Origin of the sequence: Streptomyces sp. NPDC088810 (genome assembly GCF_044750305.1) — a bacterium.
Classification (GTDB): Bacteria; Actinomycetota; Actinomycetes; order Streptomycetales; family Streptomycetaceae; genus Streptomyces.
This window is the reverse complement of sequence record NZ_JBIVJQ010000002.1, coordinates 280870-394099: the sequence shown is the minus strand read 5'-3', so window position 1 is coordinate 394099 and position 113230 is coordinate 280870. Positions and strand designations below refer to the sequence as shown.

The 113230-nt window shown below is 72.2% G+C and carries 97 protein-coding genes, 1 tRNA gene and 4 pseudogenes (2 of these 102 running past the window's edge); 60 read left to right on the top strand and 42 right to left on the bottom strand.

The features are described 5' to 3' along the window. From ACIP4Y_RS08440 to ACIP4Y_RS08405, 8 genes are all read right to left on the bottom strand, one after another. Positions 1-143, bottom strand: the 5' portion of a protein-coding gene (locus tag ACIP4Y_RS08440) for a phosphatidylserine decarboxylase (RefSeq protein WP_358645136.1). The gene continues 514 nt to the left of window position 1, outside the view; only the first 143 of its 657 coding nucleotides appear in the window; its start codon is at positions 141-143; its stop codon lies off the left edge, out of view. Positions 144-313: 170 nt separating this feature from the next. Next, on the bottom strand, positions 314-1519 hold the full coding sequence (locus tag ACIP4Y_RS08435) for an acyl-CoA dehydrogenase family protein (RefSeq protein ID WP_401389493.1): 1206 nt from the start codon (positions 1517-1519) through the stop codon (positions 314-316). Positions 1520-1521: 2 nt separating this feature from the next. Further along, positions 1522-2034, bottom strand: a complete 513-nt coding sequence (locus ACIP4Y_RS08430; RefSeq protein WP_019757884.1) for a MaoC family dehydratase — start codon at positions 2032-2034, stop codon at positions 1522-1524. 5 nt (positions 2035-2039) lie between these two features. Then, a complete protein-coding gene (locus ACIP4Y_RS08425) occupies positions 2040-3005 on the bottom strand; it encodes an HpcH/HpaI aldolase/citrate lyase family protein (RefSeq protein ID WP_401389489.1) in 966 nt (321 codons plus the stop codon). Further along, a complete protein-coding gene (locus tag ACIP4Y_RS08420) occupies positions 3002-5029 on the bottom strand; it encodes a protein meaA (protein WP_358645130.1) in 2028 nt (675 codons plus the stop codon). Before ACIP4Y_RS08420 ends, ACIP4Y_RS08425 begins: the two co-directional genes overlap by 4 nt. A 17-nt stretch (positions 5030-5046) precedes the next feature. Continuing rightward, positions 5047-6390, bottom strand: coding sequence for a crotonyl-CoA carboxylase/reductase (gene ccrA, locus ACIP4Y_RS08415; protein ID WP_358645128.1), 1344 nt, complete (start codon positions 6388-6390; stop codon positions 5047-5049). A gap of 411 nt (positions 6391-6801) precedes the next feature. Beyond that, positions 6802-7614, bottom strand: a complete 813-nt coding sequence (locus ACIP4Y_RS08410; protein ID WP_401389485.1) for a TetR family transcriptional regulator — start codon at positions 7612-7614, stop codon at positions 6802-6804. A 160-nt stretch (positions 7615-7774) separates the two neighbouring features. Further along, positions 7775-9589 (bottom strand): 3-hydroxyacyl-CoA dehydrogenase family protein, encoded by a 1815-nt coding sequence (locus ACIP4Y_RS08405; protein WP_401389482.1) that lies wholly within the window; start codon positions 9587-9589, stop codon positions 7775-7777. A 388-nt stretch (positions 9590-9977) separates the two neighbouring features. Here ACIP4Y_RS08405 and ACIP4Y_RS08400 point away from each other — a divergent pair, with 388 nt between their 5' ends. Further along, positions 9978-10559: an adenylosuccinate lyase gene (locus ACIP4Y_RS08400; RefSeq protein WP_401389479.1), complete on the top strand. Its 582-nt coding sequence runs from the start codon at positions 9978-9980 to the stop codon at positions 10557-10559. A 7-nt stretch (positions 10560-10566) separates the two neighbouring features. On the opposite strand, the gene ACIP4Y_RS08395 is transcribed toward ACIP4Y_RS08400, so the two are convergent. The 4 genes and pseudogenes from ACIP4Y_RS08395 to ACIP4Y_RS08380 all read right to left on the bottom strand — a co-directional run bounded on the left by ACIP4Y_RS08395 (position 10567) and on the right by ACIP4Y_RS08380 (position 14286). Then, positions 10567-11082 carry a GNAT family N-acetyltransferase gene (locus ACIP4Y_RS08395; RefSeq protein WP_401389477.1) on the bottom strand — a complete coding sequence of 172 codons (516 nt, stop codon included), beginning with the start codon at positions 11080-11082 and terminating at the stop codon, positions 10567-10569. Then, positions 11079-11446 (bottom strand): annotated as a pseudogene (locus ACIP4Y_RS08390) (RidA family protein). The gene ACIP4Y_RS08395 and the pseudogene ACIP4Y_RS08390 overlap by 4 nt, the downstream one beginning before the upstream one ends. 89 nt (positions 11447-11535) lie before the next feature. Next, positions 11536-13095, bottom strand: coding sequence for an alpha/beta hydrolase (locus ACIP4Y_RS08385; protein ID WP_401389474.1), 1560 nt, complete (start codon positions 13093-13095; stop codon positions 11536-11538). 147 nt (positions 13096-13242) lie between these two features. Continuing rightward, entirely contained in the window at positions 13243-14286 is a 1044-nt protein-coding gene (locus ACIP4Y_RS08380; RefSeq protein WP_401389471.1) for an Rv2578c family radical SAM protein, read from the bottom strand. Between the two features lie 136 nt (positions 14287-14422). Here ACIP4Y_RS08380 and ACIP4Y_RS08375 point away from each other — a divergent pair, with 136 nt between their 5' ends. The 9 genes from ACIP4Y_RS08375 to ACIP4Y_RS08335 all read left to right on the top strand — a co-directional run bounded on the left by ACIP4Y_RS08375 (position 14423) and on the right by ACIP4Y_RS08335 (position 26474). After that, on the top strand, positions 14423-14866 hold the full coding sequence (locus ACIP4Y_RS08375) for an SRPBCC family protein (protein ID WP_358636817.1): 444 nt from the start codon (positions 14423-14425) through the stop codon (positions 14864-14866). Between the two features lie 147 nt (positions 14867-15013). Further along, a complete protein-coding gene (locus ACIP4Y_RS08370; protein WP_401389468.1) occupies positions 15014-17398 on the top strand; it encodes an MFS transporter in 2385 nt (794 codons plus the stop codon). A gap of 143 nt (positions 17399-17541) precedes the next feature. After that, positions 17542-19998, top strand: a complete 2457-nt coding sequence (locus tag ACIP4Y_RS08365) for a SpoIIE family protein phosphatase (RefSeq protein ID WP_401389465.1) — start codon at positions 17542-17544, stop codon at positions 19996-19998. Positions 19999-20068: 70 nt separating this feature from the next. After that, positions 20069-20788, top strand: coding sequence for a class I SAM-dependent methyltransferase (locus ACIP4Y_RS08360; RefSeq protein ID WP_401389462.1), 720 nt, complete (start codon positions 20069-20071; stop codon positions 20786-20788). 71 nt (positions 20789-20859) lie between these two features. After that, a complete protein-coding gene (locus ACIP4Y_RS08355; RefSeq protein ID WP_401389459.1) occupies positions 20860-21693 on the top strand; it encodes a M55 family metallopeptidase in 834 nt (277 codons plus the stop codon). Next, on the top strand, positions 21686-23002 hold the full coding sequence (locus tag ACIP4Y_RS08350) for a M20/M25/M40 family metallo-hydrolase (protein ID WP_401389456.1): 1317 nt from the start codon (positions 21686-21688) through the stop codon (positions 23000-23002). Before ACIP4Y_RS08355 ends, ACIP4Y_RS08350 begins: the two co-directional genes overlap by 8 nt. A 3-nt stretch (positions 23003-23005) precedes the next feature. Beyond that, entirely contained in the window at positions 23006-24973 is a 1968-nt protein-coding gene (locus tag ACIP4Y_RS08345; protein WP_401389453.1) for a prolyl oligopeptidase family serine peptidase, read from the top strand. Beyond that, positions 24970-25893, top strand: coding sequence for an LD-carboxypeptidase (locus ACIP4Y_RS08340; protein ID WP_401389450.1), 924 nt, complete (start codon positions 24970-24972; stop codon positions 25891-25893). Before ACIP4Y_RS08345 ends, ACIP4Y_RS08340 begins: the two co-directional genes overlap by 4 nt. Positions 25894-25910: 17 nt before the next feature. Next, positions 25911-26474: a GNAT family N-acetyltransferase gene (locus tag ACIP4Y_RS08335; RefSeq protein WP_401389448.1), complete on the top strand. Its 564-nt coding sequence runs from the start codon at positions 25911-25913 to the stop codon at positions 26472-26474. On the opposite strand, the pseudogene ACIP4Y_RS08330 reads toward ACIP4Y_RS08335, so the two are convergent. After that, a pseudogene (locus ACIP4Y_RS08330) lies at positions 26468-26700 on the bottom strand (VOC family protein); the annotation flags it as partial. The gene ACIP4Y_RS08335 and the pseudogene ACIP4Y_RS08330 overlap by 7 nt on opposite strands. Before the next feature lie 80 nt (positions 26701-26780). On the opposite strand from ACIP4Y_RS08330, the gene ACIP4Y_RS08325 reads away from it, so the two are divergent. Further along, complete coding sequence (locus ACIP4Y_RS08325) at positions 26781-27206, top strand: phage holin family protein (RefSeq protein WP_401389445.1); 426 nt, start codon at positions 26781-26783, stop codon at positions 27204-27206. A gap of 83 nt (positions 27207-27289) precedes the next feature. On the opposite strand, the gene ACIP4Y_RS08320 is transcribed toward ACIP4Y_RS08325, so the two are convergent. Next, the gene (locus ACIP4Y_RS08320) at positions 27290-28249 is read right to left on the bottom strand and encodes an LLM class F420-dependent oxidoreductase (protein WP_401389442.1); all 960 of its coding nucleotides are present in this window, start codon (positions 28247-28249) and stop codon (positions 27290-27292) included. Positions 28250-28455: 206 nt separating this feature from the next. Between ACIP4Y_RS08320 and ACIP4Y_RS08315 the strand changes: the two genes are divergently transcribed. The 13 genes from ACIP4Y_RS08315 to ACIP4Y_RS08255 all read left to right on the top strand — a co-directional run bounded on the left by ACIP4Y_RS08315 (position 28456) and on the right by ACIP4Y_RS08255 (position 38426). Beyond that, positions 28456-30048 carry an FAD-dependent oxidoreductase gene (locus ACIP4Y_RS08315; protein ID WP_401389439.1) on the top strand — a complete coding sequence of 531 codons (1593 nt, stop codon included), beginning with the start codon at positions 28456-28458 and terminating at the stop codon, positions 30046-30048. 43 nt (positions 30049-30091) lie between these two features. Then, positions 30092-31939, top strand: coding sequence for a transketolase (locus ACIP4Y_RS08310; protein ID WP_401389436.1), 1848 nt, complete (start codon positions 30092-30094; stop codon positions 31937-31939). Continuing rightward, a complete protein-coding gene (gene ligD / locus ACIP4Y_RS08305; protein WP_401389433.1) occupies positions 31936-32871 on the top strand; it encodes a non-homologous end-joining DNA ligase in 936 nt (311 codons plus the stop codon). Before ACIP4Y_RS08310 ends, ligD begins: the two co-directional genes overlap by 4 nt. 45 nt (positions 32872-32916) lie before the next feature. After that, positions 32917-33321 carry a gas vesicle protein gene (locus ACIP4Y_RS08300; protein ID WP_401389430.1) on the top strand — a complete coding sequence of 135 codons (405 nt, stop codon included), beginning with the start codon at positions 32917-32919 and terminating at the stop codon, positions 33319-33321. Positions 33322-33387: 66 nt separating this feature from the next. Further along, positions 33388-33810 carry a gas vesicle structural protein GvpA gene (locus tag ACIP4Y_RS08295; protein ID WP_401389427.1) on the top strand — a complete coding sequence of 141 codons (423 nt, stop codon included), beginning with the start codon at positions 33388-33390 and terminating at the stop codon, positions 33808-33810. Next, complete coding sequence (locus ACIP4Y_RS08290) at positions 33807-34577, top strand: GvpL/GvpF family gas vesicle protein (protein WP_401389424.1); 771 nt, start codon at positions 33807-33809, stop codon at positions 34575-34577. Before ACIP4Y_RS08295 ends, ACIP4Y_RS08290 begins: the two co-directional genes overlap by 4 nt. 31 nt (positions 34578-34608) lie before the next feature. Continuing rightward, the gene (locus tag ACIP4Y_RS08285) at positions 34609-34866 is read left to right on the top strand and encodes a gas vesicle protein GvpG (protein WP_358636849.1); all 258 of its coding nucleotides are present in this window, start codon (positions 34609-34611) and stop codon (positions 34864-34866) included. 1 nt (position 34867) lies between these two features. Beyond that, positions 34868-35509 (top strand): DNA primase, encoded by a 642-nt coding sequence (locus tag ACIP4Y_RS08280; RefSeq protein ID WP_401389420.1) that lies wholly within the window; start codon positions 34868-34870, stop codon positions 35507-35509. Next, positions 35506-36759: an SRPBCC family protein gene (locus ACIP4Y_RS08275; protein ID WP_401389417.1), complete on the top strand. Its 1254-nt coding sequence runs from the start codon at positions 35506-35508 to the stop codon at positions 36757-36759. Before ACIP4Y_RS08280 ends, ACIP4Y_RS08275 begins: the two co-directional genes overlap by 4 nt. After that, positions 36756-37103, top strand: coding sequence for a gas vesicle protein (locus tag ACIP4Y_RS08270; protein ID WP_358636855.1), 348 nt, complete (start codon positions 36756-36758; stop codon positions 37101-37103). The genes ACIP4Y_RS08275 and ACIP4Y_RS08270 overlap by 4 nt, the downstream gene beginning before the upstream one ends. After that, positions 37100-37954 (top strand): GvpL/GvpF family gas vesicle protein, encoded by an 855-nt coding sequence (locus ACIP4Y_RS08265; protein ID WP_401389414.1) that lies wholly within the window; start codon positions 37100-37102, stop codon positions 37952-37954. The genes ACIP4Y_RS08270 and ACIP4Y_RS08265 overlap by 4 nt, the downstream gene beginning before the upstream one ends. After that, entirely contained in the window at positions 37951-38139 is a 189-nt protein-coding gene (locus ACIP4Y_RS08260; RefSeq protein WP_358636859.1) for a gas vesicle protein, read from the top strand. Before ACIP4Y_RS08265 ends, ACIP4Y_RS08260 begins: the two co-directional genes overlap by 4 nt. Then, the gene (locus ACIP4Y_RS08255; RefSeq protein ID WP_358636860.1) at positions 38136-38426 is read left to right on the top strand and encodes a gas vesicle protein K; all 291 of its coding nucleotides are present in this window, start codon (positions 38136-38138) and stop codon (positions 38424-38426) included. The genes ACIP4Y_RS08260 and ACIP4Y_RS08255 overlap by 4 nt, the downstream gene beginning before the upstream one ends. 103 nt (positions 38427-38529) lie before the next feature. Here ACIP4Y_RS08255 and ACIP4Y_RS08250 read toward each other — a convergent pair whose 3' ends face one another. Together ACIP4Y_RS08250 and ACIP4Y_RS08245 are read right to left on the bottom strand one after the other, a co-directional pair. Continuing rightward, positions 38530-39351 carry a class I SAM-dependent methyltransferase gene (locus ACIP4Y_RS08250; RefSeq protein ID WP_401389411.1) on the bottom strand — a complete coding sequence of 274 codons (822 nt, stop codon included), beginning with the start codon at positions 39349-39351 and terminating at the stop codon, positions 38530-38532. A gap of 172 nt (positions 39352-39523) precedes the next feature. Beyond that, positions 39524-41020 (bottom strand): bifunctional phosphatase PAP2/diacylglycerol kinase family protein, encoded by a 1497-nt coding sequence (locus ACIP4Y_RS08245; RefSeq protein ID WP_401389408.1) that lies wholly within the window; start codon positions 41018-41020, stop codon positions 39524-39526. 207 nt (positions 41021-41227) lie between these two features. Here ACIP4Y_RS08245 and ACIP4Y_RS08240 point away from each other — a divergent pair, with 207 nt between their 5' ends. Then, on the top strand, positions 41228-42847 hold the full coding sequence (locus ACIP4Y_RS08240; RefSeq protein ID WP_401389405.1) for an ABC-F family ATP-binding cassette domain-containing protein: 1620 nt from the start codon (positions 41228-41230) through the stop codon (positions 42845-42847). A gap of 277 nt (positions 42848-43124) precedes the next feature. Next, on the top strand, positions 43125-43412 hold the full coding sequence (locus tag ACIP4Y_RS08235; protein ID WP_358636867.1) for a DUF6158 family protein: 288 nt from the start codon (positions 43125-43127) through the stop codon (positions 43410-43412). Between the two features lie 67 nt (positions 43413-43479). Here the strand turns inward: ACIP4Y_RS08235 and ACIP4Y_RS08230 are convergent, their stop codons facing one another. From ACIP4Y_RS08230 to ACIP4Y_RS08215, 4 genes are all read right to left on the bottom strand, one after another. Further along, on the bottom strand, positions 43480-44022 hold the full coding sequence (locus ACIP4Y_RS08230; RefSeq protein ID WP_361475633.1) for a type 1 glutamine amidotransferase domain-containing protein: 543 nt from the start codon (positions 44020-44022) through the stop codon (positions 43480-43482). Positions 44023-44039: 17 nt separating this feature from the next. Continuing rightward, positions 44040-44522: a hypothetical protein gene (locus ACIP4Y_RS08225; protein ID WP_401389400.1), complete on the bottom strand. Its 483-nt coding sequence runs from the start codon at positions 44520-44522 to the stop codon at positions 44040-44042. Further along, positions 44519-44896 (bottom strand): DUF2795 domain-containing protein, encoded by a 378-nt coding sequence (locus ACIP4Y_RS08220; protein WP_401389397.1) that lies wholly within the window; start codon positions 44894-44896, stop codon positions 44519-44521. The genes ACIP4Y_RS08225 and ACIP4Y_RS08220 overlap by 4 nt, the downstream gene beginning before the upstream one ends. Positions 44897-44972: 76 nt before the next feature. Next, a complete protein-coding gene (locus ACIP4Y_RS08215) occupies positions 44973-46769 on the bottom strand; it encodes a thiamine pyrophosphate-requiring protein (RefSeq protein ID WP_401389394.1) in 1797 nt (598 codons plus the stop codon). A gap of 311 nt (positions 46770-47080) precedes the next feature. Between ACIP4Y_RS08215 and ACIP4Y_RS08210 the strand changes: the two genes are divergently transcribed. The 3 genes from ACIP4Y_RS08210 (at position 47081) to ACIP4Y_RS08200 (ending at position 50532) form a co-directional block, all read left to right on the top strand. Then, complete coding sequence (locus ACIP4Y_RS08210) at positions 47081-47923, top strand: hypothetical protein (RefSeq protein ID WP_401389391.1); 843 nt, start codon at positions 47081-47083, stop codon at positions 47921-47923. A 267-nt stretch (positions 47924-48190) separates the two neighbouring features. Next, positions 48191-49450 carry an aminotransferase class I/II-fold pyridoxal phosphate-dependent enzyme gene (locus ACIP4Y_RS08205; RefSeq protein ID WP_401389388.1) on the top strand — a complete coding sequence of 420 codons (1260 nt, stop codon included), beginning with the start codon at positions 48191-48193 and terminating at the stop codon, positions 49448-49450. After that, positions 49447-50532: an MBL fold metallo-hydrolase gene (locus tag ACIP4Y_RS08200; protein WP_401389385.1), complete on the top strand. Its 1086-nt coding sequence runs from the start codon at positions 49447-49449 to the stop codon at positions 50530-50532. The genes ACIP4Y_RS08205 and ACIP4Y_RS08200 overlap by 4 nt, the downstream gene beginning before the upstream one ends. 119 nt (positions 50533-50651) lie before the next feature. Here ACIP4Y_RS08200 and ACIP4Y_RS08195 read toward each other — a convergent pair whose 3' ends face one another. Beyond that, positions 50652-51272, bottom strand: a complete 621-nt coding sequence (locus ACIP4Y_RS08195; protein ID WP_358636874.1) for a VTT domain-containing protein — start codon at positions 51270-51272, stop codon at positions 50652-50654. Continuing rightward, positions 51269-52042: an MBL fold metallo-hydrolase gene (locus tag ACIP4Y_RS08190; RefSeq protein ID WP_401390632.1), complete on the bottom strand. Its 774-nt coding sequence runs from the start codon at positions 52040-52042 to the stop codon at positions 51269-51271. Before ACIP4Y_RS08190 ends, ACIP4Y_RS08195 begins: the two co-directional genes overlap by 4 nt. 84 nt (positions 52043-52126) lie before the next feature. Here ACIP4Y_RS08190 and ACIP4Y_RS08185 point away from each other — a divergent pair, with 84 nt between their 5' ends. From ACIP4Y_RS08185 to ACIP4Y_RS08165, 5 genes are all read left to right on the top strand, one after another. Further along, complete coding sequence (locus ACIP4Y_RS08185) at positions 52127-52558, top strand: hypothetical protein (RefSeq protein ID WP_358636876.1); 432 nt, start codon at positions 52127-52129, stop codon at positions 52556-52558. 114 nt (positions 52559-52672) lie between these two features. Continuing rightward, positions 52673-55003, top strand: a complete 2331-nt coding sequence (locus ACIP4Y_RS08180; protein WP_401389381.1) for a phage holin family protein — start codon at positions 52673-52675, stop codon at positions 55001-55003. Positions 55004-55084: 81 nt separating this feature from the next. Continuing rightward, the gene (locus ACIP4Y_RS08175) at positions 55085-56146 is read left to right on the top strand and encodes an ATP-binding protein (RefSeq protein WP_401389378.1); all 1062 of its coding nucleotides are present in this window, start codon (positions 55085-55087) and stop codon (positions 56144-56146) included. 56 nt (positions 56147-56202) lie between these two features. Further along, positions 56203-57936, top strand: coding sequence for a hypothetical protein (locus ACIP4Y_RS08170; RefSeq protein WP_401390629.1), 1734 nt, complete (start codon positions 56203-56205; stop codon positions 57934-57936). Between the two features lie 67 nt (positions 57937-58003). Next, positions 58004-58429 (top strand): OsmC family protein, encoded by a 426-nt coding sequence (locus tag ACIP4Y_RS08165; protein WP_030346724.1) that lies wholly within the window; start codon positions 58004-58006, stop codon positions 58427-58429. A 73-nt stretch (positions 58430-58502) separates the two neighbouring features. Here ACIP4Y_RS08165 and narJ read toward each other — a convergent pair whose 3' ends face one another. The 3 genes from narJ to ACIP4Y_RS08150 all read right to left on the bottom strand — a co-directional run bounded on the left by narJ (position 58503) and on the right by ACIP4Y_RS08150 (position 60937). After that, the gene (gene narJ, locus ACIP4Y_RS08160; protein ID WP_401389375.1) at positions 58503-58997 is read right to left on the bottom strand and encodes a nitrate reductase molybdenum cofactor assembly chaperone; all 495 of its coding nucleotides are present in this window, start codon (positions 58995-58997) and stop codon (positions 58503-58505) included. A gap of 152 nt (positions 58998-59149) precedes the next feature. Continuing rightward, complete coding sequence (locus ACIP4Y_RS08155; protein ID WP_401389372.1) at positions 59150-60013, bottom strand: helix-turn-helix domain-containing protein; 864 nt, start codon at positions 60011-60013, stop codon at positions 59150-59152. A 99-nt stretch (positions 60014-60112) separates the two neighbouring features. Further along, positions 60113-60937, bottom strand: a complete 825-nt coding sequence (locus ACIP4Y_RS08150; RefSeq protein WP_401389369.1) for a helix-turn-helix domain-containing protein — start codon at positions 60935-60937, stop codon at positions 60113-60115. A 157-nt stretch (positions 60938-61094) separates the two neighbouring features. Between ACIP4Y_RS08150 and ACIP4Y_RS08145 the strand changes: the two genes are divergently transcribed. Then, a complete protein-coding gene (locus tag ACIP4Y_RS08145; RefSeq protein WP_401389366.1) occupies positions 61095-61400 on the top strand; it encodes a 4a-hydroxytetrahydrobiopterin dehydratase in 306 nt (101 codons plus the stop codon). A gap of 5 nt (positions 61401-61405) precedes the next feature. Then, positions 61406-62176, top strand: a complete 771-nt coding sequence (locus ACIP4Y_RS08140; RefSeq protein ID WP_401389363.1) for a methyltransferase domain-containing protein — start codon at positions 61406-61408, stop codon at positions 62174-62176. On the opposite strand, the gene ACIP4Y_RS08135 is transcribed toward ACIP4Y_RS08140, so the two are convergent. From ACIP4Y_RS08135 to ACIP4Y_RS08120, 4 genes are all read right to left on the bottom strand, one after another. Beyond that, positions 62173-62550: an STAS domain-containing protein gene (locus tag ACIP4Y_RS08135; protein WP_401389360.1), complete on the bottom strand. Its 378-nt coding sequence runs from the start codon at positions 62548-62550 to the stop codon at positions 62173-62175. The genes ACIP4Y_RS08140 and ACIP4Y_RS08135 overlap by 4 nt on opposite strands. Before the next feature lie 5 nt (positions 62551-62555). Further along, complete coding sequence (locus ACIP4Y_RS08130) at positions 62556-63014, bottom strand: Crp/Fnr family transcriptional regulator (RefSeq protein ID WP_401389357.1); 459 nt, start codon at positions 63012-63014, stop codon at positions 62556-62558. Between the two features lie 362 nt (positions 63015-63376). Continuing rightward, the gene (locus ACIP4Y_RS08125) at positions 63377-66046 is read right to left on the bottom strand and encodes a cellulose binding domain-containing protein (protein WP_401389354.1); all 2670 of its coding nucleotides are present in this window, start codon (positions 66044-66046) and stop codon (positions 63377-63379) included. Positions 66047-66197: 151 nt separating this feature from the next. Beyond that, the gene (locus ACIP4Y_RS08120; RefSeq protein ID WP_401389351.1) at positions 66198-69113 is read right to left on the bottom strand and encodes a glycoside hydrolase family 48 protein; all 2916 of its coding nucleotides are present in this window, start codon (positions 69111-69113) and stop codon (positions 66198-66200) included. A 261-nt stretch (positions 69114-69374) separates the two neighbouring features. On the opposite strand from ACIP4Y_RS08120, the gene ACIP4Y_RS08115 reads away from it, so the two are divergent. The 3 genes from ACIP4Y_RS08115 to ACIP4Y_RS08105 all read left to right on the top strand — a co-directional run bounded on the left by ACIP4Y_RS08115 (position 69375) and on the right by ACIP4Y_RS08105 (position 73840). Further along, the gene (locus tag ACIP4Y_RS08115) at positions 69375-70850 is read left to right on the top strand and encodes a cellulose binding domain-containing protein (RefSeq protein WP_401389348.1); all 1476 of its coding nucleotides are present in this window, start codon (positions 69375-69377) and stop codon (positions 70848-70850) included. A 31-nt stretch (positions 70851-70881) separates the two neighbouring features. Then, entirely contained in the window at positions 70882-72597 is a 1716-nt protein-coding gene (locus ACIP4Y_RS08110; RefSeq protein ID WP_401389345.1) for a glycoside hydrolase family 6 protein, read from the top strand. Between the two features lie 349 nt (positions 72598-72946). Continuing rightward, a complete protein-coding gene (locus ACIP4Y_RS08105) occupies positions 72947-73840 on the top strand; it encodes a class I SAM-dependent methyltransferase (RefSeq protein WP_401389342.1) in 894 nt (297 codons plus the stop codon). Between the two features lie 280 nt (positions 73841-74120). Here the strand turns inward: ACIP4Y_RS08105 and ACIP4Y_RS08100 are convergent, their stop codons facing one another. Further along, positions 74121-74816, bottom strand: coding sequence for a glycoside hydrolase family 75 protein (locus ACIP4Y_RS08100; protein ID WP_401389339.1), 696 nt, complete (start codon positions 74814-74816; stop codon positions 74121-74123). 207 nt (positions 74817-75023) lie between these two features. Here ACIP4Y_RS08100 and ACIP4Y_RS08095 point away from each other — a divergent pair, with 207 nt between their 5' ends. After that, positions 75024-75635 carry a hypothetical protein gene (locus ACIP4Y_RS08095; RefSeq protein ID WP_401389336.1) on the top strand — a complete coding sequence of 204 codons (612 nt, stop codon included), beginning with the start codon at positions 75024-75026 and terminating at the stop codon, positions 75633-75635. 114 nt (positions 75636-75749) lie between these two features. Here the strand turns inward: ACIP4Y_RS08095 and ACIP4Y_RS08090 are convergent, their stop codons facing one another. The 3 genes from ACIP4Y_RS08090 to ACIP4Y_RS08080 all read right to left on the bottom strand — a co-directional run bounded on the left by ACIP4Y_RS08090 (position 75750) and on the right by ACIP4Y_RS08080 (position 79931). After that, positions 75750-76586, bottom strand: a complete 837-nt coding sequence (locus ACIP4Y_RS08090) for an aldo/keto reductase (RefSeq protein WP_401389333.1) — start codon at positions 76584-76586, stop codon at positions 75750-75752. A 234-nt stretch (positions 76587-76820) separates the two neighbouring features. Continuing rightward, positions 76821-78647, bottom strand: coding sequence for an AMP-dependent synthetase/ligase (locus tag ACIP4Y_RS08085; protein ID WP_401389330.1), 1827 nt, complete (start codon positions 78645-78647; stop codon positions 76821-76823). Positions 78648-79061: 414 nt separating this feature from the next. Continuing rightward, positions 79062-79931, bottom strand: coding sequence for a LysR substrate-binding domain-containing protein (locus tag ACIP4Y_RS08080; RefSeq protein WP_401389327.1), 870 nt, complete (start codon positions 79929-79931; stop codon positions 79062-79064). Between the two features lie 171 nt (positions 79932-80102). On the opposite strand from ACIP4Y_RS08080, the gene ACIP4Y_RS08075 reads away from it, so the two are divergent. Continuing rightward, the gene (locus ACIP4Y_RS08075; RefSeq protein ID WP_401389324.1) at positions 80103-81119 is read left to right on the top strand and encodes a bile acid:sodium symporter family protein; all 1017 of its coding nucleotides are present in this window, start codon (positions 80103-80105) and stop codon (positions 81117-81119) included. Here ACIP4Y_RS08075 and ACIP4Y_RS08070 read toward each other — a convergent pair. Both ACIP4Y_RS08070 and ACIP4Y_RS08065 read right to left on the bottom strand, forming a co-directional pair. After that, positions 81069-82946 (bottom strand): exo-alpha-sialidase, encoded by a 1878-nt coding sequence (locus ACIP4Y_RS08070; RefSeq protein ID WP_401389321.1) that lies wholly within the window; start codon positions 82944-82946, stop codon positions 81069-81071. The two genes, ACIP4Y_RS08075 and ACIP4Y_RS08070, sit on opposite strands and share 51 nt — an antisense overlap. A 115-nt stretch (positions 82947-83061) precedes the next feature. Next, positions 83062-84006: a zinc-binding alcohol dehydrogenase family protein gene (locus tag ACIP4Y_RS08065; RefSeq protein WP_401389318.1), complete on the bottom strand. Its 945-nt coding sequence runs from the start codon at positions 84004-84006 to the stop codon at positions 83062-83064. Positions 84007-84132: 126 nt separating this feature from the next. Between ACIP4Y_RS08065 and ACIP4Y_RS08060 the strand changes: the two genes are divergently transcribed. Then, positions 84133-84570, top strand: a complete 438-nt coding sequence (locus ACIP4Y_RS08060) for a MarR family winged helix-turn-helix transcriptional regulator (protein ID WP_401389315.1) — start codon at positions 84133-84135, stop codon at positions 84568-84570. A gap of 50 nt (positions 84571-84620) precedes the next feature. Here ACIP4Y_RS08060 and fdhD read toward each other — a convergent pair whose 3' ends face one another. Continuing rightward, complete coding sequence (gene fdhD, locus ACIP4Y_RS08055) at positions 84621-85469, bottom strand: formate dehydrogenase accessory sulfurtransferase FdhD (RefSeq protein ID WP_401389312.1); 849 nt, start codon at positions 85467-85469, stop codon at positions 84621-84623. 7 nt (positions 85470-85476) lie between these two features. Beyond that, positions 85477-85603: pseudogene (locus ACIP4Y_RS08050) on the bottom strand (Fe-S-binding domain-containing protein); the annotation flags it as partial. A gap of 188 nt (positions 85604-85791) precedes the next feature. Between ACIP4Y_RS08050 and ACIP4Y_RS08045 the strand changes: the two are divergent. The 9 genes from ACIP4Y_RS08045 (at position 85792) to ACIP4Y_RS08005 (ending at position 97235) form a co-directional block, all read left to right on the top strand. Further along, positions 85792-86739, top strand: a complete 948-nt coding sequence (locus tag ACIP4Y_RS08045) for a beta-ketoacyl-ACP synthase III (protein WP_401389309.1) — start codon at positions 85792-85794, stop codon at positions 86737-86739. Between the two features lie 117 nt (positions 86740-86856). Beyond that, on the top strand, positions 86857-87534 hold the full coding sequence (locus ACIP4Y_RS08040; protein WP_358636926.1) for a GntR family transcriptional regulator: 678 nt from the start codon (positions 86857-86859) through the stop codon (positions 87532-87534). 192 nt (positions 87535-87726) lie between these two features. Then, a tRNA-Leu gene (locus ACIP4Y_RS08035) sits at positions 87727-87811 on the top strand. A gap of 412 nt (positions 87812-88223) precedes the next feature. Beyond that, positions 88224-90269, top strand: coding sequence for an elongation factor G (gene fusA, locus ACIP4Y_RS08030; protein ID WP_401389305.1), 2046 nt, complete (start codon positions 88224-88226; stop codon positions 90267-90269). Positions 90270-90687: 418 nt separating this feature from the next. Then, positions 90688-92004 (top strand): ABC transporter substrate-binding protein, encoded by a 1317-nt coding sequence (locus ACIP4Y_RS08025; RefSeq protein ID WP_401389302.1) that lies wholly within the window; start codon positions 90688-90690, stop codon positions 92002-92004. 5 nt (positions 92005-92009) lie between these two features. After that, complete coding sequence (locus ACIP4Y_RS08020; protein WP_401390626.1) at positions 92010-92996, top strand: carbohydrate ABC transporter permease; 987 nt, start codon at positions 92010-92012, stop codon at positions 92994-92996. A gap of 7 nt (positions 92997-93003) precedes the next feature. After that, positions 93004-93843: a carbohydrate ABC transporter permease gene (locus ACIP4Y_RS08015; protein ID WP_401390623.1), complete on the top strand. Its 840-nt coding sequence runs from the start codon at positions 93004-93006 to the stop codon at positions 93841-93843. A gap of 29 nt (positions 93844-93872) precedes the next feature. After that, a complete protein-coding gene (locus tag ACIP4Y_RS08010; RefSeq protein WP_401389300.1) occupies positions 93873-95237 on the top strand; it encodes a GH1 family beta-glucosidase in 1365 nt (454 codons plus the stop codon). A gap of 123 nt (positions 95238-95360) precedes the next feature. Continuing rightward, the gene (locus ACIP4Y_RS08005) at positions 95361-97235 is read left to right on the top strand and encodes a discoidin domain-containing protein (protein WP_401389297.1); all 1875 of its coding nucleotides are present in this window, start codon (positions 95361-95363) and stop codon (positions 97233-97235) included. A gap of 313 nt (positions 97236-97548) precedes the next feature. Here ACIP4Y_RS08005 and ACIP4Y_RS08000 read toward each other — a convergent pair whose 3' ends face one another. From ACIP4Y_RS08000 to ACIP4Y_RS07990, 3 genes are all read right to left on the bottom strand, one after another. Next, complete coding sequence (locus ACIP4Y_RS08000; protein WP_401389295.1) at positions 97549-98151, bottom strand: HD domain-containing protein; 603 nt, start codon at positions 98149-98151, stop codon at positions 97549-97551. A 61-nt stretch (positions 98152-98212) separates the two neighbouring features. Beyond that, positions 98213-101059 (bottom strand): ABC transporter substrate-binding protein, encoded by a 2847-nt coding sequence (locus ACIP4Y_RS07995; RefSeq protein ID WP_401389292.1) that lies wholly within the window; start codon positions 101057-101059, stop codon positions 98213-98215. Positions 101060-101879: 820 nt separating this feature from the next. Further along, positions 101880-102644, bottom strand: coding sequence for a CDP-alcohol phosphatidyltransferase family protein (locus ACIP4Y_RS07990; RefSeq protein ID WP_401389289.1), 765 nt, complete (start codon positions 102642-102644; stop codon positions 101880-101882). Between the two features lie 107 nt (positions 102645-102751). Between ACIP4Y_RS07990 and ACIP4Y_RS07985 the strand changes: the two genes are divergently transcribed. The 5 genes and pseudogenes from ACIP4Y_RS07985 to ACIP4Y_RS07965 all read left to right on the top strand — a co-directional run. Continuing rightward, on the top strand, positions 102752-103741 hold the full coding sequence (locus tag ACIP4Y_RS07985; protein WP_401389286.1) for a dehydrogenase: 990 nt from the start codon (positions 102752-102754) through the stop codon (positions 103739-103741). Between the two features lie 110 nt (positions 103742-103851). Next, positions 103852-104250, top strand: a complete 399-nt coding sequence (locus tag ACIP4Y_RS07980) for a 6-carboxytetrahydropterin synthase (protein ID WP_358636949.1) — start codon at positions 103852-103854, stop codon at positions 104248-104250. Beyond that, a complete protein-coding gene (locus ACIP4Y_RS07975; protein WP_401389283.1) occupies positions 104247-105428 on the top strand; it encodes a glycosyltransferase family 4 protein in 1182 nt (393 codons plus the stop codon). The genes ACIP4Y_RS07980 and ACIP4Y_RS07975 overlap by 4 nt, the downstream gene beginning before the upstream one ends. Beyond that, positions 105425-106501, top strand: a complete 1077-nt coding sequence (locus ACIP4Y_RS07970; protein ID WP_401389280.1) for a class I SAM-dependent methyltransferase — start codon at positions 105425-105427, stop codon at positions 106499-106501. The genes ACIP4Y_RS07975 and ACIP4Y_RS07970 overlap by 4 nt, the downstream gene beginning before the upstream one ends. Next, positions 106498-107448 (top strand): annotated as a pseudogene (locus ACIP4Y_RS07965) (lysylphosphatidylglycerol synthase transmembrane domain-containing protein); the annotation flags it as partial. The gene ACIP4Y_RS07970 and the pseudogene ACIP4Y_RS07965, both read left to right, overlap by 4 nt. Before the next feature lie 200 nt (positions 107449-107648). Here the strand turns inward: ACIP4Y_RS07965 and ACIP4Y_RS07960 are convergent. Next, the gene (locus ACIP4Y_RS07960) at positions 107649-108422 is read right to left on the bottom strand and encodes a creatininase family protein (RefSeq protein ID WP_401389277.1); all 774 of its coding nucleotides are present in this window, start codon (positions 108420-108422) and stop codon (positions 107649-107651) included. A gap of 39 nt (positions 108423-108461) precedes the next feature. Between ACIP4Y_RS07960 and ribA the strand changes: the two genes are divergently transcribed. From ribA to ACIP4Y_RS07940, 4 genes are all read left to right on the top strand, one after another. Beyond that, a complete protein-coding gene (ribA, locus tag ACIP4Y_RS07955; protein WP_401389274.1) occupies positions 108462-109133 on the top strand; it encodes a GTP cyclohydrolase II in 672 nt (223 codons plus the stop codon). 79 nt (positions 109134-109212) lie between these two features. Continuing rightward, positions 109213-110358, top strand: coding sequence for an NAD(P)/FAD-dependent oxidoreductase (locus tag ACIP4Y_RS07950; RefSeq protein WP_401389272.1), 1146 nt, complete (start codon positions 109213-109215; stop codon positions 110356-110358). Continuing rightward, positions 110355-111431 carry a saccharopine dehydrogenase gene (locus ACIP4Y_RS07945; protein WP_401389269.1) on the top strand — a complete coding sequence of 359 codons (1077 nt, stop codon included), beginning with the start codon at positions 110355-110357 and terminating at the stop codon, positions 111429-111431. Before ACIP4Y_RS07950 ends, ACIP4Y_RS07945 begins: the two co-directional genes overlap by 4 nt. Next, entirely contained in the window at positions 111428-112582 is a 1155-nt protein-coding gene (locus ACIP4Y_RS07940; protein ID WP_401389266.1) for a saccharopine dehydrogenase family protein, read from the top strand. Before ACIP4Y_RS07945 ends, ACIP4Y_RS07940 begins: the two co-directional genes overlap by 4 nt. 26 nt (positions 112583-112608) lie before the next feature. Here ACIP4Y_RS07940 and ACIP4Y_RS07935 read toward each other — a convergent pair whose 3' ends face one another. Next, positions 112609-113230, bottom strand: partial view of a serine hydrolase domain-containing protein gene (locus ACIP4Y_RS07935; RefSeq protein WP_401389263.1) — the 3' portion only. Its footprint extends 602 nt past the window's final position; only the last 622 of its 1224 coding nucleotides appear in the window; the start codon falls outside the window, past its right edge; its stop codon occupies positions 112609-112611.

Sequence of the window (113230 nt, the reverse complement as noted above, 5' to 3'; positions counted from 1 at the left end):
GCCTTGGCAGCGCCCGAGCGGCGGGCGCGGGCCAGGCTGAGGGCTGCGGTGGCGACGGTCGGGAGAAGCCACGGCGATGCTCCGCGCGCGAGGCGTGCGCCTACCAGGCTGTCGCGGTGTGCAGAGGTTTGGCTGTGGGGCATGGATGACCTTCGTAGCGGATGATGCCGCGCTCTGACGGGGGACGGCGGCTTTCCCGGGATCGTACCGGGCGCGGGCCGCAACTCGGCAAGCCAGGAAGCCGAGTCGGCGGCCGAAGAGTGTCTACGGGGTGTGATCTTCTTCTCGAAGAAAACACCCCGTAACCGGACAATCAACCCTGGAATCTGTACTCCTCGAGCAGCCTGCGGCCGATGATCATTTTCTGGATCTCGGCGGTACCTTCACCGATGAGCAGCATCGGGGCCTCGCGGTAGAGGCGCTCGATCTCGTACTCCTTGGAGAAGCCGTAGCCGCCGTGGATCCGGAAGGCGTCCTCCACGACCTCCTTGCAGTACTCGGAGGCGAGGTACTTCGCCATGCCGGCCTCCAGGTCGTTTCGTTCCCCGGAGTCCTTTTTGCGGGCCGCGTTGACCATCATCGCATGCGCGGCCTCGACCTTGGTGGCCATCTCGGCCAGCTTGAACTGGATGGCCTGGTGCTGGGCGATCGGCTTGCCGAAGGTGTGCCGCTGCTGGGCGTACCGGACGCCCAGCTCGAAGGCACGCTGGGCGACGCCGCAGCCACGCGCCGCCACGTTGACGCGGCCGACCTCCACGCCGTCCATCATTTGGTAAAAACCTCGGCCGGTGACCCCGCCGAGCACCCGGTCGGCCGGAATGCGCAGGCCGTCCATGATCAGCTCGGTGGTGTCGACGCCCTTGTAGCCCATCTTGTCGATCTTGCCGGGGATGGTGAGGCCCGGGCGGACCTCGCCGAAGCCCGGCTCCTTCTCGATCAGGAAGGTGGTCATCGACTTGTGCGGGGCCGTGCCCTCGGGGTGTCCTTCGTCACTGCGGACCAGGACGGCCACGAGCGAGGACGTGCCGCCGTTCGTCAGCCACATCTTCTGGCCGTTCAGGACGTACTCGTCGCCGTCCTTGACCGCCTTCGACGTGATGGCGGACACGTCCGAGCCCAGGGCCGGCTCCGACATCGAGAAGGCGCCCCGGATGTCGCCGGCCGCCATCCGCGGCAGGAAGTGGTCCTTCTGCTCCTGCGTGCCGTGCTGCTTGAGCATGTACGCGACGATGAAGTGGGTGTTGATGATGCCGGACACCGACATCCAGCCACGGGCGATCTCCTCCACGCACAGCGCGTAGGTGAGCAGCGACTCGCCCAGGCCCCCGTACTCCTCGGGGATCATCAGACCGAACAGACCCAGCTCCTTGAGCCCGTCCACGATCTGCTGCGGGTACTCGTCGCGGTGCTCCAGCTCCGTCGCGACGGGGATGATCTCCTTGTCGACGAAGTCACGGACCGTCGAGAGGATCTCCTGCTGGACGTCGGTCAGACCGGCGGTCTGGGCGAGACGGGCCATCGTTACTTCTCCTGCTGCTTCAGCTCCGGGCGGCCGGGCTGCTCGCCGCCGCGCTCCTTGATGTACGTCTCGGTGGGCACCATCACCTTGCGGCGGAAGACGCACACCAGGGTGCCGTCCTGCTTGTAGCCCTTGGTCTCGACGTAGACGATGCCGCGGTCGTTCTTCGACTTCGACGGCCACTTGTCCAGCACGGTCGTCTCGCCGTAGATCGTGTCGCCGTGGAAGGTCGGCGCCACGTGCTTGAGCGACTCGATCTCCAGGTTGGCGATCGCCTTGCCGGAGATGTCCGGGACGGACATGCCGAGCAGGAGGGAGTAGATGTAGTTGCCGACGACGACGTTCTTGCCGAAGTCCGTCGTCTTCTCCGCATAGTTCGTGTCCATGTGGAGCGGGTGGTGGTTCATGGTGAGGAGACAGAACAGGTGGTCGTCGTACTCCGTGACCGTCTTGCCCGGCCAGTGCTTGTACGTCGCCCCGACCTCGAACTCCTCGTACGTGCGTCCGAACTGCATAGCGCTCAGGCCTCCGGGATCTCGAACGTCGACGTACGGGTCATTCCCGCCGCCCGCCCCTTGCCGGCGATGACCAGGGCCATCTTGCGGCTGGCCTCGTCGATCATCTCGTCGCCGAGCATCGCGGAGCCCTTCTTGCCGCCCGCCTCGGACGTGTAGTAGTCGTACGCGTCCAGGATCAGCTCGGCGTGGTCGTAGTCCTCCTGGGAGGGCGAGAAAATCTCGTTGGACGCCTCGACCTGGCCCGGGTGCAGCACCCACTTGCCGTCGAAGCCGAGCGCTGCGGCGCGCTGCGCCACCGCGCGGTAGCCCTCGACGTTGCGGATCTGCAGGTAGGGACCGTCGATGGCCTGGAGGTTGTTGGCGCGGGCGGCCATCAGGATCTTCATCAGGATGTAGTGGTAGGCGTCCGCCGGGTAGCCGGGCGGCTGCTCGCCCACGACGAGGGACTTCATGTTGATGGAGGCCATGAAGTCGGCCGGGCCGAAGATGATCGTCTCCAGCCGCGGGGAGGCCTGCGCGATCGCGTTGACGTTGTTCAGGCCCTGGGCGTTCTCGATCTGCGCCTCGATGCCGATCTTGCCGACCTCGAAGCCCATGGTCTTCTCGATCTGCGTCAGCAGCAGGTCCAGCGCGACGACCTGCTCGGCGCTCTGCACCTTCGGCAGCATGATGCAGTCGAGGTTCTGGCCGGCGCCCTCGACGACCGTCACGACGTCGCGGTACGTCCACTCGGTCGTCCAGTCGTTGACGCGCACGACCCGCGTCTTGCCCGTCCAGTCGCCCTCGTTGAGGAACTTGACGATGGTGTGCCGCGCCTCGGGCTTGGCGAGCGGCGCGCACGCGTCCTCCAGGTCGAGGAAGACCTGGTCCGCCGGGAGGCCCTGCGCCTTCTCGAGGAAGCGCGGGTTGCTGCCCGGTACGGCCAGGCAGGAGCGCCGCGGGCGAAGGCGGTTGACAGGGGTCGTCATGCGGGGACCTCCAGGGGGTCGAGCTTGTTCGCTTTGCGGATCTCGTCGACGATGCGGCCGATGATCCCGGTGATGTCGAAGTCCTTCGGGGTGAACACCGCGGCCACTCCGGCGGCCCTGAGCTGTTCGGCGTCACCGTTCGGGATGATGCCACCTGCGATCACGGGTATATCTGTGGCACCGGCCACACGCAGCCGCTGGAGCACGTCCGGGACCAGCTGGGCGTGCGAGCCGGACAGGATCGACAGGCCGACGGCGTGCACGTCCTCGGCCAGGGCCGCGTCCACGATCTGCTCCGGGGTGAGCCGGATGCCCTGGTAGACCACCTCGAAGCCGGCGTCCCGCGCGCGGACCGCTATCTGCTCTGCGCCGTTGGAGTGCCCGTCCAGGCCCGGCTTGCCGACCAGGAAGCGCAGCTTGCCGACGCCCAGGTCGCGGGCGGTGGCGTCCACCTTGGCGCGGACCTCGGCCATCGCCGAGCCCTGCTCGGCGGGCACGGCCACCGGCGCGGACGAGACACCGGTCGGCGCCCGGTACTCGCCGAACACCTCGCGCAGGGCGCCGGCCCACTCGCCGGTGGTGACCCCGGCGCGGGCGCACTCCAGCGTGGCCTCCATGAGGTTGCCGGTGCCCTTGGCGGCCTCCTTCAGCCGCTCCAGCGCCTTGCAGGGCCGCGGGTGGTTGAAGGGCGGCTGGTAGCGGGTGTCCCGCCACTTGCGCAGCGACTCGACGACCCGGGTCTCGACCTCCGGGTCCACCGTCTGGATCGCGGTGTCCAGGTCGGCCGTGAGCGGGTTCGGCTCGGTGCCCTCGAAGATGTTGACGCCGACGATCTTCTCCTCGCCGGACTCGATCCGGGCGCGGCGCTCGGCGTGCGAGGCGACCAGCTGCGACTTCAGGTAGCCGGACTCCACGGCGGCCAGCGCGCCGCCCATCTCCTGGATGCGGTCGATCTCGGTGAGGACCTCCTCGACCAGCTGGCCGACCTTCGCCTCGACGACCTTGGAGCCCTCGAAGATGTCCTCGTACTCCAGCAGGTCGCTCTCGTAGGCGAGCACCTGCTGGATGCGCAGGCTCCACTGCTGGTCCCACGGGCGGGGCAGGCCGAGGGCCTCGTTCCAGGCGGGCAGCTGCACGGCACGCGCGCGTGCGTCCTTGGAGAGGGTCACGGCCAGCATCTCCAGCACGATCCGCTGGACGTTGTTCTCCGGCTGCGCCTCGGTCAGGCCGAGCGAGTTGACCTGGACGCCGTAGCGGAACCGGCGCTGCTTGGGGTTCTCGATGCCGTACCGCTCGCGGGTGACCTTGTCCCAGATGCGGCCGAACGCCCGCATCTTGCACATCTCCTCGACGAAGCGGACACCCGCGTTCACGAAGAAGGAGATGCGGGCGACCACGTCACCCATGCGCTCCTGCGGCACCTGGCCGGAGTCGCGCACGGCGTCGAGCACGGCGATCGCGGTGGACATCGCGTACGCGATCTCCTGCACCGGCGTGGCCCCGGCCTCCTGCAGGTGGTAGCTGCAGATGTTGATCGGGTTCCACTTCGGGATGTGGGAGACCGTGTACGCGATCATGTCCGTCGTCAGCCGGAGCGAGGGCCCCGGCGGGAACACGTGGGTGCCCCGGGAGAGGTACTCCTTGACGATGTCGTTCTGGGTCGTGCCCTGGAGCTTGGTGATGTCCGCGCCCTGCTCCTCGGCGACGACCTGATAGAGCGCCAGCAGCCACATGGCGGTGGCGTTGATCGTCATCGAGGTGTTCATCTGCTCCAGGGGGATGTCCTGGAACAGCCGGCGCATGTCACCGAGGTGCGCGACGGGCACGCCCACCCGGCCGACCTCGCCGCGCGCGAGGATGTGGTCGGGGTCGTAGCCGGTCTGCGTCGGCAGGTCGAACGCCACCGACAGACCGGTCTGGCCCTTGGCGAGATTGCGCCGGTACAGCTCGTTGGACGCCTCGGCCGTGGAGTGGCCGGCGTACGTCCGCATGAGCCACGGACGGTCCTTCTGACGCTCTGTCATCTATGACTCTCCGGGCCTCAGACGTTCCGGAAGCGGTTGATGGCGTCGATGTGCTTGGCGCGCATCTCCTCGTCGCGCACGCCGAGGCCCTCCTCGGGCGCCAGGCACAGCACGCCGACCTTGCCCTGGTGCAGGTTGCGGTGCACGTCGTAGGCGGCCTGACCGGTGTCTTCCAGGGAGTAGGTCTTCGACAGGGTCGGGTGGATCTTGCCCTTGGCGATGAGGCGGTTGGCCTCCCAGGCCTCGCGGTAGTTGGCGAAGTGGGAGCCGATGATGCGCTTCAGCGACATCCACAGGTAGCGGTTGTCGTACTCGTGCATGTAGCCCGAGGTCGAGGCGCAGGTGGTGATGGTGCCGCCCTTGCGGGTGACGAAGACGCTCGCGCCGAAGGTCTCGCGGCCGGGGTGCTCGAAGACGATGTCGATGTCCTCGCCGCCGGTCAGCTCGCGGATGCGCTTGCCGAAGCGCTTCCACTCCTTCGGGTCCTGGGTGTTCTCGTCCTTCCAGAACTTGTAGCCCTCGGCGTTGCGGTCGATGATCGCCTCGGCGCCCATCGCCCGGCAGATGTCCGCCTTCTGCGGCGAGGAGACGACACAGATCGGGTTGGCGCCGCCGGCGAGCGCGAACTGGGTGGCGTACGAGCCGAGGCCGCCGCTCGCGCCCCAGATGAGCACGTTGTCGCCCTGCTTCATGCCGGCGCCGTTGCGGGAGACCAGCTGGCGGTAGGCGGTGGAGTTGACCAGGCCCGGGGCCGCGGCCTCCTCCCAGCTGAGGTGGTCCGGCTTCGGCATCAGCTGGTTGGACTTGACCAGGGCGATCTCGGCGAGGCCGCCGAAGTTGGTCTCGAAGCCCCAGATGCGCTGCTCGGGGTCGAGCATCGTGTCGTTGTGGCCGTCGGAGGACTCCAGCTCGACCGACAGGCAGTGCGCGACGACCTCGTCACCGGGCTTCCAGGCGTTGACGCCCGGGCCGGTGCGCAGGACGACGCCCGCGAGGTCGGAGCCGATGATGTGGTACGGCAGGTCGTGCCGCTTGGCCAGCTCGCTGGTGCGGCCGTAGCGCTCCAGGAACCCGAAGGTGGACAGCGGCTCGAAGATCGAGGTCCACACCGAGTTGTAGTTGACCGAGGAGGCCATGACGGCCACCAGGGCTTCACCCGGGCCCAGTTCGGGCAGGGGGACCTCGTCGAGGTGGATCGACTTGCGCGGGTCCTTGTCGCGGGTCTGCAGGCCCGCGAACATCTCCGTCTCGTCCTTGTGCACGGTGATCGCGCGGTACGAGTCGGGGAGCGGCAGAGCGGCGAAGTCGGCGGACGTGGCGTCCTTCGACTGGATCGCGTCCAGGATGTCCTTCACGGTCACGGTGTTGCCTCCGGCGGTGAGCGCCCTGAGGGAGGGGCGCCTGAGGGATCGTCGGTGCTGCGATGAGTGCTGCTGAGGGTTTTTCGAGGGGTGTGCCGTCGGTTCGGCGCGGTGGTGCTTCGGCAGCGCTTTGTGGCGCGGGAGGTTGCCTGTGACGCAGGCGTCCGGGCGCGCAGGCCATGAGCTTGCGGGGACAGCCGGCGAACGAAAGGTCTCTGCTCGCCGGCCGCCCGGACACCTTCAACGTATGACACCGCGTGTCAGGTCGCAAGGCACTGAGTGCCAGAACTTGCTCTCAGATGAAATCTTTACGCAACAAATGAGCGATGATCGATCACGGCCGGGGCAAGGGAAACGGGCTGGGAGCGGCACCCGGTGCCGCCCCCAGCCCGTTTCTCCCGCTCCGGCCGGTCAGGACCGTGCCTGCAGCGCCTGCTCGATGGTGCGCATCACCTCGTCGAGCGGCGCGTCGGTCCTGGCCACCGTCACCAGGACCTCCCCGTGGGCGGCGGCGGTGGCCGGCGGGGTGCGCGGAGCGCTCTCGCGGCCGGCCCCGATGCCGGTGCCGAAGGTCTTGCGCACGATCGCGAAGGCGTGGTCCAGCTGGGCCTCCACGTCCCCCTGGCCACCCGCGCGCAGCCAGCGCCGCAGCACGTGGTTGTGGGCGGTGACCACGGCCGAGGCGGCGACCTCGGCCAGCAGCGGGTCGTCGTTGGCGTCGTCGGCGTGCGCGTGCTCGTCGAAGTGGCCGAGCAGATACCGGGTGAACAGGCGCTCGTAGCGGGCCACGGAGGCGATCTCCGCCTCGCGCAGGGTGGGGACCTCGCGCGTGAGCTTGTAGCGGGCGACCGAGATCTCCGGCCGCGCCGCGTACATCTTCATGACTTCCTTGATGCCGCGGCACACGGTGTCGAGCGGGTGCTCGTGCGCGGGTGCGGCGTTGAGGACCGCCTCCGCGCGGATCAGCGTGTCGTCGTGGTCCGGGAAGATCGCCTCTTCCTTGGAGCGGAAGTGGCGGAAGAAGGTGCGCCGGGCGACCCCGGCGGCGGCGGCGATCTCGTCGACGGTGGTGGCCTCGTACCCCTTGGTCGCGAACAGCTCCATGGCTGCTGCCGCCAGTTCTCGGCGCATCTTGAGCCGCTGGGCGGCCGCGCGACTGCCTGCGGCACTTTCCGGCGCGTCGGGCGTAGCTGGTGTACGGGAGGACTTGGCGGGCTGGGACATGACCCGAACGTACTGCATCCGCGCAGCTCGATGCGCAGGTCCGGGCTCTCCCCCGCCCGCGGAGGGCGGGGGAGCACCGGACCGGGCGGGGGAGGGGGAGGCTCCCGGGTCGAGCAGTCCGCCCCAGTCCGTCTCCGTCCGGAACCAGTCGCCGACGCCGTCAGCGGCGGGCATACTCACGGAAGCCGCGTCCGGTCTTGCGGCCGAGGCAGCCGGCGGCCACCAGATGCTCCAGCAGCGGCGCCGGAGCCAGGCCCGGGTCGCGGAACTCGCGGTGCAGGACCTTCTCGATGGCCAGCGACACGTCCAGGCCGACCACGTCCAGCAGCTCGAACGGGCCCATCGGGTAGCCGCCGCCGAGCTTCATCGCCGCGTCGATGTCGTCCAGGGACGCGTAGTGCTCCTGCACCATCTTGATCGCGTTGTTGAGGTACGGGAACAGCAGCGCGTTGACGATGAAACCGGCCCGGTCGCCGCAGTCCACCGCGTGCTTGCGGATCCGGCCGCAGACCTCGCGCACCGTGGCGTGCACGTCGTCGGCGGTCAGCACCGTGCGGACCACCTCGACCAGCTTCATCGCCGGCGCCGGGTTGAAGAAGTGCATGCCGATCACGTCCTGCGGGCGCGAGGTGGCGCGGGCGCAGGCGACGACGGGCAGCGACGAGGTGGTGGTGGCCAGGACCGCGCCCGGCTTGCACACCTTGTCCAGCGTGGCGAACAGCTGCCGCTTGACCTCCAGGTCCTCCGCGACCGCCTCCACGGCGAGGTCCACCTCGGCGAAGGCCTCGTAGGAGCCCGCCGGGACGATCCGCTCCAGGATCCCGGCGGCGGCCTCGGCGGTCAGCCGGCCCTTGTCCACGGAACGGGCGAGGGACTTGCCGATCCGGGCCCTGGCCGCCTGGGCCTTCTCCTCGCTGCGGGCGGCCAGCACGACCTGGTAGCCCGCCTTGGCGAACACCTCGGCGATCCCGGAGGCCATGGTGCCGGAGCCGGCCACCCCGACCGAGCGGACCTCGCGGCCCGCGCCGACCGAGCCGTCCGCCGCCGGGGTCAGCGCGTCCGGCACCACCGTGCCGCTGCCCGGGGCCTCGTACGTGTAGAAGCCGCGCCCGGCCTTGCGGCCGGTCAGGCCCGCCTCGCTCAGCTGCTTGAGGATCGGGGCGGGCGCGTGCAGCCGGTCCCGGGACTCGGCGTACATGGCCTCCAGGACCGTGCGCGCGGTGTCGATGCCGATCAGGTCCAGCAGGGCCAGCGGGCCCATCGGCAGGCCGCAGCCGAGCCGCATGGCGGCGTCGATGTCCTCGCGGGAGGCGTACCGGGCCTCGTACATCGCGGCGGCCTGGTTGAGGTAGCCGAACAGCAGCCCGTCGGCGACGAAGCCGGGGCGGTCGCCGACCGCGACCGGCTCCTTGCCCAGCTCGATCGCGAGGTCGGTGACCGCGGCGACGGCCTGCGGCGCGGTCAGCACCGAGGAGACCACCTCGACCAGCTTCATGGCCGGCGCGGGGTTGAAGAAGTGCAGTCCGAGCACGCGCTCGGGACGGGCCGAGCCGGCGGCCAGCCGGGTCACGGACAGCGCGTTGGTGCCGGTCGCCAGGATCGTCTCCGGGCGGACGACACCGTCCAGCTCGCGGAAGATCTGCTGCTTGATCTCGTACGACTCCGGGGCCACCTCGATGACGAGGTCGGCGTCGGCCGCCGCGGCGAGGTCGGTGGTGGTGCGCACCCGGGCCAGTGCCCCGGCGCGCTCCTCCTCGGTGAGCCGGCCGCGCTCCACGGCGCGGGCGGTGGCGGTCTCCAGGGCGGCGAGCGCCTTCGCGGCCTGGGCCTCGCTGATGTCGATGCCGATCACCTCGCGGCCGGCCCTCGCGAGGACCTCGGTGATACCGGTGCCCATGGTGCCGAGGCCGACCACGGCGATCGTCCTGAGCGGGGACAGGGAAGTGCCGGACTGGGGGGACAGGGGAGTGGCCATCGCGGGACTCCAGGAATGAGGGTGACGACGAGGAGCGCGCCGGGTGCGCCCGAGGGCGCACCGCGGTGCGAGAGGAGTGCGGGTGTTGCCGGGCTGCGAGCGCACACGCCCGGGGCCGCCGGTGCCGCGGGCGTGCACACGCCCGGGAGTGGCGGAACGTCCGACCGGCTCTGTCCCGAAGCCGGGTCGTACTGCGGTACACACGGTGTACCGAACCGACAGACACGCTCGCGACGGCCGCGTCACCAAACCGTCGCCAGCGGAGATGCGAGAGGGTTACTCGCTCGAATGAGCTTAACCGGCGGGTAACGAGCACGCCAGCCCCGAGCGGAAACCGACTTTGTGATGTACCTCCCTCGCCGGCCGCGACCCGCCTACGCTGGACCTCGTGGACGAAGAGTTGCGATCGCTCACGGAACGCTTACGGCAGGAGTCCGGCGGCTCGGCGGCGTTCGAGAGCCTGCTGGCCACCGGGGACCACGACACCCTGGCGGAGGTGCTCACCGCGCCCGGCCAGCCGCTGTGGGCCCGGGAACTGGCCGCGTTCCGCCTCGGCAGGGCCGGCGACCGGCGCGCCTTCGAGTCCCTGGTGCTGCTGCTCAACCACCGCGACCCGCCCCGCTGCGCCTCCGCCGCGCACGCCCTCGCCCGGCTCGGCGACCCGCGCACGGCCCGCGCCGCCGCCGCCCTCGCCACCAACGAACTCCGCGTGGCCTACGCCCTGCACCCGGTACGGCTCCTGATCGCCCTGCGCGCCCCCGAGTCCGTGCCCGCGCTGATCACCACCCTGGAGCGGCGGCTGCGCCCGCACGACCCCTACCGGCGGGTGGCCCTGGCCTGCGTGGAGGGCCTGGGCGCGCTCGGCGACCCCCGCGCCCGACAGGTCCTGAGCGAGGCCCTCGCGCACCCCGCGCTCGCCGAGGCGGCGGTGCACGCCCTGGCACGGCTCCCGCAGCAGCAGCCCAGGTGACGCCCGGTCAGCCGGCAAGCGTGCGCACGTACCGCACCTCGGGAACGGACACGCCGGCTGCCTCGAAGGGCTCCTCGGCGCCGTCGGGCCGGAACCCGGCGCGCTCGTAGAAACGCCGGGCCGGGGCGTTGTCCTCGAGGACCCACAGCAGCATGCGCGGCCAGGCCGAACACCGCTCGAGCGACGCGGCGAGCAGCGCCCGCCCGATGCCGCCGCCGAGGTGGGCCGGGTCGACGTAGATCGCGTACAGCTCGGCGTCACCGGTGTGCGTGTCGCCGTCCCGGTACGGCCCGTACGCCGCCCATCCGAGCACCGTGCCGTCCCGCTCGGCGACCAGGTTCACCACGTCGGTGCGCTGCGCGAACCCCGCGCGCCGCCGCTCGGCGTCCGCGGCGACGCTCAGCCCGTCGAGGTACGCCTGGGGCACGAGCCCCCGGTAGGCGTGCTGCCAGCCGCGGATCCGGATCTCGGAGACGCGGTCGCAGTCGGCGAGGGTCATCTCCCGGACCGTCAGGGAACTCACTCGGCCACCACCGCTGGGGGTGCCCCCACGCTCTTTGGCAGTGGGGGAGCCTCGACCTCCAGCAGGGACTCCGGCGCCACCGGAGCGGCCACCTGCACCGCGGTCGAGGCGGGCAGCCGGTCCTCGGGTATGTGGGCGGCGCGGGCCGCGCGGACGGCCGGCATGTGAGCCATGTCCGTGACGAAGTACGTCAGCTTCACCACGTCCTGGAAGCCGGTCGGCCCGCCCCGACCAGTTCGCCGTCCCTGTCGAGGGGGAGCTGCCCGGAGACCACGACGAGGCGGCCGGTCGCGGTCACCACATGGGTGTACTGGGCCGCGGGGAACACCCCGGCGGGGGCGGCGGTGCGGGTCGGTTCGCTCATGCGTTCATGGTGGACCATGCCACCGACAACGCCCCCGGCGGGCCGGGCGGTTGCCCGGGGCGGCAGCTCCGGTCCGGCCCGCCGGGCCGCTAGGGGCGGAAGCCCAGCAGGCCGTGCAGGGCCGAGGCGCGGGACGTCGTCGGCGCCGACTTGCCCTGCAGCGGCTTCGGGTCGGGGGACTTGGCGCAGACCGCGTCGGCCGGCCCGGCGCCCCGCGGCACCGTGCCCCTGTCCAGATACGCGGCAAGGTGCTTGTCCAGGCACGTGTTGCCGCTCAGCGTGATGCCGTGGTTGCCGCCGCCCTCCTCGACCACCAGGCTGGAGCGGGCCAGCAGCCGGTGGACCGTGACACCGCCGGGATACGGGGTCGCCGCGTCGTGGGTCGCCTGGAACAGCAGCGCCGGCGGCAGCGCCCTGTTGGCGATGTCCACCTGCCGTCGCGGGCCGGTCGGCCAGAACGCACAGGGCGCGTTGTACCAGGCGTTGTTCCATGCCATCACGGGCGCCTTCGCGTACACGTCCCAGCCGTCCGCACGCCACCGGTTCCAGTCGCGCGGCCAGGCCGCGTCACGGCACTGCACCGCCGTGTAGACGCTGTAGCCGTTGTCGCCGGCGGCGTCCACGGCGGCGATGTTCCGGTACGTCCTCACCAGCGGCCCGGTGTCCTTGCGGTGGACGTAGGCGGCGAACGCCTCGGCGAGGGAGGGCCAGTAGCCGTTGAAGTAGGCGCCGGACATGAAGGTGTCCTCCAGCTCGGCGGCGCCGACCCTGCCCCCGGCCGGCTTCTTCGCCAGCGCCGCCCGCATCGCGTACCAGCGGGCCTCGATCCGGTCGGGGTCCCGGCCGAGCCCGTAGGTCGTGTCGTACCGGGCGATCCAGGCCATCAGCGCGCGGTGGCGGTCGTCGAAGGCGTAGTCCTGGCCGAGGTTGTCCCGGTACCAGACGCCGGTCGGGTCGACGATGGAGTCCAGCACCAGGCGGTGGACGCGCTGGGGGAACAGCTTCGCGTAGACCGCGCCCAGATAGGTGCCGTAGGAGTAGCCGAAGTAGCTGATCCGCGGTGCGCCGAGGGCCCGGCGGACGGCGTCCAGGTCCTGCGCGGCGCTGACCGTGTCCAGGTACGGCAGGAGGTCGGCGTACTTGCGGCCGCAGGCCGCGGCGAAGGTCCGTGCGCGGTCGAGGTTGGTCCGCTCCAGCGCGGGCGTGACCGGCACCGAGTCGGGGCGCACCGGCGTGAAGTGGCCGGGCACGCAGTCGAGGGCGGGCCGGCTCCGGCCGACGCCGCGCGGGTCGAAGCCGATGACGTCGTACCGGGCCGCGACGCTCTTCGGCAGCCCCGAGGCGACGGCCCCCGCAAGGGCCAGGCCGCTGCCGCCGGGACCGCCGGGGTTGACCAGCAGCGGACCCTGGGAGGTCCGGGCGGTGTGCGGGACGCGGGACAGGGCGAGCGTGATCTGCCGGCCCGACGGTCTCGCGTGGTCCAGCGGCACCTTCAGGGAGGCGCACTGGAGCCGGGGATAGGCGCTGGTGCCGCACTTCTTCCAGCCGAGGCCGGCCGGCCGGGCGGCCTGCGCGGGAACGGCGGTGACCGAGCCCGCCAGGACGGCGGCGGCCGCGGCCGCGCACAGCAGGGCTGCGCGTGTTCTCATTCGGGTCCTCCCGGGACGGAGGGTTTCGGCGAACCGCGAGGCTCACGGTCCTCGCCGGATCGTCCCGGAATCGGACCCCTGAAGAACGCGCCGGGGCCATAGTTGACCCAATTGGGCCGTGGGATGCCCCCTAACGCCCGGACGTGCTCACATGAGGCTGAGCTGGACCGGCTCCGGTGCGGCGGGGGTCTGCGCCGGCTCGGCCGGGCGGATCCGGCGGGCCAGTGCCGCGCGCGTGGGCCCGATGCCGTACTCCTCGGCCAGCTCGTGCACCTGACGGGTGATCCGGCGCTGGTACCACTTGGGCGCGTAGGCGCCCTCCGCGTACAGCCGCTCGTACCGCCGCACCAGGTGCGGGTGGTGCTGCCCGAGCCAGGCCATGAACCACTCCCGGGCGCCCGGGCGCAGGTGCAGCGCCAGCGGGGTGACCGAGGTGGCCCCGGCCGCCGCGATCGCCCGTACCGTCGCCCGCAGTTGGGCCGGGTGGTCGCTCAGGAACGGGATCACCGGCGCCATCAGCACCCCGCAGCCGATCCCGTGCTCCGCGAAGGTGCGCACGACGTCCAGCCGGCGCTCGGGCGCGGGGGTGCCCGGCTCCACCGTGCGCCACAGCTCGCCGTCCAGGAAGCCGACGGAGACCGAGATGCCGATGTCCGCCACCTCGGCCGCCCGGACCAGCAGGTCCAGGTCGCGCAGGATCAGGGTGCCCTTGGTGAGGATCGAGAACGGGTTCGCGTGGTCGGTGAGCGCGGAGATGATGCCCGGCATCAGCCGGTAGCGGCCCTCGGCACGCTGGTAGCAGTCGACGTTCGTGCCCATCGCCACGTGGTCGCCCTGCCATCGGCGGGAGGCCAGCTGGCGGCGCAGCACCTCGGGGGCGTTCACCTTGACCACGATCTGGGTGTCGAAGCCGATGCCCGTGTCCAGGTCCAGATAGCTGTGCGTCCGGCGGGCGAAGCAGTAGACGCAGGCGTGCGTGCACCCCCGGTAGGGGTTGACCGTCCACTCGAACGGCATGCGCGAGGCCCCCGGCACCCGGTTGAGCACCGAGCGCGCCCGCACCTCGTGGAAGGTGATCCCGCGGAACTCGGGCGTGTCGAACGTACGGGTGATCACGGCGTCCGCGCCGAACAGCGCCGCGTCGGCGGCCCGGCCGTGTTCGCTGTCGTCTGTGAGGTTCTCCCAGCGCATGGACGCCTCCTCGCTCGCACCGGCCACCAGAATAGAACATCTGTTCCCATGATCGTGCGAACCCCGATTTGGGCGGCCGGGCGCCGGAGTGGTTGGCTTGCCCCAACCCCGAGGAACCAGGTCGTGGAGGAACGCAATGGCGCAGGTCGAGGCCACTACGGAGCGGGTCGTCGCGGCGGACGCGGAGAAGGTGTTCGACGCCCTCGCCGACTACCGCGGCACCCGGCAGAAGCTGCTGCCCGAGCACTTCAGCGAGTACGAGGTGCGCGAGGGCGGCGACGGCGAGGGCACCCTCGTCCACTGGAAGCTCCAGGCCACCAGCAAGCGGGTGCGCGACTGCCTGCTGGAGGTCAGCGAGCCCACCGACGGCGAGCTGGTCGAGAAGGACCGCAACTCCTCCATGGTCACCACCTGGCGCGTCACCCCCGCCGGCGAGGGCAGCTCCCGCGTCGTCGTCACCACCACCTGGCAGGGCGCCGGCGGCATCGGCGGCTTCTTCGAGAAGACCTTCGCGCCCAAGGGCCTCGGCCGGATCTACGACGCCCTGCTCGCCAACCTCGCCGCCGAGGTCGAGAAGTAAGTCCCAGGGACCCGAGGGGCATTGACCCCTTCACCGGTTCGAGTGGAATCACATCTCGACCGGGTCGGCGCCGTAACTCGTCGCACTTGCTCGGAGTTGTCGCATCGCGCGGCAACTGTGTGGCAGGTGTGACGAGGGGAGCGCTACATGAGCGGGATCACTCTGGAGCGGACGGAAACGGTCGCCGCGCCACCCGACCCCCCCGTCCCCGCACCCGCGCAGGCCGTCGAACTGAGCCCCCGCCGGGTCCGGTTGGTCTTCACCGGGCTGATGCTGGCGCTGCTGCTGGCCGCACTCGACCAGATGATCGTCGCCACCGCCCTCCCGAAGATCGTCGGCGAACTGCACGGCCTGGACAGGATGTCCTGGGCGATCACCGCCTACCTGCTCACCTCCACCGTCGGCCTGCCGGTCTACGGCAAACTCGGCGACCTGCTCGGCCGCAAGGGCGTCTTCCAGTTCGCCATCGCCGTCTTCGTCCTCGGCTCCGCCCTCGCCGGCCGGGCCGGGACCATGGACCAGCTCATCGCCTTCCGCGCGGTCCAGGGCACCGGCGCCGGCGGACTCATGATCGGCGTACAGGCGATCATCGCCGACATCGTGCCGCCCCGGCAGCGCGGCCGGTACATGGGCCTGATCGGCGCCGTCTTCGGCCTCGCCTCCGTCGCCGGACCGCTGCTCGGCGGCTACTTCACCGACCACCTCTCCTGGCGCTGGTGCTTCTACGTCAACGTCCCCTTCGGCCTGGTCACCCTCGCCGTCGTCGCCGCCGTCCTCCACCTCCCCAGGCCCCGCGTGCGCGCCCGGCTCGACGTCCTCGGCACCCTGCTGCTCGCCGCCGCCTCCACCTGCCTGGTCCTGCTCACCAGCTGGGGCGGCACCGCATACGCCTGGGACTCCCGGCAGATCCTCGGCCTCGGCGCCGGCGCCCTCGCCGCCACCGCCCTCTTCCTCCTGGCCGAGCACCACGCCGCCGAACCCCTCATCCCCCTCCGGCTGTTCCGCGACTCCGTCTTCACCGTCAGCGGGCTGGTCGGCCTCGTGATCGGCGTCGCCCTGTTCGGCGCCGCCAGCTATCTGCCGACCTTCCTGCAGATGGTCGACGGGGCCAGCGCCACCGAGTCCGGGCTGCTGATGCTGCCCATGATGGCCGGGATCGTCGGCGCCTCGATCATCGGCGGGCAGCTCATCAGCCACACCGGCCGCTACAAGGTCTTCCCCGTGCTCGGCGGCGCGGTCGCCGCCGCCGGCATGTGGCTGCTGTCCCGGCTGGAGACCGACACGCCCCGGCTGCACTACAGCATCTGGATGGCCGTCCTCGGCACCGGCATCGGCCTGGTCATGCCCGTCCTCGTCCTCGCCGTGCAGAACTCCGTGCGCCCCGCCGACCTCGGCAGCGCCACCAGCGCCAACAACTACTTCCGGCAGATCGGCGGCAGCGTCGGCGCCGCCGTCTTCGGCACCCTCTTCGCCGACCGGCTCACCTCCTCGCTGCACGAGGAGCTGCCCCCGCGCGCCGGCACCGGCCTGCCCGACGCCGACTCGCTCACCCCGCAGCTCGTCCACGCGCTGCCCCCGGCCCTGCGCGACGCCTACATCCGCGCCTACGCCGACGCGATGCCCCGGATCTTCCTCTACCTCGTCCCGGTGCTCGTCCTCGGCCTGCTCATCGCCTTCTTCCTCAAGGAGAAACCCCTGGTGTCCCACAACACCGCCGAAACGGAGCCGCAGACCATGACCGCCCCGATCCCCCAGGCCCGGTCCCCGCACGCCGCCGGGGTCCCCGTCTGCGGCACGGTGCAGCACCCCGACGGCACCGTGGTGCCCCGCGCGGCCCTCACCCTCATCGACGTCGCCGGGCAGCAGATCGGGCGGGGCGCCAGCGGCGAGGACGGGCGGTACGCGCTCGGCACGCCCGGCTCCGGGGCCTACGTGCTGATCGCCGCCGCCGGCGGACACCAGCCGCAGGCCGTCTCCGTCACCGTCGGCGAACGCCCCGTCGAACTCGACGTCGTCCTCGGCGGCGCCGGCCGCCTCGCCGGCAGCGTGCTCACCGCCGACGGCACCCCCGTCCGGGACGCCACCGTCACCCTCACCAACGTGCACGGCGAGGTCGTCGCCACCACCCGCAGCGGACGCGAGGGCGGCTACGTCATCACCGAACTGGTCGCCGGCGAGTACACCCTCGCCGGCAGCGCCCCCGCCTTCCGGCCCGCCGCCCTCCCGGTCACCGTGCAGGCCTCCCGCGAGACGCGGCAGGACATCGAACTCGCGGGCGGCGCCGTCCTGAAGGGCACCGTCCGGGCCGGCGGCGGACGGCCCGTGGAGGACGCCCGGGTGACCCTGCTCGACGCCGCCGGCAACGTCGTCGACACCCTCACCACCGGATCCGACGGAACGTTCCGGTTCGTCGATCTCTCCTCCGGCGAGTACACCGTCATCGCCGCAGGTTACCCGCCGGTCGCCACAGTGCTGCAGGTCGCGGGCGGTGGCCGTACCGAACGGGACCTCCAGCTCGGCCACGAGGACTGAGCCGGGGCGCCGTGCGGCGCGCCGGAGCGCACCGGTGAAACCAATTCCAGGATTGGCACACATCGCGACCGGCCGTCCCCGTACCGTAGTGGCGGGCGGCACAGATCGTTTGCGGACAGCCGTGGGGAGAGAGGGCCTGGGCCATGGACCGTGGCAGCGAGCGGGACGCAGCGCCCGGGCGCGGCGCCGGCGACATCGCGGCGGGCCGGATTCCGCTGGCGGTGGTCGTCGTCGACCGCGCCGGGACGGTGTCCCACTGGAGCAGTGGCGCACGGCGCCTCTTCGGCGTGAGCAGGGAGGACGCCGTCGGACATCCCGCGGCCGACCTGCTGCCGGTCTCCGGCGCCCTCCCGGACGACCCGGACGAGAGCGCGCCACCGGACGCCCACCCGCTCCACGACCAACCCGGCCCCGACCTGGAGACCTCCCTCGGCGGCCACAACGGGTACGCCACCGCCGGCCGCGCCCGCCTCCACCCGCCCGCGCAGGCACCCGGCGGCGAGGACCGGCTCGACGTGCTGTGGTGGGCCTACCCGCTGGTCGGCCCGGGCCCCTACCGGCTGGTCGTGCTCGCCACCGACGCCACCCGGCTGCGCGACGAACGCGGCTACGACGACGAGACCACCGAACGCATCTCGCCCGGCTTCGCCCGCCACACCGAGCTGCCCGCCTCCGAGGAACTCGAACGGCGGCTGCCCGACATCCTGCCCAACATGGGCCCGGGACTGAGCGCCCGCATCGTCTCCCAGATCCTCGAACTCGGCTACCCCGTCCTGGAGTTCAGCCAGTACGACCGGGTGCCCGTGACCCCGTACTGGGGCGTGCCCCGCCGCCCCGGCCGCACCCGCGCCGAAGCCGTCGTACCGCAGCAGCGGACACCGGCCGTGGTCCCGGCCGGCGCCGAACAGGACCTCGAGTACGCCGCCGTCCGCGAGCGCCTGGAGTTCCTCAACGAGGTCAGCTCCGGCATCGGCTCCTCGCTGGACCTCGGCGAGACGATCCGCGAGGTCACCAGCGCCGCCGTACCCCGGTTCGCCGACTTCGCCGGCACCCATCTGCGGGCCGCCGTACTGGCCGGCGAGGGCTTCCCGGACGGACCGCCGGACGCCAGCACCGTGATGTTCCGCGTCTGGGTCGAGCACAACGACGAACCGGGCCGCTGGGACGACACCGTGCCCGTCGGCGAGGCCTTCGCCTTCCCCGAACACACCCCGTTCTACCAGTGCATGCACACCGGCGAACCGGTGCTCATCCCCCGGGTCACCGAGGAACTGAGCGAGCGCATCTCCGGCCAGTTCGAGAAGCGAGACCTCCGGCCGCTGATCACCGGCCGGTCCCTGCTGATCGTCCCGCTCAAGGCGCGCAACGTCGTCCTCGGCTTCATGGTGCTGATGCGCCGCCCGGACCGGCCTCGGTTCGACGACATGGACCGCACCACCGGCGCCGAACTCGCCGCCCGCGCGGGCCTCGTCCTCGACAACGCCCGCATGTACACCTACCAGGAGAACGTCGCCGACACCCTCCAGGACAGCATGCTGCCGCAGGTCACCCCGCGGATGGCCGGCTGCGACATCGCCACCCGCTACCTGCCCGGCACCCGGCTCGGCCGGATCGGCGGCGACTGGTTCGACACCATCAAACTGTCCGGCTCCCGCACCGCCCTCGTGGTCGGCGACGTCATGGGCCACGGCCTCAACTCGGCCGCCATGATGGGCCAGTTGCGCACCGCCGTACAGACCATGGCCACCATGGAGACCCCGCCCGCCCAACTGCTGCGCAACCTCGACGACCTGGCCCGCAGGCTCGGCGACACCTACCTCGCCACCTGCCTGTACGCCGTCTACGACCCGATCCGCGGCGAGCTGACCCTCGCCAACGCGGGCCACATCCCGCCCGTGCTGGTCCGCGCGGAGGACGGCAGGAGCGAACTCCTCGACCTGCCCACCGGCGCACCCGTGGGCGTCGGCGGCGTCCCCTTCGAGGCCGCCCGGGTCACGGTCCGGCCCGGCGACCGGCTGGTGCTGTGCACCGACGGCCTGGTCGAGGTGCGCGGCTCCGACATCGGCGAGGGCCTCGCCGCGCTCTGCGAGTCCGCCGCGCACCCCGCGGCCTCCATGGACGACGCTTGCGACACCATCATCCGCGCCCTCAACACCCACGGCGGCCGCAAGGACGACGTCGCCCTGCTCATGGCCCGCCTCAACGGCATCCCCGACGACCACGTCGCCGCCTGGCAGCTCGACACCGACCCGCGCGAGGTGGCCCGGGCCCGCCGCCTGGTCCGCCGGCAGCTCCTGGACTGGGGTCTGCCGCAGGCCGTGGAGACCGCCGAACTGCTGGTCAGCGAGGTCGTCACCAACGCCGTCCGGCACGCCGAGGGCGACCGGGTCGGCCTGCGGGTGGTCCGCACCGACGCACTGCTGTTCGAGGTCACCGACGACGAACCCGCCCTGCCCGCCATGCTGAACGCCGGACCCCACGACGAGTCCGGCCGCGGCCTGCGCGTGGTCAGCCGGCTGGCCCGGGAATGGGGCGCCAGCGCCACCGGGCACCGCAAGACCGTCTGGTTCGAACAGGCCATCCCCATCTCGGAAAGGTGACCACCGGGCCCTTGCCCCCGGGCCGGTCGGCGCGATATCCCGATCACGGAACCGACCGTGGGGAGAGCGCATGAACGTCTCGGACAAGTACCGCACCGCGTGGGAGAGTTACTGGCGAGAAACCTCCGACGCCCGGGGCGAGGCGATATGGGACTCCGATCCCTCCCTGAGCGCCGCACCCCACAGCGAACTGCTCCTGCCGCACGCCGACCCCGACCGCACGATCGTCGACCTCGGCTGCGGCAACGGCACCCAGACCCGCTACCTGGCCACCCGGTTCGCCCGCGCCGTCGGCGTCGACCTCTCCCACGCGGCCGTCGAACACGCCCGCCGCGCAGCCAACGGCGACCCCGTCGAGTTCCAGCAACTGGACCTCACCGACACCGACGCCGTACGCACCCTGCACCAGCGGCTCGGCGACAGCCACGTCTACATGCGCGCCGTCATCCACCAGAGCGAACCGGAGGCGCGGCCCGCGGTCGCCGCCGCCGTCGCCGAACTCCTCGGCACCGAGGGCCGCGCCTTCGTCGTCGAGCTCACCTCCGGCTCCCGGGACGTCCTGCGGCGTGCGGCATCCGAGCCGGCCGGCCCGCCGCCCAAGCTCCAGCGGGTCTTCCACCACGGACTCAAGCCCGCCGACGCCTCCGACGACGAGATCCCGCGCCTGCTCGCCGAGGCCGGCCTCACCGTCCTGGCCGACGGCGAGACGACCGTGCCGCAGACCGAGTACCTGACGGACGGCACCCGCCTCGACCTGCCGGCCCGCTGGTTCGTCCTCGCCCGCGCCTGACCGGGACCCGGCACCGCTTCCCCCGGCGGGGTCGTAGCCTGGCCGCCGCCCGGCGCGTAACGTGACGGAACATGAAGATCCTCATCAGTGCCGACATGGAGGGTGCCACCGGCGTCACCTGGCCCGCCGACGTGCTGCCGGGCACGCCCCAGTGGGAGCGGTGCCGGTCGATGTTCACCTCGGACGTGAACGCCGCCGTGGAGGGCTTCTTCGACGGCGGCGCCGACCAGGTGCTGGTCAACGAGGCCCACTGGACCATGCGCAACCTGCTGCTGGAGCGGCTGGACGAGCGGGTCGAGATGCTCACCGGCCGGCACAAGGCGCTGTCCATGGTGGAGGGCGTCCAGCACGCGGACGTCGACGGCATCGCGTTCGTCGGCTACCACGCGGGCGCCGGCATGGAGGGCGTCCTCGCCCACACCTACCTCGCCAACCAGATCACCGGGGTGTGGCTGAACGACGTCCGCGCCAGCGAGGGTCTGCTCAACGCGCACGTCGTCGCCGAGTACGGCGTCCCCGTCGTCCTCGTCACCGGCGACGACATCGCCTGCGAGGACGCCCTCGGCTACGCACCCGAGGCACCGAAGGTCGCCGTCAAGGACCACGTGTCCCGGTACGCGGCCGTGTGCCGGACCCCGGCCAGGACCGCGGCCGACATCCGCGCGGCGGCCAAGGAGGCGGCCCGGCTGGCGGTCCGTCACGAACCCGTGCACGCCGGGCCGTTCACGGTCGCCGTCGAGTTCGACGCCGAACACCTCGCGATGGCCGCCACCGTCGTCCCCGGCGTGGCGCGGATCGCGGAACGCAAGGTGGCGTACACCAGCGCCACGATGTACGAGGGGATCAGGACGTTCAAGGCGGTCACCACGATCGCCTCTGCCGCCGTGGAGGAGCAGTATGGCTGACCAGCAGGCCGACGAGCTGTCCCTGGAGGAGGTCGTGGAGTTCACCTCCGGCCTGATCCGCATCGACACCACCAACCGGGGCGGCGGCGACTGCCGGGAGCGGCCCGCCGCCGAGTACGCGGCCGAACGGCTCGCCGGAGCCGGCCTGGAACCCCTGCTGCTGGAGCGCACCCCCGGCCGCACCAACGTGGTGGCCCGGATCGAGGGCACCGACCCGTCCGCCGACGCGCTGCTGGTCCACGGCCACCTCGACGTCGTACCCGCCGAGGCCGCCGACTGGCGCATCCACCCGTTCTCCGGCGAGGTCCGCGACGGCGTCGTGTGGGGGCGCGGCGCCGTCGACATGAAGAACATGGACGCGATGATCCTCGCGGTGCTCCGGTCCTGGGCCCGGCAGGGCGTCCGGCCCCGCCGCGACCTCGTCATCGCGTTCACCGCCGACGAGGAGGCCAGCGCCGAGGACGGGTCCGGGTTCCTCGCCGACCGGCACCCCGAACTCTTCGAGGGCTGCACCGAGGGCATCGGCGAGTCGGGCGCCTTCACCTTCCACGACGGGTCCGGCCGGGAGATCTACCCGATCGCCGCGGGCGAGCGGGGCACCGGCTGGCTCAAGCTCACCGCGCGCGGCCGCGCCGGACACGGCTCCAAGGTGAACAAGGAGAACGCGGTGACCCGGCTCGCCGCCGCCGTCACCCGCATCGGCGAGCACGAGTGGCCGCTCCGGCTCACCCCGACCGTACGGGCCGCCCTCACCGAACTCGCCGCGCTCTACGGCATCGACGCCGACTTCCGAGAGGCCGACCGGCTGCTGGAGAAGCTGGGTCCCGCGGCCAGGCTGGTCGAGGCGACCGTCCGCAACAGCGCCAACCCGACCATGCTGGACGCCGGTTACAAGCTCAACGTCATCCCCGGCGAGGCCGTCGCCTACGTCGACGGGCGCTATCTGGCCGGTGCCGAGGAGGAGTTCACCGCCACGCTGGACGAGCTGACGGGCCCGGACGTCCAGTGGGAGTTCGCGCACCGCGAAGTGGCCCTGCAGGCACCGGTGGACGCTCCGCTGTTCGACCGCATGCGGTCCGCCGTCGAGGAGTTCGCGCCCGGCGGGCACGTGGTGCCGTACTGCATGTCGGGCGGCACCGACGCCAAGCAGTTCTCCCGGCTCGGCATCACCGGCTACGGCTTCGCCCCGCTGAAGCTGCCCGCCGACCTCGACTACCAGGCGCTGTTCCACGGCGTGGACGAGCGGGTGCCGGTGACCGCGCTGCACTTCGGGGTCCGCGTCCTGGACCGCTTCCTGCGGACGGCCTAGACGGTGGGGGAGCAGGTGCTGAGATCGCCGTACGGATCGTGGCCGTCGCCCATCGACGCGGCGCTCGCCGCCGCGCACGACGGACGGCCGGAGTGGGTGGGCTTCGTCGGCGACGAGATCTGGTGGACCGAGCCCCGGCCGGCCGAGGGCGGCCGCCGCGCCCTGGTCCGGCGGCGCACCGACGGCCGCGAGGAGTCCGTACTGCCGGCGCCGTGGAACGTGCGCAGCCGGGTCATCGAGTACGGCGGCCGGCCCTGGACCGGGACCGTCCGCGACGGCCGGCCGCTGATCGTCTTCGTGCACTTCGCCGACCAGCGGCTGTACCGGTACGAACCCGGCGGCGAGCCCGTCCCGCTCACCCCCGTCTCCCCGGTGGGCGGCGGCCTGCGCTGGGCGGAGCCCCGGGTGGACCTCGCCCGCGGTGAGGTGTGGTGCGTGCTGGAGGAGTTCACCGGGGACGGCCCCGACGACGTACGGCGCCTCCTGGCCGCGGTACCGCTGGACGGCTCCGCCGCCGGCGACCGCGGAGCCGTGCGCGCACTGGCCGACCCCCGGCACCGGTTCGTCACCGGCGCCCGGCTGTCGCCGGACGGCCGGCGGGCGGCGTGGCTGGCGTGGGATCATCCGCGGATGCCGTGGGACGGGACAGAGCTGCTGGTCGCCGCGGTGGGAGAGGACGGCCGGCTGACGGACGTGCATACAGTCGCCGGTGGACCGGATGAGGCGGTCGCGCAGGTCGAGTGGTCGACAGACGGCAGCATTCTGTATACAAGCGACCGCAGCGGCTGGTGGAACCTCTACCGCGACGGCACCCCGCTCTGCCCGCGTGAGGAGGAGTTCGGCGGACCGCTGTGGCAGCTGGGGCTGCGCTGGTTCGCGCCGCTGGACGACGGTCTACTGGCGGTCGTACACGGTCGCGGGTCGACCGTACTCGGGATATTGGATACAGAATCCGGTGAGCTCGTCGACACCGCCGGACCGTGGACGGAATGCAGTCCCACCCTCGCCACCCACGGCCACCGCGTCGTCACGGTCGCCGCCAGCCCGCGTACCGCATACGAAGTGGTCGAGCTGGACACCACCACCGGCCGCGCCCGCGTGATCGGCGCCCGGCACCGGGATGCCGTGGACCCGGCCCACTACCCGGAGCCGCAGATCCGCACCTTCCCCGGCCCGGACGGCCGCGAGGTGCACGCCCACGTCTACCCGCCGCACCACCCCGCACGGACCGCGCCCGACGGCGAACTTCCCCCGTACGTCATCTGGGCGCACGGCGGGCCCACCAGCCGGGCGCCGCTCGTGCTGGACCTGGCGATCGCCTACTTCACCTCGCGGGGCATCGGAGTCGCCGAGGTGAACTACGGCGGCTCCACCGGATACGGCCGCGCCTACCGGGAGCGGCTGCGCGAGCAGTGGGGCGTGGTCGACGTCGAGGACTGCGCGGCCGTCGCCCGCGCCCTCGCCGAGGAGGGCACCGCCGACCCCGCCCGGCTGGCGATCCGGGGCGGCAGCGCGGGCGGCTGGACCACCGCCGCCTCCCTGACCACGACCGACGTCTACGCCTGCGGCACCATCGTCTACCCGGTGCTCGACCTCGCCACCTGGGGCCCCGGCGAGACCCACGACTTCGAGTCCCGCTACCTGGAGTCGCTGATCGGCCCGCTCGCCGAGGTGCCCGCCCGGTACGCCGAACGCTCCCCGACCGCGCACGCCGACCGGCTTCGCGTGCCCTTCTTGCTGCTCCAGGGCCTGGACGACGTCATCTGCCCGCCCGCCCAGTGCGAACGATTCCTCGCCCGGATCGCCGGCCGGGGCGTACCGCACGCCTACCTCACGTTCGAGGGCGAGGGGCACGGATTCCGCCGGGCCGAGACGATGATCCGCGCCCTGGAGGCCGAACTGTCCCTGTACGCCCAGGTGTTCGGGCTGGAGCCGACACCGCAGGTGCCGAAGGTGGAGCTGACCTGGTGAAGGAGCTCGTACGGCCGCACCGGCTGGCCCCCGGCGCGCGCGTCGCCGTCGTCGCCCCCAGCGGGCCGGTGCCCGAGGAGCGGCTGCAGGCGGGCCTCGACGTGCTGCGCGGCTGGGACCTCGACCCGGTGGCCGGCCCCCATGTCCTGGACCGGCACCCCGAGTTCGACTACCTCGCCGGCACGGACGCCGACCGCGCCGCCGACTTCCAGAACGCCTGGTGCGACCCCACCGTGGACGCCGTGCTGTGCGCCCGCGGCGGCTACGGCGTGCAGCGCATGATCGACCTGCTCGACTGGGACGCGCTGCGCGCGGCCGGCCCGAAGGTCTTCGTCGGTTTCAGCGACCTCATCGTGCTGCACGAGGCCATCGCCACCCGCCTGGGCCTGGTCACGCTGTACGGGCCGATGGCGGCCGGCATCGACTTCATCAAGAACGCCCGCGCCCAGGAGCACCTGCGGGCCACGCTCTTCGCGCCCGAGACGGTCCGCACCATCGCCTCCGGCGGCACCGCCCTGGTGCCCGGCCGGGCCCGGGGCGTCACCCTCGGCGGCTGCCCCAGCCTGCTCGCCACCGACCTCGGCACCCCGCACGCCCGGCCCTCGGCGGGCGGCGGACTGCTCTGCCTGGAGGACGTGGGCGAGGAGACGTACCGGCTGGACCGGTACCTCACCCAACTCCTGCGTACCGGCTGGCTGGAGGGCGTGCGCGGGGTGCTCCTCGGCTCCTGGGAGAGGTGCGCCGACTACGCCCGGCTGCGGCCCCTGTTCGCCGACCGGCTCGGCGGGCTCGGGGTGCCGGTGGCGGAGAACGTCGGCTTCGGCCACTGCGCGGGGGCGCTGACCATCCCGTTCGGGGCATCGGCCGAACTCGACGCGGACACGGGCACCTTGACGTTGGACGAGCCGGCGCTGCGCTGACGCCGTAGGCTGGCCGCATGCCGCACCCCCCGTCCCGCCACCTCGCCGAAGGCCCCCGCGTCACCATCCGCCCCTTCACCCTCGAGGACGGCCCCGAGTTCACCGCGCGGGCCCGGGAGAGCAAGGACCTGCACCGGCCCTGGCTGTTCCCGCCGGACAGCGACGAAGCGTACGCCGACTACGCCGGCCGGCTCATCGAGGCCCCGGACCGGGCCGGCTTCCTGGTGTGCGAGAAGGACAGCGGGGCCATCGCCGGCTTCATCAACATCAACAACATCGTGCGGGGCGGCTTCCAGTCCGGTGCCCTCGGCTACGGCGCCTTCGCGCACGCGGCCGGGCGGGGCCTGATGCGCGAAGGCATGGAGCTGGTGATCGGGTACGCGTTCGGGCCGCTGGGCCTGCACCGGCTGGAGATCAACGTCCAGCCCGGCAACGCCGCCTCCATCGCCCTGGCCCGGGGCGCCGGCTTCCGGCTGGAGGGCTTCTCCCCGGACATGATCTACGTCGACGGCGCCTGGCGCGACCACGAGCGCTGGGCCCTCACCGTGGAGATGCGCGGGGGAGCGGCTCGGCCGCGCTGATCCACGTACTCGAAGACGCCCCGTCCGGATGCACCGCCAGCAGGTTCCGGCCGACGGGCGTCGGCACCGGCCCGGCGACGATCCGGGCGCCCAGCTCGGTCAGCAGCCGGCGGGCCTCGTCCACGTCTGCACGGCGATCGTCGCGGCCACCTTGCGCAGGATAGAAGGGGACGGCGGCTTCGAGGTCGTCGACGCGGATGCGCAGCGAGGCGCCCGGAATCTCCATGCGCCCGAGCCTGGTTGGGGCCGCCGCCGGCGCGCAGGCCCCCGGCGTTACCCGCTGTGCCCGGCGGGTACCCGCAGGGTATGGACCGTTTTGATCACCTGGAACATCTGGACAAGCACCTCGTCGAAGAACTGGCTCAGGTGGCACGCGAGACGGTACGCGACGAACTGCGCGAGCAGTCGCGCAAGCGGCGCCGCACCGCCATGCTCTACGCCGCGTCGGGCGCCGCCGCCCTGTACGCGGGCGGCGCGGTGGCCCTCGCCGTCGGCCTGGCCCTGGCGATCGGACTGCCCGGCTGGGCCGCGGCACTGATCACCGCGGCGCTCCTGGGCGTGGTGGCGTACGTCCTGCGGGGCGCCGCCCACTCCGACCACGGCCACCACACCGCGCACCGCGTGCTCGGCGGCACCCCGCCGGCCACCCCGCCGAGCGGCCTGGGCATGCCGTACCCGCCGATGCCGCAGACACCGCCCGAGGCCCCCGACGCCCCGCACCACCGGGCCTGACAGCGAGCGGGCGGGGCATCCGCCCCGCCCCCTCGCCCCATCCCTTCCAGAATCCCTTCCGGCATCCCTTCCGGACCTCCCGCTCACCCGGTGACGAGCTGCGGCAGCACCTTCGTCCGGTAGAAGTCGAAGAACCCTCGCTGGTCCGGTCCGATCTGGTTGACGTACACCCGGTCGAACCCGGCGTCGGCGAACGCCCGCAGGGCCGAGACGTGCTCGTCCACGTCGTCCCCGCACACCGTCTTGTCCCGCACCATGTCCTCGGTGACCAGCTCCTGCAGCTGCTCGAAGTGCCGGGGCGAGGGCAGCACCTGGCCCATCTCGCCGGGCAGCAGCTCGTTGTACCAGAGCTTGTGCACCGTACGGACGCACGCGTCGCGGTCGGTGCCGTAGCAGACCTTCGTGCCGCCGCTGACCAGTTTGGCCCCGCCGCCGCCCTTGCGGAACCGGGTGACCATCTCCTCCTCCGGCATCATCGTGATGTAGCCGTCGGCCACCCGGGCGGCCAGCGCGGTCGCCTTCGGGCCGAAGCCGGAGATGTCGATCGGGACGGGCTCGTCGGGGACGGTGTAGAGGCGGGCGTTCTCCACGGTGTAGTGGGTGCCGTGGTGGGTGACCTCCTCGCCGGTGAACAGCCGGCGCATCACCTGGATCGCCTCCTCCAGCATCTCCAGGCGCACCTGCGTCGGGGGCCAGCGGTCGCCGAGGATGTGCTCGTTCAGCGCCTCGCCGGTGCCGACGCCCAGCCGGAAGCGGCCCCCGGTCATCACCGCGCTGGTTGCCGCGGCCTGCGCCACGACCGCCGGGTGCATCCGCACGGTCGGGCAGGTCACCGCGGTCTCGATGGGCAGCGACACCGCCTCCGACAGCGCGCCGATCACCGACCACACGAACGCGCTCTGTCCCTGCGCGTCGTTCCACGGGTGGTAGTGGTCGGAGATCCACAGCGCCTGGAAGCCGGCCTGTTCGGCCATCCGGGCCTGTTCGACGAGGGCAGCGGGGTCGTGCTCCTCGCTCGCCAGGAAATAGCCGTACTCGGGCATGGGCGAACCTCCGCGGGGGAAGCCGGCTGATCCGTTCCCGGCCCGGGTAACCGGGCGCGACCGGGCGAAACGCCGGTACGACGGCGGGCGGCGGGGACGGCGTCCGGGTGCTCCCGGGGGCGTACGGGTGACCCGCCCGGCGTTTGGGTGCCCCCGCCCCGGTTACGCGGAAGACCTCGGACGAGCCAGACCGCCGGAGGCGCACCGTGAGCCGACCTCGCGTCGTGATCGTCGGCGCCGGTTTCGCCGGGTACCGGGCTGCCCGCACTCTGGCCCGGCTGACCCGGAACCGCGCCGACATCATCGTGCTGAACCCGACCGACTACTTCCTCTACCTGCCGCTGCTGCCGCAGGTCGCCGCCGGCGTCCTGGAGGCCCGCCGGGTCACCGTGTCCCTGCCGGGCACGCTGCGCGGGGTGCGGCTGGTACTCGGCGAGGCGGACGGGATCGACCTGGACGGCCGCACCGTCCACTACTCCGACCCCGAGGGGGGTGCCGGCAGCCTCGGCTACGACCGGCTGGTGCTGGCCGTCGGCAGCGTCAACAAGCTGCTGCCGATCCCCGGGGTCGCCGAGCACGCGCACGGGTTCCGCGGGCTGCCGGAGGCGCTGTACCTGCGCGACCACGTGACCCGGCAGGTGGAGCTTGCGGCCGCCGAGGACGACCTGAAGAGCTGTGCCGCCCGCTGCACCTTCGTGGTGGTCGGCGCCGGCTACACCGGCACCGAGGTCGCCGCCCATCTGCAGATGCTCACCGACCGGCTGGCCCGCCGGCACTCGCTGCCCGCGGGCGTGCGGCCCCGCTGGATCCTGCTGGACGTGGCGCCGCGGGTGCTGCCGGAGCTGGAGGCGCGGCTCTCCCGTACGGCCGACCGGGTGCTGCGGGCACGCGGGGTGGAGGTGCGGACGGGCACGTCGGTGAAGGAGGCCACCCGGGACGGGGTGCTGCTCACCGACGGGGAGTTCGTCGCGTCGCGGACCCTGGTGTGGTGTGTGGGCGTACGGCCCGACCCGCTGGTGGACGCGGTCGGGCAGCCGCTGGAGCGCGGGCGGCTGATCGTCGACCCGCATCTGCAACTGCCGGGCCGCACCGACGTGTTCGCCTGCGGGGACGCGGCGGCCGTGCCCGACCTGGAGCGTCCGGGGGAGTTCACGCCGATGACGGCGCAGCACGCCTGGCGGCAGGGCCGGGTGGCCGGGGAGAACGTGGCCGGCTCGCTCGGCCTCGGCCGGCGCCGGCGCCCCTACCGCCACCGGGACCTGGGTTTCGCCGTCGACCTGGGCGGTGTCCGGGCCGCGGCCAACCCGTTCGGTATCCCGCTGTCCGGCCCGGCGGCGGGCGCGGTCACGCGTGGCTACCACCTGGCCGCGCTGCCCGGCAACCGCATCCGGGTCGCCGCCGACTGGCTGCTGGACGCCGTACTCCCGCGCCAGGGCGTCCAGTTGGGCCTCGTACGGGCCTGGTCGGTGCCGCTGGACACGGCCTCACCGGAACTGGCGCGGGTACCGGACGGCCCACACCGGCCGTCCGCCCAGGCAGGAGGCGACACCATGACCCAGCAGAACAACCGGCCCGCCGAGCCCGCGAGGAACCAGCCCGGCGGTGAGCCGGCCAAGAACCAGCCCGGCGGCGAGCCGGCGAAGAACCAGCCCGGCGGCGAGCCCGCCGAGAACCAGCCCGGCGGGATGCCGGCGGAGGGCGGGCCGGACCATCCGGCTCCCGGCCCCGTGAAGCGCACCGACGCCCCCGAGCCCGCCGGACCGGGCGATCCCGCGGACCGTCCGAACGCACCCGGCTGAGCGCCGCCCGGCGCGACCCAGCGCAAGGAGACCTAGGAGACACATGAACACCGACGAACTCGCCGAACTGGGCCAGCAGTTGCGCGTGGACAGTGTGCGGGCGGCCGCCGCCGCGGGATCCGGGCACCCCACGTCCTCGATGTCCGCCGCCGACCTGCTGGCCGTCCTGCTCGCCCACCACCTGCGCTACGACTTCGAGCGCCCCGAACACCCCGCGAACGACCGCTTCGTGCTGTCCAAGGGACACGCCTCGCCGCTGCTGTACGCCGCGTACAAGGCCGCCGGCGCGATCGAGGACGGCGAGCTGGTCACCTTCCGCAAGATCGGCAGCCGGCTGGAGGGACACCCGACGCCCCGCCGCCTGCCGTGGGTGGAGACGGCCACCGGCTCCCTCGGCCAGGGCCTGCCCGTCGGCGTCGGCATCGCCCTCGCCGGGAAGCGGCTGGACCGCACCGACTACCGGGTGTGGGTGCTGTGCGGCGACAGCGAGCTGGCCGAGGGCTCGGTGTGGGAGGCCGCCGAACACGCCGGCTACGAGAACCTGGACAACCTCGTCGCCATCGTGGACGTCAACCGGCTGGGCCAGCGCGGCCCCACCCGGCACGGCCACGACCTCGACGCCTACGCCCGCCGCTTCCAGGCCTTCGACTGGCACACCATCGAGATCGACGGCCACGACGTCGACGCGATCGACCGGGCCTACGGCGAGGCACTGTCCACCACCGGACAGCCCACCGTGATCCTCGCCCGCACCCTGAAGGGCAGGGGCGTCGCCGCCGTCGAGGACCGCGAGGGCCTGCACGGCAAGCCGCTGCCCGAGGCCGAGGACGCCATCGCCGAACTCGGCGGCCCGCGCGACCTGCACGTCCGCGTGTCCGAGCCGCAGGCCGCCGCCGCGCTGCGCTCGCTGACCACCGAGGCCGTCCGGCTGCCCCGCTACGACCAGGGCGACGAGGTCGCCACGCGGGACGCCTTCGGCAAGGCCCTCGCCGCGCTCGGCACCGCCCGCGGCGACGTCGTCGCCCTGGACGGCGAGGTCGGCGACTCCACCCGTACCGAGGAGTTCGCCAAGGAGCACCCCGACCGGTTCTTCGAGTGCTACATCGCCGAGCAGCAGCTCGTCGCCACCGCCGTCGGCATGGCCGCGCGCGGCTGGGTGCCGTACGCCTCCACGTTCGCGGCCTTCCTCAGCCGCGCCCACGACTTCGTGCGCATGGCGTCCATCAGCGGGTCCGGGATCAACCTGGTCGGCTCGCACGCCGGTGTCGCCATCGGGCAGGACGGACCCTCCCAGATGGGCCTGGAGGACCTGGCGATGTTCCGGTCCCTGTACGGCTCGACGGTGCTCTACCCGTGCGACGCCAACCAGACCGCCCGGCTGGTCGCCACCATGGCCGGCCTGGACGGCATCCGCTACCTGCGCACCTCCCGCGGCAAAACCCCGGTGATCTACGGCCCCGACGAGGAGTTCCCGGTCGGCGGCAGCAAGACGCTGCGCTCCGGCGAGGACGACCGGCTGACCGTCGTCGCCGCCGGGACGACCGTGCCCGAGGCGCTGGCCGCCGCCGACCGGCTCGCCGCGGACGGCATCCGGGTACGGGTGATCGACCTGTACTCGGTCAAGCCCGTCGACGCCGGGACCCTGCACCGGGCGGCCGAGGAGACGGGCTGCCTGCTCACGGTGGAGGACCACCACCCCGAGGGCGGCATCGGTGACGCCGTCGCCGAGGCGTTCGGCGACGGCCGGCCGGTGCCCCGCCTGGTCCGGCTCGCGGTGCGCACCATGCCGGGCTCGGCCGCGCCCGACGAGCAGCTGCACGCGGCCGGCATCGACGCCACGGGCATCGCGGCGGCGGCCCGGATGCTGGTCGAGGAGGCGGTCGTGCGATGAGCCGCGGCGACGCCCGGACCCTCCGGGCGGGCCGCCGCACGGTGGAGATCCAGCGGCCGGGGAAGGTGCTCTTCCCCGGCGGCGGGGGCGTGAAGGAGTACACCAAGGGCGACCTCGCGGACTACTACCGGTCCGTCGCGCCGTACCTGCTGCCGCACCTGCGGGGCCGCCCGCTGACCCTGGAACGCTGCCCGGACGGCCTGGACGGCCAGCGGTTCCTGCAGAAGAACACCCCGGAGCACTACCCGGACTGGATCACCCGCGTCGAGGTCGCCAAGGAGGGCGGCACGGTCACGCACGTCGTGTGCGACGACACCGCCACCCTCCCCCACCTCGCCGACCAGGCCTGCGTCACCCTGCACCGCTGGCTCTCCCGCACCGACCGGGCCGGCGGCCCCGACCACCCCGACCGGCTCGTCTTCGACCTCGATCCGGACGGCGACGACTTCGCCGCCGTCCGGGACGCGGCCCACTGGGTGCGTGAGCTGCTGGACGAGCTGGGTCTGCCCGCGGCGCCCATGACGACCGGCTCGCGCGGCCTGCACCTCGTCGTCCCGCTGGACGGCCGCCACGACTTCGACGAGGTGCGGAGGTTCGCCCATGACGTCGCCGAGCTGGCCGCCTCCCGGCATCCCGACCGGCTCACCACCGCGGCCCGCAAGCAGCACCGTGCGGACCGCCTCTACCTGGACGTACAGCGCAACGGCTACGCCCAGACCGCCGTCGCCCCCCACACCGTTCGCGCCCGCCCGGGCGCCCCGGTCGCCGTGCCCCTAGCCTGGAAGCAGGTGGACGATCCGTCGCTGGACGCCCGCCGGTGGAGCATCGCCGACGCAGTCGACCAGGCCCGGACGGAGCCGTGGGGCGACCTGCTCTGCCGAGGCCGTTCCCTGGGCCCGGCCCGACGCCGTCTCGATGACATGCGCTCCTGAGGTTTGGCCAAGGGAGGAACGGCCACACGCAGGGGAGAGGTGGCCATGTCGAACACAAACAGCACTTCAGATTCACAGAGTTCACAGAGTTCACAGAAAGCACAGGACTCTCAGCACTCTCAGCACTCCGACAACACGCACGAGACGCACGGCGGCGGTACCCGCCGCGAGGCGAACCGCCGGCGACCGACCCCCATCGAGGTGCTGCGCCAGGCGCGCAGCCAGCTCGCCGAGCTCACCGGCCTCGCGCCCGAGTCCGTGTCCTCCTTCGAGGAGACCGAGGACGGCTGGTCCCTCGAGGTCGAGGTCCTGGAACTCGTCCGGGTCCCGGACACGATGAGCCTGATGGCGAGCTACCAGGTGGAGCTGGACCCGGAGGGCCAGCTGACCGGGTACCGGCGTGTCCGCCGCTACGAACGCGGCAGGGCCGACGCGCGCGGTGGCCGCTGAGCCACGGCGCGTGCTTCCCGCCCGCGCAGACCGTGCACCCACTACGCAGGAGGAGGAATCGCCGGCATGACTGTTGTTCCGGCACAGCAGACCGGAGGCGGAGGCGGCAGCAGCGGCCTCTACGACGTACTTGAGCTGGTCCTGGACCGAGGACTCGTGATCGACGCGTTCGTCCGCGTCTCCCTGGTCGGCATCGAGATCCTGAAGATCGACGTCCGGGTCGTCGTGGCCAGCGTCGACACCTATCTGCGCTTCGCCGAGGCGTGCAACCGCCTGGACCTGGAGTCGGGCCCGCACAAGAGCCCGGGCCTGCCCGAGATCGTGGGCGAGATCACCGAGTCCGGCGCCCGCGGCAAGTCCAAGGGCGCGCTGTCCGGCGCCGCGCAGACCATATCCGACGCCTTCAACCAGGCGCGCCAGGAAGGGGAGACCGAATCAAGGCCGCGCGCCCGGAAGGCTCCGGCGCGTCGTAAGGAGGAGCAGGAGTGAGCACCTACGTCTACGGGATCACCGCCCGGTCCCACCCGGCGCTGCCCGAGGGCATGACCGGGGTGGGCGAGCCGCCGCGCACCGTCCGCGTGCTCACCGCAGGTGACCTGGCCGCCGTCGTCAGTGACGCCCCCGAGGACCTGCGCCCCAAGCGCCGGGACCTGCTCGCGCACCAGAACGTGCTCGCCGAGGCGGGCGCGGGCGGCTGTGTCCTGCCGATGCGGTTCGGCAGCGTCGCCGACTCCGACGACGCCGTCACCCAGGTGCTCACCGAGCGGGCCGAGCACTACCTGGAGCGGCTGCGCGAACTGGACGGCAAGGTCGAGTACAACGTCAAGGCCACCCACGTCGAGGAGGCCGTCCTGCACCGCGTGATGGCCGAGAACGCGGACGTCCGCGCCCTCGCCGAGGCCAACCGCAAGGCCGGCGGTGGCAGCTACGACGACAAGATCCGCCTCGGCGAGATGGTCGCCGCCGCCGTGAAGGCCAAGGAGGCCGAGGACGCGCAGGAGGTACAGGGACTGCTCGCACCGGCCGCTTCCGCCGTCAGCGTGGGTCCCGAGTCCACCGGCTGGCTGCTGAACGTGTCGTTCCTGGTGGCACGGAGCACGGCCGAGGACTTCCTCGCCACCGCCGAGCAGATCCGCAAGAGCCACGCCCATCTGGACCTGAGGGTCAACGGGCCGCTGCCGCCGTACAGCTTCGTCGAGCCCGGCCCGGCGCAGCCCGCGGGCAGCACGGCCGGCGCGGACGCCGGCGCGCAGTAGCGCTCCCGGCCCGGACGGAAAGGAGAACACCGTGGGGCTGATCGGCGAAGTGCTGATGCTGCCGTTCGCACCCGTGCGCGGCAGCGCGTGGGCCATCAGGCACGTGCTCCGCGAAGCGGAGCGGATCTACTACGACCCCGCCACCGTACGGGCCGAACTCGCCCGCCTCGAGGAACAGTTGGAGGCGGGCGAGATCACCGCGGAGGAGTTCGACCAGCGCGAGGACGAACTTCTCGACCGGCTGGAGACCGCCATGCGCTCCGGCGACACCACAGGCAACGGGACGTGACATGAACCGAACCGCACTGGGCCTCGCCGTAGGGGCCGGATACCTGCTCGGACGTACCAAGAAGCTCAAAATGGCCCTCGCGGTCGGCTCGCTGGTGGCGGGAAAGAAGCTCAACCTCAGCCCGCGGATGGTCGCAGACCTGGTGAACCAGCAGCTGAAGAACAACCCGCAGTTCAAGGAGATCGGCGACCAGCTGCGCCAGGACCTGCGAGGCGTCGGCAAGGCCGCTTCCGGCGCAGTCGCCGAGCGGCAGCTGAACGCGCTCGCCGACCGGCTGCACGGCCGCACGGCGCAGGTGCGCGATCAGCTGTCCGGCATCGTGCCGTCCCAGTCCGACGAGGAGCCGGACGAGGAGGACGGCGAGGAGGACAGCCGTCAGGAGTCCGCCGGCGACCGCGAGGAAGACCGGCGCGACAAGCAGTCGCGCGAAGAGGAGTCACGTGACGAGAAGCCGGCCCGGAAGGGTCCGGCGAAGAAGACGGCGGCCAAGAAGGCCGCGGTCAAGAAGACGGCTCCCGCGAAGAAGACGGCGGCCAAGAAGGCGACCGCGGCCCGCAAGACGGCCGCGAAGAAGACGGCTTCGGCTGGGGACGCGGCCTCCGGCGCCGCCTCCCGGCAGTCGAAAGGCGGCGATGACCGATGACCGACACCCTCGGATCCGCCACCTCGGCGGCCGGTAAGGCCACGGGGGCCGCCAAGGGCGGCCCGCTGAGCGGTCTCGCGCACAGTGAGGCGGCCGACCGGCTGAAGGAGGAGGCACAGGAGTACCTGTCCGCACAGGCCCAGCGCATGCTGACGGGGCTCGGCCGCAAGCTCGGCGAGACCACCGTCAAGCTCAACGACATCGCCGAGGGCAACAGCCCGGGCTTCGCCAAACTCGCCCTCGAGGGCGGGCGCAAGCTCGCCGAGGGCAAGGGCCCGGTGCGCTCCGCCGTGGAGCTTGGCGCCTCCCGTGTCAAGGAGAACGTGATGGGCGCGCTGAAGAACCTCGGGGGCGGCAAGGGCAAGAAGGGCGGCGCGGGCAAGAAGCCCACCGTCATCATGGAGTCCGTCGACGTCGGCGTACCGCTGCGCACCGCCTACGACCAGTGGACCCAGTACCAGTCCTTCTCCACCTTCGCCAAGGGCGTCAAGAGCGCGAACCGCGCCGACGACACCCAGTCCGACTGGCAGGCCAAGATCTTCTGGTCGAGCCGGAGCTGGAAGGCGAAGACGACCGAGCAGATCCCCGACTACCGCATCCAGTGGACCTCGGAGGGCGCCAAGGGCACCACCAAGGGCGTGGTCTCCTTCCACCGGCTGGAGGAGAACCTCACCCGGGTCCTGCTGGTCATGGAGTACTACCCGACCGGCCTGTTCGAGAAGACCGGCAACATCTGGCGCGCCCAGGGCCGCCGGGCCCGGCTGGACCTGAAGAACTTCGCCCGCTTCATCACCCTCAAGGGAGAGGCGGAGGACAGCTGGCGCGGCGAGATCCGCGACGGCGAGGTGGTCAAGAGCCACGAGGACGCCCTCGCGGAGGAGTCGGAGGAAGAGCAGGCGAAGGCAGAACAGCCCGAGGAAGAGCAGCCCGAGGAAGAAGAGGAAACCGAAGGGGAAGAGGAAACCGAAGGGGAAGAGGAAACCGAAGGGGAAGAGGAAGGGGAAGAGGAAGCCGAAGGGGAAGAGGAGCCTTACGAGGGCGAGTACGACGAGGAGGAAGAGGGGCCGTACGAGGAGGCCGAGGAGGAAGGCGAGGAGGAGCCCGAGGAGGAAGAGCAGGCCGAGGGGGAGGAAGACGCGTACGAGGGCGAGTACGAGGACGAAGAGGAACCTGAGGAAGAGGAAGAGGAGGAACCTGCGGAAGAGGAGAAAGAGGAACCCGAGTACGCAGAGCGCGGGGGCCGTCGATGACGAGCCGCTTCCCCGAAGGCGGCCGGTTCCCCGAGCCCTACGGCCAGGGCTCGGGGGCAAACCTCGCCGACATCCTGGAGCGCGTGCTCGACAAGGGTGTCGTCATCGCCGGTGACATCCGGATCAACCTGCTCGACATCGAACTGCTGACCATCAAGCTGCGGCTCATCGTCGCCTCGGTCGACAAGGCCAAGGAGATGGGGATCGACTGGTGGGAGACCGATCCGGCGCTCTCCTCCCGGGCCCGCCGGGACGAGCTGACCCGGGAGAACGCCGAGCTGCGCGAACGACTCGCCCGGCTGGAGGAACTCGAGCCGGGCCGCGCCCCGAGGGAGGCACCATGACCGGACTGCGGTACGTGTACGCCGTCTGCCGCCCCTTCGGGACGCCCTTGCAGGCCGAGCTGACGGGCGTCGCGGGCGCCCCGCCGGCGCTGCTGCACCACCACGGGCTGGTCGCGGTGGTCAGTACGGTCCCGGAGGCGGACTTCTGCGAGGACGCGCTGAAGGCCCACCTGGAGGACCTGGACTGGCTGGCCGCCACCGCCCGCGCCCACCAGGGGGTGGTCGACGCGCTCACCACGGTCACCACCCCGCTGCCGCTGCGGCTCGCGACCGTCTTCCGCGACGACAGCGCCGTACGCACGATGATCGAGGCCCGCGAGGACGACTTCCGGCGCCTGCTCGACCGGCTGCACGGCCGCGTGGAGTGGGGCGTGAAGGTGTACCTGGAGCCCGAGCCCGCCGAGCCCGTACCGGCCGCCGCGGCGCGGCCCGCCAGCGGGCGGGACTATCTGCGCAGCCGGCGCCGGCACAGCCACGAGCAGGAGGAGCGGTGGCAGCGGGCCGAGCGGTTCGCCCACTCCCTGCACGAGCGCCTCGCCGAGCGCGCCGAGGAGTTCCGGCTGCACCGCCCGCAGAATTCCGCGCTGTCCAAAACACCGGGCCAGAACGTGCTCAACGCGGCCTATCTGGTGCCCCGGGCGCATTCCGAGGAATTCGTGGAACTCGTGGACCGTACGAAGGACGAGGCGCCCGGAATGCGGGTGGAACTCACCGGGCCCTGGGCGGCGTACTCGTTTTCCGGAGAGGAATCTGGAACCCAATCCGGCACAGGCACCGGAACGCAATCCGGCGCAGGAACCGGAACACAATCCGGAGCTGGGTCCGGAGTGGGATCGGGGGAGGGCCGGTGACCGTCGTCGAACGCCGTGAGATCGCCCTGGTGGACCTGCTGGACCGGCTGCTGGCCGGCGGCGTCGTCCTCACCGGCGACATCACGCTGCGCATCGCGGACGTCGACCTCGTCCGGATCGATCTGAACGCGCTGATCAGCTCCGTGAACGCGCAGGTACCGTCGCCCTTCGAGGAGCTCGCATGACTGCCCAGGCCCGGCGCAACCGGCTCGACCTGGAACCCGACACCGTCGAACGCGACCTGGTGAAGCTCGTGCTCACCGTGGTGGAGCTGCTGCGCCAGCTGATGGAACGGCAGGCCGTACGGCGCTTCGACACCGGCGAGCTGACCGAGGAGCAGGAGGAGCGGATCGGGCTCACCCTGATGCTGCTGGAGGACCGGATGGCCGAGCTGCGGGAGCGCTACGGCCTGCGGCCCGAGGACCTCAACCTGGACCTCGGGCCGCTGGGACCGCTGCTGCCCCGCGAGTGAGACGCCTACGGGAGGGTGCGGGGCCCACGGGCGATCCGTGGTGCCGGCCCCTGCCACCGCCCGCGGTCGTACCGCGGGCCCGGAAACCCACGCACTCCGCGGATCAGGCCTCTTTCCGGCACAGAATCTCTCCGTGCAGGACCGCGAACCAGCCGTCCTCCCGCCGTCCCCATTCCCGCCAGGCTTCGGCCACCGCCCGCAGCTCCTCCGCCGTGGCGTGGCCGCCCTGGGTGGCCCGGCCGGCGTAGTCGGAGGCGACCGTGCGGTCCGCCCACAGGCCGCTCCACCAGGCCCGCTCCTCGGGGGTGGCGAACGTCCAGGTGCTGGAGGTGGCCGTGATGTCCCTGAGGCCGGCCGCCCGCGCCCAGGCCGTCAGCCGGCGCCCGGCGTCGGGTTCGCCGCCGTTGGCGCGGGCCACCCGCTCGTACAGGTCCAGCCAGTCGTCCAGCCCGGGCACCGCCGGATACCAGGTCATCGCCGCGTAGTCCGCGTCCCGCACGGCGATGAACCCGCCCGGCTTCGTCACCCGGCGCATCTCGCGCAGTGCCCGCACGGGGTCGCCCACGTGCTGGAGCACCTGGTGGGCGTGGACCACGCAGAAGGAGTCGTCCGGGTAGTCCAGGGCGTGCACGTCCGCCACCGCGAAGTCCGCGTTCGTCAGACCGCGGGCGGCGGCGGTGGCCCGGGCCTGCTCCAGGACGCCGGACGCCCGGTCGACGCCGGTGACCCGGCCGTCGGGGACCAGTTCCGCCAGGTCGGCGGTGATGGTGCCGGGCCCGCAGCCGATGTCCAGGATCCGCATGTGGGGCTTGAGCACGCCGAGCAGGTAGGCCGCGGAGTTGGCGGCGGTCCGCCAGGTGTGCGAACGCAGCACGGACTCGTGGTGCCCGTGCGTGTAGACGGCGCTCTCCTGCGCTTTCGGCATGGCTGTACCCCTTCACCCTGGTCAGGCGGACCGGCCGGACCGTCCGTCCGCCGGTACGCCTTCACCGTACGCCCGCATGCCGTATGTTGAGACCGGCGTTTCGCCATGTGGACAAGGTGTCTTCGGTATCCGGCCGACGGTCGCCTGTCTTCAGGATCCGGCTGACCGGCCGTCAGAATCCTGTATGCAGTGGACGGTAGACCGTCAGCGCCTCCGGCAGCTTCTCCAGCGTCACCTCGCCCGACACCGCCGTGACCTCGCCGTCGTACGCCAGCGGGGTGTCCGGGGCGATGCCGGTCAGCCGCAGCCGGTTCACCTGCACCGCCGCGTGCGCGGGCGACCGGGTCAGCGGGCCCGCCGCGGCCGCCGCGAGCAGCCGCAGCGCGGGCCTGCGGCTGCCGTGCACCACCCGCACGTCCAGCAGGCCGTCCGCCAGATCGGTGCGGCGGCCCGGTGCGAGACCCATGCGGTGGTAGACGCCGTTGCCGACGAACAGCAGCCACAGCGGCCGCCGTTCACCGCCGACCTCCACCTCCAGCGGATGCCGGTCGGCGCGCAGCACGCGCAGCGCGCCGAGCAGCCCGGCCGGCCAGCCGCCGATCCGGTGCGACCAGCGGTCCCGTGCGCGGACCAGCTCCGGGTATACGCCCAGGCTGAGCGTGTTGAGGAACAAACCCTCGGTGTCCCGGGTGGCGAACCGGCCCGCGTCCACCCGGACCGCCTCGCCGTGCCGGACCGCCCGGGCCAGCTGGCGTTCGTCCTCCACGCCCAGGTCGTAGGCGAAGTGGTTGAGAGTGCCGCCCGGCAGCACCGCGAGCGGCAGGCCGTGCCGCAGGGCGACCAGGGCGGCCGCGTTCACCGTGCCGTCGCCGCCGCACACCCCGAGCACCCGCGCCCGGGCCGCCGCCTTCGCCAGCTCGTCCCCGACCTCCTCCGGCGCGCACTCCACGATCTCCGCCTTCGGCAGCGCGTCCTGCAGCGCCCGCACCCGCTCCGCGGTCCCCGATGCCCGGTTGGCGACCATCACCAGGCCGTCGCCCTCGGGCAGCGCGGGGGCTTCGGCCCGCGGCCGGGCGGGCCTGCGCAGCTGGGCGCGGGTCGGCACCAGGCGTCGTACCAGGAACGCGGCGCCCGCGCCGAGCGCCGCCCCCGCCAGCACGTCGCTCGGGAAGTGCACCCCGGTGTACACCCGGGACATCGCCACCGAGAACGCCACCGGCGCCACCGCCGCACCCCACGCCGGCGACTCCAGCGCCACCCCGGTCGCGAAGGCCGCCGCGGACGCCGCGTGCCCGGACGGGAACGACGTGGTGATCGGCTGCCGTTTCAGCTGCCGCACCAGCGGTACCGGGTCCAGTACCGGCCGGGCCCGGCGCACCGAGCGCTTGCCGAGCGTGTTGATGGTCAGCGAGGCCAGGCCGAGCGAGGCCAGCCCCCGGACTGCCGCCCGGCGGGCCCGGGGGGTGCGGCTGGCGGCCAGCGCGGCGGCTGTCGCGAACCACAGCACCCCGTGGTTGGCGCTGCGGCTCAGGCGGGGCAGGACGCGCTCGGCGCCGGGCCAGTTCCACGCGGCGGCGGCCTCGAAGAGGCGGCCGTCGACTTCGAGGAGCCTGCGCAGCGGGGTCCGGGCGGCGGTCGCGGGAACGGTCAGGTCCAGGTCTGGGCTCATGGGGTGCGGTTACCCTCAAGTGCCCGTTTCTTGTGCCCCCGCACTGCCGGCCGCCGGCGCGGGAGGAGACCCCGGATGCGCCTGCTCCTCGTCCGCCACGGCCGGACCCCGTCCAACGGGGACCACCTTCCGGTGCCGGCCCCGCCGGCCAGCGCTGCCGGATAAGCGTTTGCTCCCGACCCCCGCCACCTCGCACAATGCCTCCCCATGGGACATCTGGAAGCCGCGCACCTGGAGTACTACCTCCCCGACGGGAGGGCGCTCCTCGGCGACGTCTCCTTCCGGGTGGGAGAAGGCGCCGCCGTCGCCCTGGTCGGGCCGAACGGCGCCGGCAAGACGACGCTGCTGCGGCTGATCTCCGGCGAGCTGAAGCCGCACGGCGGCAGCGTCACCGTCAGCGGCGGACTCGGCGTGATGCGCCAGTTCGTCGGCTCCGTACGGGACGAGACGACCGTACGGGACCTGCTCGTGTCGGTCGCCCCGCCCCGCATCCGGGAGGCCGCGCAGGCCGTCGACCGGGCCGAGCACGCCATCATGACCGTCGACGACGAGGCCGCCCAGCTGGCGTACGCGCAGGCCCTCGCGGACTGGGCGGAGGTCCGCGGCTACGAGGCCGAGACGCTGTGGGACATGTGCACCACCGCCGCGCTCGGCGTCCCCTACGAGCGGGCCCAGTGGCGGCAGGTGCGTACCCTCTCCGGCGGCGAGCAGAAACGGCTCGTGCTGGAGGCGCTGCTGCGCGGCACCGACGAGGTGCTGCTGCTGGACGAGCCCGACAACTACCTCGACGTGCCCGGCAAGCGGTGGCTGGAGCAGCAGCTCAGGGAGACCCGAAAGACCGTCCTGTTCGTCTCCCACGACCGTGAACTCCTCGCCCGCGCCGCCGAGAAGATCGTCTCCGTCGAACCGGGCCCGGCCGGCGCCGACGCCTGGGTGCACGGCGGCGGCTTCGCCACGTACCACGAGGCCCGCCGCGAACGCTTCGCCCGCTTCGAGGAGCTGCGCCGCCGCTGGGACGAGAAACACGCCCAGCTGAAGAAGCTCGTCCTGAACCTGCGTCAGGCCGCCGCCGTCAGCCACGAGATGGCGTCCCGCTACCAGGCCGCGCAGACCCGCCTGCGCAAGTTCGAGGAGGCCGGGCCGCCGCCGGAGCCGCCCCGCGAACAGGACATCACCATGCGCCTGAAGGGCGGCCGTACCGGCGTGCGGGCCGTCACCTGTAAGGGCCTCGAACTGACCGGCCTGATGCAGCCGTTCGACCTGGAGGTCTTCTACGGCGAACGGGTCGCGGTCCTCGGCTCCAACGGCTCCGGCAAGTCCCACTTCCTGCGTCTGCTCGCCGGCGAGGACGTCGCGCACACGGGGGAGTGGAAGCTGGGCGCCCGGGTGGTGCCCGGACACTTCGCGCAGACCCACGCCCACCCCGAGCTCCAGGGCCGTACCCTCCTCGACATCCTCTGGAAGGAGCACGCCCAGGACCGGGGCGCGGCCATGTCCCGGCTGCGCCGCTACGAACTCACCCAGCAGGCCGAACAGGCCTTCGACCGGCTCTCCGGCGGCCAGCAGGCCCGCTTCCAGATCCTGCTGCTGGAGCTGGCCGGCGCCACCGCGCTGCTGCTGGACGAGCCCACCGACAACCTCGACCTGGAGTCCGCCGAGGCCCTCCAGGAAGGCCTGGAGGCGTTCGACGGGACCGTCCTCGCCGTGACCCACGACCGCTGGTTCGCCCGCTCCTTCGACCGCTTCCTGGTCTTCGGCTCCGACGGCCGGGTCCGTGAGACCCCGGAGCCGGTCTGGGACGAACGGCGGGTGGAGCGGGCCCGGTAGCGCCCGGATCCGCTTCCGCACGCGCCGGGCACGGACGTCCTCCGGCTCCCCGGCTGCTCGCGCACCGACCGGCACTCCCGTTCCCGCCCGTATCAGGATCAGCCGGCCGGCCCCGGTCGCGGCCCGGCACTCCGCGAGCGCCGCCGGGACAGGCCGACGTATGCGGAGGCCCGGGACCCCGGATGTTCGTACAGTGGATGCAGGAACGCGAGCTCCATGGAATGTCCTCCCGGAAATCACTCGGGGGCAGTGCGTGCCGGGCGGGTACTCGAAGCCCATGAACGAACACGACGAGCGGGGCACCACCATGACCGGAGTCGACCCCAGCCGGCTGGACGACCAGCAGCTCATGAAGGAGCTGGAGACCATCCACCGCACGCGCCACGACACACTCCTGTACGGCTCCAACGACGCGCTGCGGGCCCACAACGAGCGCATGGCACAGCTGGAGGGCGAGTATCTGCGCCGCAACCCCCGCCGCCTGGTGAGCGCGGCCCGCACCCGCGAGGGCGCCCGTGAACGCACCTGCGGCGAGGCTGCGACCCCGGGCACCCCCGGCACCTGAAGGGCGCCCCCCACGGCACGCGAAGGGCCGGCCCGTGACGGGCCGGCCCCGCACACCCCGGCGCGTGTCAGCCGGCCTCGCCGGCGAACACGTGCACGAACGCGTCGCAGAACGCCTTCAGATCGTCCGGCTTGCGGCTGGTCACCAACTGGTTGGAACCGTGGTCGCAGATCTTCACCTGCTCGTCCACCCACGTGCCGCCGGCATTGCGGATGTCCGTCCGCAGGCTCGGCCACGACGTCAGCACCCGGCCGCGTACGACGTCCGCCTCCACCAGCGTCCACGGGGCGTGGCAGATCGCGGCCACCGGACGGCCCTGCTCGAAGAAGTCCCGCACGAACGCGACGGCCTTCTCGTCCATCCGCAGGAAGTCCGGGTTCGCGACCCCGCCCGGCAGCACCAGACCACCGAACGACCCGGCCGACGTCTCACCCACCACCTCGTCCACCGGGAACGTGTCCGCCTTGTCGAGATGGTTGAACGCCTGGATCTTCCCGGACTCGGTCGACACCAGCACCGGCTCGTGCCCGGCGTCCGAAGCCGCCTTCCACGGCTCGGTCAGCTCGACCTGCTCGACGCCCTCGGGTGCCACCAGAAACGCGATACGCATGATTGCTCAGCTCCCTTTCACTCTCCGCAGTGCCGCGCGATGGGACCGGGCGCGCCGCTTCCGTGCCCGCGCCGCCCGCCGGCACCGCACCAGCTCCTCGCCGTACGGCAGCAGCACACACACGCCGATCGCGACCCGTGGATGTGCTGCTCGACCGGCTTGACCTCCCGGTCACTGCGCACGGCCGTCCGCACGTCCCACAACGCCGTCGCCTCGTGCACCGCCGCCGCGCCCAGCTGCACCGACAGCAGCAGCGGATTGACCCCGTACCGCAAGGTGAGCGCGATGGGCGCGCCCACCTCGGCCATCATCAGCGCGGGGATCAGGGACTCCCTCGTCCCCGCCGTGTCCTCGATCCGGGTGCGCCGGTGCAGCACCCAGTCGGCGAGCCCCGGCACGAACCACGCGGGCAGCAGCCCGCACAGCAGAAACCGCGTGGTGACATCCCCCACGTCGACCGTGGTGCCCCGCGCGATCTCCGCCGCCCGGCCCCCGCTCACGCGCCGCCCACCACCGCCTCGGCCAGCTGCTGCACGTTCTCGTACCGTTCCCCGTGCCGCAACCCGGCCACCGCGTCGACCAGCCCGCCCGGCGCATTGCCGCGGCGCAGCGCCCGGGCCAGCTCCCCCGGCTTCCCGGGGAACGCGTGCCGGCTCAAGTGCCGGGCCAGCTCCAGCCGGGTCCGCTCCAGCGACGCCGGAGACCCCAGACCGCCCACCGGGCCGCTCCAGACCTCCGGGTCGTCGTCCGCGGCCGGCTCCGGGTCGTGCCACTCCTCCACACGCGTGGGATGGCCGGACCGGAGCAGACCCTTCAGTTCGTGCTTCATCTCGTCGTCCCGGTGGACGCTCAGCCGGTCGCTGCCTCGCTGCATGTCTCCCTCCAGAGGGTCGAAGGTCCGCACCGCGTACCCGGTGCCGCACGTCCGACACCGAATCCGTGCCGCACGGTCACTGCTTGTCCCGGCCCGGCAGGAACTCCTGCACCTTCGCCTTCAGCCCCTTCTTGATCATCGAACCCCGGTCGGCGTCCCCCTTCAGGATCGACGCGGCCGTCGCCTCCATCTGCTCCCAGGTGGCGTGCGGCGGGATCGGCGGCACCGCAGGATCGGTCAGGAACTCGATCACCGCCGGCCCGTCCGCGTCCAGCGCGGCCCGCCAGCCCGACTCGACGTCCTCCGGCTTCTCCACCCGGATCCCGGTCAGCCCGAGCGACCGGGCGAACGCCGCGTACTGCACGTCCGGGATCGACTGCGACGGCAGGAACGACGGAGCACCCTCCATCGCCCGCATCTCCCACGTCACCTGGTTCAGGTCCTGGTTGTTCCACACGGCCACCACCAGCCGCGGATCCGACCAGCGGTCCTGGTACTTCGCCGCCGTGATCATCTCCGCCAGGCCGTTCATCTGCATCGCGCCGTCCCCGACCAGCGCGACCACCGGCCGGTCCGGATGCGCGAACTTCGCCCCGATCGCGTACGGCACCCCCGGGCCCATCGTCGCCAGCGTCCCGGACAGCGAACCCCGCATGCCCGGCCGCATCGTGATGTGCCGCGCGTACCAGTTCGCGACCGAACCCGAGTCCGAGGTCAGGATCGTGTTGTCCGGCAGCAGCGGATCCAGCGCCCGCGCCACGTACTCCGGGTTGATCGGATCCGCCGCCAGCCCGGCCCGCCGCTCCATCGTCTCGTGCCAGCGCTTCACGTTCGCGCACACCGTGTCGTACCACTCACGCCCGCGCCCCTCCGCCTTCAGCAGCGGAATCAGCCGCTGCAGCGTCGCGCGGGCGTCACCGACCAGGTTCACCTCGTACGGATACCGCATGCCGATCATGTGCGCGTCGATGTCGATCTGCACCCCGCGCGCCTTGCCGAAGTCCGGCATGAACTGCGTGTACGGGAACGACGAACCGATCGTCAGCAGCGTGTCGCAGTCCCGCATCAGCTCGTACGACGGCCGGCTCCCCAGCAGCCCGATCGGCCCCGTCACATACGGCAGCTCGTCACTCAGCACGTCCTTGCCGAGCAGCGCCTTCGCCACCCCCGCACCGAGCAGCTCCGCGACCTCCCGCACCTCCGCGACCGCACCCGCGGCACCCTGCCCGATCAGAATGGCCACCTTGTAGCCCGCGTTCAGCACATCCGCCGCGCGGCGCAGCGCCTCGTCCGTCGGGGTCGCCGTGAAGTCGCTCATCCCCAGACTCGACGGCACCATCTTGAACTCGTGCGTCGGCGGGGAGTAGTCCAGTTCCTGCACGTCACCCGGGATGATCAGCGCCGTCGGACAGCGCCGGGCGTACGCCGTACGGATCGCCCGGTCCAGCACGTTCGGCAGCTGCTCGGGCACCGTCACCGTCTCCACGAACTCGGAGGCGACGTCCTTGTACAGCGTGTGCAGGTCGACCTCCTGCTGGTACGAGCCGCCCATCGCGGTCCGGTTGGTCTGGCCGACGATCGCCAGCACCGGCACATGGTCCAGCTTCGCGTCGTACAGACCGTTCAGCAGATGGATGGCACCCGGTCCCGACGTCGCCGCGCACACCCCGATACGGCCGCTGAACTTCGCGTACCCGACCGCCTCGAAAGCGGACATCTCCTCGTGCCGGGACTGGATGAACCGCGGCCGGTCCTCGGCGCGGCCCCAGGCGGCGAGCAGCCCGTTGATGCCGTCGCCCGGGTAGCCGAAGACCTGTTCCACGCCCCAAGCGCGCAACCGCTCGAGAATGTGGTCCGAGACCTTGGTGCTCATGAAGAGACCTCCCGGTGGAGTACGAAGCGGACGATCCGGTCAGCGGATACCGAGTCACCGGCGAGAAAGACGGAAAACCTCCACCACCCGCGCCGGTGACCCGGACGGCGGCACCACGCCTGCGCTGTCACCCGGCCGGCCCCGCCTGTCCCGCGAATGGGCTCCGGCCGCGCGCGGTACGGCCGGCCGCGGGCTGTCATGGCAGCGAGGGCACGCCCCGTGCCCCGTACCCGGACGCCGCACGGCGTTGCCGTCGTACCGGTGCGCCGGCGTACCGCCCGACCGTCGCCGTCCGCCGAGGAGCCCCTCCCATGCGCCGCACCGCTCGCGCCCTGTCCGCCGCCTTCGCCGCCGGTGCCGTGCTCGCCCTCACGGGCCCTGCCGCCTTTGCCGGTCCCACCGTTTCGGCCGGTACCGCCGCCTTCGCCGGCCCGGCTGCCGAGGCGAGCCCCGGCACCGGCAGCGTCTCCGTGGTCTGCGATCCCGTCCTCGGACCGGTGCCCGTCCCTCCCGACGCCGGCGCACCGGCCGGCCCGGAGAGCACATCCTGCGGGCAGGACGGGGCGGTACGTGACGGTGGCGGGCAGGCCGGGGCCGGGGTCCAGGGAGAGGGGCCGGCGGGGGTCGTACGTGAGGACGCCGGGGGCGACGGGGCCGGGAAGGCCGGTGCCGGGGAGGTGGGGGCCGGGCGGGACGGGGGCGGGCGGGACGGTGCCGGGCGGGACAGCAGCGGGCAGGCCGGTGCCGGACAGGACGGGGGCGGCCGGGAGAGCGCCGGGCGTGACCAGGCCGCGCCTGACGGGACCGGGCAGGACGGTGCCGGGCGTGACGGCGGGCGGCAGGACGGGGCCGGACGGGAGTGCACGGAAGCCGGGGCGGGCGACTGCGGTCATGACGATCACGCGTGCGGGGACTCCCGCGGGACACGCTGCCCGGACGGCGACGGCCACTCCTGCCGCGACTCCCACGACGACCCGGGCTGCACCCCGGCCGCCGTCCAGCACGGCGTGGACGCCGGAAAGGGAGGCACCTTCAACGACTCGGTCCCGGCGCTCGCCGCCGGCGCGGCCTGCATCGCCGCCGCCTGCGCGGGCGCCGGCTACCGGCTGCACGGCCACCGGCGCTCCCCGGGCGGCCGGCCCACCGGGATGTGACCCGGGCAACCTCTAACGCCGCCCATGGAGGGCCGTACGGCGGGTACACACCCTCCCGAGGACACCGCGAACAGATCACGGCACACGTTCAAGGCGACGGATCACGGGAAGAGTTCGCAGCAGGAGATCACCGACCACGGCACGGTCCGGACGCCCCACGGCCCCGGCGCACCGCGGCCCACGAGGACAGGACGACGGCCCACGAGGACAGCGGACGGCACGGCCCGGACAGGGCGCGACGGCATCACCGACTGCGCGGAGGCGAACATGCGGCGGACGGACCCCGGCGAGGATCACGGCCCGGTCCGCTACGGCCCGCCCCTCCCCGCCGACGGCCTCCCCGTACTCCCCGAACTCTCCGCCGTACTCGCCGCCGCCGCGGCCCGCGCCGACGCCCAGCCCGTCGGCGGCGCCCCCGCCCTGCTGGAAGCCGCCTGCGGCTACTGGACCCGGCGCGGACTGCCCACCGTCCCCGACCAGGTGGCCGCCGGACCCGGCGCTCCCGCCCTGCTGCTCGCCCTGACCGCGGCACTCGCCGGCGACGGCGCCGACATCCTCGTACCCCGGCCGTGTGCCGCATGGTGGGCGCCGTACGCCCGGCTGCTCGGCCGGCCCGCCTACCACGTGCCGACCCCCGCCGAGAGCGGCGGCATCCCCGACCCATACGCCCTGCTGGAGACCGTCCGCCGGGTGCGCGCCGAGGGCGGCGACCCCCGGCTGCTGGTGCTGTCCGTCGCCGACGACCCCACCGCCACCGTCGCCCCGCCCGAACTGCTGCACGAGGCCGTCGAGGCCGCCACCGCCGCAGGCCTCCACCTCGTCAGCGACGAGACCTGGCGCGACACCCTGCACGCCCCGCGCGACACCGTCCTGCTCAGCCCCGCCGAGATGTGGCCCGACCAGGTCACCGTCGTCACCGACCTGGCCGGCGCCCTGCTGCCCCCCGGCTGGCCCGCCGCCGTCGCCCGCTTCCCGGCCACCGCCGGCGGGCGGCACCTCCACGCGCGCGTGCTGGACATCCTCACCGCCCTCGGCGCACGCATCGCCGCACCGGTCGCCGCGGCCGCCGGCTACGCCCTCGACGAACCCCCGCCCCTCACCGAACGCCGCGAGGCCACCGTACGGCTGCACGCGCACGTGGCCGCCGCCGCGCACGCCGCGGTCGTCGCCGCCGGCGCGCTCGCCCGGCCCCCGCAGGCCGGCCGCCACCTGTACGCCGACCTGAGCCCGCTGCGCGAACCGCTCGCCGCCCAAGGCGTCGGCGACGCCCAGGACCTGGAGGACCTGCTCACCGCCCGGCTCGGCATGCCCGCACCCGGCGGCCACCGCTTCGGCGACGACCTCGGCGCGCTGCGCGTACGGCTCGCCACCGGGCCCCTGCTGGGCGGCACGGACGAGGAACGCACGGAATGCCTCACCTCACCCGCGCCGTTGGAACTGCCCCACGTGCAACGTGCGTTGACCTCCTTGAAGTCGGCCTTCGACGATCTCCGCGACGACGCTCAGCGATGGGAGCATCCTCGATGACGCAGCAGACGCACGAGCCCGGACCGGCCACCACCACGACGGCGACCGCTGCGACCACCGCGACCACAGGCACCGACGAGACGGACGCTTCGGCTCCCCTCGCGCCCCCGTTCCCGCCGCTGGCCGAGCCCCGCCCCCTCGGCGAACACCGGGTGTGGCCCCGCACCTTCCACGACCGGCTCACCGCGCCGCTGCCCGGCCTCAAGTCCCTCGCCCGCTTCGCCCGCGAAGGCGCCGTACGCCCCGGCCCCGAAGGCCTCGCCGACATCCCCCGCCTGCCCTACGAACCGGCCCCGCTGCCCCGCGTCGGCACCCGCACCCTCGCCGTCACCTGGGCGGGCCACGCCAGCTGGATCGTCCGCGTCGGCGGGCTCACCGTCCTCACCGACCCCGTCTGGTCCCGCCGCATCCTCGGCACCCCGGCCCGCATCACCCCCGTGGGCGTGCCCTGGGACAACCTGCCCCGCGTCGACGCCGTCGTCATCAGCCACAACCACTACGACCACCTGGACGCCCCCACCCTGCGCCGACTCCCGCGCGACACCCCGGTGTTCGTACCCGCCGGACTCGGCGGCTGGTTCCGCCGCAGACGGTTCACCGTCGTCACCGAGCTGGACTGGTGGGAAGGGGCGGAACTCTCCGGCGTCCGCTTCGACTTCGTCCCCGCACACCACTGGTCCAAGCGCACCCTCACCGACACCTGCCACAGCCTGTGGGGCGGCTGGGTCCTCACCGCACCCGACGGACAGCGCCTCTACTTCGCCGGCGACACCGGCTACGGCCACTGGTTCTCCCGCATCGGCCGCCGCTACCCCGGCATCGACCTCGCCCTCATGCCCATCGGCGCCTACGACCCCCGCTGGTGGCTGAGCGACGTCCACTGCGACCCCGAGGAAGCCGTCCAGGCCACCCTCGACCTCGGCGCCCGCCGCATGGCCCCCATGCACTGGGGCACCTTCATCCTCTCGGCCGAACCGGTCCTCGAACCGCTCACACGGGTGAAGGCGGCCTGGGAGAAGGCGGGGCTGGAACGCGAAGACCTGTGGGACCTGCCCATAGGCGCTTCAAGAGCCCTGGACTGAAACGCGTCCCGGAGGTGCTGTGCCGCGCATGCGGTTCCGCCGCGTGGGCGCGACCGGGTTGACCATGCGGTTCGGCCGCGTGGGCGCGATCAGCAAGACCGCACCCGCACCAGGCGACCTCACCCGGCAGCCCGGACCCGCCGCCACATGCCAGGCGCCGCACTGACGAGGACGGTCAGCGCGACCGCCACCACCACGCCCTCCCACGGCTCCTTGAACAACGAACCCCCCAGAATCCCGATCACCTGATACGTGGCCGCCCACGCGAGACACGCCGGCAGATTCCCCCGCGCGAACCGCCTCAGCGGCCACTCCGCCATCAGGCACGCCAGCATCACCGGTATCCGCCCCGCAGGGACGAGCCGCGACAGCACCAGCACGGCGATCCCGTGCTCGGCCAGCCTGCCCCGCGCCTGCGCGAGCCGCTCCTCCGGCGCCCGCCGACGGATCGCCGCCAGCCACCGCGACCCGTTCCTCGACCGCATCCCGCGCCGCCCCAGCCAGTACAACGCCGCATCCCCCAGGAACGCGGCCAGCGACGCCGTCACGAACACCAACGCCAGCGAGAACGGCGCCGTCCGGTGGAACGCCACCACCGCCGCCGAACTCACCAGCGCCCCCGTCGGCACGACCGGCACCAACGCCCCGGTCAACACCAGCAGGAACAACGACGGATAGCCCACCGCCTGCTGCGCGGACCCGGTCGTCACGGTGCGCGACGCGTCGGCGAGCCACGTCACCGCGCGACCTCCAGCCGCACACTCTCCCCGTGCCCCAGCTTGTGCACCGCCACCTGCGGCGCCGCCACCGCCGCCAGCCGCACGAACTCGTCACCCGGCGCATGGAACTCGTGCGGACGCACCGCGTCCATACCGATCGGCCAGTACGTCCCGTAGTGCACCGGCACCGCGACCCGCGGCGCCAGCCGGGCCAGCGCCCGCGCCGCCCGCCCCGCGTCCAGATGCCCCTCCCCGAGATACGGCCCCCAGCCGCCCACCGGCAACAACGCCACGTCCACCGGCCCCACCCGCTCGGCCATCGCGTCGAACAGCCCGGTGTCCCCGGCGAAATACGTCCGCGCCTCACCCTCCACGACATAACCCAGCGCGGGAGAACGCCGCGGGCCCACCGGCAGCCGCCGCCCGTCGTGCAGCGCCGGCACCACCCGGACCAGCACCTCCCCGATCCGCACCTCGTCCCCGGGCACCACCTCGGTGACCCGCAGATGCCGCAGCCGGCGCAGACCCGGCACCGCCCGTGGTGCACCCCGGGGCACGAGCAGGCGCGTACCCGGGCCGAAACAGGCCAGCGACGGCAGATGCAGATGGTCGGCGTGCAGATGGGAGACCAGCACCACGTCCGCGCGACGGGCCCCGGCGGGCGGCAGCGCACCCCGGCGCCGCCGCAGATGCGCCAGCCGGCCGGCGAACAGAGGATCGGTGAGCACCCGGACGTTCGCATCCTCCACCGCGCAGGTGGCGTGACCCCACCAGGTGATCTCCACCGGCACCTTCTTCGCCTCCTTCACGCGACTCCCCGAAGCCTACGGGCAGGAGTAGGGTCGGCGGCGAAACCCGGAGGTGAGGGGGACGCCATGGGACAGCTGCGGGGTGCCTTCGGCGCGTTCACGACCGTGCGGGTCACCGCCATCGCCAGCCTCACACCCCTGGAGGAGCTGGAGGCCGACCCCTTCCTGGTGGACTCGCGCAGCCAGCACGCCATGTGCGCCCGCTGGGCCGCCGAACGCGGCTACGTCGTCGCCCGCGAACTCCTCGTCGGCGGCCTGCGCTTCGACCACTGCGCCCTCTGGGACGGCGTCCGCCCCGGCGTGGACGTGTTCGTCGCCCCCAGCCTCCGGGTACTGCGCCGGGCCCTGTCGTCGGTGGAGGAGTTCACCGCCGAGTGCGCCCGCCGAGGCGTACGCGTGGAGACCGTGGGGCGGGCCGAGCCGTCGTACGACGCCCAGATGAAGGCACGCGTGCACCGGCGGCTGTCCATGCCCACGGCCGGCTACGACGGACGGTGACCCCGGCCCCGTGTGACAAGGTGGAGCGGGGCCCGACCGCGGCCCGCGAAACGAGAGGGGGCCCGCCTGCCCGCCCGGGGCGGGTGGAGGGCCGGGACATGAGGTGTACGAGGCGTGCGCGGCGTACGGTGGCGACGGACCGCCAGTCAGATCGGACGGAGCATCACCGTCTGGGCGGTCTCCACGGTCACCATGCTGGCCCTCGCCGCCCTCCTGCCCGACTTCCAGCTCCAGTCCCCCGACGGTGACAGCGCCACCCGCATCGCCGTCACCGCCGTCTGCGGCGCCGGCGCCTTCGGCATCCTCTCCGCCGTCGTCTGGCCCCTCCTGGTCCGCCTGCTCCTGCTCGTCCCCGCACTCGTCCTCGGCCTGGTCGTCTTCTTCCTCAACGGCTCCCTGCTGCTGCTCGCCCTGCGCGTCAACCCCTCCGGCCGCCCCGAGGCCGCCCCCGAAACCGCCGTCATCGTGGCCGCCGTGATGTCCGCCGTCGCCTCCGCCACCGGCGCTGCCCTCGCCGTACGCGACGACGAGGCCTACCGGCGCCGCCTGCACCGCCTGGCCACCCGCAGCCGCCGGGCCCATCCACCGTGCCCCAGCGCGCCCGGGCTCGTCTGCGTCCAGCTCGACGGGGTCGGTCACGACGTGCTCGTGGACGCGGTTCGGAAGGGGCTGATGCCTACGGTGGGCCGTTGGCTGTCCACGGGCGACGGTATGCAGCCGACAGCGGGCAGCGTGCGGTCGACGGACGACGGTATGCAGTCGGCGGGCGAAGCTGCGCACTCGGCGGCCGAGGGTGTGCGGTCGGCGGGCGACGGTACGCGGTCGGCGGGCGAAGGTATGCAGTCGACGGGCAACACCATACGGTCGGCGCATGACGGCATGATGTCGACGACCGGCGGCACACTGCCGGCGGATGACTGCATACAGCCGACAGACAGCACCCTTCACCCGCCAGCCCACCGCATCCAGCCCACCCACCGCCTCACCCCCTGGCGCACCGACTGGTCCAGCCAGACAGGCGCCAGCCAGCTCGGCATCCTGCACGGCACCACCTTCGACGTCCCGGCCTTCCGCTGGTACGAGAAGGACCGCGGCGAGGTGATGGTGTGCAACCGGCCGACGAGCGCCGCCGAACTGCAGCGCCGCGCCATACTGCATACCGGCGACGGCGGACTGCTCACCGTCGACGGCGCCAGCCGCGGCAATCTCTTCAGCGGCGGCGCGGACGAACAGGCCCTCGTACTGTCCATCGCCACCCGCCGCCGCGGCCGGGGGAACCGTTCCCGCGCCGGCTACTTCGCCTACTTCTCCGACCCCGCCAACGCCGTACGCACCGCCCTGTCCTTCATGGCCGAGGTGGCCCGCGAGATCGGCCAGTCCACCCGCGCCCGCCTGCGCAAGCAGCGCCCGCGCGTCGGCCGGGGCGGCCTCTACCCGCTCGTCCGCGCCTTCGCCACCGTCGTCGAACGGGACGTCGTCGTCGCCGCGGTCATGGGCGACATGCTCGCCGGCCGCACCTCCGTCTACGCCGACCTCGTCGCCTACGACGAGGTCGCCCACCACTCCGGCCCGCACAGCCGCGACGCCGAGAAGGTCCTGCAGCGCCTCGACCGGTCCCTCGCCCTCCTCGAACGCGTCGCCGAACACGCCCCGCGCCCCTACCGCATCGTCGTCCTCTCCGACCACGGACAGAGCCCCGGCGAAACCTTTCGCTCCCGCTACGGCCTCACCCTCGGCGACCTGGTCCGGGCCGGCTGCGGGCTGCCCGTCCCGCGCCGCGCGGAGCGCACCCGCAGCGGCGCCGAGGCCCGCGCCGCCGTCCGCGCCGCCCTGCGCCGGCCGGTGGAGGAGAAGGACGAGCGCCACCGCACGGCCCGCCGCTCCGAGCCGGTCGTGCTGGCCTCCGGCAACCTCGGCCTGATCTCCTTCCCGGACGTCCCGCACCGCATGACCAAGGAGGAGATCGACGCCCGCCACCCCGCCCTGCTCACCACCCTCGCCAACCACCCCGGCATCGGCTTCCTGCTGGTGCGCAGCGAGGAACACGACGGCGTGGTGCTCGGCGCCCACGGGGCCGAGATCCCGCTCGCCGAGCTCGACGACGAGCCCGGCCCGCTGGCCCGCTTCGGCCCCGGCGCCCCCGACGCCGTCCGCCGCACCCACTCCTTCCCGCACACCGCCGACATCATGGTGAACTCCGCCTACGACCCCGCCGACGGCGAAGTCCTCGCCTTCGAGGAACAGATCGGCTCCCACGGCGGGCTCGGCGGCGCCCAGTCCCGCGCGTTCCTGCTCTTCCCGCGGGAACTGTCCGCACCGGTCGCGGACGGGGCGGAGCCGGCCGGCGCCGAGCACGTCCACCGCGTGCTGCGCCGCTGGCTGCGCGAACTGGACGGCCCCCAGGTGCCGCTCACCACGGACGCGGAAGAGGAGCGGGCCGCCTGAAATTCGGCTGCACCCGCACCGCGCCACCCCGCACACTGTCCGAGTCGTACACGTCTCGAACGACCACAAGGAAGCCCCGCGTTGCAGGCCGCCGTCACCGTCACCCCCGCCCGCGTCCCCGAACTCCTCCTCGGTCTCGCCACCGTCCGCCCCGTCTTCCTCTGGGGCGCCCCGGGCATCGGGAAGTCCTCCCTGGTGCGGGAGTTCGCCGCCTCGCTCGGCCTGGAGTGCGTGAGCCTGCTCGGCACCCAGCTCGCCCCCGAGGACCTGATCGGCGTGCCGCAGATCCGTGACGGACGCTCGGTGTTCTGCCCGCCGGAGGCGATCGCGCGCGACGAGCCGTACTGCCTGTTCCTGGACGAGCTGAACGCCGCCACCCCGGATGTGCAGAAGGCGTTCTACTCCCTCATCCTGGACCGCCGCATCGGCAGCTACGAGCTGCCGGAAGGGTCCATCGTCATCGGCGCCGGGAACCGTGCCACCGACAACGCCCTGGCCCGGCCGCTCGCCTCCGCCCTGGTGAACCGGCTCGCCCACGTCCACCTGGAGGTCTCCGCCAAGGACTGGCTGGCCTGGGCCGCCGACAACGGCATCCACCCGTGGATCGTGGACCACCTCACCGACCGGCCGGACCACCTGTGGTCCAAGCCGCCCAAGACCGAGGAGCCGTTCTCCACGCCCCGGTCCTGGCACATGCTCTCCGACGCCCTGCACTCCTTCGGCCAGGGCCTGGACGAGCCGACCCTCACCGTCCTCGCGCACGGCACCCTCACCCCCGCGCACGCCACCGCCTTCTGCGGCTACGTCAAGGTCGTCCGCAGCCGGTACGGGATCGAGGCGATCCTCAAGGGCGACGCCCGCTGGCCGCACCGCGTCCAGGACCGCGACCTGCTGTACTACCTCGCCGAGTCCTTCCGCGGCCGCCTCGTGAAGGAGCTGCCCGTCAACAAGGAACACATGTCGGAGAACGGCCGGCAGATCGCCTACCGCGCCAAGTCGCTGCTGGTGCAGCTCGCCGAGATCTCCGTCGAGGTCGCCCAGACCGTCATCGCCTCCGACGCCGACGGCAACCCGCTCCTGCCGTCGTGGTTCCTGGTCGAGGCCGCCCGCGACATGCCCCGCCTGGTCGAGGCCCGGCGGTGAGCCGCAGCCAGCCGAAGAAGAAACGGGACCCGGCCGGCGAGGCGTTCGCCGAGGGGATGCGGCTGCTGCGCGCCAACCCGGCCCTCGCCGCCGTCGAATTCGGCGTCTGCCGCACCGAGAACTGCGTCCTCGCCCCGCGCGAGGGCCTGCTCGTCACCGACTCCGACGGCACCGTGCACGCCCGCCCCGACCGGCTCGCCGAACCCGCCGCCTGGGCGTGGGCGCTCGCGCACGCCGCCCTCCACCTCGGCTTCGGGCACCTCCCCGCCGCCCCGGGCACGCGCCGGCAGCCCGACCGGTACGACCTCGCCGCCCGCTGCGTCGTCGTCAACCGCTTCCTGCTCGGCTTCCCCGTCGGCACCGCGCCCGAGGAACTCCCCGTGAGCTACCCCGACGGCGACGAGGAACGGCTCGCCGCCCGCTGGCGCGCCCACGGACTGCCGCCCGCCTACGAGCGCTGCGGTACCGCCGGCGCCGGACCCGACCAGGTGCTCACCGAATGGCTCCCCTGGCGGGGGCCCGCCCCGGACCGCCAGCTGGCGTTCGCCACCGCCCTGACCCGGACGGTTTCCGCCGCCATGGACATGGCCGGCGGACGCCGGGACAGCCTCGACGGCGAGCGCCTCCCGCGGCGCCCCTGGGAGCAGGCCCTGAGCTGGTTCGTCTCCTCCTACCCGCTGCTCGGCGGCATCGCGGCCGGCATCACCCTGGTCGCCGACGCCGAACTCGCCCGCGCCCACGGCATCCAGATCGCCGCCGTCGACCCCGGGGCCGGCGAGATCTACGTCAACCCGCTGCGCACCTTCGAGGACGAGGAGTGGCGGTTCGTCCTCGCCCACGAGATGCTGCACGCCGCCCTGCGCCACGGCGACCGCTGCGGCACCCGCGACCCCTACCTGTTCAACATCGCCTGCGACTACGTCGTCAACGGCTGGCTCGTCGAGATGCAGGTCGGCACCATGCCCGAGGGCCTGCTCCACGACCCGCGGCTGGCCGGCCTGTCCGCGGAGGAGGCATACGACCGCATCGCCGGCGACCTGCGCCGGATGCGCCGCCTGGCCACCCTGCGCGGCAAGGGCGCCGGCGACGTCCTCGGCGGCCCGCTCCGCCCGGCCGGCGACTACGCCGGCCTGGACGAGTTCTACCGCCGCGGCCTCACCCGCGGCCTCGACCTGCACCAGGCACAGGAACGCGGTTTCCTGCCCGGCGGCCTGGTCGCGGAGATCCGCGCCCTCAGCCACCCGCCGCTGCCCTGGGACGCCCAACTGGCCCGCTGGTTCGACGAGTTCGTGCCACGCCCGGAGCCCGTACGGTCCTACGCCCGCCCCGCCCGCCGCCAGGCCTCCACCCCCGACATCCCGCGCGCGGGCCGCTACTTCCCGCCGGAGGAGATCGCCCGCTGCACCTTCGGCGTGGTCCTCGACACCTCCGGCTCGATGGGCACCACGCTGCTCGGCAAGGCACTCGGCGCGATCGCCTCCTACGCCGAGGCCCGCGACGTACCGGCCGCCCGCGTGGTGTTCTGCGACGCCGCCCCGCACGACGCCGGCTACCTGCCGGTCACCGAGATCGCCGGCCGGGTACGGGTGCACGGGCGCGGCGGTACGGTCCTGCAGCCCGGCATCGACCTGCTGCACCGGGCGGAGGACTTCCCGCCCACCGCGCCGGTGCTGGTCATCACCGACGGCTGGTGCGACGTGCTGCGGGTACGCAGGGAACACGCCTATCTGATCCCGCAGGGAAGCCACCTGCCGTTCACGCCGCGTGGGCCGGTCTTCAGAGTGCGATGAGCCCGAGTGTGATCGGATAGGAACACCCGGGAACCCCGGAACCGCGACACTCGCGAAAGGAAGCATCGTGGCAACCACGCGCACCGCGCACACCGTCTGGGAAGGCAACCTGCTCGAAGGCAACGGAGTCGTCACCTTCGACTCCTCCGGCATCGGCCAGCAGCCGGTGTCGTGGCCCTCGCGCGCCGAGCAGGCCAACGGCAAGACCAGCCCCGAGGAGCTGATCGCCGCCGCCCACTCCAGCTGCTTCTCCATGGCCCTCTCGCACGGCCTGGCCGGCGCGGGCACCCCGCCCACCCGGCTGGAGACCAAGGCCGACGTCACCTTCCAGCCGGGCGAGGGCATCACCGGCATCCACCTCACCGTGCGCGGCGAGGTGCCGGGCCTGGACGAGGAGGGCTTCCGTTCGGCCGCCGAGGACGCCAAGAAGAACTGCCCGGTCAGCCAGGCCCTGACCGGTACGACGATCACCCTGACGGCCGAGCTGGCCTGACGCTCGTACGTCCCCGGATGCCGCGCCCCACGTTCGGGGGCGCGGCACCGCTTCGGCCGCAGCAGCGGAGCGGTCACGATGGCCGGCCGGTGTATGCAGTCGGCAATGTGGCGCATACAGCATCCAGCACGCCTGCATACGGTGTGCCGTAGCCGGTCAATCGCATACGCAGCCGCTCCAGGCCGCCGCGGTATGCAGTCAGCAGAATGCTGTCGCCGGTCCGCGCCGTGAACTCCAGCACCGCCGGCAGGAAGTCCGGCAGCTCCTCACCGCTGCACTCCAGCCCGTGCCGACGGTAGACGTCCGTGAACCGGGCCGGGGACATCCCGCGCCGCCGGGCGTCCCCGTCGTACCACCGGCTCAGGTACAGGCTGTGCCGGTCCCCGAGGCCGAAGACCTGCACGTAGTGTGCGGCCAGTTCCTCCGGCGGGGTCAGGGCCGCGTGGTCGGTGAACGCGCGCAGCTGCGGGGCGGCCTGGCGCAGCAGCGGCAGCCGGGCGATGAGGTCCTCGTCCGGGTAGGTCAGGCAGAGGGCCGCCGCCTGGTAGAGCACCGCGTCCGAGGGCATCAGGCCTCCTTCGCGTCGGGCGGTGGGTGCGTGCCGGAGTACGCTCCCTCGGATCAGCCCCGTACTCAGAAGCTAGGGGCGGCCCCGGAAACCCACCTGTCCGCAGACCCGTACGGGTCACCCCCGCCCAGACGCGGGTCACGCCGCAGCGCTCAGAGTCCCTCGCGGTGCTCCCGCAGCAGCTTCAGGGTGCGCTGCGCGGACGCGGACCGGGCCGTCATGTGGTCCAGCACCTCCAGGTGCACGGCCACCTCCCGGCGCGAGTCCAGGTACAGGGCGCCGGTCAGGTACTCGGTGAACACCATGTCGGGCAGCTCCGGCTCGGCGAACCGGAACAGCGTGAACGGCGCGTACGTCCCCGGGTGCGGGCCGGCCGCGAACTCGGCGATCTGCAGGGTGACCCGGTCCCGCTCGGCGTACTCCAGCAACCGGTCCAGCTGGTTCCGCATCACTTCGGGCCGCGTGCTCACCGGGCGCCTGAGCACCGTCTCGTCCATGATCACCCACAGGTGGGGCGGGTCGTCGCGCTCCAGCAACCGCTGCCGTTCCATACGCAGCGAGACATGCCGCTCGACCGTCTCCGGCGAGCTCTGCCCTATCGTCCCGGCCTCCAGCACCGCCCGCGCGTACTCCTCGGTCTGCAGCAGGCCGGGCACGAAGTGCGGCTCGTAGGAGCGGATGATCCGGGCGGCACCCTCCAGGCTGACGTACAGGCTGAACCAGTCCGGCAGCACGTCGTGGAACCGCTGCCACCAGCCCGGCTGGTTCGCCTCCTCGGCCAGCCGCACGAACGCGCCGGCCTCCTCCTCGGCCACCCCGTAGGTGGACAGCAGCACCTGCACGTAGGGGATCTTCAGCGCGACCTCGGCCATCTCCATCCGCCGTACGGTCGCCGACGCCACCCTCAGGACCCGTGCGGCCTCCTCGCGGCTGAGCCCCGCGGCCTCCCGCAGCTCCTGCAACCGCTTGCCGAGCACCACCTGCCCCACGGTGGGCGCAGCCCGCCGCTCACTCACGCCACGCCCTCCCCTGTGCGCCGACCGCAGCGGGCAGCAGTCTGTCACGTGTCGCCGTCTCGCACACGTGCCCGAGGCAACGAATCCGTTCCGGGGTGGTCAACCGGCCAGTGTGTGCAGGTACTTGGCGGTCGCCGGGTCCGCCGGCAGGAACGTCTCGATGGCGAGTTCGGCGACCGTGACGTCCATCGGCGTGTTGAACGTGGAGATCGAGGACACGAACGACAGGGTCCGGCCGGCGTGCTCGATGCGCAGCGGCAGCGCGAAGTACGGTACCGGCTCGGCCGGTTCGGTGCCCGGCGGCTCCTCGGGCACCGGGTAGGCCGCGACCTCCTCGTACAGGGCGCGGAGCCGGTCGGAGCGGTGCAGGGCGATCTCCCGTTCCATCTGGGCCAGCAGATGCCCGCGCCACTCCCGCAGGTTGCGGATGCGCGGCGCCAGCCCCTTGGGGTGCAGCGTCAGCCGCATCGCGTTCGGTACCGGTGCCGTCAGCTCCTCGGGGACGCCCTCCAGCAGCATGGCGATGCCCCGGTTCGCGGCGACGACCGTGTACCCGGCGTCGACCACCAGCGCGGGATAGGGCTCGTAGCCCCGGATGAGCCGCTCGATGCCGTCGCGCAGCGCGTCCAGCGCCGGATCGTCCAGCGGCGTCTCCGGATAGCGCGGGGCGTAACCGGCCGCCAGCAGCAGGGCGTTGCGCTCCCGCACCGGCACCTGGAGCTGCTCGGCGAGCCGCAGCACCATCTCCTCGCTCGGCCGGGACCGGCCGGTCTCCACGAAACTGATGTGCCGCGCCGAGGAGTCGGCACGCAACGCCAGTTCCAGCTGGGAGATCCTGCGCCGCTCCCGCCAGGCGCGCAGCAGCGGGCCGACACCCTTGCCGGTGACGGCGGAGGCGGTGGGACCGGACGCGGCAAGAGGCATACCGCCGACCCTAGTCGAGGCCGGCACACCGCAACGAGCCCGGCGTCCCGTGCCGCAGCCGACACGCGTCGCTGCCTCGCGCGCACCGCCGACGTGGCAGGCTGAACCGTACCCGCCTCTCCCCGCACGGGGACACGCACCGAAGGGAGCCCCGGCCATGGCCGTCGAACCGCTGTCGCAGAAGGAGATCGAGGACCGGCTGGCCGAACTGCCCGGCTGGTCGGCCGACGGCGACCGTCTCACCCGCTCCTACCGCCTCGGCTCACACTTCGCGGCGGCCGCACTGGTCGTGCACATCGCCGGCATCCAGGACGAGCTGGACCACCACTCCGACCTCACCCTCGGCTACAACACCGTCTCCCTGAGCGTGAACACCCACAGCGCGGGCGGCGCCGTCACCGACAAGGACTTCGCTCTCGCCCGCAGGGTGGAGGACATCGCCCCAGGCCACGGGGCACACTGAGCGATGTGCTCGATTACGAGAAGGAAGCCGTCGACTACGACGCCCTACGCGGCGGCGAGGCCCGCGCCCACGAGGCCGCACAGGCCGTCCTCGGCCTGATACCCGGGAGGCCGGGCCGCCTCCTCGACGTCGCCTGCGGCACCGGGATCGTCACCCGGCGGCTCGCCGCCGCGCGTCCCGGGCTGCGGGTGACCGGCGCCGACCTCACCCCGGCCATGGTCCGCATGGCCTCGTCCCGGCTTCCCGGCGCGGTCGTACGGGCCGACAGCCGCCGGCTGCCCTTCCCCTCCGGCACCTTCGACGCGGTCACCAGCATCTGGCTGCTGCACCTGCTCGCAGACCCCGACGACGTCCGCGCCGTCGTCGCCGAGTGCGCCCGGGTGCTGCGGCCCGGCGGGACCTACGTCACCACGGTCGACAAGGCCGCCGCGCACGACGTCGGCAGCGACATCGACGCCGTCCTCGCGGCCCGCCCGCGCCGCCCGGCCGCCGACGACCCCGGCACCGTCACCGCGCACGCCGTCCGGTACGGACTCCGGCCCGCCGGCCACGGCACCTTCCGCGGCACCGGACAGGGCCGCAGCCCCCGCACCACCATCGCCGACCTGCGCCGCGGCTGGTTCACCATGCTGCCGCCGGGCGAGCCGCGCACCGAGGAGTTCGCCGCACGCCTGGCCGCACTCCCGGACCAGGACCGCCGGCGCCCGGACCCCCGGTTCAGTGTCCGCGCCTTCCGCAGACCGGCGGCCGACGAGGAGCCCGGCAGTACCGGCTAGCAGGGGCCGTACGTCCCCGCCGTCGCCGGGGAGCCGGGCAGCCGTGGCTGCACCTCGAAGACGCCCCACAGGCCGGTCGCGCGCAGCATCCGCAGGAAGCGGGCGCTGTCCGTGACCAGCCGCAGCCGGCCCCGCCGGGCCAGGACGCGGTTGCGCGCCCGGCACACCACACCCAGGCCGGTGCAGTCGATGAACTCGGTCGGCCGGAGGTCCAGCACCAGATCGGGACACGGGTGCGCGGTGAGCCCATCGAGCCGTGCCGACAGGGCGGGCGCGGTCAGCAGATCGATCGCGCCGTGCAGCGGCAGCACCGTGGGACCGGGGCACCTGGCCGGCGGACCGGCCGCGGACGGGGACGGGGACGGGGTGGACACGGAGGTCAGACCAGACCACCGCTGCCGTACGGGGCGTAGAGATCGAGCAGCCGGACCCGGGAGGCGTGCAGCCGCTGGGCGACCACCCGGCCGACCCAGACCGCGATCGCCCGGCCCAATTCCGGGTCCTGCGCGCACAGGGCGCGCACGGGACCGGCGTCGAACGCGTAGGCCCGTACCGGGCTCATCGCCTCGCCGCCCAGCTGCCACAGGTACGGCGGGAAGTGCCAGGACCAGCCGATCAGTTCGCCGTGCCCGAGGGTCTCGATGACCGCGGACCGGCGGCCGCGCACCCGCAGGTCGAGGGCGACGGTGCCGGTGCGCACGATCCAGAAGCGGTCGGCGCGCCGGCCCTCCTCGAACAGGCGGGTGCCGGCCTCGAAGGAGACCTCGCGGGCGAGGCGCATCAGCACGTCCCGCTGCTCGGCCGGCAGAGCTGTGGTCATGGTGGTGGCGGTGGTCATCGCACCGGGTCCCTTCCTCTGGCTCCTGCGTCCAGCCTGGCCGGGGCCGGTGCCCGGCACCATGGGCCGCACGGCCCCGGCCGGGGACCTTCGGCCCGGGCACGGCGTCCGCGCGCAGACGGAGGGAGCATCGCCGGCAGGGCGGGAGGGAGGGAGGAGACGGGAAGGGCGCCACCCGCTTCTCGCGGATCCGGATTGCGCGGTGCACGGCAGTCGGCCGCTTCTCCGCGTGGTCGACGCGTCCTTCCCGCTGCTACCAGCACACCACGGGAACCGCCGCCGCACCAGGGCGGAGCCGCATATTCCACCGGTGGAGGCGGAGGCGAGGGCGCGCACCCGGCCGGCGCACGCCCTCGCACGGGTCAGCCGGTCGTACAGGTCTGGTCGCCCAGCTTGAACGACGCCGGTTTCGCGTTCGTGCCCGACCAGCTCCCCGTGAACCCGAAGGCCACCGACGAGCCCGCCGCCACGGTGCCGTTCCAGGTCACGTTCTTCGCCGTCACCGCCGGCCCCGACTGCGTGTAGCCGGCGTTCCACAGTTGCGTGATCTTCTGGCCGTTCGGGAAGGACCAGCCGAGGGACCAGCCGTTCCAGGCCGCCGAGCCGGTGTTGGTGAGCTGGACGTCCGCCTGGAAACCGTCCGACCACTGGTTGGTGATCTTGTAGGTCACGGTGCAGGCACCGGACGGGGGCGGCGTCGTACCACCGTCCCCGCCTCCGCCGCCCCCGCCGCCGCTCGGGTCGGAGGTGTCGCCGTAGATCACGCCGCGGCCGTTGGTCGAGACGTACACGCGCCCGTACACCCGGGGGTCGCCCGTGATCGCCGCGCCCGTCCAGCCCCACTGGTGGGCGTCGTCGTTGATCCGGGTCCAGGTCGCGCCCTTGTCCGTGGAACGGAAGATGCCGCGCACCCCGCCGGTCTTCGCGCTGGTGTACAGCGTCTGGTACGACGCCCCGGCCGCGGCCTTGCCGAAACCGATCGTGTCGGCCTGCTCGACGTTCGACAGCTTGGTGAAGCTCGCGCCGCCGTCCGCGGAATGCCACAGACCGTACGGGCCGTCCGCCGCCCCGCCCGCCAGCCAGACGTCGCCCTTCGTGCCGGGCAGTGCCTTGAAGCGCACGCTGTCACCGCTCGGCAGGCCCGCGGCCGAGGAGGCGGCGAAGGTGGCACCGCCGTCGGTACTGACGTAGAACTTCCCGGACTTGAAACCGTAGAAGGTCTTCGGATCGACGCGGTCCGACTCGACGATCGCGCCGGACGGGATACCGCTCGACGCCGACCAGGACGTGCCGAACCCCGTCGTGTACTGCACGCCCGTGCCGGCCGGGCTCCAGACGAACCGGCTGCCGTCCGCGGCCGCCGCCACCGTGCCGCCGCCCGAGACACCCGACGGGTCCGTCCCCGCGAACCAGTTGGCGCCGTTGTCCGTCGAGAACGCGATGTGCGGACCGGAGTCCAGGTCGCCGACGCGGACCACCGTGCCCGGATCGGACTCGGCGAAGTCCAGGCTGGTGGTCGTGGTGAAGGTGGGCGAGGTGTACATCATCGACGGCACCTTGGTCAGGTCCGTGTGCCGGAAGCCGCCGATGTCACCGAGCGCGCTGAACAGCTGGGCGCCGCCGGAGGGCGGTGCCGCGAGGTCGTTCACCGCCGTCTCCTCCAGGCCCTGCACCATCGGCTTCACCGTGAATCGGCCGCCGCTGTCCCACTCGGCCAGGTTCTCGGTGCCGTAGAGCGTGGCGCCCGTCCCGTACATCATGCGGGAGGAGTTGAACGGGTCGATTTCCAGCGCTTCCGTCATCCAGCCCAGCTTCGGCGTCTGTTCGGGCGGGGACGGGTTGGCGCTGAAGGTCAGCCAGGGGGAGGAGGACACGTCGATCGTGTACCGGTTCGAGCGGTTCGGGTATGACGTGTAGTCCCAGGCCTTCGTCCACGTGGCGCCGCTGTCGGTGGAGCGGAAGATCTGGGTGTCCGGCCACCAGGAACTGTATGCAGTCGCCATGATGGTGGACGGGTGTAGACGGTCGACCGTCAACCCGCTGAAGCCGTAGTAGGTGTCGGCCTCCGCCACGGGGCTGATGTTCGTCCAGGTGCCGGTCGCCGTCGCATACCGCCACAGCCGGCCCTTGCCGCCGTCGTACGGGCCGCCCTTGTCGCTGTATGCGATGTACAGGAAACCGTTCTCCGTATCCAGTACACCCTTGTGCGGTAGGTATCCCGTCGGCTGGCCCGCGAGCCGGGACCAGGTGGCTCCCGCGTCCGTAGAGCGGTACACCGCGTTGTCCTTGTCGGCGACCCCCACGTAGATCGTCTTCGTCGCGTTCCCCGACGCCCCCGTCGACTCGTCGAAGGTGACCCAGACGATGCCCTGGTTGTCGCTCGCGTAGCCGGTCGAGTCGCTGGGATCCTGCTGGTAGTTGCCGGGATTCGGGAAGCTCGTGACCTGCGACCAGGTCGCCCCCGAGTCCGTCGACCGCCACAGCCCCTTGCCACTGGGTGCGCCCAGGTACAGCACGCTGTCCTTGTTCGGGTCGATCGCCAGCCGCTCGCCCATGCCCCGGCCCGGCATGTTGCCGCCCAGCTTGAACGGCAGGTCCGCCTTCTGCCAGCTCGCGCCCCGGTCGGCGGAGCGCAGCACCGCGCCGTTCGTCGGATCCCAGCTGTTGGTGTACGTCCCGACGGCTGCGTACACCTTGTCCGGAGCCACCGGGTCGGACGCCAGGCTGACCACGCCGGTGTGGCCCCAGTCGTTCCAGCCGACCGAGTCCAGCAGCGGGGTCCAGGTCTTCGTCGACTCCTGCCAGCGATAGGCGCCGCCGATGTCGGTGCGGGCGTAGGCCAGGTTCTTCTCGGAGCGGTTGAAGACGATCCCGGGGACGAAACCGCCGCCGTCGATCCGGGCGTTCTTCCAGGTGTAGGTGTCCGCGGCCAGGGTCGTGTGCGGTCCGGACGCGGCCAGTGCGGGCGGGGTGCCGGCGAGCAGGCCGGCCGCGAGGGTGAAAGCGGCCACGAGGATGCGGGTTCTGCGCACGGTGGGGGTCCTTTTCGTGGGAGGTGCGGGGCGGCTCGGGGGAGGAGTGCGTGAAGGCCGGGCGGCCCCCTGTGCGGGTGGGGGCCGCCCGGCCGGGTGGCCCCGTCGTCCTGTGACGGGGCCGGGCACGCGGAACCTCAGCGGGGGCTGGCTATTCGAGGAGTTCCGCGTACGAGCCCATGGCCAGTGCGATGTCGGCCTGTGCCCAGAAGCGGTGGTAGGTGAAGACGGGTGCGGCGCCGCCCTTGAGGTAGGCCTCGATCTTCGACCAGTTGGGGTCGTTCTTGTAGAAGGACCGCAGCGAGGTGAAGGTGGAGGAGGAGTTGATCGCGTCGCCGCCCGGCATGGTGCCGGTCCAGCCGCTGGGCACGTAGACGCTGTCGGCGAACCGGCTGTAGTCGGTGCGGGTTTCGGGGACGGCGATGCCGAGGCTGTCCTGGTGGTGGTTCCACATGCCGTCCAGCAGCGCCTTGGCTGTGGACTTGGCGGTGGTGTCACCGGACCTGGCGGCGTAGTACGTCAGGGTCTTGGCGTACGCGGCGGCCACGCCGACGTCGTCGGTGTAGTCCGCGACGGTGACGTGCAGGGCGCTGTTGGAGCCGGGACTCGATGCGTTCCAGGTGTCGGGCTGGCCCGACCACTGGAGGGTGGAGGGGATGCGGTAGGTGCCGTCGGGGTTGATCGTGGTCTTGGACAGCGCCCACTTCACCCACTTGTCCAGGACGGTCTTGGCCTGGGCGTTCCCGGTCTGCTGGTAGTACTCGGCGACGCGTTCCATGGACCAGGCCTGGAAGCCGAACCACTGGTTGGAGGGTGGGTCGTGGTAGACGGGCTGCCAGTCGTAGTACATGCCGTAGAAGGTGGAGGTGCCGGCCGGCGGGCTGGCGTAGCGGCCGGCCCAGCTGTTGGTGGCGCCGCCCGCGATCGCGCCTTCGGAGGACTGCAGCCACTGGTAGAACTCCAGCTGCCGCTGCAGGGACTTGCCCCAGTCCGAAGCGCCGGTCGCCGACTTGGGCTTCAGGTCGGCGTTGGAGCTGAGCGCGTACGCGGCGAGCGGGTTCTGGTAGCCGCCGTGGACATGGCTGGAGCCGATCCGCCAGGCCCAGCCGGCGGATGTGTCGGTGGCACCGCCCCAGGCGTAGTACCAGGAGAGCAGGTAGTGCGAGGCGTCCTTGCCGGTGCCGGCCGGGCAGGCGGAGGCGCCCACACAATTACCGATCTTCTTGAAGTACTTGTCGTACATCGCATACCGCAGGTAGTCGCCCATCTTCGCGGCCTTGGCGACCGTCGCGGCCACGTCCGAGCTCTTGCCCTGCGTCTTCGCCCACACATCCGCCCAGTACGCCGCCTGCACCGCGCGGGCGTCGGCGTCCGGGGCGTCGGTGTACTTCCACTGCTTGGCGTAGGAGCTGTCGCCGGTGAACAGGTCCAGGTAGCCGTTCTTGCCACCGTACTTGAAGGCGTCACAAGTCGGCTGCGGAACGGTCTCCCAGACCGACTCCTGCGCACCGCGCTGGAAGGTGTTGATGTACGACGGGCCGGTGGCCGTCGGGCCGGCCTCGCACTTGCCGGGCTCGTTGCCGTAGCCGTAGACGTTGTCGACGTCCTGGATCCAGTGCATACCGTAGACGTCGTCCGTACCGTATGCAGTCTTCAGTTCACCGGATATCGGATCCGAACCCACCGACACCGACGTGTCCAGCTTCGCCGGATACTCGTTCGGCGTGTCCAGCTCGGGCGCGTACGTCGCCGGCTTGGAGGCGTTGTAGAAGGAGTTCGTCGGCTGGTCGGCATGCGTGGGGATCATGTACTTCTCCATGAGCCCCCAGGCGCCGTTGAACTTCGACCAGTCGCCGGTGACCTTGCCGTACATCGCCTGAAGCCACAGAAGGTAGCTGTACGCCTCCGACGTGGTCTCGTGGCCCTGGTCCGGAGCCTCCACGATCAGCGTCTCCACCGAGTGGTACGGGATGCCCTCGGGTGAGAAGTAGCCGTTCGCCGGGTTGGTGATCTTCCCGTACAGGTCCAGGAAGCGGGCGTCGTACGCCTTCGACGCGGGCAGCTCCGTGACCGTGACCGTCGCCTTGGTGTGACCGGCGGCGGACGCGGTGAAGGTCGCGCTGCCGCTGCCGGAGGAGTCGGCCGTGATGGTCACCGTCTGCGCGGTGTTCCAGTTCGACGGGGTGAAGGTCAGCGAGGAACCGCCGGTCACGGACAGGCCGGTGTTGCCGTCCGTACGGGCCGTGCTCACCGTCACGTTCGCGCTCGGCTGTGTCGACAGCTTCACCGAGAGCGTGGCCGACTTGCCCTGCTGCACGCCCAGTTGGCTCGGCGAGGCGACCACCGCGGGTCCGGAGGCGACGGTGATGCCGACCGGGGTGGAGGCGGCGGACGCACCCAGGCTGTCGTACGCCTTCGCGACCAGGGAATGACTGCCCACGGTCAAATCGGAAGTGGAGAGGGTGTACGGCGCGCTCGTGTCCGTCCCGAGCAGAGTGGTGTCGTCGTAGAACTCCACCTTGCTGATGGTCGCGTTGTCGGCCGCCGCCGCGGTCGCCGCGAGCGGCACCGCGGCCCCTTGCGTATACACCGCGCCCGCGTTCGGGCTGGTGAGCACGGTCACCGGCGGCTGATGGGCGCCGGCGCAGGCCGTGCCGTTGACAGTGAAGGCGGTGGGGGCGGTGTTGGTGCCGCTGTAGGTGAACTGGGCGCCGGTGGAGACGGCGGCGCCCGCGGCGATGGTGCCGTTGTACGAGGCGTTCTTCACCGTGACCGTCTGGCCGGACTGGGACCAGGTGCCGTTCCAGCCGTTGCTCAGCTTCTGATTGCCCGTGTAGGCGTACGACAGTGTCCAGCCGTCGATGCTGTCCGTGCCACGGTTGGTGATCGTGAGGTCGGCGGTGAAGCCCGCACCCCAGTCGTTGGTCTTGTAGTCGACACTGCACTGCACCGACGCCGCTTGCGCGGCCGGCGTGCCGGTGGCGAGCATCGACAGGGGCAGGGCGAACGCGGCGGCCACTGCTGTCCACAGCCGACGCACGGCTCTGCGTTTGCGTCCGGGATCCATGTGCTGGTTCCTCCTTGCGGGCGTGCGGCTCGGGAGAAGTCAAGGCTTGAACCAGTGGGAGCGCTCCCATAGTGAGGACGTGGTCATGGGTGGTCAAGGTGCTTGAAGAGTCGAAAAGATTCGACAGATCCGGTCGAGGGAAAGTCAAGCAACTCCCCTGGGCATCCCGGGCACTTGGCGCTACCTTTCCTCGCACCAGTGGGAGCGATTCCGTTCAGTCGACGCGTCCGTCACGGCGCGCCAAGCTGCAAGGAGTCGCTCATGCGACACCCCCCGCGTTCAGTACTTTTAGCCGCCGCCGGAGCGGTCGCGCTCGTCACGAGCGTGGTCGTGCCGGTGGTCTCGGCCCAGGGAGCCACGCCCGCCTGCACGGTGGAGTACGCCGTCACCAGCCAGTGGGACAACGGCTTCCAGGGCTCCGTGAAGATCACCAACAACCAGGCCGCGCTCAGAAGTTGGACACTCACCTTCGACTTCGCCGGCGGGCAGAAGGTCACCCAGGGCTGGAACGCCAAGTGGTCCCAGTCCGGCACCGCCGTGACCGCCGCCAACGAGAGCTGGAACGGCACGCTCGGCACCGGCGCGAGCATCAGCGCCGGATTCCTCGCCTCCTGGTCGGGGAGCAACGCCGCGCCGGCCGTGTTCAAGCTCAACGGCACCACCTGCAACGTCGACTCCGAGCCGACCACCCCACCGCCCACGACACCACCTCCGTCCGGCGGCACCGCCCCCGCCCTGCACGTCTCCGGCAACAAGCTGGTGGACGCCGGCGGCGCCACCCGGCGCCTGCTGGGCGTCAACCGGTCCGGCGGCGAGTTCATGTGCGTGCAGGGCTACGGCATCTGGGACGGTCCCGTCGACGACGCGGCCGTCAAGGCGATCGCCGACTGGAAGGCCAACGCGGTCCGCATCCCGCTCAACGAGGAGTGCTGGCTGGGCCTGGCCAACATCAAGCCCGAGTACGGAGGCGCCAACTACATCAGCGCCGTCAAGGAGCTGGTGTCCCGCGTCGAGGCGCACGGCATGACCCCGATCCTGGAACTGCACTGGTCCTACGGCCAGTACACCGGCAACTCGGCCGGCTGCTCGGACGTGCACGCCACCTGCCAGAAGCCGATGCCCGACCTGCAGTACAGCCCGTCGTTCTGGTCGTCGGTTGCGAGCACCTTCAAGGGCGACCAGGCGGCTGTGTTCGATCTGTTCAACGAGCCGTACCCGGACCGGGCGACCTCGAGTGTCACCGATGCCTGGAAGTGCTGGCGGGACGGGGGTAGCTGCCCCGGGATCTCGTACGAGGTCGCCGGTATGCAGGATCTTGTAGACAGTATCCGGGCTACTGGCGCCAAGAACGTCATCATGGCCGGCGGGCTGGCGTATTCGAACGACCTCAGCCAGTGGACTGCATACAAGCCCGCCGACCCGGCCGGCAATCTCGCCGCCGCCTACCACGTCTACAACTTCAACACCTGCTCCAGCGAGAGCTGCTGGAACTCCACGCTAGCCCCGGTCGCCGCCCAGGTCCCCCTGATCGCCGGCGAGATCGGCGAGAACACCTGCTCGCACGGGTTCGTCGACCAGGTCATGAAGTGGTTCGACAACCACAACCTGTCCTACCTCGGCTGGACCTGGAACACCTGGGACTGCTCCTCCGGGCCCTCCCTCATCTCCGCCTACGACGGCACACCCACCGCGTACGGCACCGGCCTGCGCGACCACCTGCGCGCCCTCGACCCGTAGATCACACGGAACACCTAAGGAACCCGCACTCATGAGTCGTACCAGAACATCACTGCTCGCCGCCCTGGCGCTGGTCGCCGGGGCCTCCGGGGCGGCGCTCACCACGCAGCCGGCCTCCGCCGCGGCCGCCGCCGTCCCCTGCACCGTCGACTACAAGGTGCAGAACCAGTGGGACACCGGCTTCACCGCCGCCGTCACCGTCACCAACAACGCGGCCGCCAAGTCGAGTTGGTCGGTGAAGTGGTCGTACGCCGGAAACCAGAAGATCACCAGCGGCTGGAACGCGAAGCTCAGCCAGAGCGGCACCGCGGTCACCGCCGCCAATGAAAGCTACAACGGCAGCCTGGCCACCGGCGCTTCGGTCAGCTTCGGGTTCAACGGCACCTACAGCGGCACCAACGCCGTGCCCACCACGTTCACCCTCGACGGCGTCACCTGCAACGTCGACGGCGGAGGCAGCGGCGGCGGGGGCGGCGGAGGCGGCGGCACCGGCAGCCGCGTCGACAACCCCTACGCCGGCGCCAAGGTCTACGTGAACCCCGAGTGGTCGGCGAAGGCCGCCGCCGAACCGGGCGGCAGCCGCATCTCCAACCAGCCCACCGGTGTCTGGCTCGACCGCATCGCCGCGATCGACGGCGTGGGCGGCGGCATGGGCCTGCGCGCCCACCTCGACGAGGCACTCAAGCAGAAGGGCAGCAGCGAAGAGGTGGTCCAGCTGGTCATCTATGACCTGCCCGGCCGCGACTGCGCCGCCCTCGCATCCAACGGCGAACTCGGCCCGACCGAGATCGACAAGTACAAGACGCAGTTCATCGACCCGATCGCGGCGATCCTGTCCGACCCGAAGTACGCCTCCCTCCGGATCGTCAACACGATCGAGATCGACTCGCTGCCCAACCTCGTCACCAACACCGGCAGCCGGGCCACCGCCACGCCCAACTGCGACACCATGCTCGCCAACGGCAACTACGTGAAGGGCGTCGGCTACGCCCTCGCCAAGCTCGGCGCCATCCCCAACGTCTACAACTACCTCGACGCCGGCCACCACGGCTGGCTCGGCTGGGACGACAACTTCGCCCCGGCGGCCAACCTGTTCAAGCAGGCGGCCACCAGTGAGGGCGCGACGGTCGACGACGTACAGGGGTTCATCACCAACACGGCGAACTACAGCGCCCTGAAGGAGAACAACTTCACCATCAACGACACCGTCAACGGCACCTCCGTCCGCCAGTCGAAGTGGGTCGACTGGAACCGTTACGTGGACGAGCTGTCCTTCGCCCAGGCCTTCCGCAACCAGCTGGTCTCGGTCGGCTTCAACTCCAGCATCGGCATGCTGATCGACACCTCCCGCAACGGCTGGGGCGGCACCGCCCGCCCGACCGGCCCGGGCGCGAAGACCAGCGTGGACACCTACGTCGACGGAGGCCGCTACGACCGCCGTATCCACATCGGCAACTGGTGCAACCAGGCCGGCGCCGGCCTCGGCGAACGCCCCCAGGCCAGCCCGGCCGCCGGGATCGACGCCTACGTGTGGATGAAGCCCCCGGGCGAGTCCGACGGCTCCAGCAGCGCCATCCCGAACGACGAGGGCAAGGGCTTCGACCGGATGTGCGACCCGACGTACACCGGCAACGCCCGCAACGGCAACAACCTCTCCGGCGCCCTGCCGAACGCGCCGCTGTCCGGGCACTGGTTCTCCGCCCAGTTCCAGCAGCTGATGCAGAACGCCTACCCGCCGCTGCCGTAGCCGGGTGAACCTCCGCCGGGGTCCGACCGCACCGGTCCGGCCCCGGCGGATCGCGCGTCCCCAAGCGAGTAATGGGCGGTGCGCCGAGGCGGCCGCGACCTGGGGGCCCGGCCCGGGAAGGACGCCCCGCCTCGTCGTAGGACCGGGGCTAGGACCGGGGCGCGGACCGCCGGCACGTCCCGATGAAAGCCGACGCGGCTCGATGTGCCAACCGGCCTCGTCCGGGAAGCGCAGCGGAAACGTGGACCTTGCCGTGGCGCGTCCTGCTTTTGCCGCATCGGCAACACCGCTGGCCTCCGACCGGCATGCCGTCGCACCCTGACCGCATCCGGAAGAGAGGCTGACCACCATGGCGCACGACCACCACGACACCAAGCACCGGCACGGGCACGAGCACGGCACGGACATCGACTGGAACGAGCTGGGTCCCCTGCTGGAGTCGCAGGCGGAGCTGTTCACCCCCGTCTACGAACGGGCCATGGCGTGGCTCGGTCAGGAAGTGACCGAGCCGGGGCTGATCGTGGACGCGGGCAGCGGTCCCGGTGTGGTCGCCTGCCTGTTCGCCGAGGCGTTCCCCGGGGCCCGGGTGGTCGCCGTCGACGCCACCGCGCCGCTGCTGGAACGTGCCCGCGCCCGGGCCGCCCGCCAGGGCGTCGCCGACCGTTTCGAGACCGTCGCCGGCGAACTGCCCGAGGTGCTGGACGAGTTGGAGTATCCGGCGGACCTGCTGTGGGCCAGCCGCAGCCTGCACCACCTCGGCGACCAGCGGGCCGCGCTCGCCGCGTTCGCCGAACGGCTCGCCCCCGGCGGCACCCTCGCCCTCCTCGAGGGCGGCCTGCCCTCCCGTTTCCTGCCCCGCGACATCGGCATCGGCCGCCCCGGGCTGCAGGCACGGCTGGACGCGCTGGAGGAGGACTGGTTCGCCCGCATGCGCGCAGACCTGCCCGGCTCCGTCGCCGAGACCGAGGACTGGCCCGCCCTGCTGACCGCCGCCGGCCTCAAGCACACCCGCACCCGCACCTTCCTGCTCGACCTGCCCGCCCCCACCCCCGACCGGGCCCGGGCCTACGTCGCCGCACACCTGTCCCGCCTGCGCGACGGCATCGGTGACGCCCTGGACGCCGAGGACCGCGCCACCCTCGACCGGCTCCTCGACCCGTCCGACCCGGCGAGCGTGCACGTACGGCCGGACGTGTTCGTGCTGGGGGCGTACACCGTGCACACGGCGGTCCGCCGGGGGTAGCCCGGACGCATGATGGGGAGCCGGCGCGAAGTGAGGGACTCCCCGGCGATCCCCGGCGTACAGGGGGGCAGGCATGACGGGATCCGTGTCACGCTGGTCGCCCCCGGCCGGGTGGAGACCCCCCTTCCGGGAAAGCTACGGCAGCCTGCCCCGGGGCATCTCCTGACCGCCGGTCGGATCGCCGAGTCGGTCGTCTGGGCGGTCCGGCAGCCGGCCGGGGGCGAGGCCGACAGGGTCGTCGTCCGTCCGATGGGGCGGCCCGACTGACGTGGGCGGTACGTCAGTTGTTCGCGAGGAACTGCTTGGCCAGCTTGTCGCCCAGCGAGACCGCGGCGCTGTGGCTCTCGATGGGGGAGACCTGGGAGTTCTTGAACAGGATGTAGGTCACACCCGAGTCGGTGCCGCCGGTGGCCGGGTCGGGGTCGATGCCGAGCGCCTTGGCGGTGGCGTACGACGCCTCGCCGATGATCTTCGTGGGGCCGGTGTCGCCGACGACGGCGTACTCGACCTTGTTGTTGTAGATGACGGCGACCACGCCGCCGCCCTTGATGCCGGCGCTGGAGTAGTTCCAGATGCTGCTGGTGCTGGGCACGACGACGTACGGCAGGGTCTCCGCCTTCAGCGGCTTGCCGTCGGACTGGTGGAAGGCGGTGTCGTCCTGGTACCAGGGGTCGCGGTTCTCGTTGCAGTTGGTGGTGCGCTGGCCGTCGCAGTCGATGTCCATGTCGGCTTTCCAGAACACCGCGCCGTTCTTGCCGCACACGGGGACCGTGGCCGAGGTTTCGTCGTCGGTCTTGTACTTGCCGTTGGAGATCTGCGAACAGGACGTCACCTTGGCGAGCAGGTCGGCGGCGCTGACCGTGCCCTCCTGTGCGGACTTGGGGGAGGCGGCGGCGGAGGCATGAGCGGGGAGGAGTCCGGCGGCGAGCAGAGCGGTGCCGGAGGCCGCGGCGAGAGTCAGTGTTCGAAGGCGCACGGGAACCCCTTCTGTTAGGAAAGTTTCCTTACCGAGTGTCGTACACCGTGGCGCTTTCGGCATGCCCTCGTCAACCCTCGGCTTGCGAACGGCCGAAACCTGTGCGTATTGCGGTGACTTACCGGGGCGTACAGACTGGACGGGACCGGATATTTCCCTCTTCGTCCGGCACTGTCGGCGGTCCCCGTACCCCGGAGGTGAGGGCTCATGTTCGTACGCGCGGTGTACGCGACCGGAGACCCGGCCCTGCTCGACACGGCCGTCCGGTCAGTGAACAGCGAGGGGCGGGACCTGCTGGAGGAACGTCCCGGATACCGGGGAGCGGGCGTGTTCGCGGACCGGGAACTCGGCAAACTCCTCACGGTGAGCTGGTGGGAGACCGAGGAGGCGCGGCACAACAGCGACGAGGTGATGCGCGAGCGGCGCGCGGCACTGCTGGAGCCGTTCGCGGGCACCGTGTCCGTCGCCAACTACGAGGCGGCGGTGTTCCACCAGGTCATGCACCCGCGACAGGGCGGCGGACTGCGCGTGACGAGGATGGAGTTCGACCCGCGGGACGCGGATCTCGTCGTCGACACCTTCCGGGCCACGGTGGTGCCGCGGACCGAGGCGCTGCCCGGCCTGGCCGGGGTCTCCCTGCTGATCGACCGTGAACGGGGGCGGGCCATGGGCGGCACCCTGTTCGTCGACCGTGCCTCCCTGGCCGCCTCGCGCGCGGCCGTGGCGCCCGTGCGCCACGACGTGTCGGCGAAGGCGCACGTGGACGTCGTCGGCCTGGAGGAGCTCGAGGTGGTGCACGCGGACGTGCGCTTCGAGTGAGCCGGGACGCCCGGTACGTCCGTCACGCCCGAGCGTGCCCGGCCGTGCGCCCCGCGCGGCAGCGGGCAGCACGGCCGGGACCGGCGGAGGGCGGTGTCGCCCTTTCGCCGGTGGTCAGCCCAGGTCGAAGGTGGCGGGGTCGGGGCCCAGGCGCCGGTCCTCGTTGAGGGCGCTGATCGCGGCGAGGTCCTCGTCGTCCAGGCTGAAGTCGAAGACCTCGATGTTCTCCTTGATCCGGGACGGCGTCACGGACTTCGGGATCACGATGTTGCCGAGCTGGAGGTGCCAGCGCAGCACGACCTGGGCCGGGGTGCGGTGGTGCTTCTGCGCGATCGCGACGATCGCCGGCACCTCCAGCAGGCCCTTGCCCTGGCCGAGCGGCGACCAGGCCTCGGTGGCGATGCCCTGCTCGGCGTGCAGCTCGCGCGCCTCGCGCTGCTGCAGGTGCGGGTGCAGCTCGATCTGGTTGACCGCCGGGATGACCGAGGTCTCCGAGATCAGCTGCCGCAGGTGCTCGGGAAGGAAGTTGGAGACGCCGATGGCGCGGACACGGCCGTCGGCGTGCAGCTTCTCGAACGCCTTGTAGGTGTCGGTGTACGTGCCCCGGGACGGCAGCGGCCAGTGGATCAGGTACAGGTCGACGTAGTCGAGACCCAGCTTCTCCAGTGACGCGTCGAACGCGCGCAGCGTGGAGTCGTACCCCTGGTCGCTGTTCCAGAGCTTGGTGGTGACGAAGATGTCCTCGCGGGGCAGGCCGGAGGCGGCGATGGCCTTGCCGGTGCCCTCTTCGTTGCCGTAGATCGCAGCGGTGTCGATGCTGCGGTACCCGGCCTCCAGCGCCGTGGCGACGGCCCGCTCGGCCTCGTCGTCCGGCACCTGCCAGACGCCGAAGCCCAGCTGGGGCATCTGGACGCCGTTGTTGAGGATGATCGGGGGGACCTTGCTGCTCACGAGCCTCTTGATCCTTCGGTTGTCGACAGGTGGTACTCGTATCGTCAACGATCACGGGCCGCTGTGCATTCCTGACCACGCGATCCGCTTGCAGTTCCGTGAACCTGGTACGTGCCGGGTACACCGGATGAGAAGGTCTGGTGAAGCCCTGGTTGTCAGCCCGTGGAGGCCGTACCGGAGGCGCCACCGGCGGCGCCCGCCGACGTCCTCGGGCCAGTGAGAGCCGACGAGACGTCAGGTCTGGTAGAGCGCGTCGACCTCGTTGGCGTACGCCTTCTCGATCGCCTTCCGCTTCAGCTTCAGCGACGGCGTCAGCAGCCCGTGTTCCTCGGTGAACGGCTGGGCCAGGATGCGGAAGGTACGGATCGACTCGGCCTGCGAGACGAGGGTGTTGGCGGCGACCACAGCCCGCCGTACCTCCGTCTCCAGGTCCGGGTCCCGGACCAGCTCGGCCGGGGCCAGCCTGGGCTTGCCGCGCATCTGCAGCCAGTGTTCGACCGCCTCCTGGTCCAGGGTGACCAGGGCGGCGATGTAGGGGCGGTCGTTGCCGACCACGATGCACTGGTTGACCAGCGGATGTTCGCGGACCCGCTCCTCCAGCACGCCCGGGGAGACGCTCTTGCCGCCGGAGGTCACCAGGATCTCCTTCTTGCGGCCGGTGATAGTCAGATAGCCGTCCTCGTCGAGGGAGCCGAGGTCGCCGGTGGCGAGCCAGCCGTCGTGCAGGGTCTGGTCGGTGGCCTTGGGGTTGTTGAGGTAGCCCTGGAAGACGTTGCCGCCGCGCAGCCAGATCTCCCCGTCGTCGGCGATGTGCACGGTCACGCCCGGGATGGCCTGGCCCACCGTGCCGTAGCGGGTGCGCTCGGGCGGGTTCGCGGTCGCCGCGGCCGTCGACTCGGTCAGGCCGTAGCCCTCGTAGATCTGCACACCGGCGCCCGCGAAGAACAGTCCCAGCCGGCGGTCCATAGCCGATCCACCGGACATTGCATTCCGTATACGGCCGCCCATAGCCGCCCGGACTTTTGCATACACGAGCTTGTCGAACAGCTGGTGCTGCATCCGCAGCCCCGCCGACGGGCCCGGCCCGATGCCCCACGCCTTCGCCTCCACCGCCTCCGCGTACTTCACGGCGATGTCGACGGCCTTCTCGAACGGCCCGGCCTTGCCCTCCTTCTCGGCCTTGCGGCGGGCGGCGTTGAACACCTTCTCGAAGATGTACGGTACCGCGAGGATGAACGTCGGCCGGAACGCGGCCAGGTCGGGCAGCAGCGCGGCGGCGTGCAACTGCGGCTGGTGCCCGAAACGGACCCGGCCGCGGATCGCGGCGACCTCCACCATCCGCCCGAAGACGTGCGCCAGCGGCAGGAACAGCAGCGTGGACGCCTCGTCGCCCTTCTTGGAGTGGAACACCGGCTCCCACCGCTGGATCACGGTGTCCGCCTCGAACATGAAGTTGCCGTGGGAGATCACACAGCCCTTGGGGCGGCCGGTGGTGCCGGAGGTGTAGATGACGGTGGCCACCGAGTCCGGGGTCACCGCCTGCCGGTGCCGGTGCACCACCTCGTCGTCCAGGTGCGACCCCGCGTCGTACAGCTCCTGCACGCAGCCGGCGTCCAGCTGCCACAGCTGGCGCAGCTGCGGCAGCCGGTCGATGACGGTGGCGATGGTCATCGCGTGGTCCTCGTGCTCCACGATCGCCGCGGTCACCTCGGCGTCGTAGAGCATCCAGAAGCACTGCTCGGCCGAGGAGGTGGGGTAGACGGGCACCACCTGCGCGCCGATGGTCCACAGGGCGAAGTCGAAGAGGGTCCACTCGTAGCGGGTGCGGGACATGATCGCGACCCGGTCGCCGAACCGGACGCCGCGGGCGAGGAGGCCCTTGGCGAGGGCCATGACCTCGTCGCGGAACTCGGCGGAGGTGACGTCCCGCCACTGTCCGTCGGGGTCCTTGCGGCCGAGAGCGATGTGCAGCGGGTCGGTCAGGGCATGGTCGAAGACGACGTCTGCCAGACCGCCCGCCGGCGGCGCCGACGCCAGCGGAGGGTTGGTGAACTCGCGCAACCTCGCTCCCCGTGTCTCGCGCCTCAGTGACGTTGGTCCACGCACCGCACAGCGCGGTGAAAGCTACCCCACCCGGTCGGTATGCGGGAGGGGTACGGAAACCGAGCAAACCTCACGTTCCACCTGGACGAGGGTCGCGAAATGCCCGCACATGGGGAAGGGCCGGACACGATACTGACGGGTCAGTAAGTTTCGGTCCCGTAATCTCCACCGAATCTGTACGCGCCGATTACGGCGCCCCACGCGCGCGCGGCGGCCCGGGAGCCCCGCTCGACACCGCCCAGGGCGCGCAGGGCTCCGTCGCCGGCCTGGCCCGCCACGACGCCCTTCCTGCGCCGGGTCAAGCAGCTCACGCACCGCTCGGCGCGCTCGCAGGCACCGGGGAGGACATTCCGGCGACCGGGTCCGGCCGGGTCAGCCGCCGCTGCGGCGCAGCCGCTCGCCGCCCGCCAGAACCGCCGCCGCCAGCGCGTTCGCGGCGCTCTCGGACGGCCCGCGGCGGCGGCCGTGGACGAGAACGAAGTCGACCCTGCCCAGATCCGGCAGGCCCGCACGGTCGGGCAGCCGGAACAGGCCCGGCGGGATCAGCCGCCGGGAATGGGCCATCACGCCGAGGCCGGCGCGGGCCGCCGCGATCAGCCCGTTGAGGCTGCCGCTCGTACACACGATCCGCCACGGACGGCCCTGCCGCTCCAGTACCTCCAGCGCCCGGGCCCGGGTGATGCCCGGCGGCGGATACACGATCAGCGGAACCGGCCGGTCGGGCTCCAGGCGCAGCCGCTCGGCGCCGATCCACACCAGGTCGTCGCTCCAGACCAGCTCACCGCGCGGATCCTCCGGACGCCGCTTGGCCAGCACCAAATCGAGCTTCCCGGCGGCCAGCTGCTCGTGCAGGGTTCCCGACAGCTCCACCGTCAGCTCCAGATCGACCTCCGGATGGTCGTAGCGGAAGCCCTCCAGGATCTCCGGCAGCCGGGTCACCACGAAGTCCTCCGAGGCGCCGAAACGCAGCCGGCCACGCACGCGCGTGCCCGTGAAGAACGCCGTGGCCTGCTCGTGCACCTCCAGGATCCGGCGGGCGAACCCCAGCATCACCTCCCCGTCCTCGGTCAGCTCCACCGAGTGGGTGTCGCGGGCGAACAGCTGCCGGCCGGCCGCGTCCTCCAGCCGGCGCACATGCTGGCTGACCGTGGACTGGCGCAGCCCCAGCCGCCGGGCCGCCTGCGTGAAGTTCAGCGTCTGGGCGACCGCCAGGAAGGTGCGCAACTGCGTCGGGTCGTACACGCCCCCCGAGCCTAGCGCAGTCATCGCACTGTGTGATGACAGTGAGAGCGGTATGCGGGATTCCCGATCAGCCGCCCGAGGAGGACGATGGACAGGGGCCCTACGGCCCCGGGAACGCCCGTCACCCACCGCAATCGGAGCACTGTGAAACGCCTGCGCCGGCCGAGTCGGATGCCGATCGACCCGTACATCCTGCTGCTGCTCGGGACGGTCGGTCTCGCCGCGCTCCTCCCCGCCCGGGGCACCGCCGCCGACGTCACCTCCGGCGCCTCCACGGCTGCGATCGCCTTCCTCTTCTTCCTCTACGGCGCCCGCCTGTCCACCCGCGAGGCACTCGACGGACTCAGGCACTGGCGACTCCACGTCACCGTCCTGATCTGCACCTTCGTCGTCTTCCCGGTGTTCGGGCTCGCCGCGCGCGGGCTGGTCCCGGTCCTGCTGACCCAGCCCCTCTACCAGGGCCTGCTCTTCCTGACGCTGGTGCCCTCCACGATCCAGTCGTCCATCGCCTTCACCTCGATCGCCCGGGGCAACGTGCCCGCCGCGATCTGCGCCGGGTCCTTCTCCTCCCTCGCCGGCATCGTCCTCACCCCGCTGCTCGCGGCGGGACTGCTCGGGGGCGACGGGGTCGGGTTCTCCACCGACTCGCTGCTGAAGATCGTGCTCCAGCTGCTGGTGCCGTTCCTCGCGGGGCAGCTGCTGCGGCGCTGGATCGGCGGCTTCGTCACCCGGCACAAGAAGATCCTCGGGCTCGTCGACCGCGGCTCCATCCTGCTGGTCGTCTACAACGCCTTCAGCGAGGGCATGAACCAGGGCATCTGGCACCAGGTCAGCCCCGTCCGACTGGCCGGCCTGCTTGGCGTCGAGGCCGTCCTGCTGGCCGTGATGCTGCTCCTGACCTGGTACGGCGCCCGGGCCCTCGGCTTCCGCCGGGAGGACCGGATCGCCATCCAGTTCGCCGGGTCGAAGAAATCCCTCGCCTCCGGACTGCCCATGGCGAGCGTCCTCTTCGGCAGCCACGCCTCCTTGGCCGTCCTGCCGCTGATGCTCTTCCACCAGATGCAGCTGATGGTGTGCGCGGTCATCGCCAAGCGGCGCGCCCACGATCCCGAGGCGACCGCGGACGCGGCCGAGGGGTCAGCCGTGCACCCGGTCGAGGGGCAGCCAGAGGACCGTGTCCTGCGGTGACCGCAGGACGTCCGGGTCGGTCAGCTCTTCGTCGGTGAGCGCCCTGTCCCAGAGGCGCACCTCGTCCAGCGCGCCGGTGAAGAAAGCGCGGCTGTCCATGCGCTGACCGAGGTGGACGCCGAAGGGGGAGTTGCGGCTGACGGAACCCGGTACATCGGCGGCGGCAGACTGCATACCGTCGACGGACAACGACAGCCGGCCGCCGCCGCGGCGGAGTACGGCGTGGTGCCAGTGGCCGTCGTTGTATGCGATATCCGTGCGAACGTATGCAGTCTGCGGTGGACTGGCGGCATTCCGCACGGTGATCAACGCCTGTAGACGGTTGCTCGCCGGCTCCCCGCGCAGCCACATCTGTGGCTGGCTGGTGCCGACCCCGCCCATCCACAGCAGCGGCTGCTCCCCGGCTGTCGCCGTGTACCGGAACCGGAGCGACGCCGTGAAGTCCTTCGTGCCCAGGGGGAGGGCGGCGCGGTACGGCAGGCGTACGGCGTCGCCCGTGCCGTCGAACTCCAGCGCGTTCCCGGAGACTCCGTCCGTCTCCTCCGGGTCGCCGAGCACCGCGGCGGGGCGGGCGTGCGGGGCGAGGTCGGCGGTGACCGGGTCGGGGCCGCGGCGCGGGGCGAGCCAGTCCTCGGTGAAGCGGGCGAAGCGGATCTCGTCGCGGGCGTCCACCGCGCCCCCCTCGTACATGAGGCCGACCGTGCCGGAGCCGACGCGCACCAGGTCGGAGTAGCCGGACCAGTCCGTGGTGACGACCGTGCCGCGGTCGACGCTGTCCCAGGTCCTGCCGCCGTCGTAGGAGGAACGGATCATCATGGTGCGCCGCCGGTCGGGGTCGCCGGGGCAGGCGAGCAGAAGACGGTCGCCCAGGCGCAGCAGCGAGCCCTGCACCTGCGGGGTGTACAGGTCGGGCTGGTCGCGGAACGGCGCGGTGAAGCTGGTGCCGCCGTCGCGGCTTACGGCCTGGGTGCGGTGGCCGAGGTCGGTACCGTCCTGCTCCCGACCGCTGACCAGGACCGAACCGTCGCCGCGCTCGGCCAGGGTCAGTTCGGAGGGCTTCTGCCGGAAAGTGCCGTCGGCGGCGACGGGCCAGCTGTCGGTGGCGCCGATCCGCCAGTGGCCGCCGTGGTCGTCGCTGACGATCAGGGCCGCGCGGTTGGTGGTGACCCTGCTGCCGTTCCACGTCTCGGCGTTGACCCCGAAGACCAGGCGCCCCGCGTACCGGCCGCGGGTGAGCTGGATGCCGTGCACGGGCCCGGTGGCGTACCAGGAGTTCCAGTCGGCGGGCAGGATCTCGGGACTCAGGTCGCGCGGCTCCGACCAGGTTCGGCCGTCGTCGTCGCTGTACTGCAGATGCGGGGTGCGGTCGCAGGGGACCGAGCAACTGGCGCTGTCGGTACGGCCCGTGTTGTAGGTCTCGGCGAGCCAGACGCGACCGGTGGCGCGGTCCACGACCGGTGCCGGGTTGCCGTGCGTGTCGCCGGCGCCCTCGTTGACCACCTGTAACGGCCCCCAGGTGCGGCCGCCGTCGGTGGAGCGTTTGAGCACGATGTCGATGTCGGCCGCGTCCCCGCAGTTGAGGACCCGGCCCTCGGCGAACGCCAGCAGTGTGCCGTCGACCGTTCTGACGACCGCCGGAATACGGAAGCACGCGTAGCCGGGGTCCTGGGTGGCCTTGAACAGCACCTGTTGCTCGAACGCCGGTGCGGTGCCGCCCGCCGGTCGGGCGTGGGCCGGGTGGGCGGGGACGAGCGGTGCGAGCAGGCCGGTCGCGGTGACGGCGGCGGCGAGTGCGGATCTGAGCCGGGCGCGAAGAGATGACGGCACGATGTGACCTGCCCTTCGTCAGCCGGACATCTGGACATCCCGACATCCCACGTCCGATGTCCGTCCCATCGACGGTAGTTGGGGGTGGCGCACGTCACAAGAAGCGTGCAGGCGGTTATGGGCGCAGGACGACCTTGCCGAGGTTGGCCCGGGATGTGATCACCGCGTGAGCAGCCGCCGCGTCTTCCAGGGCGAACTCCCCGTGCACGGCCGGTTTTACGGTGCCCTCGGCGAACAGGCGCCACAGGTCCTGCCGCCACTGCTCGTACAGGTCCGGCCGGCCGCGGGCGATCAGCGCCATCTGGAAGCCGATCACAGATTTGGCCCCGACCAGCAGGTCGTACGCCTGGACCGTGCCGCCGCCGGAACTGTAGGCGACCAGGCGGCCGTGCGGGGCGAGCGCGGCGAGGGCGGAGGTGAGCAGGTCGCCGCCGACGGCATCCAGTACACAGTCGACCGGATCACCCCAACTGTCGTCGTCATACTGCATACAGTCGTCCGCACCGAGTGAGCGGACGAAGTCCGCCTTCGCCCGACCGGCCAGGGTCTCCGCCTTCGTCGGACCCGATACGGCCCCCAGCACCCGTCCCGCACCCCGCGCCCGCGCCAGCTGTACGGCGAGATGCCCGACGCCGCTCGCAGCCGCCGTGACGAGGACCGACTCTCCCGGAGCGAGCCGCGCTGCCTCCAGCGCGCCCAGCGCCACGAGACCACTGCGCACCAGCGCGACCGCGGTCACGGCGTCGGCGTCGTCCGGTATCGGTGAGGTCATGGCCTCGTGCAGCAGGGCGAACTCCGCGTACCCGTGCCCGAAGCACAGCCCGGTCACCCGGTCGCCGACGCGGAAGCGGGTGGCGCCTTCGCCGGCCGCGACCACCTCGCCCGCGACCTCGCCCCCCAGTTGCACCGGCTCTGCGGCCTCGGCCACCTTGCGGACCATCGGCAGGGTGACACCGACGGCCGCGCAGCGCACCAGCAGCTCCCCGGGGCCCGGTTCCGGAACGGGGGCCTCCTCCACGAACAGGGGTCCGCCGGTGGATTCGTACCGGACGCGACGCATGGCAACCTCCAGAGACCGGGCGAGCCGGCGCGATAATCATTGGGAACACCCATGAAGTCGTTGGGGACCCCAACGATAAGGGGAATTCGTTGGGGAGTCCAATGATTGTTCGGATAGGCTGCCGTCATGGCCGATGCACCCCTGCCCGCGATCCGCTCTCTGCCCAGCTGGCTCCTGGGGCGAGCTGCCGCGCGGGGCCGCGCCCTGGTCGCCGACGCCCTCGCCGCCGAAGGGCTGAAAATGTGGCACCACGTCGTCCTCTCCGCCGTCCGTGACCTCGCCCCGGTGGCCCAGGCCGAGCTGGGGCGCAGCGTGAGCCTCGACCCCAAGGACGTCGTCGGCATCCTCAACGACCTCCAGTCCGCCGGCCTGGTCGACCGCGCCCCCGACCCCCGCGACCGGCGCAAGAACGCTGTCTCCCTCACCGAAGACGGCGCCCGTCTCCTCGTACGCTGCGAAAAGGCCGCCCGGCAGGCCAACGACGAACTGCTCGCCCCGCTGTCGGCCGCCGAACGCGACCAGTTCATGGGTCTGCTGCTCCGGATTTCCGGCACGGAGGGCTGACGGAGCTGCGCGTTGGCCGACCGGCCGAACACGCTCGAAAAGCGCACCGGTCAGTTGTGGATGGCCGGCTCCTGGAGGGTGATCCGGTCCTCGCCCGCGTACACGTTCATCGAGCTGCCCCGAAGGAAGCCCACCAGGGTCAGACCGGTCTCCGCGGCCAGGTCCACGGCGAGCGACGAGGGCGCCGACACGGCCGCGAGCATCGGGATGCCCGCCATGACCGCCTTCTGGGCCAGCTCGAAGGAGGCCCGGCCGGAGACCATGAGGATCGTCCGGGACAGCGGCAGTCCGTCGTTCTGCAGCGCCCGTCCGACCAGCTTGTCGACCGCGTTGTGCCGGCCCACGTCCTCGCGGGTGTCCAGCAGTTCTCCTTCCGCACTGAACAGGGCGGCCGCGTGCAGGCCCCCGGTCCGGTCGAACACTCGCTGTGCCGACCGCAGCCGGTCGGGAAAGCTTGCCAGCAGCTCGGGGGTGACCCGGAGCGGGGGAGTGTCGGCGATCGGCCAGCGCGCGGTCGTACGAACGGCGTCCAGGCTCGCCTTGCCGCACAGTCCGCACGAAGAGGAGGTGTAGACGTTCCGCTCCAGACTGAAGTCCGGGAGTGTGACACCGGGCGCGGTCTTCACGTCGACGACGTTGTAGGTGTTCGAACCGTCTACGGTCGCCCCGGCACAGTAGACAATATTCTGCAGATCGGATGCCGCAGCCAGCACACCTTCGCTCACCAGGAAACCGGCGGCCAGCGCGAAGTCGTCGCCGGGGGTGCGCATGGTGATCGCGAGCGGCTTGCCGTTCAGCCGGATCTCCAGGGGTTCCTCGGCGACGAGCGTGTCCGGCCGGGTGGAGACCGCGCCGTCCCGGATGCGGAGCACCTTGCGTCGTTCCGTGACTCGTCCCATGTTCTGATCAGCCCCGGTTCTGTATGTACTGGTAGCGGAAACGGCCCTTGCTGCAGAGGTTGCCGTGGGTCACCGGGTTGTCGTGCGGCCGAGGTGACCTCCACGATCTCATTGTCCTGCACATGGGGAGTCAGGTGCAGCCTGGTCTGCGCGTACTGCGGAGCAGACCGGATGGTGACGCGGTGGATGCGTGCACGTCCGACAGTCTGAGGAGAGCCGACAATCCCGGCGCCCGATTCCTGTGGGTTCACCTGCCCTCGTACCCGTGAGTCACTGATCAGACTGTGGATCCCGCTACCCACGGCACGAGGGGATCCCCGTCATGAACGGCTCACGCATCGCCGCCATCGGTCACTACCAGCCCGCCAGGGTGCTCACCAACGACGAGCTGGCAGACATGGTCGACACCAGTGACGAGTGGATCCGCACCCGGGTGGGCATCAGGACCCGGCATATCGCCGGCCCTGACGAACCCGTCGACGAACTGGCCGCGCACGCCGCCGCCAAGGCCCTCGCCGCGGCCGGCCTCTCTCCGGGCGACATCGACCTGGTCCTCGTGGCCACCTCCACCGCGATCGACCGCTCCCCGAACACCGCCGCCCGGGTCGCGGCCCGGCTCGGCATCCCGCAGCCCGCCGCCATGGACGTCAACGTGGTGTGCGCCGGCTTCACCCATGCGCTGGCCACCGCCGACCACACGCTCCGGGCCGGCGCGGCCACCCGTGCCCTGGTCGTCGGCGCCGACAAGATGTCCGACGTCGCCGACTGGACCGACCGCTCCACCTGCGTCCTCGTCGGCGACGGCGCCGGGGCCGCTGTACTGACGGCATGCGCGCCGGGGGAGGAGCCCGGGGTCGGACCGGTGCTGTGGGGGTCGGTGCCGGAGATGGGGCACGCCGTGCGGATCGAGGGGACACCGCCGCGGTTCGCGCAGGAGGGGCAGAGCGTCTACCGCTGGGCCACCACCCAATTGCCTGCCATCGCCCGCAAGGCCTGTGAGAGGGCGGGCGTGGCACCCGGGGACCTCGCCGGGGTCGTCCTCCACCAGGCCAACCTGCGGATCATCGAACCGCTGGCCGAGAAGCTCGGCGCCGTCAACGCGGTGATCGCCCGCGATGTCACCGAATCCGGCAACACCTCGGCCGCCAGTATTCCGCTCGCCTTCTCCAAGCTGGTCGAGCGAGGAGCGCTCAGCACCGGCGATCCGGTGCTGCTGTTCGGCTTCGGCGGCAATCTGTCGTACGCCGGGCAGGTCGTACGCTGCCCCTGAGTCCAGGATTCTGTGCACCGTCTCCTGAATACGGTGCACGTAGATTGTAGACAAAAGACAATCGATACTGAGCGTCCAGCGCCCGCGCGCCCGGACCTGCCCAGGAGGGGGACCGCGATGTTGTCGACCGGACTGCCGCAGGGGGCGGTGCCCAAGCTGGAACGCCCAGGGCCGCTGCGTGAACGCGTGTACGAGGCGCTGCTGGAACTCATCACCACCCGCGCCCTGCAGCCCGGTCAGCACCTCGTGGAGAGCGAACTCGCCGGGCACCTCGGCGTCTCACGTCAGCCCGTGCGCGAGGCGCTGCAGCGGCTCAACACCGAGGGCTGGGTCGATCTGCGGCCCGCGCAGGGAGCGTTCGTGCACGAGCCGACCGAGGGGGAGGCCGACCAGCTGCTCACGGTCCGCACCCTGCTGGAGGCGGAGGCGGCCCGGCTGGCCGCCCTGAACGCCGACGAGGCGGGTGTCGACGCGCTCCGCCTGATCGTGGAGCAGGGCCGGCTGGCCGTCGCCGCCGACGACGTCAACCGGGCCGTGGCGCTGAACGCCGCCTTCCACGCCAAGATCATGGAGTTGGCCGGGAACGCCGTTCTTTCCGAACTCGCCGCCCAGGTCGACCGCCGGGTCCGCTGGTACTACACGCCGGTGGCCCGCCTCCGCGGTGGCACCTCCTGGTCGGAGCACTCCGACCTCATGCTGGCCATTCGCGCTCACGACGCGGACCTGGCCACCCGGCTCATGCGGGAACACACCGAGCGCACGCGCCACTCGTACCACCACCGCAAGGAGTCCTGACCGACGGCGGTCCGGCCTGGGAGCCCGTCTTTCACCTACCGTACGCAGGATCTTGCGGACTGTATACCGTCGGCAATCCGCCGCTCCGCACCCGTCCCGCGGACGGATACGCAGGTGAAACGCACTCCGAAACCTTGGTATTGTTGTCCATGTCGCCGCGGGGAACACACCCAACAAGGCGGCAGACACCTAGTCCGGGTGGCGGAATGGCAGACGCGCTAGCTTGAGGTGCTAGTGCCCTTTATCGGGCGTGGGGGTTCAAGTCCCCCCTCGGACACCGACAGGAACCCCATGGCTGCGGCCATGGGGTTCCTTCGTTGCCGCAGCAGCAAGCCCCCGGCGAAAAAACCGGTACTCCACCGGCTGATCGTTTCCCTAGACTCGCCACGCACCGCGCGCCGTGCCCGCACCAGGGCGGCGCGCTTCGTGAGCCGTGATGATCGAGGGGAGCCGGGCCGTGCGTGACCGTACCGCCGTCGTCGTTCCCCCTGCGCGGACCGAGGTGATCCTGGTGTCCTCGTCCGTCCGGTGCCCGCTGCGCGGCCGGTACCGGATGCCCGTGACGCCCCGCTGACACCCCAGCCGTCCGCCCGGCACCCGTCCGGCCGCCGCCGTACCGTCCGCTCCTTCCGGCACACGGGGAATCGCGCCGCCCTTTTCCAGGACCACTTCCCGAAAGGCACCGGGCCGTGCGCACCCACATCGACACCCTTGCCGCCGTCCGCAACCTCGGCATCCTCGCCCACGTCGACGCCGGCAAGACCACCGTCACCGAGCGGATCCTGTATGCGACGGGCACCACCCACAAGCGGGGCGAGGTGCACGACGGCACCACCGTCACCGACTTCGACCCGCAGGAACGCGACCGTGGCATCACCATCTTCGCCGCCGCCGTCAGCTGCGCCTGGGACGGCCACCGCATCAACCTCATCGACACCCCCGGCCACGTCGACTTCGCCGACGAAGTCGAGCGGTCGCTGCGGGTCCTGGACGGGGCGGTCGCGGTGTTCGACGCCGTCGCCGGCGTCGAACCGCAGAGCGAGTCGGTGTGGCGGCAGGCCGACCGGCACGGCGTCCCGAGGATCGCGTTCGTCAACAAGCTGGACCGTGCGGGCGCCGACCTCGACCGGGCCGTCGGCTCCATCCGGGACCGGCTGCACCCCGCGCCGCTGGTCGTCCAGCTGCCGATCGGCGCCGAGGACGGTTTCACCGGCGTCGTGGACCTGGTGCGGATGCGGTCCCTGGTGTGGCGCGACGGCGAGACCACGGCCAGGGAAGGGGCGGTGCCCGAGGGGCTGCGGGAGGAGGCGGTACGGCGACGGCGCGCGCTCGAGGAGGCGGTCGCGGAACGGCATCCGGCCGCGCTGGAGGAGTTCTGCGACCGCGAGACGCTCTCCGCCGCGACCCTCACCGCTGCCCTGCGCGACCTCACCCGCACCGGTGACGGCGTGGTCGTGCTGTGCGGCTCCGCCTACCGCAACCGCGGGATCGAACCGCTGCTGGACGCGGTGGTGGCCTATCTGCCGTCGCCGCTGGACGTACCCGCCGTACGCGGTGTCGGCGCGGACGCCGGGCAGCGGCGCGCCGCCGACCCCGAAGTTCCGTTCGCGGGGCTGGTGTTCAAGGTGAACGCGAGCGCCACGGGTCGGCTGGCCTTCGTGCGGGTCTACTCCGGCACCGTCGAGAAGGGGGACACCGTGCGGGACCCGGGCAGCGGGCGCACCGAGCGGGTGGCGCGGATCCTGCGGGTCATGGCGGACCGGCACGTCCAGCTGGACCGGGCGGTCGCCGGTGACATCGTCGCGCTTGCGGGCGTGAAGTCGGCCCGGGTCGGTGCCACGCTGTGCGACCCCGGGGCCCCGTTGCTGCTGGAACCGCCGGTGGCAGCCGAGCCCGTGGTGTCCGTGGCGGTCGAGGCGCGGCGCAGCACGGACACCGGGCGGCTCGCGGCGGCGCTCGCCCGGCTCGCCGAGGAGGACCCCTCGCTGGTGGTGCGCACCGACGCGGAGACCGGGCAGACCGTGCTGTCCGGGATGGGCGAACTCCACCTGGAGGTCGCGGTGGAGAAGATCCGCCGCGACGGCGGGCCGGAGGTCACGGTGGGCCGTCCCAGGGTGGCGTACCGGGAGACCGTCGTCGGCGGCGTCGGCGGGTTCGTGTTCCGGCACGTCAAACAGGACGGCGGCGCGGGGCAGTTCGCGCATGTCGTCCTGGACGTGGAGCCGCTCGGACCCGAAGTGGGCTTCACCGGTTTCGTGTTCCGGTCCGCCGTGGTCGGCGGGCGGGTACCGCAGGAGTACGTGCGCGCGGTGGAGGCCGGCTGCCGGGATGCGCTCGCCGAGGGACCGCTCGGCGGGCACCCGGTGACCGGGCTGCGCGTCACGCTCACCGACGGCTCCACCCATGTGAAGGATTCCTCCGACACGGCCTTCCGCACGGCCGGCCGGCTCGGTCTCCGCGAGGCCCTGCGGGCGTGCACGACCGCGCTGCTCGAACCGGTCGCCGAGGTCACGGTGACCGTGCCGGAGGACGCGGTCGGCGGGGTGCTCGGGGACCTGGCCGCCCGCCGGGGCCGGGTCGGCGGCTCGCAGACCCGAGGCGGTGCGGCCGTACTGACCGCGACCGTGCCGCTGGCCGAACTGTTCGGCTACGCCACCCGGTTGCGCAGCCGCACGCAGGGCCGGGGCACGTTCACCACCCGGCCCGCCGGTTACGCGCCCGCACCGGTCCGGTAAGGGGTACGGTCCCCGGTGCCGGCCCGCATCACGAGTCGTCGTTGGCTCGATGGTGCGGGCCGGCGCCGTGCCGAAGGCCGCAGCACGCTGATCATCGGCGCCACGTTCTCGCCCTTCAGCCACTTCAACCCCCTCCTCACCGGGCCCTCGGTCCGTGGCGGGTGCGGGTGCGGGTGCGGGTGCGGGTGCTGGGCTGCGGCCGTGCGGGGGCGCCGTTCCGGGGTCGGGCGGACAGCTCCCACCCGATCCCGGCTCCCACCCGATCCCGGCTCCCACCCCATCCCAGCTCCCACTCCACTCCCGATCCCTCGCCGAATCCACTCCCCCCGCCCAATCCCTTGACGAGCGCCCCCGCGACGGATTAACTCACGTCCTAAATTAAGTCATGAGTGCAATCCCTGAAGGGACACCGGGAGCCATGCGCAGGATCCGAGCCGCGGCCGTAGGCGCCGTCACCCTGTCTCTCGCCCTTGCGGCCACGGCCTGCGGAGGCGGATCGTCCACCGGCGGCGGGTCCGACGACTCGCCGAAGACGCTGACGTACTGGGCCACCAACCAGGGCGCCAGCGTCGCCGTGGACAAGAAGGTTCTCCAGCCCGAGCTCGACAAGTTCGAGAAGCAGACCGGCATCAAGGTGAAACTGGAGGTCGTGCCCTGGTCGGACCTGCTCAACCGGATCCTCACCGCGACCACCTCGGGCCAGGGCCCGGACGTGCTGAACATCGGCAACACCTGGAGCGCCTCGCTGCAGGCGACCGGCGCGCTGCTGCCGTGGGACGAGCAGAACTTCGCCAAGATAGGCGGCCGGGACCGCTTCGTGGAGTCCGCGCTCGGCTCGACGGGCGCGCAGGGCAAGGACCCGGCGGCGGTGCCGCTGTACTCGATGGCGTACGCGCTCTACTACAACAAGAAGATCTTCGCCGACGCCGGGATCAGCAAACCGCCCGCCACCTGGGACGAGCTGATCGCCGACGGCAAGAAGATCAAGGCCCGGGGCAAGTCGGTGCTCGGCGCCGAGGGTGCGAACCTCTCGGAGAACATCCACCACGTCTTCGTCTTCGCCAAGCAGCACGGCGCCGACTTCTTCACCGCCGACGGCAAGCCCGACTTCACCGATCCCAAGGTCGTCGAGGCGGTGAAGAGTTACGTCGATCTGATGGCCAAGGACAAGGTCATTCCGGCCGGCGACGCCGAGTACGCGCAGAACCAGTCCGTCAGCGACTTCGCCAAGGGCAAGCAGGCGATGCTGCTGTGGCAGTCGGCCGCCGCCAACCTCAAGTCCCAGGGCATGAGCGAGGACGCGTACGGCATCGCCCCCGTACCGGTCCGCTCCGGCACTCCCGGCCAGGGCACCCAGGTCAACTCGATGGTCGCCGGCATCAACATCGCCGTCTTCCGGAACACCCACAACCTCGACGGCGCAACGAAGTTCGTGAAGTTCATGACCTCCGACGCCGAGCAGAGGGTCCTCAACACGGCCTACAGCACCGTCCCGCCGGTCAGGTCCGCGCAAGCCGACCCGGCCTTCGGCGCCCCCGACACCGCGGTGCTGAAGAACACCCTCGCCACGAGCGCGGCCGCGCTGCCGCAGGTGCCGTCCGAGTCGCAGTTCGAGACGACGGTCGGTACGGCCGTCAAGGAGCTGTTCGCCGACGCCGCCGCCGGACGCGCCGTGACCACCGACTCGGTGAAGGCGAAGCTGGAGAAGGCCCAGCAGCAGATGCCGGCGGCGTGACCACGATGACGACCACCGCACTGAAGGAACCGGTGCGCGAGACGTCCCCCGGCGCGGCGCGCGCACCGCGCCGCCGCGCCGGGCGGATCCGCCGCGTCTCCCTGCCGTACCTGCTGCTTCTGCCCGCGCTGCTCCTCGAACTCCTCGTGCACCTGGTGCCGATGGTGATCGGCATCGTGATGAGCTTCAAGGAGCTCACGCAGTTCTACATCCGCGACTGGAGCACCGCGCCCTGGAGCGGCCTGGACAACTACCGGGTGTCGGTGGACTTCGACGCCCCGGTCGGCAAGGCGCTGCTGCAGTCGTTCGGCGTCACCGTCGGCTTCACCCTGCTGTCGGTCGGCCTGTGCTGGCTGATCGGCACGGCCGCCGCGGTCTTCATGCAGGACACCTTCCGCGGCCGCGGCCTGCTGCGCGCGCTGTTCCTGGTGCCGTACGCGCTGCCCGTGTACGCGGCCGTCATCACCTGGGTGTTCATGTTCCAGCACGACAACGGGCTGGTGAACCACGTGCTGCACGACCAGCTGCACCTCACCGGCGAACCGTCGTTCTGGCTCATCGGCGACAACAGCTTCTACGCCCTGCTGACCGTGTCGGTGTGGAAGGGCTGGCCGTTCGCGTTCCTCATCGTGATGGCCGGACTGCAGAACATCCCCCGGGAGCTGTACGAGGCCGCCGCGCTGGACGGCGCCGGGCTGTGGCAGCAGATCCGCCGCATCACCCTGCCGTCACTGCGCCCGGTCAACCAGGTGCTGGTCCTGGTGCTGTTCCTGTGGACGTTCAACGACTTCAACACGCCGTACGTGCTGTTCGGCAAGGCCGCTCCCGAAGCCGCCGACCTCATCTCCGTGCACATCTACCAATCGTCCTTCGTCACCTGGAACTTCGGCACCGGCTCGGCCATGTCCGTCCTGCTGCTGCTCTTCCTGCTGGTCGTGACGGGCGGATACCTGCTGCTGACCTCACGCGGACGGAGGACCGCCGATGTCTGAGTCGCCCATGGCGCCGCCGCGTTCGTTCCTGTGGTCGCGGCGGGTGTTCCTGACCCTGCTGGCCGCCTTCGTGCTCACCCCGGTGTACGTGATGGTGTCCAGCTCGCTGAAGCCGCTCGCCGACGTCACCGGCCGGTTCCGCTGGCTGCCCAGCGAGCTGACGATCCGCCCGTACATCGACATCTGGTCGACCGTGCCGCTCGCCAAGTACTTCGTGAACTCGCTGATCGTGGCGGGTGCGGCGACCGTCTGCTCGGTGGTCATCGCGGTGTTCGCCGCCTACGCCGTCAGCCGGTACGAGTTCCGCGGCAAGCGCGTCTTCACGGTCACCGTGCTGTCGACGCAGATGCTCCCGGGCATCCTGTTCCTCCTCCCGCTGTTCCTGATCTACGTCAACATCGGCAACGCCACCGGCATCGCCCTGTTCGGCTCCCGCGGCGGGCTGATCCTGACGTACCTCACCTTCTCGCTGCCGTTCTCCATCTGGATGCTGATCGGTTACTTCGACTCGGTGCCGCGCGACCTGGACGAGGCGGCGCTGGTGGACGGCTGCGGCCCGCTCGGCGCCCTGTTCCGGATCGTCGTTCCCGCCGCGGTCCCCGGCATCGTCGCGGTCGCCGTCTACGCGTTCATGACGGCCTGGGGAGAGGTGCTGTTCGCGTCGGTCATGACCAACGACACCACCCGCACCCTCGCCGTCGGCCTCCAGGGCTACTCCACCCTCAACGACGTCTACTGGAACCAGATCATGGCCGCCTCGCTGGTCGTCAGCGTGCCCGTGGTGGCCGGCTTCCTGCTGCTGCAGCGCTATCTCGTCGCGGGTCTGACGGCGGGCGCCGTCAAGTGACCCCCACCCCTCATCCCGAAGGGACTTCCGTGTCCGAACCCATCGACCTCGCCGCCTTCCCCCGCGACTTCCTGTGGGGCACCGCGACAGCGGCGTACCAGATCGAGGGAGCCGTCGCCGAGGACGGCCGTGCGCCCTCGATCTGGGACACCTTCTCCCACACCCCGGGGAAGATCGCGAACGGCGACCACGGCGACGTCGCCTGCGACCACTACCACCGCTGGCGGGAGGACATCGGGCTGATGCGGCAACTCGGCGTCAACGCCTACCGGTTGTCCGTGGCCTGGCCGCGCGTGATCCCCGGCGGGACCGGCCCGGTGAACCCCAAGGGCCTGGCCTTCTACGACGAGTTGGTGGACGCCCTGCTGGAGGCGGGCATCACCCCGTCCGTCACCCTCTACCACTGGGACCTGCCGCAGGTGCTCCAGGACCGCGGCGGTTGGCCGGAGCGGGACACCGCCCTGGCGTTCGCCGAGTACGCCTCCGCCGTCGCCGAACGACTCGGCGACCGGGTCACGCTCTGGGCCACCCTCAACGAGCCTTCCTGCTCGGCCTGGATCGGTCACCTGGAGGGCACGATGGCCCCCGGCTGGACCGACCTCACCGCCGCCGTCCGCGCCTCCTGCCATCTGCTCCTCGGCCACGGCCTCGCCACCCAGGCGATCCGCGCGGCCGCACCGGGCGCGCGGATCGGCATCGTCAACAACCTGTCCACCGTGCACCCGGCCACCGACCGCCCCGAGGACCGGGCGGCGGCCCGCCGGCACGACGGCCATGTCAACCGCTGGTGGCTCGACCCGGTGCACGGCCGCGGCTTCCCCGCCGACATGGTGGAGACCTACGGTGTCGAACTCCCCGTGTCCGAGGCGGACTTGCTGACCATCGCCGCCCCGCTCGACTGGCTCGGCCTGAACTACTACTTCCCGGCGCACGTCACCGACGACCCCGGCGGGCCCGCGCCGTACGCCCGTTCCGTCCGCCGCGAGGGCGTCCCGCGCACCGGCATGGACTGGGAGATCGACGCCTCCGGCCTCGAGACGCTGCTGCTCCGGCTCACCGAGGAGTACGGCGCCCGGCAGATCCACGTCACCGAGAACGGCTCCGCCTTCCCGGACGTGGTCCGCCCCGACGGCAGCGTCGACGACCCCGAGCGCCGCGACTACCTCGAACGCCACCTCGCCGCCTGCGCCTCCGCGGCCCGCAAGGGTGCTCCGCTGGCCGGCTACTTCGCCTGGTCCCTGCTGGACAACTTCGAGTGGGCGTACGGCTACGACAAGCGCTTCGGCCTGGTCCACGTCGACTACCGCACCCAGGTCCGCACCATCAAGGGCAGTGGCCACCGGTACGCGGACATCGTCCGCGTCCACCGGGGCCAGAGCCGCCGGGCCGCCTGAGCCCGGCCCGGACGGCCGGTGGACACGAGCGGGGAGTCCCGTGTCCACCGGCCGGCACACCCGGTATGTCATGCATATGACATCCAGTGAGCAAGTGCACCTCCACCCCACGAGGAGAGCCGCATGCCAACCCGTGTCCGCCGCACCCTGCTCGCCACCCTCGCCGCCACGGCCCTGCTGTCCTCGGGCCCGCTCCTGGCCGCCCCCGCCTCCGCGGCCCCCACGGCCGCCGCCTGGGACACCGACCGGGCAGCCGCCGCCTACCAGGCGAACCCCGCCGCCGTCACCGCCTCCGGCAGCGAGAACGCCGGCACCGCGCCCGGCCTCGCCTTCGACGGCAACGCCTCCACCCGCTGGTCCAGCACCTTCGCCGACGACGCGTGGATCCGCGTCGACCTCGGCTCGGTCATCCGCGTCGACCGCGTCGTCCTCGACTGGGAGGCCGCGTACGGCAAGCGCTACGTCCTGGAGGTCTCGAAGAACGGCACCGACTGGACGCCCTTCTACACCGAGACCGCGGGCACCGGTGGCACGGTCACCGCGCACACCTACCCGCAGGAGATCACCGGCCGCTACGTCCGCCTGCGCGGCCTGGAACGCGCCACGCCCTACGGCTACTCCCTGTGGAACTTCAAGGTCTACGGCGGCGAACCCGCTCCGGCGTCGACGACCCGCACCAACCTCGCGCTGAACCACCCGGCCTACTCCGACTACTACCAGGACGCGGGCCACTCACCGGCGTTCGTCACGGACGGCGGCTGGCCGACGGACCTGAAGGGGGACGCGACGCGCTGGTCGACGGACTGGAATGCGGACCGGTGGGTGTCGGTGGACCTCGGTATGCAGTCGACCGTCGACAGTGTGGACCTGTACTGGGAGGCTGCGTATGCAGTCGACTATCTGCTGCAGGTGTCGGACGACGACCGTACATGGCATACGGTCTACGAACCGCCGTCGACCGAGATCGCGGCCCGCCGCGCGAACATACAGTCGCCCTCCGACGCGACCGGCCTGCACGACACCATCAAGCTGCCCTCACCGGTCACCGGCCGCTACGTCCGTATGCTCGGCAAGGAACGCCGCTCCTTCTACAACCCGGCACCCGCCACCGCCCAGTTCGGCTACTCGCTCTACGAGTTCCAGGTCTGGGGCACCGGCGGCAGCGCGTCGGCCGCCTACCCGGCCCTGCCCGCCGACCAGTCGGGCACCTACCGCACCACCTTCTTCGACGACTTCACCGGCGCCGCGCTCGACCGCTCCAAGTGGCGGGTGGTGCGCACCGGCACGGAGATGGGCCCGGTCAACGGCGAGTCCCAGGCGTACGTCGACTCCCCGGACAACATCCGCACCGAGAACGGTGAGCTGGTCCTCCGGGCGAAGTACTGCAGGGGCTGCACCCGGGCGGGCGGCGGCACCTACGACTTCACCTCGGGCCGCATCGACACCGGCACCCACTTCGACTTCACCTACGGCAAGGTCAGCGCCCGGATGAAACTGCCCGTCGGCGACGGATTCTGGCCGGCCTTCTGGCTGCTCGGCAGCAACGTGGACGACCCGTCCGTCTCCTGGCCGGCCTCCGGCGAGACCGACATCATGGAGAACATCGGCTATCCCGACTGGACCGGCACGGCCCTGCACGGCCCCGGCTACTCGGCCGACGGCAACATCGGGGCCCGCCAGACGTATCCGGGCGGCGGCAGGGCCGACCAGTGGCACACCTACGCGGTCGAATGGACCCCGACGGCCCTGCGCTTCCACGTCGACGACCGCCTGGTCCAGGAGACCACCCGCAACAAGCTGGAGTCCACCCGCGGCCAATGGGTCTACGACCACGACCAGTACGTCATCCTCAACCTCGCCCTCGGCGGCGCCTACCCGGCCGGCTGGAACAAGGTCACCACCCCCTACTGGGGCCTGCCGCAGTCCAGCGTCGACAGGATCGCGGGCGGGGGAGTGCAGGCGGAGGTGGACTGGGTGCGGGTGGAGCAGAAGGGGTAGCCGACAAGCGATGCCGAACACGGCCGATACCGACGACGTTTCCCTGCATCACCTCCGGTGAGAGGGCGGCTACCACGCGTTCTGGACCGTCACAGCCACTGGGGCACTTCTGCAGAGCATTCGATAGCCGCAACCCCCGTGCGTGCTGCTTTACTTCACACGCCCGCCTCCAGCAGGTGCGCCATCCGTCCGCCGCGAGGTCGGCCGTGAACCGCTCGGCCGGCTCCCGCACCAGCGGCCGCTCGGCCGGCCCCAGCGGCTCGTGTTCGCCCATGGGCACTGCGGAGCGCACCGGCACACCGCAGGACATCGGTCACGTGGTGACGGACGTGCCGCCTCGTGGCACCGGCCGCGACAGATCCGGGTCGCCGAAGTCCGTGCGCAGGGCCTGGAACGCGGTGACCTTGTCCTCGCCGAAGCGGCGGACGTGGGCGGCGTACTCGTCGGCGGTGAGGAATGCCGACGGGCGGGACTTGGTGTGGAACTTGTCCGCGTACATCACCAGCCGCTCCTCCTCCGTCACCGCCAGGTAGTCGGCAGCAGGCAGCGGGAGGTTCTGGCTCAGGATGTCGTGCCGGGTGAGGCCGACCCCTGTGTGATGGGAGCAGAACCGGCGCAGCGGCTCGGGATAGCCCTCCTGCTCCAGGATCTCGTGGCCGAGCAGTCCGTGCCGGATGTACTGCGCGTGGTCCAGCCGTCCGCCGGCGTCGTAGAGGCGGTAGACGCCGATGTCGTGGAGGAGGCAGCCGGCGCGCACCAGACCGGCGTCGAGGTGGCGCAGGCGCGGGGCGGACAGGAGCTGTTCGGCGATGCTCCAGACGATCTCGCAGTGGGTGTGGACGAGGGCGAACGCCTCGGCGGTGGGCGCGTACTTCTCGTGCAGCGCACGGATCTCGTCGGGTCCCGGAATGCTCATCCGGTCAGCGTAACCACCATCGTGGAGTGGTCCGGCCCGGCCCGGCCCGGCCCGGACCCGGTCATCCGATCGAGCACTCCTTTACGCTGAGCGGCTTGGTGCTGCCGGCCGGCCGGCTGCACAGCACGTGCGTCTCCGAGATGCCCTGCGGGGTCCTGCGGACCCGCTTGAGCACGATGCTGTGGCCGTGCCGTTCGCCGTACAGGGGCGCGTCGGTGAAGTCGATCGTTCCGGTGGCCATCCCGTCGAGCTTCACGCCTCTGAGGTTGACCCAGGTCGCCGCGCGGCTCTGGCGCACGTCGCCGAGGCTGGCCGCCCAGTACAGCGCACGCGTGGCGTCGTGGGCGAGGGCCGTCTGGCCGCTGGCGAAGCCGGGGGCGTCGTAGGTGGCTTCCTTGCCCTTCAGCCAGGGGAGGTACTTCGCGGCGTCCTCGTAGAAGGCGGTCGTGGAGGCGGCCTCCCTCAGTTCGGCCAGGGCGGCGTGGTAGAGGGTGATCCGCGGGGCCACGCCGTCACGGCCGCCCGTGCCGGAGAACCTGGCCTTGCTCAGGTCGTCGCCCGTGAGGATGGAGATTTCCCGGCTCGCGCAGCCCGGTTCGGTGCCCAGCTGGGTCATCAGCGGACCGATGTCCTCGACCCGTCCGGCGAAGTAGATCACCGAGGGAACCGTCTTCCCCCGGCAGATGCTCTCCGCGTGCAGGCGTAGCTCGGGCTTGCCGTTCGCCACCCGGTAGCGCCGCTCGGGCAGCAGCCGGAAGTGCTCACGGCGGAGCATCTGCCCGCCGTACAAGGCCTGTTCGCTGGTGTAGCGGTCCTGCGCATCCTTGGTGTCGCGGGCCAGCACCAGCGCGTACGGGTCCTTCTCCCGGGCGCGCAGCTGCCGGGCGACGAGGCCGAGCGCTTGCGCCTGGTGCTCGTCGGGCGCCGCGAGGCTGAACCAGTTGGAGAACTGCTTCGGCAGGTAGGTCGCCGAGTTGGTGCCGGAGACGACGGGCAGTCCCACCGCCTGGAGCCGGCGTGTGACGTCGAGGCTGCTCTGCAGGTCCCGGCCGAAGCCGACCACGCCGACGAGGGTCGGGTCCCGGTCGGCGTACTCGGCGATCGCGTCCGCCGTCACGCGCTGCTGCTGCATGTCCACACCCCCGTTGGCGAGCAGTACCCGGAGTTTCACCGTGTAGTTCTCGTTCACCACACGCTGGGCGAGGTACACGCCGGCCAGCTCCTCGGCGCCCTTGACCAGGGAGGAGTCCGTCGTTGAGGAGCTGAGCGGTCCCGCGTACACCACGGTGACGTACGTGCCGCGGTGGTGGCGCAGCACGTCGGCGTTCTCGGCGCGCACCAGGTCCTCCAGCTCGCGCAGCCGCCGGCCCTCCTCGTCGGCTCCGCCCGGGAGGTACGCGCCGAACCGGATGTCTCCGGTGGCTATGCCGACGCACTCCGTGCCACCGCCGGGCGCGGGGCGCCGGACGGTGTCGCGGTCGGCGCTCAGCAGCCCCGCCGAGCAGTAGGCACGGTGCAGTTCGAGTGAGTGGACGACACCTGTGGTGCCGGCGAGGACGAGGACGAGGAGCAGGCTGTACGCCGACCACACCACGCGGGCCAGGGGCGGCCGGTGCCTGGCCCGCACGCACCGCCAGTCCGTCTGCCGCAGCGGCAGCAGCTCGTCGCGGGGCAGCGGCACCCTGAGCACCCAGGGCAGGGCGTTCGTCCGGCTCGGCGACTGGTCGGCCCGGAGGTTCCCGGCCCACTCGTCGTACCAGTGCCGCAACCGCTGCTGGAGGCCCGAGGGCGCGGGCACCGGCCGGCCGGCCGGTGGGTCGGCGTCCGTGCCGCGGTCGAGCAGCGCGGCGTCGCCGGCTGCCACGCCCGCCACGATGAGCAGCGGGTCGAGCTCACTGCGCCTGCTGCGGACGTCGCTGACCGCCCTGATCAGTTCGACGCCGCCGTTGTCCCGGCTGATCCGGCGCAGGAACAGCACCGGCGGGCGGGTCCGCTTGAACCCGCGCAGGTCCCAGCTGCCGCGCCGGTGGTTGTCCCGCAGGTCCTCGAACAGCGCCAGCACATACAGCTGGAGCGGGAACGGGCCGCCCGCCCGCATCGCCTCGGCCACGTCGTAGGTGCGCGCCGCTATGGCTCTCCAGGAGCGGACGGGCCGCAGCAGCCGCACGCTGGTCGACCGGCGGCGGGCGGCGGACTGGAGGAACGTCGTGGTCAGGAACCACCGGCTCTCTCTGCGCAGCCACAGGAAGAGGGGAGCGCGCCCGGGGACGTGGTTGAGGCCGGCGAGCAGGATCATCAGTCCGATGCCCGCCAGGACGGCGACGTACCACTCGGGCCGGGTGAGCAGCGCGGTGAACGCGCCCAGGACGCCCATGGGCAGGAACTGCTGCACGTCGTTGAGGAGCAGCTGCCGGTGCCGGCGCGCGGGTCTGCGGGGCCGCCAGCGCTGCCGGGCCAGGATGCGCAACAGGTGCGTCTGGGCCTGCTCCCGCTGTGCGTTGCCGTCCGGTGTGCCGGCGGGGACGGTCGGCCAGTGCTCACGCATCTCCGGGTCGTCGGTGGCCTCCTGGAGGGCGCGGACGAGGTTGAGGCGGGGGAAGGCGTAGGGCCGGTACGCGGCGGACCGGCCGCCCCACTTCCTGGAGTCGCCGAGATCCCACAGGAGCCGCGTGGCCCTGGCCAGGGGGTCGACGTCCCCCGGCTGCGGCTCGGTCGGGGCGACGGCCAGGCGCGTCCCGTGGCGCTGTTGTCCTTCGCACAGCTCGTCGACGAGTGCGGTGACGCGGTCGTCGTCGGCGGGGTCCTCGGCGTGCAGCACGATGACCGGCATCGGGGAGTCGCTGGTCCGGAAGTCCTGGATCAGCGACTCCAGTTGCCGCTGGACGTCGATTCCGGCCTCGGTCGACATGCCCGGGTGATCACCCGGGCAGTCCTGAGGCAGTGCGTGGTCACGGCCGTGCATGGACACCCCCCGTGGTCTGAAGACACATGTGTCACAAGCGCTTTGTCAGGCTATCGCCTGGCGGTGACAATCGCCCCCGACGGAACGCCGTGCCGGCGGGAACACGGTGCGGACGGGTGCCGGGCGGCCGGGATTTGCTCGCCCACGGCGCCGCCGGCACCCCGCCGCCCGCCCCCGCGGTTCAGGGCTGTCCGTGGCGGGCGGGACCCTGGCCGACCGGTACGGGACCCCGCCCGACGACCGTCCTTCCTGCCCGTACCCACCCGGCCGCGGGAGGATCGCTCACCACGGGTGCGTCCGCGGGGGTGCGGGCCGGGGTGTCCGCGGCCGTATGCGTGCTGCTGCTCGCCGCCGCCGGGCACGGGGCCGCCGTGGGGGACATGCCGCCGTGTCGGCGGACGCGGCCGGGTTCGCAGGTGTGTTCGGGCTCGGGCGGGTCCTCGGCGGGCGGGAGCGGTCCATCCCCGCCCGGCATCGGTGCGGCCATGCTGCCCGCCCAGGCGGCCCTGCACCTGGGGTTCGACGCGGCCCACCCGACCGGCGCCGGTCCGGCGCACCACCACCACCCGCACGCCGCCACACCACCGGCTCCACCGCCCGCGGACTCGGCGTCGCCGGGCTGGCCGTCGGCGTGCTCGGCCCGGCCGCGCCCGTCTTCGCGCTCGTCCAGGGCCGGGCCGCGCGGCCGTAACGGCACGGCCCTCGACGGCACGCCGAAGGGCCCGGACCGGCAGCCGGTCCGGGCCCTTCCCGCTCTGCCCGCCGCTCAGCGCGCCGCCAGCTCCAGCAGCTGCGACGGCTCGGCCGGCACCACCACCGGTATCCGCGCGTTCCGCCACAGCCACGCGACGTCCCGGCCGAAGGACCACACCAGCGAACCCAGCGCCAGCAGCACGATCGCGAGGTTCACCGGACGGGGCAGCAGCTCCGCGCCCGCCACGAGCAGACACACCCCCTGGACCGCGGCGACGGTCTTGCGGGCGAACGACGGCGGCAGCGGCGCGGTCAGCCACGGCGCGAGCCGGGCCGCGGCGACGAACGCGTACCGCATGCCGCCGATCAGCAGCACCCACGGCCCGAGCTGCGTCGACACGTACACACTCAGCACCAGGATCAGGAACGCGTCCACCTCCATGTCGAAGCGCGCGCCGAGCGCGGAGGAGGTCCCGGTGCGGCGCGCGACCTTGCCGTCCACGCCGTCCAGCAGCAGCGCCACCGCGGTCAGCGCGACCAGCAGCGTCACCGGCGGCGCGCTCTGGAAGGAGTCCGCGACCAGCGCGGTCACCCCGCCGACCAGGATGGACCGGCCGAGCGTGACCCGGTTCGCGGGGCCGAAGGAGCGCAGCCGGGAGCGGTGCACGGCGCGGGAGAGCACCGCCCAGGTGGCGAACGCGAACACGAGTCCCGTCAGCCAGCCGACCGGCCCCATGCCGATCGCCGAGCCGAGCAGGGCCAGCAGCAGGATCTGCACGCCCGCTCCCACAGCGGTCTCCTGCTGGAGCCTCGCGTCATACGTGTTGTTCAGGGCCACCGCACACCCTCCGGCCGAGTGACAGAGTCGATCAACGCCGCGTACTGTGCGCGGCCTGTGCACAACTCGGTACGTGAACAACTTCCCGATCGTTCAGGAGGATGCCGATGAACCGGTCGGCCCGCGCGTTCTGGCTCCGCTCGCCCGGCCACGGGGAGCTGCGCGACGTCACCCTCGCGGAGCCCGCCGCGGACGAGGTGCTGGTGCGCGCCCTGTACTCCGGGGTGAGCCGGGGCACGGAGACGCTCGTCTTCCGCGGCGGGGTGCCGCACAGCCAACACGCCGTGATGCGGGCGCCGTTCCAGGAGGGCGACTTCCCGGGCCCGGTGAAGTACGGCTACCTGAGCGTCGGCGTGGTCGAGCAGGGCCCTGCTGCGCTGATCGGCCGTACGGTCTTCTGCCTGTATCCGCACCAGAGCCGTTACGTCGTTCCGGTGAGCGCCGTCACCGTGGTGCCCGAGCGGGTGCCCGCCGCACGGGCCGTCCTCGCCGGCACCGTCGAGACCGCCGTGAACGCCCTGTGGGACGCGCGCCCGCTGATCGGCGACCGGATCGCGGTGATCGGCGGCGGCATGGTCGGCTGCGCGGTGACCGCGCTGCTCGCCCGCTTCCCCGGCGTACGCCTCCAGCTGGTCGACGCCGACCCGGCCCGCGCCGAGACCGCTCGGGCGCTCGGCGTGGACTTCGCCGCGCCCGCGGACGCCCTCGGCGACTGCGACCTCGTCGTGCACGCCAGCGCCACCGAGGCCGGCCTCACCCGCGCCCTGCAACTCCTCGCCCCCGAGGGCACCGTCGTCGAACTGAGCTGGTACGGCGACCGGAGCGTGGCCCTGCCGCTCGGCGAGGCCTTCCACTCCCGCCGGCTCACCGTGCGCAGCAGCCAGGTCGGCACCGTCTCCCCGGCCGCCCGCGCCGGCCGTACCTACGCCGACCGGATGGCGCTCGCCCTGGACCTGCTCGCCGACCCCGCGCTGGACGCGCTCATCACCGGGGAGAGCGCCTTCGAGGAACTCCCGTCCGTCATGCCGCGGCTGGCGTCCGGTGAGATCCCCGCCCTGTGCCACCGGGTGCGGTACCCGGAGACCGGCCTGACCTGAGAAAAGAGTGAGGAACGGCTGAACACGGGGAAGCGAAGAGCCGTACTACACGGCATCCCCCGGCGGGCAAGGCCGGGGGACCAGACGCGCCGCACCTGGAGGGTCGTCCGTTGTTCAGCATCACCGTCCGCGATCACATCATGATCGCCCACAGCTTCCGCGGCGAGGTGTTCGGACCCGCGCAGCGACTGCACGGCGCCACGTTCCTCGTGGACGCGACGTTCCGCCGCCAGCAGCTGGACGAGGACAACATCGTGGTCGACATCGGCCTGGCCACCCAGGAACTGGCCGCTGTCACCGCCGAACTGAACTACCGCAACCTCGACGAGGAAGCCGAGTTCAAGGGCGTCAACACGTCCACCGAGTTCCTCGCCAAGGTCATCGCCGACCGGCTCGCCGAGCGGATCGGGAAGGGCGCCCTCGGCGAGGGCGCCAAGGGCCTCGCGGGCATCACCGTCACCCTGCACGAGTCGCACATCGCCTGGGCGAGTTACGAGCGTGGCCTGTGACCGACCTGACCGTGGACCGGGCCCGCCTCACCTACGTGCCCGCGCAGCCCGCCGCCGCCGAGAACGCCGGAATCATCCCCATGTCCCTGCGCACCGTGCACTTCGTGATGCCGGGCGGTGTCGACGACCCGGCCGCGCCCAGCGGCGGCAACGCCTACGACCGCCGGGTCTGCCTGGACCTGCCCGGCTTCGGCTGGCAGGCCGTCCGGCACGCCGTCCCCGGCGGCTGGCCGCGGCCGGACGGCGCCGCCCGCGAGCGGCTCGCCCGCACCCTGCGGGACCTGCCGGACGACACGGTCGTGCTCCTCGACGGCCTCGTCGCCTGCGGCGTCCCGGAGATCGTCGTCCCCGAGGCCGCACGGCTGCGGCTCGCCGTCCTCGTCCACCTGCCGCTCGGCGACGAGACCGGCCTGGACCCGGCCGTCGCCGCCGACCTGGACAGCCGCGAACGGGCGGTACTGCGGGCGGCGGGCGCGGTGATCGCCACCAGCGACTGGGCGGTCCGCCGGCTCGTCGCCCACCACGGACTCGCCCCTGACCGGGTGCACATGGCCGCGCCCGGCGCCGACATCGCGCCCCTCGCGCCCGGCACCGACGGCGTCTCCCGGCTGCTGTGCGTGGCCGCCGTGACCCCGCGCAAGGGCCAGCACCGGCTGGTCGAGGCGCTCGCGGCGGTCCGGGACCTGCCGTGGACCTGCGAATGCGTGGGCGGCCTCGGCCACGACCCCGCGTACGTCGCCCACCTGCGGGAGCTGATCGCCCGGCACGGCCTCGCCGACCGCCTGCACCTGACCGGCCCGCGCTCCGGCGCCGGCCTCGACGCCTCCTACGCCGCGGCCGACCTGATGGTCCTCACCTCCTACGCCGAGACCTACGGCATGGCGGTCACCGAGGCCCTCGCCCGGGGCATCCCGGTCCTCGCCACCGACGTCGGCGGCGTGTCCGAGGCGGTCGGCCGCGCACCGGACGGCGGGGTGCCCGGCATCCTCGTCCCGCCGGAGGACCCGGCCGCGCTCGCCGCCGAACTGCGCGGCTGGTTCGGCGAACCCGACGTACGCCGCCGCCTCAAGGCCGCGGCCCGCGCGCGGCGCGCCGCGCTCGACGGCTGGGCGACCACCGCCCGCAGCCTGGCGGGAGTCCTCGGGCGGCTCCCGGAACCCCCGAGGAGGGCGGCATGAGCACGGTGCGCAAGGACGAAGCGGTACCGGTCCGGTCAGGTTCGCAGGGGTTGATCCCGGCTCAGCCCGGGCCAGGGGAGGGGGAGTCCGTGCGGGAGACCGCGAGGGCCCGGAGCGAAGACGACCCGGCGACGGACGGCGGGGAGCCCGGCACCGCCGCCTCCGTCATCGCCGGTGCCGGGCCCGTGGGCAGCCCCGGCGAGCGGGCCACCGTACGGCTGCGGGACGAGGGCCCGCAGGAGCCGCCGCGGTACGCGCCCGAGTGGCTCCAGCTGCGGGAAGGCGCCGACGCGGCGGCCCGCGCGCCGGAACTGCTCGACCCGCTGCGGATCCGGCTGGCCAACCTGCCGGGCCGGACGGGCGGACTCGTCGTGCACGACCTGGGCTGCGGCACCGGCTCCATGGGCCGCTGGCTCGCACCCCGCCTGGACGGCGCCCAGCACTGGATCCTGCACGACCGCGACCCCTACCTGCTGCACTTCGCCGCGGTCGCCTCCCCGCGCTCCGCCGCCGACGGCAGCCGCGTCACGGTCGAGACCCGGCGCGGTGACGTCGCCCGGCTCACCCCGGACGCGCTGGCCGGGGCCTCGCTGGTCACCGCGTCCGCGCTGCTCGACGTCCTCACCCGGGAGGACGTCGAGACCCTGGCGGACGCCTGCGCGGGCGCCGGCTGCCCGGCCCTGCTCACCCTCTCCGTCGCCGGACGCGTCGACCTCACCCCGGGGGACCCCCTCGACGCCGAGATCGCCGAGGCGTTCAACGCCCACCAGCGGCGCGACGGGCTGCTCGGCCCGGAGGCGGTCACCGTGGCCTGCGAGGCGTTCGCCGAGCGCGGTGCGACGGTCCGGCTGCACCCGAGCCCGTGGCGGCTCGGCCCCGAGCAGAGGGCGCTCACCGAGCAGTGGCTGCGCGGCTGGGTGGGTGCGGCCGTCGAAGAACGGCCGGAGCTGCGCGACCGCGCCGAGCGCTACCTGAACGACCGGCTCACCGCCTGCGCGTCCGGCGCCCTGCGGGTCACCCTCCACCACAGCGACCTCCTCGCCCTGCCCCGCCCGAAGGGCGGGACACCGTGACCGGCCGGGCCACGACGGCGGGAACGAGGGTGCCGCCGGGGGCGGATGCGGTACGCGCGCGCGTGGCCGAAGAGGTCCCCTCCGGCGGGGTGGCCGGGACCCCGGTGGCTCCCGCCCCCCGGCGCCGCGGCTCCCGGGCGCTGCGTACCCGGGTGGGCACCTTCGCCGGGGCCGGCATTCTCGGGTTCCTGCTGTGGCGGCTCGGCACCGGTGCGCTGGTCGACGGGCTGCGGCGGATCGACACGGGGACGGTGGCGGCCGCACTCGCGATCGGCGGGGTCACCACCGTGTTCAGCGCGTGGCGGTGGCAGCTGGTGGCGCGGGGGCTGCGGCTGCGGCTGCCGCTGGGCCCCGCCGTCGCCGACTACTACCGGGCGCTGTTCCTGAACGCGGCCCTGCCCGGCGGGATTCTGGGCGATGTGCACCGGGCGGTCCGGCACGGGCAGAGCACGGGCGACGTCCGGCGCGGGGTGAAGGCGGTCGTACTCGAACGCGTCGCGGGGCAGATCGCGCTGGCCGTGGCCGGTGCGGTGGTGCTGGGGACCCTGCCGTCCCCGGTGCGCGCCGAGGTCCGCGGCTTCGCCCCCCTTGCGGCCCTGGCCGCCGTCGGCGCGCTCGCCGTCGTCCTCGCGGTCCGGATGAACCGCCCGCCGGTCCGCACGGGCGGCGGTGCCCTGCGCCGGACGCTCGGCGAGGCCCGCCGGGGCCTGGCGTCGCGGCACAGCGGGCCGGGGGTCGCCCTGTCCTCCGCGGTCGTCCTGGCCGGGCATCTGCTCATGTTCGTCGTGGCGGCCCGGGTCGCCGGCTCGGCCGCCCCGGTCGCGGTGCTGCTGCCGCTCGCGGTGCTCGCCCTGCTGGCCATGGGCCTGCCGCTGAACGTCGGCGGTTTCGGCCCCCGCGAGGGCGTCACCGCCTGGGCGTTCGGCGCGGCGGGGCTCGGCGCGGACACCGGGGTCGCGGTCGCCGTCGTCTACGGCGTGCTGAGCCTCGTGGCGAGCCTGCCCGGCGCCGCCGTCCTGGTCTGGCGCTGGTACGAGACCGTACGCACGCAAACGCCGGCCCCCGCTCCCGAGAACGGCGTTGCGCTCGGTGACGGCCTGCCGGCCGGGGCCGCCCCCACGGGTCCCGGCCGCAGGTCCGTCCGGCGCTACGTCCGTGCCGTGGGCGAGGTGAGCAACGCGAGATACGGCTCGAAGGATTCCGTGAGGCTCGCCAGAAGTTCCTTCCCCTTTTCCGCAGAACCGAGGGAAGGACGGCCGATGACGCCGGATTCGGTATAAGCGGACATTCCCAGGGTGAGCAGATGACGACGGTCGTCGGCGGTGAAATCGGCGGACTCGTGACCAGGGCGGACGAATTCGGGGTGAGCGTGCATCAGAATCGAGGTCTCGATTTCTCCCGCGTGCATGTCGGTGAGCAGCGAGGTGACCACCCCGGCCCGCTCCCGCGCCGTCTCCCAGTCCTCCGCGGCCGGGAACAGCGCCATCCGCTCCCCGCGCGCGGAGGCCTCCTGGACGACGTTGCCCAGCACGTAGTTCCCGCCGTGCCCGTTGACCACGACCAGCGCGTCCACGCCCGAGCGGCGCAGCGACGCCGCGATGTCCGTGACCACCGCGTGCAGGGTCACGGCGGAGATGCTGACGGTCCCCGGCCAGGCCGCGTGCTCGTGCGAGCAGGAGACCGTCACCGGCGGAAGGAGGTGCACCGGGTACGCGGCGGCGATCTCCCGCGCGACGGCACAGGCGACCAGCGTGTCGGTGGCCAGCGGAAGGAACGGACCGTGCTGTTCGAAGCTCCCCACGGGAAGGACGGCGACCTGTGCTGAAACGCCCGCCCCCCGGCTCCGTACGTCCTGCGTGGTGTCCGTCGGCAGCACGCCGCTCACCGCCCCGTACACCGCCCGCGCGCCCGAACCACTCATCTTTTCACGGCCTTTCGTCTCTGCTATAGGAATCAGATCATGACAGAAAACACCGGCGTCAACATCGGCGTACTCGGCACGAAGTCCCCGCGGCGTTCGGGCGCCGAACGGGTGGTGAATGCACCGCTGCCCACCGTGTACGGGAAATTCCAGGCGGTCGGCTACCTGGACCACGACCGTGGTGACGAGCAAGTGGCCCTGGTGTACGGCGAGATCGGCGCCGAGAACGTGCTGGTCCGGCTGCACTCGGAGTGCCTGACCGGGGACGCGTTCGGCTCCCGGCACTGCGAGTGCGGGGACCAGCTGGAGGCCGCGATGCGCGCCGTGGTCGCCGAAGGCAGCGGCATCGTCGTCTACTTGAGGGGACACGAGGGCCGCGGCATCGGCCTGCTCGCCAAGCTGCGCGCGATGGCCCTGCAGGCGGAGGGCCTGGACACGGTGGAGGCGAACCTCGCGCTGGGCCTGCCGGTCGACGCCCGCGACTACCGCGTGGCCGCCGAGATCCTGCGCGACCTCGGGGTGCGCTCGGTACGGCTGATGTCCAACAACCCGCGCAAGCGGGAGGCGCTGGTCCGGCACGGCGTCCAGGTCGCCGAGCAGGTGCCGCTGCTGATCGAGCCGTGCGAGAGCAACATCACCTACCTGCGGACCAAGCGGGAGCGGATGGACCACCACCTGCCGCATCTGGACGCCGTCGCCCACGGCTCCTGACGCCCGGCCGCCGGTTCGGCGGGCCGCCGTCCGGAAAGGATCAGGCGACAGGTGTGCGGCGCGGTGAGGGAGGCGGCGGGTGAACCTTCGGGCCGAGGTGGTCATCGTCGGCGGCGGGGTGATGGGCACGAGCATCGCCTGGCACCTGGCGCGCGCCGGAGTACGGGACGTCGTCCTCGTCGAACGGGACGAACTCGCCGCCGGCTCCACCTCCAGAGCCGCCGGCGGAGTACGGGCGCAGTTCTCCGACGAGCTGAACATCCAGCTCGGCGCGCGCAGCCTGGAGGCGTTCGGCCGCTTCGAGGAGGAGGTCGGGCAGGACATCGGGCTGCACCGGGCCGGCTATCTGTTCCTGCTCTCCACACCCGGGCAGGTGGCCTCCTTCGAGGCGGGCGTGCGGCTGCAGAACTCCCTCGGGGTGCCCAGCCGCCTGCTCACCCCCGAGGAGGCCCGCCGGCTCTCCCCGCTGATCCGCACCGACGGCCTGCTGGCCGCCGCGTACTCCCCGGACGACGGCCACTGCACCCCCGAGGCCGTCGTCCACGGCTACGCGCGGGCCGCCCGCGCCCACGGCGCCCGCATCCTGCGCCACACCGAGGTCACCGGCATCGAACTGCACGGCGACACCGTCACCGCGGTCGGCACGACCCTCGGCCGGATCGAGACGGGCACGGTGATCTGCGCGGCCGGCGCCTGGTCCCGGGCGGTCGGCGCCATGGTGGGCGTGGACCTGCCGGTACGGCCGCTGCGCCGGCAGATCGCCGTCACCGGACCGGTGCCCGGCCTGCCGGCCGCACTGCCCATGACCATCGACTTCACCACCAGCCTCTACTTCCACCGCGAAGGCCCCGGCCTGCTGCTCGGCATGTCCGACCCGGACGAGAAACCGGGCTTCGCCACCGACACCCACGACCGCTGGATCCCGCGGCTCGCCGAGGCGATGCGGCAGCGCGCGCCCGCCCTGCTGGAGCTGCGCCGCACCGGCGGCTGGGCCGGCCTGTACGAGAACACCCCGGACCACAACGCGCTCATCGGCGAGGCGCCGACGGTATCCAGGTTTCTGTATGCAACCGGCTTCTCCGGGCACGGCTTCCTCCAGGGACCCGCCGTCGGCGAGATCGTCCGCGACCTGTACCTCGGCCGCGTACCCTTCCTGGACATCAGCCCCCTGAGCGCCGGCCGGTTCGCGGCCGACGCCCCGCGCCCGGAGGCCAACCTGGTATGACCCAGCTTCATCTGTGGCTGCGCCACGAGCCCCGTACGACCGAACGGCGCACGCCCGTCGTGCCCGCCGACGCCCGCCGGCTGGTCGACAGCGGGGTGACACTGACCGTCGAGGAGTCCCCGCAGCGCATCTTCCCCGTCGAGGAGTACGAGGCGGCCGGCTGCCGCCGCGCCCCGGCGGGCTCCTGGGTGACCGCGCCCCGGGACGCCGTCATCCTCGGCCTGAAGGAACTCCCCGACGAACCGGCCGAGTTGCCGCACCGGCACATCTTCTTCGGGCACGCCTACAAACAGCAGCCGGGCGCCGCCGAACTGCTGCGCCGGTTCGCGGCCGGCGGCGGGGCGCTGCTGGACCCGGAGTACCTGGTGGACGACGAGGGCCGCCGGCTGGCCGCCTTCGGTTTCTGGGCGGGCTATCTGGGCGCCGCGCTCGCCGTGCTCCAGCACCGGGGCCGGCTGACGGCGCCGCTCACCCCCACGGCCAAGGACGACCTGGACGCCGTACTGCGCCCGCGGGCCGGGGACACGGAGTTCACGGCGCTGGTGATCGGCGCCCTCGGACGCAGCGGCCGGGGTGCGTGGACCGCCTTCCGCACGGCGGGCGTCGAGGCGACCCGCTGGGACCTGGCGGAGACCCGTGACCTGGACCGGCGGGCCCTGCTCGGGCACGAGGTGCTGGTGAACGCGGTCCTCGCCACCAGTCTGGTCCCGCCGTTCCTGCGCGAGGAGGACCTGGACTCCCCGGCCCGCCGGCTGCGCACCCTGTGCGACGTCACCTGTGACGTCGGCTCCCCGTTCAACGTGCTGCCGGTCTACGACCGCACCACGGACTGGACCGAGCCGGTGCGCCGGCTGCGCAAGGAGCCCCCGCTGGACCTGATCGCCATCGACAACCTGCCGTCCCTGCTGCCCCGGGAGTCCAGCACCGACTTCTCGGCGGCCCTGCTGCCGCAGCTGCTCGCCTTCGGCCCGGGCGGCGCCTGGGGCCGCTGTCTCGACCGGTTCCACCAGGCCTGCCGCGACCTCGGCATCGGGGAAAACCTCGGCACCGGGGAAGGGGAGGGGCCGTCATGACCGGCCGTGTCCCGGCGAGCGGCACCGTCCACTGGGTCGGCGCCGGGCTGTCCACCGGCAGCGGACTGGCCGCGCTGTGCGCCTCGGCCGGCCGGGTCCTGCTGTGGCACCGCACCGCCGACCGTGCGGCCGAGGCCCTGGCCGGCCTGGGCCTGACCGGCCGCGCCGAGCCCCGTGCCCTCACCCCCGGCGCCCTCGCCGCCGCGCTGGAGCCCGGGGACGCCGTGGTGTCGATGCTGCCGGCGCCGGAGCACGCCGGGCTGCTCGCCGCGTGCCTGCGCGCGGGGGCGCACTTCGCGTGTTCCAGCTATGTGTCGCCGGAGCTGGCGGAGCAGGTGCCGGCGGCGCGGGCGGCGGGCGTGGTGGTGCTCGCCGAGGCGGGCCTGGACCCGGGCATCGACCATCTCTTCGCGCACAGCCTGATCGGCCGGGCCCGGGCGCGGATCGGCGAGCACACCCCGGCCGCCTACCGGCTCACCTCCTACTGCGGCGGCGTCCCGGCCGTGCCGAACGCGTTCCGCTACCGCTTCAGCTGGGCCCCGCTCGGCGTCCTGAACGCCCTGCGCTCGCCCGCGCGGTACCTGGAGGACGGCGCCGAGGCCACGGCCGAGCGCCCCTGGGAGGCCACCCGGCCGCTCGTCCTGGGCGGCGAGACCTTCGAGGCGTACCCCAACCGCGACAGCGTCCCGTTCCTCGCCCAGTACGGCCTGCCCGCCGCCTGGACCCCGCGCACCTTCGTGCGGGGCACCCTGCGGCTGGACGGCTGGCTGAAGGCGTGGCAGCCGGTCTTCGAGGAGCTGACGGCGGGCGACGACGAGCGGATCGCGGCGCTGGCCCGGGAGCTGGCGGCGGCCCACCCGACCACGAAGGCCGACCGAGACCGGGTGGTGCTCTCCGTCTCCCTGGAGGTCGACACCGGCGAGGGCCGTCCCTGGACCGGTGCCTACCTGCTCGATGCGACCGGTGACGCCGAGGAGTCCGCGATGGCCCGCTGCGTCTCCCGCCCGCTCGCCCTCGGCGTCCGGCACATCCTGGACGGCAGCCTGCCGGCCGGCCTGCACCGGGCGGCGGAGACCGCCCAGCGCGCGGACCGCTGGCTGGCCGAACTCGCCGGGGAGGGGCTGGATTTCACCCTGACGCTGGGCCAGTAGCCGGTAGCCGGTAGCCGGTCGCCGGGTCAGTCCGTCACCGCCTCGTGCACCAGTCGCCGCAGCTCGGGGAAGACCTTCAGCTTCTTCGGGCGCACCTGGGTCATGAACTGCACGGTCAGGTCGTGGGCCGGGTCGACCCAGAACGCGGTGGTGGCCACGCCGGTCCAGCCGTAGGTGCCGAGGTGGGACGGGGCGAGGGTGCGCGCCGGGTCGGTGACGACGGAGACGTTGAAGCCGAAGCCGAGGCCGTCGTTGCCCGGTTCCCGGTGGACCGGCGCGCCGAACGAGCCGAGGGTGGCCCCGCCCGGCAGCTGGTTGCGGGTCATCATCGCGAGCGTCTGCGGGGCCAGCAGCCGTACGCCGTCCAGCTCGCCGCCCCGGCGCAGCAGCTCCATGAACCGGTGGAAGTCGTGGGCGGAGGAGACCAGGCCGCCGCTGCCGGACAGGAACCGCGGCCGGCCGTGCACCGGCAGCCCCGGCACCGGCTCGATCCCGCCCGCCTCCGTCTCGCCGTACAACTCGGCCAGGCGGGGCGCCTGTTCGGGGGTGATGTGGAAGCCGGTGTCGGTCATGCCGAGCGGACGCAGGATCCGCTCGGCGAAGAACGCGTCGAGGGGCTGCCCGGAGACCACCTCGACGACCCGGCCC

Excerpts from the sequence above, each read along its gene's own strand:
- ACIP4Y_RS08200 (WP_401389385.1), top strand. The coding sequence starts at position 49,447 with ATGACGCAGCAGACGCACGAGCCCGGACCGGCCACCACCACGACGGCG.
- ACIP4Y_RS08015 (WP_401390623.1), top strand. The coding sequence starts at position 93,004 with ATGGCGCCGCCGCGTTCGTTCCTGTGGTCGCGGCGGGTGTTCCTGACC.
- ACIP4Y_RS08150 (WP_401389369.1), bottom strand. The coding sequence starts at position 60,937 with ATGCCTCTTGCCGCGTCCGGTCCCACCGCCTCCGCCGTCACCGGCAAG.
- ACIP4Y_RS08040 (WP_358636926.1), top strand. The coding sequence starts at position 86,857 with ATGTTGTCGACCGGACTGCCGCAGGGGGCGGTGCCCAAGCTGGAACGC.
- ACIP4Y_RS08120 (WP_401389351.1), bottom strand. The coding sequence starts at position 69,113 with ATGGATCCCGGACGCAAACGCAGAGCCGTGCGTCGGCTGTGGACAGCA.
- narJ (WP_401389375.1), bottom strand. The coding sequence starts at position 58,997 with ATGCCCTCGGACGCGGTGCTCTACCAGGCGGCGGCCCTCTGCCTGACC.
- ACIP4Y_RS08320 (WP_401389442.1), bottom strand. The coding sequence starts at position 28,249 with ATGCCCGAGTACGGCTATTTCCTGGCGAGCGAGGAGCACGACCCCGCT.
- ACIP4Y_RS08185 (WP_358636876.1), top strand. The coding sequence starts at position 52,127 with ATGGGACAGCTGCGGGGTGCCTTCGGCGCGTTCACGACCGTGCGGGTC.
- ACIP4Y_RS08110 (WP_401389345.1), top strand. The coding sequence starts at position 70,882 with ATGAGTCGTACCAGAACATCACTGCTCGCCGCCCTGGCGCTGGTCGCC.
- ACIP4Y_RS08280 (WP_401389420.1), top strand. The coding sequence starts at position 34,868 with ATGAACCGAACCGCACTGGGCCTCGCCGTAGGGGCCGGATACCTGCTC.
- ACIP4Y_RS08230 (WP_361475633.1), bottom strand. The coding sequence starts at position 44,022 with ATGCGTATCGCGTTTCTGGTGGCACCCGAGGGCGTCGAGCAGGTCGAG.
- ACIP4Y_RS08405 (WP_401389482.1), bottom strand. The coding sequence starts at position 9,589 with ATGGCCACTCCCCTGTCCCCCCAGTCCGGCACTTCCCTGTCCCCGCTC.
- ACIP4Y_RS08420 (WP_358645130.1), bottom strand. The coding sequence starts at position 5,029 with ATGACAGAGCGTCAGAAGGACCGTCCGTGGCTCATGCGGACGTACGCC.
- ACIP4Y_RS08265 (WP_401389414.1), top strand. The coding sequence starts at position 37,100 with ATGACCGGACTGCGGTACGTGTACGCCGTCTGCCGCCCCTTCGGGACG.
- ACIP4Y_RS08425 (WP_401389489.1), bottom strand. The coding sequence starts at position 3,005 with ATGACGACCCCTGTCAACCGCCTTCGCCCGCGGCGCTCCTGCCTGGCC.
- ACIP4Y_RS08000 (WP_401389295.1), bottom strand. The coding sequence starts at position 98,151 with ATGAGCATTCCGGGACCCGACGAGATCCGTGCGCTGCACGAGAAGTAC.
- ACIP4Y_RS07995 (WP_401389292.1), bottom strand. The coding sequence starts at position 101,059 with ATGTCGACCGAGGCCGGAATCGACGTCCAGCGGCAACTGGAGTCGCTG.
- ACIP4Y_RS08235 (WP_358636867.1), top strand. The coding sequence starts at position 43,125 with ATGAACGAACACGACGAGCGGGGCACCACCATGACCGGAGTCGACCCC.
- ACIP4Y_RS08380 (WP_401389471.1), bottom strand. The coding sequence starts at position 14,286 with ATGCGCTGGGAGAACCTCACAGACGACAGCGAACACGGCCGGGCCGCC.
- fdhD (WP_401389312.1), bottom strand. The coding sequence starts at position 85,469 with ATGGGACGAGTCACGGAACGACGCAAGGTGCTCCGCATCCGGGACGGC.
- ACIP4Y_RS08005 (WP_401389297.1), top strand. The coding sequence starts at position 95,361 with ATGCCAACCCGTGTCCGCCGCACCCTGCTCGCCACCCTCGCCGCCACG.
- ACIP4Y_RS08095 (WP_401389336.1), top strand. The coding sequence starts at position 75,024 with ATGTTCGTACGCGCGGTGTACGCGACCGGAGACCCGGCCCTGCTCGAC.
- ACIP4Y_RS08240 (WP_401389405.1), top strand. The coding sequence starts at position 41,228 with ATGGGACATCTGGAAGCCGCGCACCTGGAGTACTACCTCCCCGACGGG.
- ACIP4Y_RS08325 (WP_401389445.1), top strand. The coding sequence starts at position 26,781 with ATGGACCGTTTTGATCACCTGGAACATCTGGACAAGCACCTCGTCGAA.
- ACIP4Y_RS08435 (WP_401389493.1), bottom strand. The coding sequence starts at position 1,519 with ATGGCCCGTCTCGCCCAGACCGCCGGTCTGACCGACGTCCAGCAGGAG.
- ACIP4Y_RS08145 (WP_401389366.1), top strand. The coding sequence starts at position 61,095 with ATGGCCGTCGAACCGCTGTCGCAGAAGGAGATCGAGGACCGGCTGGCC.
- ACIP4Y_RS08295 (WP_401389427.1), top strand. The coding sequence starts at position 33,388 with ATGACTGTTGTTCCGGCACAGCAGACCGGAGGCGGAGGCGGCAGCAGC.
- ACIP4Y_RS08335 (WP_401389448.1), top strand. The coding sequence starts at position 25,911 with ATGCCGCACCCCCCGTCCCGCCACCTCGCCGAAGGCCCCCGCGTCACC.
- ACIP4Y_RS07940 (WP_401389266.1), top strand. The coding sequence starts at position 111,428 with ATGACCGGCCGTGTCCCGGCGAGCGGCACCGTCCACTGGGTCGGCGCC.
- ACIP4Y_RS08220 (WP_401389397.1), bottom strand. The coding sequence starts at position 44,896 with ATGCAGCGAGGCAGCGACCGGCTGAGCGTCCACCGGGACGACGAGATG.
- ACIP4Y_RS08205 (WP_401389388.1), top strand. The coding sequence starts at position 48,191 with ATGCGGCGGACGGACCCCGGCGAGGATCACGGCCCGGTCCGCTACGGC.
- ribA (WP_401389274.1), top strand. The coding sequence starts at position 108,462 with ATGACAGAAAACACCGGCGTCAACATCGGCGTACTCGGCACGAAGTCC.
- ACIP4Y_RS08370 (WP_401389468.1), top strand. The coding sequence starts at position 15,014 with ATGAGCGGGATCACTCTGGAGCGGACGGAAACGGTCGCCGCGCCACCC.
- ACIP4Y_RS08075 (WP_401389324.1), top strand. The coding sequence starts at position 80,103 with ATGCCGATCGACCCGTACATCCTGCTGCTGCTCGGGACGGTCGGTCTC.
- ACIP4Y_RS07945 (WP_401389269.1), top strand. The coding sequence starts at position 110,355 with ATGACCCAGCTTCATCTGTGGCTGCGCCACGAGCCCCGTACGACCGAA.
- ACIP4Y_RS08250 (WP_401389411.1), bottom strand. The coding sequence starts at position 39,351 with ATGCCGAAAGCGCAGGAGAGCGCCGTCTACACGCACGGGCACCACGAG.
- ACIP4Y_RS08375 (WP_358636817.1), top strand. The coding sequence starts at position 14,423 with ATGGCGCAGGTCGAGGCCACTACGGAGCGGGTCGTCGCGGCGGACGCG.
- ACIP4Y_RS07985 (WP_401389286.1), top strand. The coding sequence starts at position 102,752 with ATGAACCGGTCGGCCCGCGCGTTCTGGCTCCGCTCGCCCGGCCACGGG.
- ligD (WP_401389433.1), top strand. The coding sequence starts at position 31,936 with ATGAGCCGCGGCGACGCCCGGACCCTCCGGGCGGGCCGCCGCACGGTG.
- ACIP4Y_RS08255 (WP_358636860.1), top strand. The coding sequence starts at position 38,136 with ATGACTGCCCAGGCCCGGCGCAACCGGCTCGACCTGGAACCCGACACC.
- ACIP4Y_RS08105 (WP_401389342.1), top strand. The coding sequence starts at position 72,947 with ATGGCGCACGACCACCACGACACCAAGCACCGGCACGGGCACGAGCAC.
- ACIP4Y_RS08310 (WP_401389436.1), top strand. The coding sequence starts at position 30,092 with ATGAACACCGACGAACTCGCCGAACTGGGCCAGCAGTTGCGCGTGGAC.
- ACIP4Y_RS08410 (WP_401389485.1), bottom strand. The coding sequence starts at position 7,614 with ATGTCCCAGCCCGCCAAGTCCTCCCGTACACCAGCTACGCCCGACGCG.
- ACIP4Y_RS08245 (WP_401389408.1), bottom strand. The coding sequence starts at position 41,020 with ATGAGCCCAGACCTGGACCTGACCGTTCCCGCGACCGCCGCCCGGACC.
- ACIP4Y_RS08130 (WP_401389357.1), bottom strand. The coding sequence starts at position 63,014 with ATGACCACCGCCACCACCATGACCACAGCTCTGCCGGCCGAGCAGCGG.
- ACIP4Y_RS08360 (WP_401389462.1), top strand. The coding sequence starts at position 20,069 with ATGAACGTCTCGGACAAGTACCGCACCGCGTGGGAGAGTTACTGGCGA.
- ACIP4Y_RS08020 (WP_401390626.1), top strand. The coding sequence starts at position 92,010 with ATGACGACCACCGCACTGAAGGAACCGGTGCGCGAGACGTCCCCCGGC.
- ACIP4Y_RS08210 (WP_401389391.1), top strand. The coding sequence starts at position 47,081 with ATGCGCCGCACCGCTCGCGCCCTGTCCGCCGCCTTCGCCGCCGGTGCC.
- ACIP4Y_RS08355 (WP_401389459.1), top strand. The coding sequence starts at position 20,860 with ATGAAGATCCTCATCAGTGCCGACATGGAGGGTGCCACCGGCGTCACC.
- ACIP4Y_RS08215 (WP_401389394.1), bottom strand. The coding sequence starts at position 46,769 with ATGAGCACCAAGGTCTCGGACCACATTCTCGAGCGGTTGCGCGCTTGG.
- ACIP4Y_RS08350 (WP_401389456.1), top strand. The coding sequence starts at position 21,686 with ATGGCTGACCAGCAGGCCGACGAGCTGTCCCTGGAGGAGGTCGTGGAG.
- ACIP4Y_RS07970 (WP_401389280.1), top strand. The coding sequence starts at position 105,425 with ATGAGCACGGTGCGCAAGGACGAAGCGGTACCGGTCCGGTCAGGTTCG.
- ACIP4Y_RS07960 (WP_401389277.1), bottom strand. The coding sequence starts at position 108,422 with ATGAGTGGTTCGGGCGCGCGGGCGGTGTACGGGGCGGTGAGCGGCGTG.
- ACIP4Y_RS08365 (WP_401389465.1), top strand. The coding sequence starts at position 17,542 with ATGGACCGTGGCAGCGAGCGGGACGCAGCGCCCGGGCGCGGCGCCGGC.
- ACIP4Y_RS08430 (WP_019757884.1), bottom strand. The coding sequence starts at position 2,034 with ATGCAGTTCGGACGCACGTACGAGGAGTTCGAGGTCGGGGCGACGTAC.
- ACIP4Y_RS08385 (WP_401389474.1), bottom strand. The coding sequence starts at position 13,095 with ATGAGAACACGCGCAGCCCTGCTGTGCGCGGCCGCGGCCGCCGCCGTC.
- ACIP4Y_RS08025 (WP_401389302.1), top strand. The coding sequence starts at position 90,688 with ATGCGCAGGATCCGAGCCGCGGCCGTAGGCGCCGTCACCCTGTCTCTC.
- ACIP4Y_RS08045 (WP_401389309.1), top strand. The coding sequence starts at position 85,792 with ATGAACGGCTCACGCATCGCCGCCATCGGTCACTACCAGCCCGCCAGG.
- ACIP4Y_RS08170 (WP_401390629.1), top strand. The coding sequence starts at position 56,203 with ATGCGGCTGCTGCGCGCCAACCCGGCCCTCGCCGCCGTCGAATTCGGC.
- ACIP4Y_RS08115 (WP_401389348.1), top strand. The coding sequence starts at position 69,375 with ATGCGACACCCCCCGCGTTCAGTACTTTTAGCCGCCGCCGGAGCGGTC.
- ACIP4Y_RS08065 (WP_401389318.1), bottom strand. The coding sequence starts at position 84,006 with ATGCGTCGCGTCCGGTACGAATCCACCGGCGGACCCCTGTTCGTGGAG.
- ACIP4Y_RS08300 (WP_401389430.1), top strand. The coding sequence starts at position 32,917 with ATGTCGAACACAAACAGCACTTCAGATTCACAGAGTTCACAGAGTTCA.
- ACIP4Y_RS08270 (WP_358636855.1), top strand. The coding sequence starts at position 36,756 with ATGACGAGCCGCTTCCCCGAAGGCGGCCGGTTCCCCGAGCCCTACGGC.
- ACIP4Y_RS08275 (WP_401389417.1), top strand. The coding sequence starts at position 35,506 with ATGACCGACACCCTCGGATCCGCCACCTCGGCGGCCGGTAAGGCCACG.
- ACIP4Y_RS08060 (WP_401389315.1), top strand. The coding sequence starts at position 84,133 with ATGGCCGATGCACCCCTGCCCGCGATCCGCTCTCTGCCCAGCTGGCTC.